A 115,343-nucleotide genomic window follows, 5' to 3' on the forward strand; every position below is an offset into this window, starting at 1 on the left:
CTGCAATGGCGGGCGGCCAGGGAGCCCGGAATTTCGTCCCCGATTTTCCGTTGATAAAGGTCAACATCGAAACTTCAGGACGGCTCAGCATGGTTCTTGGAGGCGGGTGGCCGCCGACTGGCAACAAGGTGACTAACCATGTTCAGCCGTATCGCGGTTCATCTGGACAATGGGGTCGACTGCGCCCGCCGCATCGATCTGGGCCTGAGCCTGGCCAAGGCGCATGACGCCCACCTGACGGGCATCTTCGCCAGCTACATGCTGCCGGGGTATTTTTACGACGCCGCGGGGCTCTGGGTGCGCTCGATAGACATGGCCCGCGAAATGAACACCCGGGGCCGCGCCGCCGTCCAGGCCTCGTTCAGCCAAGCCGCGCTAGACGCGGGCGTGGCCGTGTCATGGCGGCAAGGGGACGACGCACCCGCTGAATGTGCGGTGCGGCATGCGCGGTGTTCGGACGTACTCATCATCAGCCAGCAAAACGCCTACGACCTGTACGCCGCAACGGGCAATAATTTTGTGGAGCAAACCTTGCTGACCGCCGGCAGGCCCGTGATTGTGCTGCCCTCGGTGGGCGCGTTTCCAAACATCGGCATGCGCATCCTCTACTGCTGGGACCGGGGCAGGGAAGCCGCCCGCGCCATCGCCGACGCCGCGCCGCTGCTGCGCAACGCCCGGGCGCTGCGCGTGCTGGTCGGCACCCCTGATGCGGACGTCAAGCCTGAGGCCGGCGTACCCTTCGAGGACCTGGCGGCCTACTGCGCCTGCCACGGTTTTCCGCAGCCCGAGCAAGAATCCCGGAACATGGACGACACCGTCATCGGCGACGCGATCCTGAGCGCGGCGGCGGATTTCAATGCGGACCTGATCGTCATGGGGGCCTACGGGCACAGCCGCATGCATGAATGGGTGCTGGGCGGCGCCACCCGTTCGCTGCTGGGCGCCATGACCGTACCGGTGCTGTTCTCGCATTAGCCGGGGCGTGGTGGGGCGTAGTGGGACACGACAAACGACGCTACGCCGCGCTAGACGCTACCGACTTTCCTCAAGGCTTCCAAATTGCGGATTTCCAGGTTCCGCCTGCTGACGCTCAGCAGCGACGCCGTTTGCATCCGTCCGAAGGTTCGGCATACCGTTTCGATCGTCATGCCCAGATGGTTGGCGATGTCTTCGCGTGTCATCTTCAGCGTGAATTCGCGGGCGGAATAGCCATTGGCCGCCATCTGTTCCGACAGGTTCACCAAAAAACGCGCGATGCGGCCCTCGGTCGACATGCAGCCCAACGCCGTCAGCAGGCGCCGGAACTGGTTGACCTCTTGGGCGATCAGTTTGTTGAATTCGCGCGAGGCCACCGAGTCGTGCAGGCAATTGGACATCAGCTCGTCGAAGGGCAGCACGCACACCAGCGAATCTTCCAACGCGATGGCATCGCACTCGTGCGCGCCCGTGGCGATGGCATCCAGCCCCAACAACGCACCGGCAATCGGAAACGCCACGATCTGCTCGGAACCGGATGGGTTGGTGACGCGGATCTTCATCGACCCGGCGCGCAGGTAATACAGATTCAACAAGGAGTCGCCGGCCCGGTAAACGGATTCACCACGGTGGACCAGGCGCCAGTTGCGCGCCGTATCGTGGATAGGTTGGAGGTGATTGTTGCGACCCGGCTGGCAGATTCGCGCCATGCCGCAGAAGTCGCAATCAGCAGGCAGCCGCACCGGTCCGTCGTGGATGCCGGTGCCGCGCCGCGCGGCCCCCCGGGATCCGTTGCCTGGGTAGGGGACAAGGGAAGGGACAAGGGAAGCATCCATGGCTGCGCCTCACGTCAGGTGAAGATGGCCGCCGGGTGAAAAATGGAGGTTTCACGGGCCATCTGGCACACTCCACCGCCAGTCTGCATCATCAAACCCGCTTGCACTATCAGCGCAGCCCGCCAGTTTTCAGGGGAAACAGACTACAGCTGTAGGCGTATTCCTACGGGCAGGGCTACCGAGGCGTAATGAGCGCTGCGTGGCGTCCCTCATCACTTGCCGGGGCTGGCCTCGTCGTCAAACAAATCGTGCTTGATGGCGTAACGCACCAGGTCGGCCTGGTTGCGCAACTGCATCTTCACCAGGATTCTGCCCTTGTAGGTACTGACGGTCTTGATGCTCAGGCACAGTAGCCGCGCAATATCCGAATTACTCATGCCCGACGCCAGGTACCGGAATACGGACAGTTCCCGATCGGACAACAGCAGATGCGGCAGACCGCTGACATCGCCGTGCCGCTCAAACACGATACTCTCGGCAAGCGACCGGCTCAGGTAGCGGCCGCCAGCCGCCACCTTGCGCACGGCCTGCACCAGTTCGTCGGCCGCGCTGTCCTTGGTCAGGTAGCCCGCCGCGCCGGCCTTGATCGCCTGCACGGCGTATTGCTGCTCGCCATGCATGGTCAGCACCAGGATCGGCACCTTGGGAAAGTCCGCCTTTATCTGGCGGATCAGGCCCACGCCATCGCGGCCCGGCATCGACATGTCCAGCACGATCAGATCCCAGGCCCGCATCGCAAGCTGCCGCAGCGCTTCCGAGCCGTCTCGCGCTTCGCCCGCCACCGTGATGTCGCCCGCCTGCTCAAGCAGCCGCCTGAGCCCTTCACGCAGCAAGGTGTGGTCGTCGGCCAGCATCAGGGTGATCAATTCATTTCCCCTGGCAAGTTCGGATGTTCGGCGGGCACCTTGGCCTCCAGGCGAAAGCCCCCCTGTTTGCGCGTGGTGATCGTGACTTCGCCATTGAGCAGCCGCACGCGCTCGCGGATGCCTTGCAAGCCCAGCGACATAGGCAGCTTCTTGGCAATGCTGTCGGGCGTTGTGCCCACGCCGTTGTCCTGCACGGTCAGGCTGCAATGGGTAGTGGTGCAGGACAGGTGCACCTGTACCTTGCTGGCCTGCGCGTGCTTGGCGATGTTGGTCAGCGCTTCCTGTACCACCCGGAAGAGGGTGGTGGCCACCCGTTTGGACGGTTCAGCCGGACCGACTTCAATGCGGGCGTCGGTATCGATACCGTATCGCGACACAAAACCGGCCACCAACCATTCGACGGCGGCGGCCAGGCCCAGGTCATCCAACATGACTGGGCGCAGGTCGGAGGCGATGCGTCGCAACGACGCGAACGTGCTTTTGACCAACGCGCGCATCACCTGCACACGTTCCCGCACCCGCTCGCGTGCTTCCGGGTCATTCGCGCCGATGGTGGATTCCAGTTGCGACAGTTCCATCGTCAACGCCGTCAGGCTTTGGCCCAGGTCGTCGTGCAGTTCGCGGGCAATGTGCTTTTTTTCTTGTTCGCGCACATGCAGCAAGGCGTTGGACAAGCGGGTCAGTTCATCGCGCGAAGCGCGCAGCGCCTGATCGATGCGTTGCCGCTCGGTGACGTCACGCAGGAAAATGGACAGGAATACGCCGGATTCCGTATGCGTCTGCGAGATCGACGCTTCCATGGGAAATTCTTCGCCGTTGGACCTCAAGCCCCACAACGGCGCGCCCTGGCCCAGTTGACGCTCAGAGATGCCCGTGTGCTTGAAACGGTCGACATGCCTGGCGTGGACCAGGCGAAAGCGCACGGGTATCAGCATGTCCAGCTTGGCGCCGATGGTGCTTGCGGCATCGCGAAGGAAGACACGTTCCGCCGCGGCGTTGAACATCACGATATGCTGCTGCCCGTCGATCGTGATGATCGGCTCGGTGGCGGACTGGATGATGTCGATCAGCGGAGGTGCGTTCGACGAATTTCCCATTGCGTAGCATGGCCCTGGACGGGGGCTGCGACAACCAGCGACGAATCATTGCAGCACACATTGCCACGCGAATCCAGATCGCAAAAGACCGCTCAGGGAGGGGTAGGGCGTTTGGCTGGGGCGCTTAATCCACGGCGGGTATCACCTGGGCGTCGTCGCGGCCCGCCGGGGTGGCCGCGGCCACCTGCTCTTTGAATCGGAAAAGGGACGCATCGCATTCTTCCGCCAGTACGTCCGCCTGCTTCAACAGCAGGATCGATCGGGGCTTCTTGCCCGCCAAGGTGGCGATATCGTCGACAGCGCGAAACCCGCCCACGCCCGACATGACGCAGATCACGGAATAGGCCGGCAGAAAAGACGCTTCGGTCTTCAGGAAGGCGCGCATGGGCGCGGCAAGGGAACGCAGCCAAACCGGCGCCACCAGCACCACATGGTCCAGCACATCCAGCTCGGGCCCGTCATACCGATACGCCGGGCTGCGCTTGAACAGGCTGTCCACGACACAGCGCAGGTCGCCGGACAGGCCGGCCCTGGGTTTGGCGTCCCGGATTTCCCACGCCGGCCAGCCAGACGCCGTGGCAAGGCGTTCGGCCACGGTGCGCCCCGTGCCGGAACGCGAATAAAAAATAATGGCTGTGCGCGACATCATGGCTCCTTGTTCGAGCGGCACGCTCAGGATTCCTGCGCCAGCAGGGCGCGCAGGATGTCGCGGCGGCTCACCACGCCCACCAGCTTGCCGTCGCGGGTGATGGGTACCCGCTTGATGCCGTGCTTGAGCATCACGTCAACAATCTCGGACAGGTGCGCGGTGTCGTCCAGGGTCATGACGGGGCGGCTCATCACGGCGGCGGCGGTGCGCTCGCCCAACTGCAAGCTATGCAGAAATTCCAGGTTCAACGCCTCGCCTTGCGCCAGCAGCGACAGCCAATGGTCTTTTTTCTTTTGATGCACGCTGTCCTGGCGGCGCACCAGATCGCCTTCGCTGACCAGGCCGATCAATTCGCCGCTGTCGCCGGTCACCATGACGGCGCTGATGTTCTTGTCCAGCATCGCGTGAATAATCGTCGACACCGGTGTACTTGCACTAACGCAAAAGGGATCTTGGGACATCAGGTCGCGTGCCAGCATCATGTTTCTCCAGAACGCCAGCGTCCAAGCCTGTCCACTGTATCGTTGCTTCCATCTTGTTCCGCCGGGCGCGGTGGATATTGATATTGGTCAACAGAGATGGGCGGCGGGTGCAAGATACCGCCACCCGTCACCGCCCACCCGCATCGGCCCCGGCTAGCCGTCCGGCGCCCGCACCAGTAGCACTGGCACTGCCGCGCCGCGCATGATGGCCTCGGCGCTGCTGCCCAGCACCGCCCGGCGCACTCCGCGACGCCCGTGGGTACCCATGACGATCAACTCCGCCTTCCAATCGTCGGCCTCGTCCAGCACGCGCTGGTGGACGGTGCGGTCCAGGTTCTCGTACAGCACGCTGTCGGCCTCGACTCCCGCCGCGCGCGCGGTGCTCACGGCGGTATCAAGCAGCTTGGCGCCGGTCTGTCGCGTCAGGTCCAGGAGTTCGCCCGCGTGATAGCGGTAGGCGTCGACCGTCATCGCGAACGACAGCTCATCCACTACGTGAACCATGCGCATGTTCGCCTTTGTCAGTTGCGCCATGCGTATGGCTTCCTTCAAGCCCGCCTCGGAGGTGGCGCTTCCATCGATGGGCACCAGGATACGGTTGTACATGTTGATTCTCCGGCAAAGCAGGGCGCGGGCAATGGCCGCACGCTAGTTGATAAGCACCACCGGGATATGGATGGTGTGCAGTACCTTCATCGCCACCGAGCCCAGCAGCAGGCTGCCCGCCGCGCCCAGCCCGCGCGAGCCCATGACGATATGGTCGCAGTGCTGTTCCGCGGCGTAGGTCTTGATGGTGTCGGCGACGGCGCCCACGCGCAGCTCGGCCTGGTACATGACGCCGGCGGTATCCAGCATGTCTTTCGCCTTCGCCAGGGCCATTTTGGCTTCGTCTTCGTAGTATTCCTGGATGGCGGCCGCCGAAATGAAGGTCAGTACTGTGCCGGACACGATCGGAAGCTGCACGTTCAGCAAGTGAAGGGTGCAAGGACCATATTCGCGCACGCGATCGATCATGTAGCGCACGGCCCGCAGGGAATTGTCCGAGCCGTCGACGGGGATGAGTACGTTCTTCATGGTGTCTCCAAGAGTTAAGGGGCTTGGCGTAGTGGGACTGAGCGCCTGCTATCAGCATGATCCAGCCTTCAAGCACGGTGTTGATCCACATCAAGCTTCTTCAAGCTGGCCGTGCGATGCTTGGGGGGCCGTCCTGGCCACAGGAAATCCACCCATGCAAGACGCCGCGCAAGAGCAGAACGGTTCCCCCTGGCACGCACAAGCGGGTGACCGGGTGTTGGCCGAATTGAAGGCCACACCCAAAGGCTTGGACCACGCCGAGGCCGAATCCAGACTGGCCACCTTCGGTCCCAACCGGCTGCCGGTTGCACGCCAGCGCGGCATGCTCAGCCGCTTTCTTGCACAGTTCCACAACGTTCTTATCTACGTGCTGCTGGGCTCGGCCGCCATCACCGCGTTTCTGGGACATGGCGTCGACACCGGCGTCATCCTGGCCGTTGTCCTGGCAAACGCCGTCATCGGCTTTCTTCAGGAAGGCAAGGCAGAGAAGGCCATGACGTCCATCCGCCAGATGCTGGCGCCGCGCGCGAATGTGTTGCGCGACGGCGAGCGCCGCAGCATCGCGGGCGAGACCCTGGTGCCCGGCGATATCGTGCTGCTGGAAGCGGGCGACCGGGTTCCGGCAGACATACGCCTGCTGACGGCGCATTCGCTGCGGGTACAGGAAGCCGTGCTGACCGGGGAATCCGTGCCCGTGGAAAAGCACACGAATCCCGTCGCCACCGACGCCGCGTTGGGCGACCGAGCGCCCATGGCTTATTGCGGCACGTTGGTGGCAGCCGGGCAGGGCAGAGGGGTAGTGGTGGCAACCGGCTTGCACACGGAAATCGGGCGGATCAGCTCACTGCTGGACACGGTGCAAACGCTGACCACGCCCCTGGTCAAGCAAATGGATGGCTTTGGCAGGTGGCTGACCGCCGTGATCCTTGCCGTTGCCGCGCTGCTGCTGGTGCATGGCTACTTCGTCCATGGCTACGAATTCACCGAACTGTTCATGGCGGTGGTCGGCCTGTCGGTTGCCGCCATTCCGGAAGGGCTGCCGGCCGTGCTGACCATCACGCTGGCCATCGGCGTGCAGGCAATGGCCCAGCGCAACACCATCGTGCGGCGCCTGCCCGCCATTGAAACGATAGGCGCCGTGTCCGTCATCTGCACCGACAAGACCGGCACTTTGACCCGCAATGAAATGGTCGTGGCCACAGTCTTGACCCCGCAACACGTCTTGGCGCTGGACGGCGTGGGCTACGAACCCAAAGGAAGCATCCTGCTTGACGGCGCGGCCGTGGAGGCGTCAAACCATGGCGTGTTGCAGGAACTGGCACGCGCCGGCACGCTGTGCAACGACGCCGCGCTGCGTCAGCATGATGGCGCTTGGGTGGTCGAGGGTGACCCGATGGAAGGCGCGCTGCTGGCGTTTGCTGAGAAAGCCGGCGCGGACGCCCAGAAGCTTCGGGCCGGCTGGACGCGCACGGACGCCATCGCCTTCGATTCGCAGACGCGCTTCATGGCCACGCTATGTCACGACCATCAGCGGCAAGCCTTCATTTATGTAAAGGGCGCGCCCGAACGCATACTAGCCATGTGCGCCCACCAGCGCGCGGCCGATGGCGGCGTCGAACCGTTGAACACCGCGTATTGGCACGCGGAATCCGACCGCATCGCCGCAAGCGGCCAACGGCTGCTTGGCTTTGCGGTGCGGTCCATGAAGCCCACGCATACCGTGCTTGAGAACAGCGATGTCGACGGAACCCTGACGCTGCTGGGCATGGTGGGAATGATCGACCCGCCCAGGGCCGAGGCCATCGAAGCCGTCCGCGCCTGCCGCCAGGCCGGCATCCGCGTCAAGATGATTACCGGCGACCACGCCAAGACCGCCGCCGCCATCGGCGCGCAGATCGGCCTGCAAGACACCCGCACCGTGTTGACCGGCGCCGACCTGGACGGCCTGAGCGACGCCGCGTTGCGGCAGGCGGCCCAGGACTGCGACATCTTTGCCCGCACCAGCCCCGAACATAAGCTGCGCCTGGTCATGGCCCTGCAATCGCAAGGCATGATCGTTGCGATGACCGGCGACGGCGTCAACGACGCCCCGGCGCTACGCCGCGCCGACGTGGGCATCGCCATGGGAGAGAAGGGCAGTGAGGCCGCCAAGGAAGCGGCTGAACTGGTGCTGGTGGACGAGAACTTCGCGTCCATCGTCGCCGCCGTGCGCGAAGGCCGAACCGTTTACGACAACATCAAGAAGGTCGTGAGCTGGACGCTGCCCACTAACACCGGTGAAGCCTTGACGGTCATCGTGGCGCTGCTGGTCGGCACCAGCCTGCCTGTCACGCCGATCCAGATTCTTTGGGTCAACCTGGTGACCGGGGTCACGCTAGGCCTGGCCTTGGCCTTTGAACCCACGGAAGAAAACACCATGCGCCGGCCCCCGCGAGCAGCCGGCACACCGCTGATCGGGGGTGAACTAGCCTGGCACATCTTGCTGGTAAGCGTGTTGTTCCTGATCGCCGTGTTCGGCATCTTTCACTACGCCACGGCACGCGGCTACTCAATGGCGCTGGCGCACACCATGGCGTTCAACACGCTGGTGGTTATGGAAATCTTCCATCTGTTCTTCGTCCGGAACATCTACGGGACGTCGCTGACGTGGAAAGCCGTGGCGGGTACGAAGGTGGTCTGGGCGATGGTGATAGCCGTGACGGCGGCGCAGTTCGCGGTGACGTACTTGCCGCCGATGCAGGTCATCTTCGGCACGGAGTCGGTGCCGGTTTGGGATGGGGCGTTGATCGTGGGCGTCGGCGTGGTGTTGTTTGCGGTGCTGGAGATCGAGAAGCAGATTCGGTTGGGGATCAGGCGGGCCAGGTCCGGGACGAGTACAAGGCGGAAGGTTCTGGTGTGAGCAAGACGTTGCTGGCGGGGTTGATTACGGATAGATAGCGTTGGATGACAGCTTGCGGCTGGGATATGGGCAGGGCTTCGCCTATTTGTCACTTTACATAATACACATTATGCGTATTCCATTAAGCCAAGCCGATCTTCATTGCCGCTAGTCTGAACAAGCCCTCCGCATCCGTCGTCAACCGGAACGCGTTCAACAAATCCGCCACCCGATACGCGGGATTTGCCTGATGAATCAAGGCCACAAAACCCAGCGCCTCGTCCTGCCTCTCCGCCAGCGCCAGACAATGCGCGGCGATCGCCAAGATGTGCAGGTGCGCATTTGGACGCATGGCCGCCTTCACGCCCCAATCGGCGGCTTCCTCAACGCGCCCCAATCGGACCAGTGCCAGTGCGCGCACGGCCAGCATGCCGAACATCAAGGGATCAAACGGGCTCAGATGGCGGGAATGATCGGCCGACCCGATCGCCGCCTGCGCGTCGCCCGACTGGCAATGGACGAAGCCCAAGGTGTAGTGCCCCAGCGCAAAATTCGGGCTTAGGTCTACCGCTCGCTGCAATTCGGCCAGCGATGGGTCCTGGCTGCCGCGCAGCCACAACGCCCGCCCCATGGCCCAATGCGCGGCGGGATCCCGGTCGTCGGCGGTCAAGCTCTGGCTTGCGGCTTGGTACGCCAGATCCATAGCCGGGTTCTGCTCGCCCCAGCGTTGGAATGCGTCCTGCCAATGCGTGAACGACAGCCCGGCGTACGCGCGGGAATACGTCGGGTCCAGCCGCACCGCCATCTGGAAGAAACGTCTTGCCTGCGCATTGTCCGCTTGGTTGAAGCGGTACATGTGCCACAGGCCGCGATGGTGCGCCGACCAGGCGTCCAGCGAATTGGGTGGCGTGAGGATGGCGCGCTCGCGCTCGGCGGATTCAACTTCGATTTCCACCGAGGCAACGATTCGGTTGCCGATCTCGTCCAGCGCCACAAAGGCGTCGTCCACTGCGTGATCGAAGGTTTCTGCCCACACGATGCGAGCGGTCCGGGCTTGGACAAGCGCCACGTCAACGATGATCCGCTTGGCATGCCGGCGCAACATGCCGCTGACCACGAAGTCCACATTCAACGTTCGACCGGCCTCTTCCGGCCCGACGCTGCGCTGGTCCAGGGCGAAGACGGTGCCCTGGGCAATGACGAACAGGCTACGCAGCTTGGCCAGACGGGTGATGATGTCGTAGGCCAAGCCATCGCCCAGCCCTCCCCGCACACCGTTGCGTGCCGATGCGTCTGTGAAAGGCATGACCGCGATCGAGGCGCGTCGGGGTTGGGCCTTGCCCCCTTCTGGCGATGCGGCAAGCGCGGCGATGCCGGGCGCTGCCGACGGCTCAGGGGGCTCGTGCGTCGCCGGCGACTTAGGCAAATCTGGCGACCTGGGGAACTCAGCCGGCGCCAGCCGTAACTGCCGCCATTCATCCCGCAACGGACGCCAATCCAGCCCTTCGTCTTCAAACGCGCGGATCGCGGCGGCCAGGTGCTCTTCGCCTTCGCGTAGCTGCTGACGCGCGTTAAGCGATTGCAGCATCAACACATGCGCGTGCCGGTCGAAGGGAGCAAGCCGCAGCCACTTGTCCAGGCAGTCGTAGCGTTCTTCGGATCCGTCAGGCAACGTCGTCGCCAGGTGTTCCAGCACCGCCACCTGGCAGGCTCTGAACCGCCGCCGTTGCGCCACCAGCCAGCTATCGAACATTGGGCAGGATCGGATCAGCAATCCGTCCAGAAAATCTCCGGCAAACAGCGCCGCCAACATGCGTAGCCGCTCCGTGCCGACGTTATTGATGCCCTGCCGCATCGCCTGTTCGATGTCGACCACATCCACACGGCAATCGTGCAGGTCCAGCGTGACGCTGTCTTGCGCCGCCTGGACGCGGGGGTGGCCCGGATCGTCCAACAAGGTTCTTGCCTTGCTGAGACACCAGCGAAGTTCACCGCGGGGATCATTCGGGATGTCCCAGAGCAGCTCACACAGATGCGCGCGGGAAACGGGGTGCGAGGCCAGCGCCAGGTAGGCCACCAGCGCACGCAGCTTGCGGGATGGCGGCAACGGCACAGGCTGACCCGCCCTGCTGATGGTGGTTGGCCCCAGCAGTTGAATACGGATGGTGCTGACCTCGGGAAATCCCTCCCCGCCAGCCGCGTCGGATTCCACGCCCGCTACCACGCTAGCCTCCACGCGCCCGCTCTACGGTTGAGTACCGATTGCACGAACCGCGCAAGCCGTTTGGCCCCTGCCCTTGCATCGGCACCGTGCCGGCGATATCCGCCGGTGCTTTTTCCTTGTCTTGATGGAGACAGACCATGTCCGCATCCGATATTGCCGCTGTTCCCGAAGCACAGGCTCCCGCGCAAACTCCCGCCCCGGCCTCCCCCCCGCCCACCCTTGCCGCCGTGAAGACCCGGCAGCAAGTTACCTGGTCTTCCGGAGACTATGCCGTTGTCGGCACCACGCTTCAGATCGTGGGCGAGCAGCTGTGCGAAGCCCTTGATGTGCGCGCCGGGCAGAAAGTGCTTGATGTGGCGGCCGGCAACGGCAACGCGTCGCTGGCCGCCGCACGGCGTTGGTGCGAGGTGACGTCGACCGACTATGTGCCCGCGTTGCTTAGCCGTGGCCGCGAACGCGCCGCCGCCGATCGGCTGAAGATTGAATTCCAGGAAGCCGATGCCGAAGCCCTGCCCTTCGCGCCCGGCAGCTTTGACGCCGTGGTTTCCACCTTCGGCGTGATGTTCACGCCCGACCAGGACAAGGCCGCCGCCGAAATGATCCGCGTGTGCCGTCCGGGCGGCAAGATCGGCTTGGCCAATTGGACGCCGGAAAGCTTCGTGGGCCAGATCTTCAAGACCATCGGCAAGCATGTGCCGCCACCGGCCGGCGTGAAATCGCCCGCGCTGTGGGGCACCCGGGCTCGCATCGACGAGATGTTTGGCGCGCACGCCTCGGCGATCCAGGTGGAAGCGCGGCACTTCGTGTTCCGCTATCTGTCGCCAGCGCATTTTGTGCAGATCTTCAGAAGCTATTACGGCCCGGTCCTCAAGGCGTTTTCCATGCTGGAGCCTGCCGCGCAAGCCGCTCTGGAAAGCGATCTGCTGGCGCAAATAGACCGGTTCAATCGCTCTGGCGACGCGACGATGGTGGTGCCCAGTGAATACCTTGAAATCGTGATCACCCGTCGGTGATCCGAAGCAGGCAGCAAGCAGCGGATGGTTCATGGCACGACGCCTGTGCGCCCCAGCGCAAGGAAAGCGGATGGGACGATGCGAAGCCGTGATAGGCAAGGCTGGCGCGCGGGCTTGCTGCCCGCCGTCAGGCCGGTGCTGATCCTCTGGCTGAAATCATACGCCTGGCGCGGCGTGTGCCTATAGGGTCATTCCGCATTCAACTGCGTGCGCAGGCTGGCGATGAACGCCTTGGCCGCTTCCGGCAGCACACGCCCGGCCAGGGTCTGCACTTCAAAGTGGCGTTCGTTCATTTCGCGGTCGCGCAGCGGCACGGCCACCACTTGCTTGCCGCGCAGCCGATAGCGGATGGCCAGTTCGCCGCAGAACGCCACGCCGCCGCCTGCCCCGGCAAAAGCCACCAGCGCGTCGACGCTGCGACTTGAGAACACGGGTTCGCACTGCAATTGCTGGCGGCTGCAACTGATGTCGATCAATTGCCGCAAGGTGGAATCGGCGTCGGGCAAGGCCAGCGGATAGGCCATCAATTGCGCCAGCGAGACGTCGGCGCGGCGCGCCAGCGGATGGTCGGCGGCCACCACCGCGCGCACGGGCGCGGGCATGCGCAGTTCCACTTGCATGTCGCGATGCGAGGTCAGCCCCAGCGTAATGCCGATGTCGGCCGCGCCATCGCGCACCCGCGCCGGCACCTCGCGCTGCGAACACACCTCCAGCGTGAAGCGGATGCCGGCGTATTGCTTGCGGAATTCCGCGATGGCGGCCGGCACCACGTCGTGCACGAAACCTTCGGTACAGACGACCCGCACCAGCCCTTGGCGCAAGCCGCGCAGGCCCATGATTTCGCCGCTGACGCGCTCTACGTCCTGCTGCGCGCGCTTGGCGTGCGCCGCCAGTAATTCGCCGGCGGCGTTCAAGACCATGCCGCGTGAGCGGCGTTCGAACAGCAAGGTGCCCAGCTCGCGCTCCAGCCGTGCAATCTGGCGGCTGACCGCCGACGGCGCCACTTCCAGCTTTTCCGCCGCCACGCTGACAGAGCCGCAGCGCGCCACTTCCAGGAAGTAGCGAACGGCCATTTCTTGCAGGACTTGCACGTTCATCGGGTTTTCCCTTGGTTTGCGTTAAGCGCAACGAACAATTCTAACAACGCATATTGCCGCAACGCTAAGGCCGAGCCTAGGATGTGACCGTTCGATGACGTTTTTCATTTTGCAACCGTGTTCATGCCACCGTCCCACGCCTCCGTTTCCTCTTTGTCCTTGCAAGCGCTGCGTGCCGCGCGGCCTGCGTTGTGGACCCGTTCCGACAAGGCTGCCGCACTAGCCGCCTCACTAGCCGCCGCACCCTTTGGCTTGGCTGATGTACATGCCGCGCATGACCGCTTTGCGCGTTTTGCGCCGTTGCTGGCGCAGTTGTTTCCGGAACTGGAAGAATCCGCCGGCGTGATCGAATCACCGCTGCTTGAGGCCGCCGTCATGCAAGAGGCGCTGGGCTTGCCGGTGGCATCGGGGCGGCTGTGGGTGAAGGCCGATCACGCTTTGCCCGTGGCCGGTTCGATCAAGGCACGCGGCGGCATTCATGAAGTGTTGGAATTCACCGAGAAGCTGGCGCTGGAACGCGGCCTGATCGCGCCGGGCGATGACTATCGCAAGCTAGGCACGCCAGAGGCGCGTGCTTGCTTTGCGCAATACCAGGTGGCCGTGGGCTCGACCGGCAACCTGGGCCTGTCGATTGGCGTGATCGCGTCGGCGCTGGGGTTTCGTGCCGCCGTGCATATGTCTTCGGATGCCAAGGAATGGAAGAAGGCGCGCCTGCGCGCTCGCGGCGTCGAGGTGGTCGAACATCAGGGGGATTACGAAAAAGCCGTGGCGGCTGGCCGCCGTCAGGTCGAGGCCGATCCGCACGGCTATTTTGTTGACGACGAACGCTCGGCCTCGCTGTTTCTGGGTTATGCAGCCGCCGCCCTGGCGCTGCGTGACCAGCTTGCGCAGGCCGGCATCGTGGTCGATGCCGAGCATCCGCTGTTTGTGTACCTGCCGTGTGGCGTGGGTGGCGCGCCGGGCGGCATCGCCTTCGGCCTGTCGCTGCTGTTCGGTGCGCACGTGCATTGCTTCTTTGCCGAGCCGGTGCAGTCGCCCTGCTTTCTGCTGCGCATGATGGCCGGCAATGGCGAATTGCCCGGCGTGCCGGTGCCGCCGTCCGTCTACGACATCGGGCTGACCAACCAGACCGAGGCCGATGGCCTGGCCGTGCCGCGCGCGTCCGAACTGGCGTATGACGCGGTCGGCCACTTGCTGGCCGGCGTCTACACGGTGGCGGACGACACGCTCTACAGCGACCTGGCACGCCTGCATGACAGCGAAGGCTTGCGCATCGAGCCGTCGGCCGCCGCGGGTTTTTCCGGGCCGCGCCTGTTGCTGGGCAGCATCGCGGGCCAGCAATGGCTGCGCCAACATAAGCTGCTGCCGCACCTGCCGCGCGCCACGCATCTGGCCTGGACCACGGGCGGGCTGTTCGTGCCGGCAGAAGAGTACGACCGATTTCTGAACCGCGGGCAAGAACTCGCGGCAACTCCCCAGGCGCCGACAGACGCGCCGCCCCTCCACCACTCTTGTCGAGCATGACCATGAAGACTCCCTTGATTGCCCTTTCCGTCGCCTTGGCCGGCGCCTTCGCCCTCCCCGCCGTGGCCAGCGCGCAGAATGCCTACCCGACGCGCCCCGTCACCCTGGTGGTGCCCTTCCCGCCCGGCGGCGCCACCGACGTGCTGGGCCGCGTCATCGCGCAAAAGCTCGGCCAGGAACTGGGCCAGACCATCGTGGTGGAAAACCGCGCCGGGGCAGGCACCGCCATCGGCGCCGGCTTCGTGGCCAAGGCCGCGCCTGACGGCTACACGCTGTTTGTCAGCTCCGGCACCACCTTCACGGTCAACCCCGCCATTCAGAAAAAGCTGCCTTACGACCCGGTCAAGAGCTTCGAGCCGATCGGCATTGTTGGCCGCACCGGCTTGGCGCTGTTGGCCAACCCCGAGGTGCCGGTCAAGAACCTGAAGGAACTGGTGGCCTACGCCAAGGAACGCAGCAAGGAACCGCCCGCCTATGGGTCGTTTGGCGCCGGCACCACCGCACACTTCGTCGGTGCAGCCTTCCTGTCGGCCGCCGGTATCCAGATGATCCACGTGCCCTACAAGGGCAGTGCCCCTGCCATGACCGACCTGATCGGCGGCCAGATTCCGTTCTCGGTCGACACCGTGGCGGCCGCGCTGCCGCAAAGCAAGCAAGGCAAGGTGCGCGTGCTGGCCGTGTCGGCCCCCGCCCGGTCTAGCTTCCTGCCCGACGTGCCGACCTTTGCCGAACAGGGCTATCCGTCGGTGGCCATGGACACCTGGCTGATGGTCGCCGCCCCGCGCGGCCTGCCCGCCGACGTGAAGACCAAGCTTGAAACCGCCTTGCGCGCCACGGTCGCGTCGCCCGACGTGCGCAAGAGCCTTGAGGCGCAGGGCTTTGAAGCGGCCTTCTCCAGCGCCGCCGAGGGCGAAGCGCTGATCCAGAAAGAACTGCCGCAGATGCGTGACGTCGCGCAGCGCGCCAACATCACGATCGATTAAAGGAAGCATTCATGGCACTGGACGATACGCTCGTCACCTTGTCCGCGGTGGAGTTGCGGCGCCTGATCGGGGCGCGTCAACTCTCGCCGGTGGAACTGCTGGAGGCGTGCATTGCGCGCGTCGAGGCAATCAACCCCTACATCAACGCCGTGACCGCCACCGCCTTCGAGCGGGCCCGCGCCGAAGCGCGCGCCGCCGAACAGGCGGTGATGGCGGGCGACACGCTGGGCCTCTTGCACGGCCTGCCGCTGGGCGTGAAAGACCTGGAACCCACCGCTGGTTTGCTGACCACCTTTGGTTCGCAGATCTATCGCGACCATGTGCCGACGGAAGACGTGACGCTGGTGGCGCGCCTGCGCCACGCCGGCGCCATTGTGGCCGCCAAGACCAACGTGCCCGAAATGGGCGCGGGCGCCAATTCGCGCAACACGGTATGGGGCGCCACCGGCAACCCGTTCAACCCCAACCTGAATGCGGGCGGTTCCTCGGGCGGCTCGGCCGCGGCGCTTGCCACCGACATGTTCCCGCTTTGCACCGGGTCGGACACCGGCGGCTCGTTGCGCATTCCGGCATCCAAGTGCGGCGTGGTGGGCTTTCGGCCGTCGCCTGGCGTGGTGCCCAGCGTGCGTAAGCTGCTGGGCTGGACGCCGATTTCCGTCGTCGGCCCGATGGGCCGCACGGTGGCCGACGCCTGCCTGCAAATGGCCGCCAGTGCCGGCCCGGACGCCGGCGACCCGCTCAGCTATCCGCTGGACCCGCTGCAATTCCTGACCCCCGGCACCGCCGACCTTGGCCGCCTGCGCGTGGCCTATACCGAAGACTTCGGGGTGTGCGACGTGGACGACGGCATCCGTGCCACCTTCCGCGCCAAGATCGCGGCCATGCGCCACCTGTTCGCCGCCTGCGACCCCATCGAGCTGGACTTCGGCGACGCCCACCGCTGCTTTGACGTGCTGCGCGCCGAGGCCTTCGTGGCCGGCATGCGCGACGCCTACGAGAAAGACCCCAACAGCCTCGGCCCCAACAGCCGCGCCAACTTCGAAATGGGCGCGGCCATGAGCCTGAAGGATTGCGCCTGGGCGCAAGCCGAGCAGACGCGCTTGATCAAGCGTTTCCAGCGCGCCTTCGACGACTACGACCTGATCCTGTCGCCCACCACGCCCGTCTCGCCGTTTCCGTGGACGCAGCTGTATGCCGAGTCCATCAACGGCCGCCGCCAGGAAAACTACTACCGCTGGCTGGCGCTTACGTATGTGATCACGCTGACCACCCACCCTGCCCTGACCCTGCCGTGCGGCAGCGACCACCTGGGCATGCCCTTCGGCATGCAGATCATCGGGCGCTTCCGAGGCGACCGCGAAGTATTGCAGGCGGCGCAAGGCATGGAGCAGGCCTTTGCGGGCAACGCCGAACTGCAACGCCCTCGGCCGAACCTGGCGGCGCTGAAGCCGGCGGACCCGTCATTGACGTCAATCGTGACGGTGCCGCCGGACGCCGCCACGGGCGGGTCGGCGGGGAACGTGTCAGCGGTGTAGCTGATGCAAGGCGCCGGCCGCCTGGGGTTCCACGGCCGGTGTCTGCTGCGGGTTGATGCGGAACCAGATGGCGTACAAGGCCGGCAGGAACACCAGCGTCAATACCGTGCCGCCAATGGTGCCGCCGATCAGCGTGTAGGCCAGTGACCCCCAGAACACCGAGAACGTCAGCGGAATAAACGCCAGCACGGCGGCCAATGACGTCAGGATCACCGGCCGCGCGCGCTGCACCGTGGCTTCCACCACGGCGTGGAACGGCGTCAAGCCTTCCTCTTCGTTGATATGGATCTGGCCCATCAGGATCAAGGTGTTGCGCATGATGATGCCGGCCAGACCGATCATGCCCAGGATGGCGTTGAAGCCGAACGGCTGGTTGAACAGCAGCAGCGTCGGCACCACCCCCACCAGCGCAAGCGGCGCGGTCAGCACGACCATGATCATGGCTGACATCGACCGCACCTGGAAGATGATCACTACCAGCATCAGGATGAACATCAGCGGGAACACCGCGGCCAGCGCCGCGTTGGCCTTGCCCGCTTCTTCCAGGTCGGCCGCCGCCACGATGTGGTAGCCGGCCGGCAGCGCCGCGATGATGGGTTGCAGCTTGGGCAGGATCTGCTTGGACACATCCGGCGGCTGCACGCCTTCGGCCACGTCGCCGCGCACGGTGATGGTGACCTCGCGGTCGCGGCGGCGCTGGATCGGGTTTTCCATCCGCACCTCGGTATGGCCGATCTGATCAAGCGGCACCCGCTGGCCCGACGATCCCACCAGCGTGAACGCGCCGATCTCGGCGGGATCCAGGCGTTGCGCCCCGGCGCTGCGCGCCACCACTTCCACCGAGCGGATGTCCTCGCGCACCCGCGTCACCGGGATGCCCGTCAGTAGGAACTGCAACTGCTGCGCCGCGTCGGTGGAGCTCAGGCCGATGGCGCGCAACCGGTCCTGGTCCAGCACGAAATGCAGCGTGGGCGCGCGCTCGCCCCAGTCGGTGTTGACCTGCCGCATCGACGGGTTTTCCTGCATCACCTGACGCACCTGTTGCGCGATCTGGCGCACGGTTTCTTCCTGCGGCCCCGCCACGCGAAACGCCACCGGGAACGGCGAGTACGGCCCGAACACCAGTTGCGACACTCGCACCCGCGCCTGCGGCGCAAGCTGATCGGCCACCGCCTGGCGCGCACGCAGCTTGAGCGCGTCGCGGTCCTTCTCGCTGCTGGTCAGCACAATGATCTTGGCGAACGAGGGGTCCGGCAATTCCGGCGACATCGCCAGATAGAAGCGTGGCGCGCCCTGCCCGATGTAGCTGGTGACAAGCTTCGCTTCGGGTTGCTGAGCCAGCCATTTTTCCACCGACGTGACCGCCGCCGTGGTGCTTTCGATGCTGGAACCCTCTGGCATCTGCACTTCCAGCAGCACCTCGGGCCGATCGGACACCGGAAAGAACTGCTGCTTGACCTGGCCCAGCCCGACGAACGCCAGGATGAACAAGCCGACCACGCTGAGCGCAACCTTTTTCTTGTGCGCCACCGCCCACACGATGCCACGTCGCAGGCGTTGATAACCGGGCGTGCCGTAGATGGCCCCATGGCCGCCCTGCACGGGTTTGATCGTGGGCAAGAGCTTCACGCCGATGTAAGGCGTGAACACCACCGCCACCACCCATGAGGTCAGCAGCGCGAACGCCACGACCCAGAAGATGTTGCCGGCGTATTCCCCGGCGGTGGACTTGGCGAAACCCACCGGCATCAATCCGATGGCGGTCACCAAGGTGCCCGCAAGCATGGGCGCGGCCGTGTGGCCCCAGGCGTAGGGGGCCGCCGCGATGCGGTCCATGCCCTCTTCCATCTTCACGACCATGGTTTCGATCACGATGATGGCGTCGTCCACCAACAGCCCCAGCGCCAGGATCAGCGCGCCCAGCGTGATGCGGTCGAAGTCCCGGCCCGTGGCAAGCATGATGACGAACACCCCGGCAAGCGTCAGCGGCACGGCGGCCGCCACCACCACGCCCACGCGCCAGCCCAGGCTGACCAGGCTCACCACAATCACCACCACCAGCGCCACGAAGAACTTCAGCATGAACTCGTCGTAGGCCTCTTCGATGTTGACGGCCTGATCCGTGATCTTGGTGAAGGTCATGCCCAGTGGCAGATCCTTCGCGATCGCGTTGGCCTCGGCCGCAAGCGCGCCGCCCAGTTCCAAGCCGTTGTGGCCTTCGCGCATGACCACACCCAGCATCAACGCGGGTTCGCCCTGGCTGCGGATCAAAAACGTGGCGGGATCTTCATAGCCGCGCTTCACGTCGGCCACATCGCCCACGCGCAAGGTACGGCCGTCGGCCACGATGGGCGTTGCGCGAATTTGGTCCAGGTCGTCAATGGCGCCATCCAGGCGGATTTGCACCTGTTGGCCGTGCGTCTGCACCGAGCCCGCCGGCGTCACCTGATTGCGCGCGTTGAGCGCGGCAAAGAGTTCGCCCGGCGACACACCCAGCGTGGCCAGCCGCGCGTAGGAGAACTCCACGAAGATGCGCTCGGGGCGCTCGCCCAAGATGTTGACCTTCTTCACCCCTTGCACCTTGAGCAGGCGCTGCCGCAGTTCCTCGGCCTCGCGCACCAGCTTGCGCTGCGGTTCGCCGTGCGCCTTCAAGGCGTAGAGCGCGAAGGTCACGTCGCCATACTCGTCGTTCACCATCGGGGGCAGCACGCCAGGGGGCAGCTTGGCGGCTTCGTCGCCCAGCTTCTTGCGCGCCTGATAGAACTCTTCGGCCACGGCCGAAGGCGGCGTGCTGTCTTTCAAGGTCACCGTCATGAAGGCAAGACCGGGCCGCGTGAAGGTCTCGGTGCGGTCGTACCACTTCAGTTCCTGCATCCGCTTTTCCAGCGGTTCGGACACCAGGTCCTGCATCTCCTGCGCCGTGGCGCCGGGCCAGGCGGTGACCACCGTCAGCGTCTTGACCGTGAAACTGGGGTCTTCCGCCCGCCCCAGTTGCAGGAAGGCGAAGATGCCGGCGGCCGACATCGCGATGATGAGAAACAGCGTGACGGCGCGCTCGCGCACCGCGATCGCCGAAATATTGAACCCGCTCATTGCGCCGCTCCCGCCGTGGCGGCCAGCGCGCGCCGGCCCTGCGGCGCGGCCACGCGCACCGTCTCGCCCTCATGCAACAGGTGCGCGCCCAGCGCCACGAAGCGCTCGCCCGGGGCCAGGCCCGCGCTGACGGCGGCGGTCTCTTCCCCCAGGCCCGCCAGCGTGACGGCACGCCAGCGCACCTGCGTGGGCTCGCCCGACAAGACCCAGACACCCGGCCCACGGCCCTCATCGTGCAGCGCCGCCAGGGGCACTTGAAACACCGGCTTGCCCTGCGCGCCCGCAATCGATACCGAGATGGTGGCGCCCAGCGGCGCTTGCGCGGCCTTGGGGTCAAGCACGTAGCGCGCCGCGAACGTGCGCGTGCGCGGATCGGCGTAGTCGGACAGTTCTCGCAGTTGCACCGGAATGGGCTGGCTTGAGCCGCCATACAGCGTGGCTTCGCCGGTGGAACCCAAGGCCGGCCGCACGGTTTCGGGCAAATCAATCAAGGCCTCGCGCTGGCCCGACCGCGCCACGCGCACCACCGGCTGCCCCGCCGTCACCACCTGGCCGGGCTCGGCCAACGTGGCCATGACCACGCCATCGGCGTCGGCGTAGAGGGTGGCGTAACCCGTTTCGTTGCGCGCCACATCGGCCTGCGCCTGCGCCGCGCTGAGATCGGCCTGGGCCGTATCGGCCGCGGCGCGGGCCTGGTCATAGGCGGATGCCGACACCGCGCCCGCGCCCACCAGGACGCGATAGCGCTTTTCGTCAGCCGCCGTTTGCGAAGCGCGTGCGCGGGCGGCATGCACCGCCTGCAAACGCGCCCGTGCCGCCAAGGCCAGGTCGGTGGGATCCAGCCGCATCAGCGGCTGGCCGCGCTTGACTTGCTGGCCCGTGTCGACCAGGCGTTCGGCCACTTTGCCGTTCACCCGGAAGCCCAGATCGCTTTGCACCCGCGCCACCACCACGCCGGTGTACACCCGGGTCGCCGGGGCTGGTGCTTGCACCGTGGCCACCCTGACCAGCGGTATGCCGGTACGCGGATCATCGGCTGCGCCGGGGCTACAACCAGACAATGCGCCGGCCAATGTGCCGGTCAACAAGACGGCCATGATGGCCGGGATCGCCGTGACGGCAGAACGACGAGAAACCATAAGACACCCCTGGGGCAATCGGATTGCCGCGCAGTTTGCGTCTAATGACCAATATTGTCAATAGTCACTAAATGGGGTTTTGCGGGGGTCAGATCGGACCCCACTCCCAGCACTCAGGGCGCCAGGCTGCGCAGCACCAGGCTCGCCACTTCACGCGGGGCGTCCGGCAAGCGGTCCAGGTTGTACTGAAGCAAAAGCGGACTGATGAAGGGCAGCATCACCAGATAAATCGACCGCGCGGTTTCGTCCAGCGGGGTCTTGCGCTCGAACTCGCCCTGCTCTCTTCCTTCGCGCAGGATGTCGGTCAGGATGGCTCGCATGCGCTGTTCGTAGGCCTGCGAGGAAGCCCATTTTTCCAGTGAGGAATGCGCCGCGATTTCATAGAGCTTCCTGTCCTGGAAAAACAACTCCGCTGAGAGCTCCACGGCACCCAGGAAGAAGCGGCGAAAACGGTCGGTGGGCGATTCGGCCTGGGCGATGGCCTGCTCCACGCCCGCCATCAACTGGCCCAGCACGTTGGTGCAGATGGCCTCGCCGATGGCCTGCTTGGAATCGAAGAACTTGTAGATGTAGGCCTTGGAAATACCGATCTCGCGCGCCAGGTCGGACACCGTGGTCTTGTCGTAGCCATAGTGGCTGAAGTGCGTGTTGGCCGCCTGGACGATCTGGTCTCGCACGCTGTGATCGGTCGGTCCGCGATGGCCTTGGGATTGCTGGGACGAGTCGGACATAGGAACGCTACCTTATGGCTATATCGATTGACGACTAATGACCATATCGTACAATAGTCACCATTCGCGGTTTATTCGTGATCTCTTTTCGATGCATGGGCGCGTCTCAAACCCTGGTACGGACGTTCGACGCGCGCCAACTTTCTCTTTCACCTGTCTTGCAGGACCCCGTCATGCTGCCCCGTAAACATGCTGTGCCGCTGTTTCTCTCAAGCTTGCTTCTGGCAGGTTGTGCTGTTGGCCCCGATTATCAGCAGCCCGATACGGCGTCAGCCCCGCATTTTATGGGACAGGCCGCGATCCAGGCGCGGCAGGCGCCGGCCGCGGCTGCTACCCGGGTCTGGTGGCAAGGGTTTCATGATCCGCTGCTGACCCAATTGGGGGAGCGCGCGCTCGACCAGAACCTGGACATTGCGCAGGCCGTGGCGCGCGTGGCCCAGTCGCGCGCGGGTCTGCGCAGCGCCACCGCCGCGATGCTGCCCTCGGCCGCCGTGGCGGGCCAAGCCGCCCGTGCGCGCCAGTCCCTGGAGACGCCGCAGGGCCAGTTGCTGAACGCCACGCCCGACTACAACCGCTATGGCGACTATTACGAACTGGGCTTGAACGCCGGCTGGGAGGTCGACCTGTTCGGCGGCCTGCAACGCCAACGTGAAGCCGCCGTCGCCAACTACCAAGGCGCCGAAGCCGGCGTTGCCGCCGCCCGGCTTGCCGTGGCGGCGCAAACCGCCGACATCTACGTCTTGATCCGTGGATTGCAGACCCGCCTGGACATCGCCCGTGAACAGGTCCGGACACGCAGCCAGTTGCTTGCCACCGTGCAACTGCAATTCGACAAAGGCCTCGCCGCGGAACTCCAGGTACATCAGTCGACAGGCGCGCTGGCCGAAGTGCGCGCCACCGTGCCCGTACTGGAAGACGGCCTGTCGGCCGCCATGAACGCGCTGGACGTGCTGCTGGGCGAGCCGCCCGGCAGCAATCGCGCCCTGCTGGCCGCCAGCGCGCCCATCCCCTTGCCGCCTGCGATTGCAGACACCGGCACCCCGGCCGACCTGCTGCGCCGCCGCCCTGACCTGATCGCGGCCGAACGCCAGCTTGCCGCTACCAACGCCGGTATCGGCGCGGCGATCGCCGAGTACTACCCAACATTCTCGCTAGGCGCGGTGCTTGGCACCGCCACTACCCTATCCGGCAACCTGTTCAACGACAGCGCCAACCAGATGCAAGGCATGCTTGGCCTGCGCTGGCGCCTGTTCGACTTCGGCCGTATCGAAGCCGACATCGCAAACGCCCGTGGCCGCAACGCCGAAGCGCTGGCGGCCTACCGCCTGGCGGTGCTGCGCGCTTCCGAAGATGTGGAAAACGCCTTCTCGGCCCTGGTCAAACGTGAACAGCAGTCGCGCTACCTGGCCGAAGGCGTGGACGCGCTGACGCAGGCGCGCACAAGCTCATTCCTTGCCTACCAGAACGGCATCGTCAGCCTGATCGAAGTGCTGGACGCCGACAGCGCCGTGCTACGCACCCGCGATGCCAGCGCACAAGCGCAAACCGAGTCGGCGCGCGCGGCCATTGCGTCTTACCGCGCCTTGGGCGGGGGCTGGGAACGCCCGCAATAGCCGACGCTTAGTCAATCCGCCCGATCGCCGCGCCTGCCGCCACGGCCTGGCCCGGTTGCGCTTCGTGCTTGAGCACGCCGCTGCGATGCGCCAGCACCTGCATTTCCATTTTCATGGCTTCCATCGTGGCGATCAGATCGCCCTCTTTCACCGTGGCGCCGTCCTCGGCCTTCCACGCCTGGATGGTGCCGGCGATGGGCGCGGCTACGCTCTGGGCGTTGGCGGCGGCGGCGCTGGCTTGGCCGGCGTCCACCGTGGCTGCTCCGGCGGCATGCAGGCCGCGCAGCAGTTCGGCGGGCAGGCCCAGCGACACGCGGCGGCCGTCGATTTCAACGGCCGTGCGATGCAATGTCACGGCGCCCAGCGGTTCCGGGCGCACGGCGGCTTCCAGGTCGTTGGCGAAGTCGGTTTCGATCCAGCGCGTGTGCACCTTGAAGCCCGACGCATCGCCCAGGAAGTCGTCATGCGCCAACACCGCACGGTGAAACGGCAGCACGGACGCCACGCCTTCAATGCGGAATTCGGCCAGCGCGCGACGGGCGCGGGCAATGGCTTGCTCGCGCGTGGCGCCGGTGACGATCAGCTTGGCCATCAGCGAATCGAAGGTGCCCGGAATGGTCGAGCCCGATTCCACGCCGCTGTCCACCCGCACCCCAGGCCCGGACGGCGGGGCAAAGCTGGCGATGCGGCCCGGTGACGGCAGGAAACCACGGCCCACGTCTTCGGCGTTGATGCGGAATTCAATGGCATGGCAACGCGGCGCGGGCGCCTCGCTGAAGCCGAGCGGCAGGCCGTCGGCGATGCGCAGTTGCTGCACTACCAAGTCCAGCCCGCAGGTTTCCTCGGTGACGGGGTGCTCGACTTGCAGGCGCGTGTTGACCTCCAGGAACGAGATGGCGCCCGACGCGCTAAGCAGGAATTCCACGGTGCCGGCGCCGACATAACCGGCGTGCGCGCAGATGTCGCGCGCGGACGCATGGATGCGCTGACGCTGGTCGTCGCTAAGGAACGGCGCGGGCGCTTCTTCCACCAGTTTCTGGTTGCGGCGTTGCAACGAGCAATCGCGCGTGCCCAGCACCACCACGTTGCCGTGCTGATCCGCCAGCACCTGCGCTTCGACGTGGCGCGGGCGGTCCAAAAATTGTTCGACATAGCATTCGCCACGGCCAAACGCGGTGACGGCTTCGCGCACGGCCGACTCATAGAGTTCGGCCACGTCTTCCATGCGCCATACCACCTTCAGGCCCCGGCCGCCGCCGCCAAACGCCGCCTTGATGGCGATGGGCAAGCCGTGTTCGCGTGCAAATTCCAGCACGTCTTCGGCGCCGTTGACCGGGTCGGCCGTGCCGGCCACCAGGGGCGCGCCCACCGCCAGTGCAATCTTGCGCGCCTGGACCTTGTCGCCCAGCCGCTCGATGGTTTCGGGCGAGGGGCCGATCCAGGTCAGGCCGGCGTCGATCACCGCGCGGGCAAACGTGGGGCTTTCCGACAGAAAGCCGTAGCCCGGATGCACCGCGTCCGCGCCGCTGCGACGCGCCACGTCCAGCAGCTTGTCGATATTCAGATAGGAGTCCGCAGGACGGTCGCCGTCCAGGCCATAGGCCTCGTCGGCCATGCGCGCGTGCAGCGCGTCGAAATCGGCGTCGGCATAGACCGCCACGGATTTCACGCCGTAGTCGGCGCAGGCACGGATGATGCGGACGGCGATTTCGCCACGGTTGGCAATCAGGACTTTCTTCATGGCAGGCGGGTTCACGTTATGTCGGGGTGACTTGCACGGCGGGTACATCAACCGGAACGAAGTCGGAAATGGGGTTCAGGCGCACGCGCGCGCCGATGGGAATTTGCGCGGCGCGGTCCAGGTGCCAGGGCGCGACCGAGCCAATGACGGGATAGCCGCCGGTCAGCGGGTGGTCGGCCAGGAACAGCACGGGCTGACCGCTGGCGGGAACCTGGATCGAGCCTTTGCGGGTGCCCTCGCTGGGCAGTTCGGCATGGTTGGCGCGTTGCAGCGGCGCGTCGCCCTGCAAGCGGACGCCGACGCGGTTGGATTGCGGCGTTACGGTCCAGGCCTGACGCGACAGCAGTGCCACGGCGTCGGCGTCGCACCAGTCGGTGCGCGGGCCCAGCACCACATCCAGCACCACTTCGGCGTCGGTACGCGGCAGGTTGGCGGGCGCGGTTTCGGGTGCGCCCACGATGGCGCCCTGCCCGGCTGGCCGGATGCCGATGCGGTCACCGGCCGCAAGCGGTTCAGGGCCGACGCGGGCCAGGGTGTCGGTAGAGCAACTGCCCAACACGGGTTCCACGGCAAATCCGCCGCGCGCCGCCAGGTAGTAGCGGATGCCGGCGTCCGGTTGGCCCAGGGTCAGCGTGTCGCCGTCGTCCATGGCAAAGGCTTGGTAGCCGGGGACCGTCCAGCTTGCGCCGGCGGCGTTGCGCAATGCAATGTTGCCCTGCGCGCCGGTTACGGCCAGCACGCACGGGCCATGGGCGCGCACCTGGAAACCGCCGTAGACGATTTCAATGGCGGCCTCACCGGCTGCATTGCCCACCAGCCGGTTCGCGGCGCGCAGCGCGCCACGGTCCATGGCGCCGGAGGCGGCAACGCCCTGGCGGGCCTGGCCGGGGCGTCCCAGGTCTTCGAACACGGCTTGCAAGCCGGGCGATACAACTTCCAAGGCGGGGGTGGCGGATGCAGCGCGGGAGGTGCCGGGCGGCGTGGCGGATGAGGTTGAAGCGGTTGAGGTTGAAGCGGTTGAGGTTGATGCGTTCGGAGTGGTCGAGGCGGCGGATGCCGTCGATGCGGTCGATGCCGACGATGCAGCGGACGTGTCCGCTACTGATGCCGCGCCCGCGTCAATGAATCGCACGCGATAGCCCGGTTGCAGCAGCGCGGGCGTGTCACGGTTCAAATCCCACATGGCGACCGGCGTCACGCCCAGGATCTGCCAGCCGCCCGGGCTGGCTTGCGGATACACGCCGCTGAACGTACCCGCCAGGGCCACGGCGCCTGCCGGGATGCGGGTGCGCGGGGTCTTGCGGCGCGGAACGTCCAGCGTGGGATCGCCGCCGCTCAGGTAGGCAAAGCCCGGTGCAAAGCCGGTGAAGGCCACGCTGTAGGTGCCGCCCGTGTGGCGGCGCACGACTTCTTCGCGCGTGATGCCCAGATGCTGCGCCACGTCGTCCAGGTCTTCGCCGTTGTAATGGACGGGAATCTCGATCAGCTTGCCGTCGCGCGCCACGCGGCTGGAGGTGTCGCGCGCGCCGATATCGGCAATCAGCGCCGCGCGTGAGACCACGCCGGGCTGGAACACCACCAGCACGGTGCGGGCGGCGGGCACCAGTTCAGTCACCCCTTCAATCGGGCGGCCCTGTAGCGCGGCGAACAGCGCCAGGGTCTGTTCCAGGTCGTCTAGTTCAACCAGCAGCGCGTCGGTGTTTACAGGCAGAAAACGCACGCCGGCTCCCTAGGCGGATTGCCGAGGGGCAGCGGCCGCGAAAGCGCGGATGCTGACGCCGGCCTGCTCAAGCTGCGTGCGCAGCGCGCGCGCCATGTCCACCGCGCCGGGGCTATCGCCGTGCACGCAGATGGAATCGGCCTGCACGCGGGTGAGGCTGCCATCAATGGCTTCCACCACACTCTCTTGCACCAGGCGCAGCATGCGTTGCGCCACCGCTTTCGGGTCATGCAGCACGGCGCCCTTTTCGCGGCGCGACACCAGCGCGCCTTGCGGGGTGTAGGCGCGGTCGGCAAAGGCTTCGGCTACCACGCGCAGGCCGCGCTCTTGCGCCAGCGTCAACAGCGGCGCGCCGGCCAGGCCCACCAGCACCAGGCTGGGGTCGATTTCCAGAATGGCCGTGATCACGTCATTACCCTGGCGGGCGTCGTGGGCGATGGTGTTGTACAGCGCGCCGTGCGGCTTGACGTAGCGCACCTCGGTGCCGGCGGCGGCGGCCAGGCCTTTCAGCGCGCCAATCTGGTAGATGACGTCGGCCACCAGGTCGGCGCTGGCCACGTCCATGTTGCGTCGGCCGAAGCCCGTCAGGTCTGGGTAGGACACATGGGCGCCCACCGTCACGCCATTGGCGCGCGCGGCCTTCAAGGTGCTCAGGATGCCGGCCGGATCGCCCGCATGGAAACCGCAGGCCACGTTGGCGCTGGACACCACCGCCAGCATGGCCTCGTCATCGCCCATGCGCCAGGCGCCAAGGCTTTCGCCCAAGTCACTGTTTAAATCGATCTCAGCCATGTTTGATCCTTAGTCCGATGGCGGCACACCTTCTTTTTGCCGCTGATCGTGGAACGATAGTTACACAATTGTTCTACAAATTGGTTAGTATGGTAGATCAAAGCCAGGCTTTCGCCTATCGGTAATTTCACTACCGAGTTTCACAACCGGGTACTTGCCCCCCCCTCGCCTATGACGCTGCCCGCCGCGCACCAGACCCTGACCGACAAGGTCACCGAGCAGATCCGCCGCCGCCTGATCAACGGGGAATTCATGCCCGGTCAGCGGCTGTCGGAAGCCGCGCTGACGCAATCGCTGGACGTCTCGCGCAACACGCTGCGCGAGGCGTTTCGCAACCTGACCAAAGAAGGCCTGCTGACGCACTCGCCCAACCGAGGGGTGGCGGTGGCCGTGCCCAGCATGGCTTCCATTATTGATATTTATCGGGTGCGGCGCATGATCGAATGCCAGGCGCTGGCGCAGGCGTACCCGCACCATCCGGCGCGCCAGCGTATGCGCCAGTCGGTCGAAGACGCTTTGGCTTGCCGCGAACGCCAGGACTGGCCCGGCGTGGGCACCGCCAACATGGCGTTTCACATGGCCATTGTGGAATTGGCCGACAGTGACCGGCTGAACGCCATGTTTTCCTTATTGCTGGCCGAGCTGCGGCTGGTCTTCGGGCTGTTGCAAGACCCGGAATTCCTGCACGCGCCCTATGCCGACATGAACCAGCAGATTCTGCAAAGCGTGGAAGCCGGCGAATTCGGCAAGGCGGCCGATGCGCTGAAGGACTACCTGGCGCAGTCCGAGCGCATCGTGCTGGCCAGTTACGCGCGCCGCGTGGGCAACTGAAGGCGCCACGAGCGCAGCACGTCCACCACCAGGAACGCCAGCAGGCTTACCCCCATGACGGGCAGGCACCAGCCCAGCGCCGCCGCCACCGCCAGCACGGCAATGCGCGCGGGCCAGCCCAGGGCGGCCCAGGCTTGGGTCAGGGTCTGAGCACCGGCACCCGCTGCCGGACGCCGCAACCACCACATGCGATAACCCAGCACGATCATGGCCGACAGCGCCAGCCCGATCGCACCCATCAGCAACTGATTGGGCCAGCCGAACAGAATGCCCATGTGCATGTCCACGCCCCAGCGGATCAGCTTGGCGATCAGCGGAAAGGTGTCGAAATCGGCGCGGCTGGTGATCGTATAGGTGGCGGGGTCGATGGCGATGGTGTCGACCTGGGTGGGCCAGGAACGGTCTACCTCGCGCACCATCCAGGCCTGGTCGGCGCTACGCGGCGGGCGGATTTCCAGCTGCGTGCTGTCGATGCCGCCCTGGCGCGCGGTTTGCAGGATGCGGTCGAAGTCGCGGGCGGGGTCTTGGAGCGCAGGCGTGGGGGCTGCCATAGCGCCGCCCCCCATCTGCATGCCGCCGTGATGATGCGCGTGTTCACCACCGCCCATCGCCGGGCCGGCCGCCGCGGCACCGGCCGCCGCGCCCGGCAGCTTCAGCGTAATCGCCGGCGTGATCCAGCCCAGTTGCGCGCGTAGTTGGTCCACGCGGCCGCCCGCCCAGTTCGACCAGGTCAGGCCCGTGGCGGACAGGAACAACAGCCCCAGCGCCAACCACAAGCCAAGCAAGCTGTGCCAGCGGCGCGCGCGCAACCTGGGGCTGCGGGCTTGGGCTGCGGCTTGGGCCATCGCCTGATTTGCGTTTGCCTTGCGGCGGCGTCCGGCCCACCACAGCACCAGCCCGCCCAGCGTGGCCAGCCACATCCAGGACGCGGCCAGTTCGCTGTAGTTGCGGCCCAGCGCCCCCAGCATCAGGTTGCGGTGCAGGTAGTCCAGCGTGGTGCGAAACGGCAGCGTGCCGCTGGTGCCGTAGACCGTCATGTCGCCCTTGATGTCCAGCGTGACGGGGTCGACGAACAGCGCGCGGCTTTCCGAATCGCCCATGCCGGGCTGCGTGAACATCACGCGCGTGGTGTCGCCCGGAGCCGGCGCGGGCCGCACGGCAAACAGGCGCGGCCCGGGGCCGATGCGGTCTTGCGCTGCCCGGACCTGGCTGGCCAGGGGTTGTGCCGGGCCGGTGGACGCGGTGTGCAGTTGGTCCGCATACAGCAGGCTTTCAATCTGCGGAGTCAGCACGAACAGCGTGCCGGTGACGGCGGCCACCAAAATGAAGGGGCCGACAAACAGCCCGATGTAAAAGTGCAGGCGCGTGATCAACGCCAGTAAGGCGCTGTTGCCCGCAACCCGCGCGCGAGCAGGCGCGGAGGCGGTATCCAGGGTGTGCGTGGACATGGGAATCTCGAATACGAACAACGCCGCCCCGTTTGGGCGGCAAGCATGCGCGCGGGGCGCACGGCGGAAACGGTTATCCGCGTATCGAGGGTGGCGCCCGTTGCCCCAAGGGCGGGCCGGCGGCCGGCATGGGGGGGCGCGCGCCGTCAAACTTTAACGGGCGCTGCGCCAGCCAGCGCAACAGCACGGGCGCTACGGCCGCCAGCGGCGGCAGGTTCAGGATTTGATGCGCGCTCAGGCCAAAGGGACATTCCTGCCCGGCGCCGCGTTCGTCGTCATGCCCGGCGCCGTGATGGCCGTGGTGGCCGGGGTGGCCATCATCGGCGTGCAGCATGGGGTCGCCGTGCATCGTCTGATGGCCATCGCCAGGCGCCTGCCGCGTTCCCAGCGATTCCAACGCCGCCATGACGTTGCCGCCCGCCGTACAGAAGCCCAGCGCCAGCCGGCCTTGCCGCAGCGCGTCGGCATCGGGCATGTACCCGGTCGGCACCCAGGCCCGCGCCACCAGCAACAGCAGCAGCAACAGCCGCCCAAAATCGGCGGCCGAGGCAAAGCGAGGAAGGCGGCGGGACAATCCGGTGCGCATGCGTCCAATCCACGACGCCGGCGAATGCCGGCGTCAAGCGGTGCATTTTACGCGCCATGGCGCCGGCCCGCGACTCCAGTGCCGCGCGCCCTCCCCCAAAACCTTGCTTGCCGCCGCCTGCGTTCAGGCATAAATTCACTGTTACCGATTTCCGCTTGGGGCCTGCTTGGCCCGGTTTTCGCGGACGGTATCCAAAGGTTGTTTTTGATCTTTTAAGCCCGCGAGGAGCGATGCGATGAAAGTGAAACACCTGTTAGGTCCGGCAGCCCTGGCGCTGTCTCTGCTGACCACCGCGCCCAGCGTGGCGCAAATGTCAGACCCCGCCCCCATCATCACCGGCAAGCAATGGACGGAGTCCGACGCCAATCTCAAGAAAGCCTATCTATTGGGGATTTCCAACCTGCTTGAAGTCGAACGCGCGTACCAGGCACGCCGCGCGCCGCCCGACACTCAGAGTCTGGTGCCCAGGTTTTCCAAGGGCCTGCAAACGCAAACCCTGGATACGGTGGCCCAGAGCCTGGACGGCTGGTATGCCGCGAACCCCTCGCGGCTGGACCGTCCGGTGATCGAGACCTTGTGGTTCGAGGTCGTCGTTCCTGGCATGAAGCGCAAGCCTTGAAGGAGCCGTCATGAAAGCTATTCGAACGTTAGTCATCGGCGTCGCGATAGGGACGCTTGCGGCGTGCACGAACATGACGCCGAAACAGCAAGGGACCATGTCCGGGGCGGCCATTGGGGGTGCCGCGGGCGCGGGGATTGCCGCCATTGCGGGCGGCAGCGCCTGGACGGGCGCCGCGATCGGCGCCGTGGCGGGCGGGGTTGCGGGGAATATACGGGGGGGGAATTGAGTCCGAGGGTTACGGTTGCTGGTTTCGCCAGGCTTCGTATTTAGCCTGCGTCTCCTTGTTGGGGGGGTAGAGGCCGGGAAGTTTTTCGCCGGCTTCTACTTGCTGCATGATCCAGCCTTCCAGGCGTTCCTGTTCGATGGCGATGTCGACCACCTCGTCCAGTAGCGCGGCGGGGATGAGGACGGCGCCGTCACGGTCCAGCACGATGACGTCGTTGGGAAAGACGGCCACGCCGCCGCAGCCCACGGGTTCTTGCCAGCCGACGAAGGTCAGCCCGGCCACCGACGGCGGGGCCGCCGCGCCGGCGCACCATACGGGCAGGCCCGTACCTTCGACGCCTTCCAGGTCGCGCACCACGCCATCAGTCACCAGCGCGGCCACGCCGCGCTTTTGCATGCGGGCGCAGAGGATGTCGCCGAAGATGCCGGCATCGGTAACGCCCATCGCATCCACCACGGCGATGCAGCCTTCGGGCATGTCTTCAATGGCGGCGCGCGTGGATATGGGCGACGCCCACGACGCGGGCGTGGCCAGGTCTTCGCGGGCGGGCACAAAGCGCAGCGTGAATGCGCGCCCGACAATCCGCTTGGCGCCCGGCGCCAGTGGCCGCGCGCCGCGTACCCACACGTTGCGCAAGCCTTTCTTCAACAGCACGGTCGTAAGCGTGGCCGTGGTGATGCGGGACAGGGCCTGGACCACGCGCGCGTCCAAAGGCTGAGGGGCAATCGTCATGATGCAAATTCTCCTTGCGGGCGGGTTGCCGCATAGCGGGGATTCCGATTGTGGCCCTACGCAAAAGCGGGCACAACCTTGATTTTGCAGATTCAGAATCCGTTTTTTATGTGGGTATGACGCGGCGATTCGATACCGGCCCAGGCAATTTTGACCAGTGCGGGCAGTTCCGGCCACCCGCCCGGCTTGGCCAGCGCCATGCGTTCCGGCACGCCGTCCTCCAATGAAATTCGCCGCAGATGTCGGCTCAGGCACGAAACTTGCGCAGGGTTGTGGACCCATTTCCCCCGGAGAGTCCATGCCCGTCCCGACCGACGAATCCCACCGGCGCTTGACGGTATTGACCGTCAATACCCACAAGGGATTCACCAGCTTCAATCGGCGATTCATGCTGCACGACCTGCGCGAGGCCTTGCGCAAGGCGGCGCCGGATGTGGTGTTCCTGCAAGAAGTCCTGGGCGAGCATCAGGATCATGCCGAACGGCACGAGGCCTGGCCGGCGCTGTCGCAGTATGAATTTTTGGCCGACACGCTGTGGTCGGACTACGCCTATGGACGCAACGCGGTGTACCCGGCGGGCCATCATGGCAACGCGATCCTGTCGCGCTACCCGATCGAGCGCTACGAAAACCACGATATCAGCGTGAACGGCCACGAAGGCCGTGGCCTGCTGCACTGCGTGTTGCGCGTGCCGGGCGATGCCCCGGTGCATGCCATCTGCGTCCACCTGGGCTTGCTGGAGCGCCATCGCGGCGAACAGCTTGGTCGCCTGTGCGAACTGGTCGCCCGCGAGGTGCCTGACGGCGAACCCCTGTTGATTGCGGGCGACTTCAACGATTGGCGCCTGAACGCCGACCGCTTCATGGCCACCTGCGGCGCGCAAGAGGTGTTCACCACCCGCCTGGGCCGCCCCGCCCGCACCTTTCCCGCGCGCTGGCCGCTGCTGCGGCTGGACCGCATTTACGTGCGCAACGTGCGTGACTGGCGGCCCGTGCCGCAGGCCTCGCGCGTGTGGTCGCGCCTGTCGGACCACGTGCCCCTGTCGGCGGAGATCGCACTATGACCGCCGCTAACTTGGGATGGCGGGAAGGCAACCGCTACACGCTGCTGGAAAACGGCGAGGGCTATTTCCCCGCCGTGAACGAAGCCATCGCCTCGGCCAAGCACGAAGTGCTGGTGGAAACCTTCATCCTGTTCGACGACAAAGTCGGGCAGGCTTTGCAGAAGACCTTGATTGACGCGGCCCGGCGCGGCGTCAGCGTGGACGTGCTGGTTGACGGCTACGGCTCGGACCAGCTCAGCCAGGAATTCATTGGCGCCATGACTGAAAGCGGCGTGCGCTTTCATATCTTCGACCCCCGCCCCCGCCTGCTGGGGGTGCGCACCAATCTGTTTCGCCGCATGCACCGCAAGATCGTCGCGGTGGACGGCGTGTGCGCGCTGATCGGCGGCATCAACTTTTCGGCGGACCACCTGGCGGACTTCGGCCCCGAAGCCAAGCAGGACTATGCGGTGCGGGTGGACGGCCCCCTGGCGGCCGACTTGGCCGACTACGCCCGTTCCGCCCTTGGGGGCGGCCGCAAGCCCCCCCGCCGCGGGCGGCGCCCCCCCCCCCTTCGGTGCCCGAGGGCGAGGGGGGCGGGCGCCTGGTGGTGCGCGACAACAACGGCCACACCACCGACATCGAACGCTATTACCGCGCCGGCCTGCGCGCCGCCAAGCAGGACGTGCTGATCGCCAATGCCTATTTCTTTCCCGGCTACCACCTGCTGCGCGACCTGACCAAGGCGGCGCGCCGGGGCGTGCGCGTGCGCCTGCTGCTGCAAGGCGAGCCCGACATGCTGGTGGCGCGCCTGGCCGCCACCATGCTGTATGACTACCTGAAGAACGCCGGCGTGGAGATCTACGAATACTGCAAGCGGCCGCTGCACGGCAAGGTGGCTTGCGTGGACGATGACTGGTGCACGGTGGGCTCCAGCAATCTGGACCCCTTGAGCCTGGCCCTGAACCTGGAAGCCAACGTGGTCGTGCGCGACCGTTCGTTGAACAAAGCCCTGCGGGATAGCCTGGACCACCTGATCGCGCAGGACTGCAAGCCCGTGCCCTTCAGTTCCAAGTCCACGCGCGCGCTGCGGCGCTTCTGGGTAGGCGTGGTGGTGTTTCACTTCCTGCGGCGCTTTCCGACCTGGGCAGGCGCCCTGCCCGCGCACAAGCCGCGCCTGCAAACCATCAAACCGCCCGAGCCGGGCGAAAGCGAGGCCGCATGAGGGTCTATCGCACAACGTTCATGCGTTCCCTGCGCCACCGCTGGCCGCGCATCAAGAAGGTGCTGCCCTGGGTAGTTCTGGCCGTGGTGGCCGTGCTGCTGTTCTACTTCGGCCGCTCGGTGGATTGGCCGAAGGTCTGGCAGGCCATGCGCAGCATTCCTGGCGAATCCATCCTGATGGCAAGCGGCCTGGTGGTGCTGGGCTATCTGAGCTATGCCGCGCTGGACCTTCTTGGTCGCCGCTATACCGGGCACAAGCTGGCCTGGCCCTTGGTGATGGGCATCGCGATGGTGAGCTATGCCCTGAACCTCAGCCTGGGCGTGCTGGTAGGCGGCCTGGGCGCGCGCTTGCGCATGTATGCCAGGCTGGGCTGCCGCAAATCGGTGGCGACCCGCGTGGCCGTCTTCTCGGCCGCGTCGAACTGGATCGGCTATGCCTGGGTGGCGGGCGTGGTGTTCGTCAGCGGCGCGTTGACGGTGCCGAAGGGCTGGGACGTGGGCAGCGGCGTGCTGCGCCTGATTGGCGCGGGCTTGCTGGCGGCCGGCATCGCGTACGTGTGGCTGTGCGCTCGCGCCAGCCGTCGCTCGGCCACCTTCATGGGCCAGCGCGTGACCTTGCCGCGCCTGCGCATGGCGGTGATGCAATGCGTGTTTGCCGGGCTGTCCTGGATGTTCATGGGCGCCGTGGCCTACGTGCTGCTACAGGGCAAGGCGCCCTACCCCCTGGTGCTGGGCATTTTGCTGTGCGCGAGTTTCGCGGCGGTGCTGACGCGGGTGCCGGGCGGGCTGGGCACCACCGAGGCCATCTTCGTGGCCGTGCTGGCCCCGCGCATGCCGTATTCCGAAGCGCTGGGCGCCGCCCTGGCTTACCGCGCCTGCTACGCCTTGGCGCCCATGTGCCTGGCATTGGCCGCCTTTCCGCTGTTTGAAGCCCTGGCCGCGTGGCGCAAGCGCCGTGCGCCAGCCGACCAGGAACACAACTTGCTCCACCCGCCCTCATGAAACCGTCCCCATCCCCGAGCGACTCCGATAGCGAATCCGACCTGGTGGTGGCATACCCCCGCCGCGCCAACGCCTCCGAGCACGAGGTGGCCTCGCAAGAGGCCATGGCCGTCCGCCTGGCGGCCTTGTTGGGACGCCGTTTTGAACCCGACTACCGCCCCAGCCGGCGCCGCGATGAACCGCCGCCCTACTACGTGCCCGACCGCACCATCATCGGCCCCATCCGCGCGGCCCGGCTGGGCATTACCCGCGCGGCCGACCTGTACGGCGGCGTCGCCCCCTATTCCTTCGTGGCTGGCAAAGCCATCACGCATGGACTGATCGGCCCTCAGGCGAAGGCGCCCAAGGCCTGGGTGGGCGATCTGGCGGATGCGCTGCGCGAGGTGGTGCTGGCGGGCTATAGCGCCTTTACCCTGGCGGATGCCGAAGCCGCCGGGATGCGGATGCTGCAAGACGGGCCGTTGCGCGTCAAACCCACCGACGCCACCGCCGGGCGCGGCCAGGTCGTGGTGCGCAATGCCGAGGAACTGCGCGCGGCGCTGGCGCAGCAATCGCCCTACGCCATGCGCCGGCTGGGCCTGGTGCTGGAAGAAGACTTGGCAGACGTGTCCACCTACAGCGTCGGCTGGGCGCGCGTGGGCAAAATGGAAATTGCGTATGTGGGCACGCAATCGCTCACGCCCGACAATCAGGGCATAGCCGTCTACGGCGGGTCGGTGCTACGGGTGGCGCGCGGGGGTTTCGATAAGCTGCGTGCCTTGGATCTGACAGACCCCGAACGGCAGGCCGTGGCCATGGCCTGCCAATACGACACGGCGGTGTCCACCGCCTATCCGCAGTTGTTCGCCTCGCGCCGTAACTACGATGTGGCGTTCGGCACCAACCGCGCGGGCCAAGCGCGGGCCGGCGTACTGGAGCAGTCCTGGCGGGCGGGCGGCGCAAGTCTTGCCGAGCTGGCCGCGATGCAGGCGTTTGCGCTGTCGCCGTCGCTGACGTCGGTGCGCGCCGCCACCCGCGAACGCTACGGGCAGGATCACGCGCGGCCGATCCCGCAGCATCTGATCTTTCACGGCAAGGATACGGCCGTGGGCCACATCAGCAAGTCGGCCGCCGTGTTGGACGGTTTGGATGGCTGGAAGGAGGTTGGCAATGGCCGCGCACAGTAATCCCATCGCGCTGTCGGTTGACGATCAGGTTTTGGACGGCACTTTTCTCACGCCCGAGAACAAGGTGCCCGGCGTGCTGTTCATCCATGGTTGGGGTGGCAGCCAGCAGTTTGACCTGTCGCGCGCCAAGGGCATTGCCGCGCTGGGCTGCGTCTGCCTGACGTTCGACCTGCGCGGCCATGCGGCCACGCGCGAGCAGCAATTACAAGTCACGCGCGAAGATAACCTGCGCGACGTGATGGCGGCCTACGACCTGCTTGCCACCCATCCGTCGCTGGATTCGGGGTCGGTCGCGGTGGTGGGCAGCAGCTATGGCGGCTATCTGGCCGCGCTGCTGAGCGGCCTGCGCCGCGTGCGCTGGCTGGCGTTGCACGTGCCCGCCTTGTACCGGGATGAAGAATGGCTGCTGCCGAAAAACCAGTTGAACCGGGAAACGCTGCGTGCCTATCGCAACACCTACGTCGCGCCCGAAACGAACCGCGCCCTGAAAGCCTGCGCGGAATTCAGCGGCGATGTGTTGATCGTGGAAGCCGAGCACGACACCTTCATCCCGCATTCCACCATCATGAGCTACCGCTCGGCGTTCCGCCGCTCGCATTCGATGACCCACCGCATCATCGACGGCGCCGACCACGCGCTGACGGAAAAATCCGCGCAGCGGGCCTATACCTCGGTGCTGGTGAATTGGGTGACTGAAATGGTGACCGGCGCGCGGATCGGGGATCCGCGGCCGGTGCCTTGATGTAGGCGCCACCCGGGTCATGCGCTGATGGCCCGGGCTGGCGGCTTACCAATAGATGTCCTGCTTGTAATACGTATGCAGGTTACGCGCCCACGTCTCGTCGGCCATGCTGGGCCAGTTGTCCTTGTCGAAGCCCGGCGCGTTCTTCAGCGTTTCTTCGTCGATGTCCAGCACGAAGCACTTGCGGTCGGTGTCCAGCGTGAGGGCCGCCCACGGAATCGCAAAGAGCTTATCGCCGATGCCCAACACGCCGCCGCGCGACAGGACTGCGTAGGCCACGCGGCCCCGGGGCACATCAATCATGATCTCCTTGATGGACCCGAGTTCTTCGCCCGCCGAGTTGTAGACGTCGTTGCCTTCCAGGGTGCTTGCCGCCATCACTTCCGGGCCGGGACCGCCGGGGCTGCTCTTGGGGCCGCCCACGATGTTGGTTTGAGTTTCCATGCTGTGTCTCCTTTGCCGAACATCCGTTCAGCGACTAGGTGGTAGGACCCGCCCTGTCCGCAAACGCCGTGCCCGCCGCGCGGATTTCGCACAGGGTGTTGCACACGGCGCCCGGCCCAGGGCTTGCCTCCGTCAGCTTGCCCACCATTGCTTGATGGTGGCGCGCAGCGCGGCGGCGCCGGTGGCCATGTCTTCCTTGCGCAGTGCAGTCAGGTAGGCCGCAATCTGCTTGGGGGGAATGTGCGGCGGCATCGGCGGCACCTCGGGGTCGGTCACCACTTCCAGCACGGTGGGCCGGCCCGCGTTCAGCGCACGGTCCCAAGCGGGGCCGACGTCGTCGGGTTCGGTCACGCGGATGCCCTCCAGGCCCAGCATGCGACCGTAGTCCGCATACGAGAACGGCGGCAGCCATTGCGAATCCGGAAAACGCGGGTCGCCGCCCATTACGCGCTGCTCCCACGTCACCATGTTCAGATCGCCGTTGTTCAGCACCAGCACCACCAGCGTCGGGTCGGCCCAGTCCTTCCACCGGTGCGCGATGGTGATCAGTTCGTTGATGCCCAGCATCTGCATGGCGCCGTCACCCACCAGCGCCACGACCGGGCGCCCCGGATGGGCCAGCTTGGCCGCCAGGGCATAGGGCACGCCGCAGCCCATGCTGGCCAGCCCGCCCGACACCGACCCCATCATGCCGTCGCGCAATTGCACGTCGCGCGCGTACCAACTGGCCGCGGAACCCGAATCGCAGGTGACGATGCAGTGCGCCGGCAAGCGGCTGGACAGTTCCAGGAAGGGGCGCTGGGGGTTGACGCCCTTGGCCTCGACCATCGCGCGCGCCACCACGGTTTCACGCCAGCGCGACACCCGCTTTTCTATGCCCTTCAACCAGCGGTCAGACGCCTTGGTTTCCAGCTTGGGCAACAGCGCCTGCAAGGTCAGGCGGGCGTCGCCCACCAGGCCCACTTCCACCGGATAGCGCAGGCTGAGCTTGCGGCCGTCTACATCAATCTGCACCGCGCGCGCCTGCCCTTCCTTGGGCAGGAACTCGGCATACGGGAACGACGTGCCCACCATCAAGAGGGTGTCGCACTCGTTCATCATTTCCCAACTGGGTTGCGTGCCCAGCAGGCCGATGGCGCCGGTCACATACGGCAGCGCGTCCGGCAGCACGGCCTTGCCCAGCAAGGCCTTGGCCACGCCCGCGCCCAGCCGTTCGGCCACGGCGCGCACCTCGTCACCCGCGTCCAGCGCGCCCGCGCCCACCAGCATCGCCACGCGCTCGCCCTGGTTCAGGATGGCGGCGGCGTTATCCAGCGCGGCTTCCGGGGGCACCGCCGCGTGGGACGTCAGGCCTATGCCCGTGTGCACCGTGCCATGCTCGCGCGGCGGCGCCTCCACGGCTTCCAGGTCCTGCACGTCGTTGGGAAAAATCAGGCAGGTCACGCCGCGCCGTTCCATGGCGATACGCATGGCGCGGTCCACCATGTGGCGCGCCTGAAGCGGCGACGTGACCATGTGCACGAAGTCATGCGCCACGTCCTTGAACAGGCTGACCAGATCCACCTCCTGCTGATAGTCACCGCCCAGCGCGCTGCGCGCCTGTTGGCCCACGATGGCCACGACGGGTTGATGGTCCAGCTTGGCGTCGTACAGCCCGTTAAGCAGGTGGATGGCGCCCGGCCCGGACGTGGCCAGGCACACGCCGACCTGCCCCGTGAATTTGGCGTGGGCGCAGGCCATGAAGGCCGCGCCTTCTTCGTGGCGTGCCTGGACGAATTCCAATTCCTGGTTTTTCCCAAACGCGCCGATCAGGCCGTTGATGCCATCGCCGGGATAGCCGAACACACGCTGCACGCCCCATTCGCCCAAGCGGGCGAGGACAAAATCGGAAACGGTTTTCACGTTGGCGCTCCTTGTGGTCAGGTGTTGCTGAATCCGAGTACCGGCCGGATGGCTCGGCATACGGAAAGCAGAATCCGGGCGCGCCGCAATCCGCATTCCCGTCTCCTCGGTGTCCTGCCGAATCAGCCTCTCCCCAACGCTCGCCAGACGCAATTTGTTGCGCTGCTCCCAAATTTACAAACGCCAGCAAAAACGCCAGCAACCCCCCGACCCGCCCTGGGGTTAGCCCGCGCTCAAGCCCGCGCCCGCCCTCGCCCCGCCGTCTTGGGCACGCCACTTGCGCATAAGAAAGCCTTACGGAATCGGGCCCACTTTTTCAGCGGCCCTCCGACCTTCCCGGAGCAACAAGCATGGCGACGACAATTCTTATAGTGGCTGCCGAAGCATTCCCCCTGGCAAAGACCGGGGGCTTGGGCGATGCAATCACCGGCATGGCGCGGGCGCTGGTCCAGCGGGGCGTGCCCGCTACCGTCTTGCTGCCCGCTTATCGAGGCGCCGCCAAGCGCCTGGAAGGCGTGCGCGAAGTGGCGCGGCTGGAAGACCTGCCGGGCGGCGACGCCCGCCTGCTGGCCGGGGTATGCCCCGCGTCCGAGCTGCCCTTCCTGCTGCTGGAAAACGATGCGCTCTATGACCGCGCCGGCCTCTATGTGGACGAAGATGGCCAGGAACATCCGGACAATGGGCTGCGCTACGCCGCGCTGTCGCACGCTGCCGTGCGTATTGCACGCGGCGTGCCGGGGCTTGCGCGCCCCGATGTGGTGCATGCGCACGACTGGCACGCGGCGCTGATCCCCATGCTGATGCGCCAGGCGGGCCTGGATGACGTGAAATCCGTGCTGACCATCCACAACATGGCATTCCAGGGCCAGTTCCCGCTAGAGGATGCCGCCGCTTTCGGCATTGCCCCCGCCTTCCGGGGCGAGCACGCCTGCGTGGCCTGGAACAAGCTGAACTTCATGAAGGCCGGCATCGCTCACGCCGACCGCGTCACCACCGTCAGCCACACCTACGCCCGCGAAATCCTGACCCCGGCATTCGGTTGCGGGCTGGACGGCTTGCTGCGCGAGCGCGCCGCCGACCTGATCGCCATTCCGAACGGCATCGACACCGTGCTGTGGGACCCGGCGCGCGACCCGCACCTGGGCCCCTTGCGCTACACCGCCGCCGATCTGGCCAACAAGCGGCTGTGCAAGACCGTGCTGCAACGCGAATTCGGCTTGGCCGCCGACCCGCAAGCCAGCCTGGTGGTGATGGGCAGCCGCCTGACCGACCAGAAGATGGCCGACGTTGCCGCCGAAGCCTTGCCGCGCGCCCTGGATGCCCACCCGGACATGCAGGTCGCCATCCTTGGCCAGGGCGACCGCCGTCTGGAAGCCGCGCTGAAGGCGCTGTCCGACCGCTACCCGCAGCGCTGCGCCACGCACATTGGCTACAACGAGGCGGGCGCGCATCGCCTGCACGCCGGGGGCGACATCCTGCTGCACGGCAGCCGCTTCGAGCCCTTTGGCCTGACGCCGCTGTACGCCATGCGCTACGGCACCGTACCGATCGGGTCGCGCGTGGGCGGCATGGCCGACACCATCGAAGACCCAGGTACCGACGCGCCACTGACCGCGATGGCGTTCGCCAACGGCCTGTTGTTTGACGGCGACCACCCCGACGCCATGGCCGATGCCTTGTCGCGCGCCATGCACCTGCGCCGTCACCCGACGCTGTGGCGCGCCATGCAGCGCAACGCCATGAGCACCGACTTCAGTTGGCAGCGTGCCGTGGGTGCGTACGAAGACCTGCTTCAAGCCCTGACCGGTCGCGCCGACGCGGACGCGGACGACACCGCTGTGCAAGCCGCCGCGCAGTCCGCCACGCAATCAGCCACGGCTTCCTCTGCCGACCGCGCTGCCGGCACTCGCCAGCGGCGCACCCGACAGGCCCGCGGCTCCATGCCGATGCCCATCTGACAAGGCGAATGCCCATGGCTGCTGCTTCGACGCCCGTCCCCTCTTTGCCCGCCGCGCTGCGCATCTGCCACGCGCCCCTGGGTTTGCCGGACGGCGCGCCGACGGCAGGCGACCCCGCCACGCTGCAAGCCCGGCTGGCCCGCATCCAGCAAGCTGGCTTCAATGCCGTGCTGATTCCGCCGCCCTGGCTGCGGCCGGCCGATGCGCGCACGCTGGCGCCCATCGATGCCGACCTGAGTCCGGCCGGCGATAGCACCGAGCCCATCACCGAGCGTCTTGGCCGCCTGGCCCGCGCCGCCACGGCGCAAGGCTTGATGCTGATGCTGCGGGTGGTGCTGGACCGCGTGTCGGTCGATGCCAGCGCCTCTACCGCGCAGCCCGGCTGGTACCACGCGCCGCCTGACGACCCCGCCCGCGACCCGCGCCTGCCCCTGAGCACCTGGGGCGTGATGGCGCTGAACCGCGAACCGCCCCCCGAGTTCGCGCAGGCCTGGGCCGAACGGCTGTTGCGCTGGGTTGACGCGGGCGTGGCCGGTTTTGTCTTTGAATCGCCGCAGGCGCTGCCCGCCGCGAGCTGGCGCGACCTGCTGGCCCCGCTGCGCCAACATGCCTCCCCGCCCCGCTGCCTGGCGTGGACGCCCGGCCTGACCCAGCCGCAACTGGACGCGCTGCGCGATGCCGGTTTTGATGGCGTGTTTTCGTCCTTGCCCTGGTGGGACTACAAGTCCGCCTGGCTGGCCGAAGAAGCCGCGCGGCTACAGCGGGTGGCGCCGGTGCTGGCCAGCACGCAGCCGCTGGAAGGCCACGCCCCGAACCGGCCTGACGCGGATATACGCGGCGCCTGGGCCGCCGCCTTTACCGCGAATGGCTGGATGGCGACGGAAACCGAGATTGACGCGCCCGCCCAGATTCCAGACATCAACCAATGGCTAAGCGGCCAGGACCTGCCCACGGGGTTGCCCTCGGGGTTGCCCGCGGGGTTGCCTTGCGTGCTGGGCGGCCGCGATGGCCGCGCCACGCTGATCCTGCGCAACACCGCCGACGGCGCAACGGCCGTGCTGGCCCTGAACCCCGCCGACGCCAAGCCCGCCCACATCGATTGGGATGCGGTGGCCCCTAGCCTGCCGCCCGGCGACATCCTGCCCCAACGCATGACGGACGCGCCCGTCCTGGCCGGCGACACGTTGCCGCCCGGCGCCTGCATGCTGCTGTCCGTGACGCCCATGCCGCCCGTGCGCGAGGCCTCGCGCCACCCCGGCCCGCGCACCGAAGGCGGGGCCGGTCTGCGCGTGGCCATCGAAAGCGTGTCGCCCGCCGTGGACGATGGCGCGCATCCCGTGAAGTGCACGGTGCATGAGCGCATCACCGTCCAGGCCGACCTGCTGATGGATGGGCACGACCGCATCGCGGGCGAAGTGCGCTGGCGCGCCGCCGACGAAGCCAACTGGAAACGCACGCCGCTAAAACTGCTGTCCAACGACCGCTGGCAGGCTAGTTTTCGGCCCCGGCGAATCGGACCGCACGAATTCCAGGTGGCGGCGTGGTTTGACGTTTGGCAGACCTATCACCACGACCTTGAGGTCAAGCACGACGCCGGCCTTGCGCTACAGCTTGAAGTGGCCGAGGGCATGCAGTTGCTGCGCGAAGCCGACAAACGCGCCAGCCAGCATGCCTATCCCGCCGACAGCGTGGCGGTCGTCAAGCAGGCGTTGAAAACCCTGCCCGACCCGAAGGCGGGCACGGAACCCACCGAGGCGCACATCGCGCTGCTGCTCAGCCCCGAGTTGGCCGCCGCCATGCGCGCGCTGGATGCCCGCCCCTTTGAAACCGTGACGCCGGCCCCCTACCCCATCTGGGTGGACCGGCCGCAAGCCTGCCATAGCGCCTGGTACGAACTGTTCCCGCGTTCGCAAGCCCGCGAGCCCGGCCGCCACGGCACGTTTGACGACGTGATCGAACGCCTGCCCGACATCCAGGAAATGGGCTTCGACGTGCTGTACCTGCCGCCCATCCACCCGATCGGCCTAAGCAACCGCAAGGGCCGCAACAATGCGCTGACCGCCGGCCCGGACGATGTGGGCAGCCCGTATGCGATTGGTTCACCCGACGGCGGGCACGACGCCATCGAACCCAAGCTGGGCACGCTGCCCGACTTTTTGCGCCTGGTGCGCGCCGCGCAAGAACACGGTCTGGAAATGGCGCTGGACTTCGCCATTCAATGTTCGCCCGACCACCCCTGGCTGAAAGAGCACCCCGATTGGTTCTCGTGGCGGCCCGACGGGTCGCTGCGCTATGCCGAGAACCCGCCCAAGAAATACCAGGACATCGTCAACGTCTCTTTCTATGGCGGCCCGCCGCGCCGCGCCCGCAAGCTGGCGCTGTGGCGCGCGCTGCGCGACGTGGTGCTGTTCTGGGTGGACAACGGCGTGCGCATCTTCCGCGTGGACAACCCGCACACCAAGCCGCTGCCCTTCTGGCAATGGCTGATTGCCGAAGTGCATGGGCAGCATCCCGACGTGCTGTTCCTGTCCGAAGCCTTTACCAAGCCCAAGATGATGTACCGGCTGGCCAAGGTGGGCTTCACGCAGTCGTACACGTACTTCACCTGGCGCAATGACCGCGCCGAGTTGCAGTCGTACCTGGAAGAAATCTCGCACCCGCCGCCCGCTGATTTTTTCCGGCCGCACTTCTTCGTGAACACACCTGACATCAACCCGGTGTTCTTGCAGACCTCGGGCCGCCCCGGCTTCTTGATCCGGGGCGCCTTGGCCGCCATGGGCTCGGGCCTGTGGGGCGTCTACAGCGGCTTTGAACTGTGCGAGGCCGCGCCGGTGCCGGGCAAAGAGGAATACCTGGATTCCGAAAAGTACGAGCTGCGCCAGCGCGACTGGCGTGCCCCCGGCAACATCCGCGCCGAAATCGCGCGCCTGAACCAGATCCGCCGCGCCAACCCCGCCCTGCAAACACATCGCGGGCTGACGGCAATACCCAGCGGCAACGACCGCGTGCTGGCCTTCGTGAAGGCCACGCCCGGCTTGGGCAACGTGGTGTTCACCGCCATCAGCCTGGACCCTTTCCACTCGCAAACCACGCATCTGGAGGTGCCCTTCTGGTTGTTCGGTGAAGCCCGGCCCGCGCACCTTGAAGTCGAAGACCTGCTGACGGACAGCCGCGACACCTGGCGCGACGCGACGCGCACCGTGACGCTGTCCCCCGACCAACCCTATCGAGTCTGGCGCCTGTCCCTGCATGGTTGACCGCGCCTGGAGCCCAATATGATCAGTGAAACCCACCCCCAGAAAGATGACGGTCTTTGGTACAAGGACGCCGTCATCTACCAGTTGCATGTGAAGTCGTTCTTCGACTCGAATGACGATGGGGTGGGCGACGTCCCCGGCCTGATCATGAAGCTGGACTACATCGCCAGCCTGGGCGTGAACACGATCTGGCTGCTGCCGTTCTACCCGGCGCCACGGCGCGACGACGGCTATGACATTGCCGACTACCGGGGCGTGCACCCCGACTACGGCACCGTGGCCGACGTGCGCAAACTGATCCGCGAGGCGCATGCGCGCGGCTTGCGCGTCATTACCGAATTGGTGGTCAACCATACGTCGGACCAGCACCGCTGGTTTCAGCGGGCGCGCACCTCGCGCCCCGGTTCGGCGGCGCGCAATTTCTACGTGTGGTCCGACAACGACAAGGCCTATGCCGGCACCCGCATCATTTTTTGCGACACGGAAAAGTCCAACTGGACCTGGGACCCCGAAGCCAACGCCTACTTCTGGCACCGCTTCTATTCGCATCAGCCCGATCTGAACTACGACAACCCGCAGGTGCTGAAGGAAGTGCTGTCGGTGATGCGCTATTGGCTGGACATGGGCGTGGACGGGCTGCGTCTGGACGCCGTGCCGTATCTGGTGGAACGCGAAGGCACCAACAACGAGAACCTGCCGGAAACGCACCAGGTGCTGAAGCAGATACGCGCGGTGATCGACCAGGAATATCCCAACCGCCTGCTGCTGGCTGAAGCCAACCAATGGCCCGAGGACGCGCAGGAATATTTCGGCACCGGCGACGAATGCCATATGTCGTTCCACTTTCCGCTGATGCCGCGCATGTACATGGCCATTGCGCAGGAAGACCGCTTTCCCATCACCGACATCATCCGGCAGACGCCGGACATACCCGAAACCTGCCAATGGGCCATCTTTCTGCGTAACCATGACGAGCTGACGCTGGAAATGGTGACTAGCCGTGAACGCGACTATCTGTGGAGCGTCTATGCCGCCGACACGCGCGCCCGCATCAACCTGGGCATCCGCCGCCGCCTGGCCCCCTTGCTGGAACGCGACCGCCGCCGGGTGGAACTGATGAACAGCCTGCTCTTGTCGATGCCCGGCACGCCGGTGCTGTATTACGGCGACGAACTGGGCATGGGCGACAACGTGCACCTGGGCGACCGCGACGGCGTGCGCACGCCCATGCAATGGTCGCCCGACCGCAACGGCGGTTTCTCGCGCGCCGACCCCGAGCGCCTGCCGCTACCCGTGCTGATGGGGCCGCTGTACGGTTACGAGGCCGTCAACGTCGAGGCCCAGCAGCGCGACCCGCATTCCCTGCTGAACTGGACGCGCCGCATGCTGGCGCAGCGCCGCCAGACCCACGCCTTCGGCCGCGGCACGCTGCGCTTCATCCAGCCCGGCAACCGCAAGATTCTGGCGTACCTGCGCCAATGGAACGACACCATCATCCTGTGCGTGGCCAACCTGTCCAATGCGGCGCAGCCCGTGGAACTGCCGCTGCAAGCGTTCAGCGGCCGCGTGCCGGTGGAAATGCTGGGCGGCACGCCGTTCCCGGCGATCGGCGAACTGCCTTATCTGCTGACGCTGCCGCCTTATGGCTTTTACTGGATGGATTTGAGCTCCGACGCCGCCCCACCGGGCTGGCATGCCAGCGCGCCCGAACAGATGCCCGAGCTGACGACGCTGGTCTTGAAGTCGCGCGGTGGCGCGGCGTTGACGGATGCGTCGCGCAGCACGCTGGAAAAGGAAGTGCTGCCCGAATACCTGGCGCGCCAGCGCTGGTTTCCGGGGTCCACGGCGCCGTCGCGCGCCCGGCTGGCCTACGCCACGCCGTTTCATGCCAATGGCGGCGAGTACTACTGGGCCGAAGTGGAACCCGAGGACGGCAGCGGCGACGGCGGCAGCGGCACTGATGCCAACAACGCCAACGCGGCGGTCAACGATCACCCCCTGCGTGTCCAGGCGCCCTTCGTGCTGATCTGGGACGAAACCGCCCAGGTGCAATACCCCATTGCGCGCGTGCGCCGGGGCGCCGAAGTCGGCACCCTGGCCGACGCCTTTCTACAACCCGGCTTCGTGCAGGGCGTGATCGAGGCCTTGCGCGCCAGCCAGGCGCTGGACGGGCGCGACGGCGGCAAACCCGGCGACAAGCCCGGCATCATCCGTTGCCTGCCGGAACCCGCCCTGGCCGACCTGGACTTCGGCGACGAGCCCGCCTTGCAATGGATCAGCGCGGAACAGTCCAACAGTTCGGTCATCGTCGGCGGGCAAGCCATCCTGAAGCTGATCCGCAACGTACAGCCCGGCATATCGCCCGAAGTGGAAATCTCGCGCCACCTGACGCGCGCGGGCTACGCCAATATTCCCGCCCTGCTGGGCGAGGTGCTGCGCGTAGACGCCGACGGCGTGCCCCACACGCTGGCCGTGCTGCACGCCTTCGTCACCAACGAGGGCGACGCCTGGACCTGGACGCTGGACTATCTGAAACGGACGCTGGGCGCCGCGCTGCTGGGCGGCCACAGCCCCGAGGAATTCGAAGCCAGCCTGGAAGGCTATACGGTCATGGCCAGCACCATTGGCCGCCGCCTGGCCGAGCTGCACAATACGCTGGCACTAGCCACGGACGACCCCGCCTTTCCCGTCCACACCGCCACCACGGAAGACGCCCAGGCGCACGCCGCGCGCATCATCGCGCAACTGGATCGCGCTGAACAAGACCTGCGCGCCGCGCAGGACCGGCTGGAGCCGCCGTCGCACGCCTGCGCGCAATGGTTGTTTGAACATCATGGCCGCCTGGTCAAGCAGGTGGACGGCATGGCGCAGGCGCTGACGGGCGCGCCGCTCATCCGCGTACACGGTGACTTCCATCTGGGCCAGGTGCTGGTGGCGCAGACGGACGCCTACCTGATCGACTTCGAAGGCGAGCCCATCCAGACGCTGGAGGCCCGCCGCAGCGTGACGACGCCGTACAAGGACGTGGCCGGCATGCTGCGTTCGTTCGACTATGCCGCCGCGTCGGTGGCCCGTAGCGACCCGATGGGCGGCGCGCCCACCGACGCCAACGCGGGCCCCGGGGATTCGTCCGCCGCCCCGGGCGTGCCGCAGGACTTGCGCGACACGCTGCTGGCGCGCTTTGGCTCGCGCGCGGTCGAGGCCTTCCTGGTGGGCTATCAAGAGGCCGCCTCCACCGCGATTGCGCTGCCCGCCGCGCAAGAAGACACGCTGCTGAAGCTGGCGCAACTGGAAAAGGCCGCCTACGAAGTCAGCTATGAAGCCGCTCACCGCCCCGAATGGATCTCCATTCCGCTGTGCGCGCTGACCGAGCTGGCCCGCGAACTCTTGCAAGATGCGGCGATCAGCGCCGAGGAACACTCACGATGAATCTTCATGACAACGGCGCTCCGTCGCCGTCTTCTCCGCCTGCGGGCCAGCTTGATCCCCCCAGCTTGCAGGCCTTGGCCACGGGCCAGCACGCGGACCCGTTCTCGGTCCTGGGTCCGCACGATGGCGTGGTGCGCGCGCTGGTGCCCGGTGCGCGCGCGGTCGCGGTCGTGACTGCCGACGGCGCCCGCCTGCCGCTGCATGAACAAGGCGAAGGCCTCTACACCGGGGCCGTCCCCGACGCCCGCCCCGGCGACCCGGGCTCGTACCAATTGGCCATCCAATGGCCCGACACCGAACAACTCACGCCGGACACCTACGCCTTCGGCCCGGTGCTGTCCGACGCCGATCTGGCTGGCTTAGCCAGCGGCGACTGGCGCGCCGCGTTATCCGTGCTGGGCGCGCGGCTGGACGACATGCAGGGCGTGCCCGGGCTGCGCTGCGCGGTCTGGGCGCCCAATGCGCGCCGCGTTGCCGTGGTGGGCGACTTCAATAGCTGGGATGCCCGCCGCCACCCCATGCGCCTGCGCCACGCTGCCGGCGTGTGGGAACTGTTCATCCCCGGCGTCATGGCGGGCGATTGCTACAAGTTCGCCATTACCGACAACTCGGGCGCCATCGTATTCAAGGCCGACCCGATGGCGCGCCGCGCCCAACCCTCGCCGGCCACCGCTTCGGTCGTTGACGACCCCACCCCTTATTCCTGGACGGACGACGCATGGATGCGTTCCCGCGCAGAGCGCCAAGCGCGCCACGCTCCCATTTCCATCTACGAAGTGCACGCCGGCTCATGGCTCGCGCCCGACGCCGAGCGCTGCGTCTGGGACCAGCTCGCCGACAAGCTGCCCGCCTACGCAGAAGCCATGGGGTTCTCGCATGTGGAGCTGATGCCGATCATGGAATATCCCTTCGGCGGCTCCTGGGGGTACCAACCCCTGGGTATGTTCGCGCCGTCCGCGCGCTTTGGTCCGCCCGCCGCCTTCGCCCGCTTCGTCGACCGCTGCCACGCCGCCGGTATCGGCGTCATTCTGGACTGGGTGCCCGCCCACTTTCCGAATGACGCCCACGGGCTGGCGCGCTTTGACGGCACGCCGCTATACGAATACGCCGACCCGCGCGAAGGCTATCACCCCGACTGGAACACGCTGGTCTACAACCTGGGCCGCACCGAAGTCAAAGCCTTCATGATCGCCAGCGCCGTGCACTGGCTGCGGGAATTCCATATTGACGGGCTGCGCGTGGATGCCGTGGCCTCCATGCTCTACCGTGACTACAGCCGCCAACCCGGCGAATGGATCCCCAACGTACACGGCGGCCGCGAAAACCTGGAAGCCGTGGCCTTCCTGCGCGAACTGAACACCACGGTGCGCGAACAGGCGCCCGACGCCATCGTGGTGGCCGAAGAGTCCACCGCCTGGCCGGGCGTGACCGCGCCGGTGGCCGAGGGCGGCCTGGGCTTTCACTACAAATGGAACATGGGCTGGATGCACGACACGCTGCGCTACATGCACGAAGACCCGGTCCATCGCAAATACCATCATCACGACATCACCTTCGGCATGGCCTACGCCTATTCCGAACGCTTCATCCTGCCGCTCTCGCATGACGAGGTGGTGCACGGCAAGGGCTCGCTTCTGAACAAGATGCCGGGCGACACCGCCACCAAGCTGGCGAACCTGCGCGCCTACCTGGGCTTCATGTGGGCGCACCCCGGCAAGAAGCTGCTGTTCATGGGCGGCGAACTGGCCCAGCCCGCCGAATGGAATCACGACGCCTCGCTGAACTGGAGCCTGCTTGACGACGCAGGCCACAAGGGCGTGCAGCGCCTGGTGGCCGACCTGAACAGGTTGTATCGCGAATCGCCCGCGCTGCACGAGCAAGACACCGACCCCGACGGCTTTGCCTGGCTGGTCATGGACGACGCCGACAACAGCGTGGCGGCGTTCCTGCGCCGGGGCCGCTCGTCCTTGATGCTGGCCGTCTGCAACTTCACCCCCGTCACCCGCCACGGCTACCGCGGCGGCGTGCCCCTGGGCGGGCGCTGGACCGAATCCCTAAACACCGACGCCGGCTGGTACGGCGGTTCGGGCCAAGGCAACCAGGGCGCCGCGCAGTCATCGGATCAGGCCGCCCACGGCCACGCCCAGTCGCTGTCGCTGACCTTGCCGCCGCTTGCCACCCTGTTCTTCACGCACCAAGGCTGAATCCATGGACCCCACTCAGTTCACCCGTCTCACCACCGGTCAGCCGTATCCGCTTGGCGCCACCAGCGATGGCCTGGGCGTGAATTTCGCCGTGTTCTCGGCCAACGCCACCCGCATCGAGCTGTGCATCTTCGACGCGCGCGGCCGCAAGGAACTGCGGCGCTTCGACCTGCCCGAATGCACCGACGAGATCTGGCACGGCTATCTGCCGGACGCGCAGCCCGGTCTGATCTACGGCTATCGCGCCCATGGTCCGTATGACCCGCGCAACGGCCACCGCTTCAATCCGCACAAGCTGCTGCTGGACCCCTACGCCCGCCAGATGACCGGGCCGGTCAGCTGGAGCGATGCGCTCTTTGGCTACCGGCTGAATCACGCGCGCGCCGACCTGTCGATGGACCGACGCGACAGCGCGCCGGCCATGGCCAAGGGCGTGGTGACCGAAGACGTGCCGTTCAACTGGGGCAACAGCAAGTCCCCCAACACGCCGTGGACTGACACCACCATCTACGAAGTGCATCTGCGCGGCGTCTCGATGCAGCGCGAAGACTTGCGCCCGCCCCTGCGTGGCACCTGCGCCGCGTTGGCGGACCCGCGCTTTATCGAACACCTGCAACGGCTGGGCGTCACGGCCGTGGAACTGTTGCCCGTGCACGCTTTCCTGCAAGACCGCTTCCTGCTGGAACGGGGCTTGCGCAACTACTGGGGCTACAACACGTTGTCGTTCTTCTCGCCGGAACCGACTTATCTGCAACGCGGCCCCAACGACCTGCGCCAGGCCGTGCGGCGCTTGCACGCGGCCGGCCTGGAAGTGATTCTGGACGTGGTCTACAACCACACCTGCGAAGGCAGCGAGCTGGGGCCCACGCTGTCCTGGCGCGGGCTGGACAACGCCAGCTACTACCGGCTGATGCCGGGCGAAGAACGCTACTACATCAACGACACCGGCTGCGGCAACACCGTCAACGTGTCGCACCCCCGCGTGCTGCAAATGGTGATGGATTCCCTGCGTTACTGGACGCAGTCGTATGGCGTGGACGGCTTCCGCTTCGACCTGGGCGTCACGCTGGGCCGCGAAGGCACGGGCTTTGACCCCGGCTCGGGCTTTTTCGACGCCTTGCTGCAAGACCCCGTGCTGGCCGGCGTGAAGCTCATTTCCGAACCCTGGGACATCGGCCCCGACGGCTACCAGCTAGGCAACCACCAGCCCGGCCTGGGTGAATGGAACGACCGCTACCGCGACACCGTGCGCCGCTACTGGCGCGGCGACGAAGGCATGCGCGGCGACATGGCCGCGCGCCTGTGCGGGTCGCGCGACATCTTCGACCGCCGCCACCGCCGCCCCTGGGCCAGCATCAACTTCGTGTCCTCGCACGACGGCTTCACCATCCAGGACGTGGTCAGCTACGACGGCAGCCACAACGAGGCCAACGGCGAAGATGGCAACGACGGCCATTCGGAGAACTACAGCCACAACTGGGGCGTGGAAGGGCCCACGGAAGACGCCGCCATTCTGGAGCGGCGCGGCCGCGTCCAGCGCGCCTTGCTGGCCACCTTGTTCCTGTCGGACGGCACGCCGATGATGCTGGCGGGCGACGAGTTCGGCAACAGCCAGGACGGCAACAACAACGCCTATTGCCAGGACGGCCCGCTGTCATGGCTGGACTGGGTGCAGGCGCAGAGCGACACGGGCCGCGCGCTCAGCCACTTCGTGGCGCGGGTGGTGGCGCTGCGGCGCGATCACCCCAGCTTGCGCGCGGCGCGCTTTGGCGACGCGGCGCAGGAGATCTGCCCGGGCGTCAGCGCCATCAGCTGGCTGGACACCCACGGCGGGCCCATTGATCAGGCCGCCTGGGACGACCCAACATTGCGCACCATGGCCCTGCGGCGCGCGGCGCTGCGCGAAGACGGCAGCGCCGATATTTCCTTGCTGCTGATGAACCCCAGCGCCGAGCCGGCCACCTTCACCTTGCCCGAACCCGGCCAAGCCTGGATGCGTGAACTGGACTCCGCCACGCAAGTGCCCGCGGCCCCCGTTTCTGAATCCGAGGTCACGGTTGAGGCGCATAGCCTCGTCCTGCTGACCGCCACCTGCATCCCCGGAAGTGCCTCATGACCGTGTTGCCCGAACCCTATACCCATGGCGCGCTGCCGCTGCCTGACGGCCGCACGCGTTTTCGCCTGTGGGCGCCGTCGGCCCCGGCCGACCTTGCCTTGGTGATAGACGGGCGAGTTCCCATCGCGCTGCAACCGAATGCCGACGGCTACGCCCAGGTGGATGTGAACTGCCCGCCCGGCACGCGCTACCGCTATCGCATCGGGCAGGACCTGCTGGTGCCCGACCCCGCCTCGCGCTTGCAGGATGGCGACGTGCATGGCGCCAGCGTCGTTGTGGGGCCGGACACCTACCCCTGGCGGCATGCTTCCTGGATGGGCCGCCCCTGGCGCGAAGCCGTCATCTACGAAGCGCATCCGGGTCTGGCGGGCGGCTTTGCCGGCCTGACTGAACGGCTGCCTGACCTGGCCAAGCTGGGCATCACCGTGCTTGAACTGATGCCCATCGCGGACTTTCCCGGCCCGCGCAACTGGGGCTACGACGGCGTTCTGCCCTACGCGCCGGACACGGCCTATGGCACGCCCGACGAACTGAAGCGCTTGATCGACACCGCGCACGGGCTGGGCCTGTGCGTGATGCTGGACGTGGTCTACAACCACTTCGGCCCGGACGGCAACTACCTGTCCCAATACGCCGCGCCCTTTTTTCGCGACGACGTGTCCACGCCCTGGGGGGCCGCCATTGATTTCCGGCAGCCCGCCGTGCGCCGCTACTTTGAAGAAAATGCCCTGTACTGGCTGACGGAATACCGCTTTGACGGTTTGCGGCTAGACGCGGTGCACGCCATTCCCGACCCCGACTGGCTGGTGGAACTGGCGCGCTTCGTCCGTGGCCAGGTGCCGGCGCAGCGCCACCTGCACCTGGTGCTGGAAAACGACGACAACCGCGCCAGCCTGCTGACGGAAGGCTACGACGCGCAATGGAACGACGACGCGCACCATGTGCTGCATCACCTGCTGACCGGGGAATCCCGCGGCTACTACGCCGACTATGCGGAACAGCCCGCCCAGGCGCTTGCGCGGTGCTTGGCCGAAGGATGGCTGTATCAAGGCCAGCCTTCGCCTTACCGGCAAGGCGCGGCCCGCGGCGAACCCAGCGGCCACCTGCCGCCCACGGCCTTCGTGCTGTTCCTGCAAAACCATGACCAGACCGGCAACCGTGCCTGGGGCGAGCGGCTTACCGAGCTTGCCGAAAACGCCGAACGCCGGCGCGCCGCCGTCACGATGCAACTGCTGGCGCCGCAGATTCCGCTGATCTTCATGGGCGAGGAAAGCGGCAGCCGCGCGCCTTTCCTGTACTTCACCAGCCACACGGATCCGGCGCTGGCGCAGGCTGTGCGCGAGGGCCGCCAGCGTGAATTCGCCGCGTTCCCGGAATTTGCGGGCGCCAATGGCGAGCCCGTGCCCGACCCTAATGCCGAAACCACCTGGGAGCAAAGCGCGCCCTGGATCGGGGCCGACAGCGCGGAAGCACAGTCCTGGCGCAACCTGTACGGCGCGCTGCTGGATCTGCGCCTGCGCGTGATCGCGCCCCGGTTGGAAGGCGCGCGCAACGTGTACGCACGTGCCGTGGGCGACCACAGCGTGCACGCCCGGTGGCGCCTTGGCGACGGCGCCTTGCTGACGGCGTACGTCAACCTGGGGCCTATGCACGTGGCCTTGCCCCGCAAGCAAGCCACCACGCCGCCCCTGGCCTCGTCGCTGCTGTTTGAGTCGCGCGCGGGAGCGTTTGACGCCTTGAGCCAACGCAGCGTTTGCCCGGAAAGCACCGTCTGGCTGCTGGAGGACGCAGCATGAGCGGCGCCGCCCCCGCCGGGCTGTCCGAGCTGGCCGCCGAGGCCGGTATTGCCGAGCACTGGACCGATGCAAGCCAGCGCCCGCGCCGCGTGTCGCCCGACACCTTGCGCGCGCTGCTGGCCGCCATGGATTTACCGGCTGATTCCGAGGCGGACATTCGCGACAGCCGCCACCGCCTGGCCGAGATGTCCGCGCGCGCGCACCTGCCCGCCATGCTGATCGCGCTGCCGGGCGAGGCCGTGCCGCTGCCGCCCGGCTGCACGGGCGCCTATCGCATCGAATCCCCCTCTGGGCCGGCCCTCTCCGGCCGCACCTCACCGGGGCAAGACGGCGCCGCCACCTTGCGCGCGCCGGCAGGCCCCGGCTACTACACCGTGCACACGCAGGCCGGGATGACGACGCTTGCCGTCTGCCCGCCGCGCGCGCCGTCGCTGGATGAACTGCTGCAAGCCCAGGACGCTCGCGCCTGGGGCCTGGCCGTACAGGTCTACAGTCTGCGGCGCCCGGCCCCCGACCCAACCCAGGCCACGCACGGCTTTGGCGATTTCGGCGCGCTGCACGACCTGGCGGTCGCCACCGGCTCGGCTGGCGCCGATGCCCTCGCCATCAGCCCCGTGCACGCCATGTTCGCGGCGGACCCGTCGCAGTGCAGCCCCTATTCCCCGTCCAGCCGCTTGTTCCTGAACACCCTGTACGCCGACCCGGCCGGCATCCTGGGCGCGGACGCCGTGCGCGACGCGCTGGCGGGCATGACCCAGACGCGACTGCCTGTGCTGGACGCGCAACCCTTGATCAACTGGCCCGCGGCGGCGGCGTTTCGCCAGCAACTGCTGCGCCGCCTGCACGACCGCTTCACCACCCACGCCAGCGCCGAGCAACGCGGCGCCTATGACAGCTACCGTGCCACGGCCGGATCCGACCTGTTCGAGCACGCCCTGTTCGAAGCCCTGCACGCCGAGCACAGCCTGGCGGCGGGCGCGCCCGTGCCCTGGACGCAATGGCCCGCTGAATTTCGCGACCCGCGCTCATCCGCCGCGCAACGCTACGCGGCCGAACACGCCCACGATGTGGACGCGCACATGTTCAGCCAATGGCTGGCGTCCGAAAGCCTGAAGCGCGTGCAGCACGCGGGCCGCGATGCCGGCATGCGCGTGGGCGTGGTGGCCGACCTGGCCGTGGGCGGCAGCCCGCATGGCAGCCACGCCTGGAGCCGGCATGCCGACCTGATGACACGCGCCAGCGTGGGCGCACCGCCCGACCTGTACAACCCGCTGGGCCAAGGCTGGGGCCTGACCGCGCTGTCACCCACCGCCTTGCAGGCCTCCGGCTACTCGGCCTTTCTGGCGATGCTGCGCGCCTGCCTGGCGCACGCTGGCGGATTACGCATCGACCACATCCTGGGCATGGCCCGGATGTGGCTGATACCCGACGGCGCCAGCCCGCAAGACGGCGGCTATCTGCGTTATCCCTTGCAGCAGTTGCTGCGCCTGACCGCGCTGGAAGCTTGGCTGCACCGCGCGCTGATCGTCGGCGAAAACCTGGGCACGGTGCCGGAAGGGTTCGACGAACAGTTGGAAGCACACGGCGTGCTGGGCATGGACGTGCTGTGGTTCATGCGCGACGCCGGTGCCGCGCCGGAAGCGGGTGCCGACAGCGCAACACCGCCCGCCCCGTCCGCCGCTCCCCCCGACTTCCTGCCGCCCTCGCAGTGGCCCGCCAATGCCGTCGCCATGACTACGACCCACGATCTGCCCACGCTGGAAGGCTGGTGGCACGCGCAAGACATCTTGTGGCGTTCCCGCCTGCGCTTGCTGGCGCCTGACCAGGACGAAGCCGCGCTGCGCGCCGGCCGGCTTGATGAACGCGCCAGCCTGTGGCGGGCAGTGCAATCCTGCTCGCCGGCCGCGTCCACCTTGCCGCTGCCGCGCCGGACGCCCAGCGCGGAGCTGCTGGGCTTTGTCGCCGCCACGCCTTGCCCCTTGATGCTGGTGACGCTGGAGGACCTGACCGGGCAGTTGGACCAACCGAACCTGCCCGGCACCACCACGCATCACCCGAACTGGCGCCAGCGCGTGCCGCTGTCCGTGGCGGACTGCCTGAGCGCGCCCACCAGCCAGGCGCGGCTGCGTCCGGTGCGCGCATTGCGGGGTCGGCCATGAACCCGACGCTTATCCCCCGCGCCACCGCGCGCCTGCAACTGCATGCCGGCTTCACGCTGGACGACGCCCGCGCGCAGCTTCCCTACTACGCCGCGCTGGGCGTCAGCCACCTGTACCTGTCGCCCATCACCCAGGCCCGCGCAGGGTCTACCCACGGCTATGACGTGATCGACCACCAGCGCGGCAGCGCCGAGCTGGGCGGCGAAACCGCCTTGCGCCGCCGGGCGGACGCCGCCCGCGCGCGCGGGCTGGGGCTGATTGCGGACATCGTGCCCAACCACATGGCGGCGCATGCCTCGAACCCCTGGTGGGCGGATGTGCTGCGACACGGACAGGACAGTGCGCACGCCGGCACCTTCGATATCGACTGGGACGCGCCCGACCCCGCATTGCGCGGCAAGGTGCTGCTGCCCGTGCTGGGCGACCTATACGGCCAGGCCCTGGCGGCGGGCGACATCCGCCTGGAGCACGATGCGGACGCGGGCACCTGCCATATCCACGCGGGCGGCCAGCGCCTGCCGCTGGCGCCGGGCTCGCTGGCTGGCGGGTCGGCAACCAGCGAACTCAGAGACGAGCTAAAACCCGAGCTAAAACCCGATCTAAAACGAGATCCAACACGCGATCCAACACGCAAAGATCTCGCGCGCTTGTGCGCCGCCTGCGACCCCGGCACCGACGCGGGCCGCGCGCGGCTGCATGAGCTGCTGGAACGCCAGCACTACCGGCTGGCATGGTGGCGCACCGCGCCCGAGCAGATCAACTGGCGCCGCTTCTTTGAAATCAGCGAACTGGTTGGCGTGCGCGTGGAAGACGGCGCGGTCTTCGATGCCGTGCATGGCCTGGTGTTGCGCTTGTATCGCGAAGGCGTGCTGGACGGCTTGCGCATCGACCACATCGACGGCCTGGCCAGCCCTGGCGCCTATCTGCGCCGCCTGCGCCATGCCTTGCGGCAAGCGGATAGCGAGCGCAAACAGGCCGGCCTGCCTGGCGGCGCCTATCTGATCATTGAAAAAATCCTGGCTGACGACGAATCGCTGGACGCGCGCTGGCCCACCGAGGGCACCACCGGCTACGACTTCATGGACCAGGTGGGCGCGCTGCTGCATGCGCCCGAGGCGCAAGCCCAGCTTGAACGCTGCTGGGTAGCGTTAAGTGGTGACCCCCGCGACGCCACGGCCCAACTGCGCGACGCGCGCCACCGCATGCTGGCGCGCCATTTCCCCGCTGAACGACAGGCGCTGGTGCGCGCGCTGACGCGTATCGCCCGCTTCGACCTGCGCACGCGCGACTGGACCAGCCCGGCCATCGACCGCGTGCTGACGGCCTTGCTGGCGGCGTTTCCGGTGTACCGCAGCTATGCGGAAGACGGGGGGCGCAGCGCGGCCGATGCGCACTGGTGCCGCGTGGCGCTGGACCAGGCGCGAGAAGCGCTGGGCGACGCCACCGCCGACGCCCGCTTGCTGGAACAGATTGACGAATGGTTGGGCGGTGCGGCGCAACAGGACGTGGCGGACACCGCCGTAACGCAAGCCCGCGCGCTAGCCTTGCGCCGCTTCCAGCAGCTGACCCCGCCGCTGGCGGCCAAGGCCCTGGAAGACACCTTGTTCTACCGACGTGGCCCGCTGCTGTCGCGCAACGAGGTCGGTTCCAGCCCCACGCGCTTTGCCCTGCCGCTGCAAGCGTTCCATGCGCTGAGCGCAGCGCGTGCGCGCACGCATCCGCACGCCATGCTGGCCACCGCCACGCATGACCACAAACGCGGCGAAGACACGCGCGCGCGGCTGGCCGTGCTGAGCGAAGCGCCCGACGAATGGCTGCGCATGGTCGGCGCATGGATACCGCGCCTGGCCAAGCCGGGGGCGCCCAGCCCCGCCGACCGCTATCTGCTGCTGCAAAGCTTGGTGGGCGCGTGGCCGCTGTCGCTATCGGTCGAAAGCTTCGATGACGGCAGTGCCGAGGTCACCGCGTCCGTGTCTGAATTTCTTGAACGCATCGCGCAGTGGCAAGAAAAAGCCCTGCGTGAAGCCAAGCTGCACACCAGCTGGACCGACCCGGACGCCGCCTACGAAGACGCCGCCCGTGCCTGCATCACAGGCTTGCAAGACCCGGGCGATGGCCAGGCGCTGCTGCGCGACATCGGCGCCTGGGCCTTGCGCGTCGCTCCCGCCGGGCTGGTGAACAGCCTGACCCAGACCTTGTTGCGCAACACGCTACCCGGCGTGCCCGACCTGTACCAAGGCACCGACCTGTGGGACTTCAGCCTGGTCGACCCCGACAACCGCCGCCCAGTCGACTACGCCGAACGCGCGGCGTTGCTGAAGGCAGCGGATGCCGAGCTACCCATGGATACCGACGCCGCCGCCTGGCGCAGCGGCGCCATTAAGCAGCAACTGATCCGCCGCACCCTGGCGCTGCGCGCCCGCCACCCTGACCTGTTCAGCCTGGGGGATTGCACGCCGCTTGCCGTCGTCGGCCCGCGCGCGGCGCACGTAATTGCCTATGTGCGCCGACACGAGGGGCGCAGCGTTGTGGCGGTGGCGCCCCGGCTGTGCGCGCGGGCACTGGCGCCGTACACGGAAGACCAAGCCGCGCAGGCTTGCCGCTACTGGGAAGGCACGCGCGTGGTCCTGCCCGCCGATATTGATGCGGGCACGCTGCGCAATGTGCTGTCCGGGGCTCAGGTCAGTGCGAACGCGGCGGGCGAAATGCCCTTGACCGCGCTCTTGCGTGACTGCCCGGTGGCGCTCTGCGCAAGCGCATGAGCGCCGCCAAGCTTAGTACTGATAGCGCATCGTCAACATCCCGCTGGTGCCCGCGCCCCAAGCCCCTTGGCTGTAGAAGCCGACCTGGCTGTAGTACTTGCGGTCAAACACGTTGTTGACGTTCAACTGCGCCGACAGGTTGCGGTTGAAGCGGTAGCGCGCCATCAGATTGGTGATGGCGTAGCTGCCCTGGCTGACGCGCTCATCGCCGTTGGGGCCGCTGGCAATTGTGTAGACACCGCTTTGCCAGTTGACGCCGCCGCCCACCGTCAGGCGGTTCCAATCGCCCGGCAACTGGTAGGTGGTGAACAGGCGCACCAGCGAGCGCGGCTGGTCGGTCTGGATGGGGGCGCCGTCACCATCGCGGGCCGTCCAATGCGACCAACCGGCCGCCACGTTCCAGCCCGGCGTCACTTCGCCCGACATTTCCAGGTCAAAACCACGGCTGCGCGTACCTTGTGCGGCCCGATATGCCTGGTTGATCGAACCCGGCACCAAGTAACCCGGGTCGGTCTGAGCGACGTTGTCCTGTTCGACTTGAAAAATGGCGGCGCTGGCATTCAAGCGGCCTTCCAGGAATTCGCCCTTGATACCGGCTTCATAGGACTTGCCTTCCAGCGGGTCCAGCCAACTGCCGTTGCGGTCCTGGTAGCTTTGCGGGTTGAAGATGCCGGTGTAGCTGACGTAGGCCGTGTAGGTCTCGTTGATGTCGTACAGCAAGCCGGCGTAGGGAATGAAGGCGTCCTTGTCGAAGGCGGTATGGTCGCCGCCGCCAAAGCCCACCGAGTCCGTCTTCCAGGTGCTATAGCGGCCGCCCACGATCAGTTTCAAGGGGTCGGCCAGGTTCAGGCGCAGCGCCCCGTACCAGCCGCTTTGCTTGGTGGTGTAGCGGCTGGCGGTGACGGCAGTGTCGCTCCATTGCGGTTCGGGATACGAGCCATCCCAGTTGAAGAAGTTGCCCACCGGCGCGACGTCCAGCGCTGCGCGGTAGTCGAAGTCCGCGTATTGCCGCGTGAAGCTGGCGCCCACCACGGCTTCATGGCGGCGGCCGAAGGCCGTGAACGGGCCGGAGGCCTTCAGGTCCAGGCTGTTCTGCTTGCGGTCGCCCAGGTACCAGGCGGGCGATCCATTCACGCCCAAGCCGGTTTCGCGGTCGGGCCAGCCGTACATGTACAACAGCTTGCCGTCCATTTCGTGCTTGGAATGGGACGCCACGGCCTGCACGCGCCAGTCGTTGTCAAAGCGGTGTTCCAGGCTGCCGAAGCCGCCCGAGGTGGTGCTGCCCCATGAACTCCAGTCCGCGCCGGTATTCAGCGACCGCTTCCAGTCCGTGCGCCCGCCGTCCGCGTACCACAGCGGAAAGCCGCCCCAACTGCTGCGCTGCGGGTCGTTGTCCTGGTAGTTGAAGCCCGCGCTGAAGGTGGTGCGCGAAGTCAGGTCCGCGTCCACCACGCCGTAGAAGATTTTTTTCTTGTTCTGGTAGCCGTCCAGGTAGGAATGGTTGTCCTGGTAGGCCGACACGATGCGGCCGCGCACGCTGCCGGATTTGTTCAACGGCGTGGACAGGTCCAGCGTGCCGCGATAGGTGTCCCAATTGCCGGCGCTGACGCTGACGTCGGCCTTGAATTCGCGGCTGGTGGCGTGTTTGCGCACCAGATTGATGGACGCCGACGGATTGCCCGAGCCGGTCAACAGGCCGGTGGCGCCCCGCACGACTTCCACGCGGTCATAGATGATGGGGTCGAGGGACGATTCGCCGCCCGCATAGCCCGTGTCGAAGTCGGTGGGTACGCCGTCGTACAGGTAATTCGTAATAGAGAAGCCGCGCGAGCTGAATGAATAGCGCTCGCTGTCGTAGTTCTGTACGGAGATGCCCGGCGTGCTGGCCATGACGTCGGCCAGGGACAGCATGTTTTCGTCTTCCATGCGCTGGCGGGTCACCACCGTGACGGATTGCGGCGTTTCACGCAGCGTCAACGGCAGGCCCGTGCCGGCGGCCGTGGCGCGCGGCGTGTAGGACCCCGTCCCTTCCGTCGTGGTCGGGTCGCCCTCGCCCACGACCTGGACGGTGGGCAAGGTTGCCACAGCGCTGTCCTGCGCGGCAGCACTGGCGGACGCCAGGGCCATCAGCACCAGAACAGCGGTACGACGCCGAGGGAAGCCGGGCTGATTGACAGAAGGTATACGGGGTTTGCGGCGCTGCGGCCTGGCTTCTTGCATGCTGGCTTCCTCTCCCTGGGGGGCTTTTGATGTGGGGAGGAAGTGTAATGCGACTAATTCTCATAACTATCTGTTGTTGCGGATATACGACGCAAATCCACAAGCTGATGCCATATTTATCTAGGCAGAGCGGAAGAAATCGACCGCCCGAAGCGACCGCCCAAAGCGCCCGCCCCTTTGCCCGCTACATATCCGCCGACCGCGTGATGTGCCGCCTGAGCAGCGCGGTGGCGTAATCCCGGTCGCCTTCGGCCAGCGCCGCCAGGATGCCCAGGTGGTCGGTACACGCTTGGTGAATATGGATCTGGGAAAGATGCCCGAAGTTGGCGTATTCCGTCATGCGCCGCAACGAGTTCTGGCGCCGCACCGCTTCGGCCAGAAAGCGGTTGTTCGACCAGGCGGCCAGCGTTTCATGAAACGCCGCGTTGGCGTTGAACCAGGCGTCGCGCTGCAATTGTTCGATCGGCATTTGCAGAATATCGGACTGTTCGCGCTGCAATGCGGCCAGTTGATCCGGGCGCGGCGCGTAGCCGGGAGTCATCAACGCATTGCATTCGACGATCAGCCGGAACTCGTAGCTTTCATGGACGGCCTGTTCGTTATCCAGGCTTTCCACGAAGTGCCAGCCATGCCCCGGCAGGCGTTCGGCCAAGCCCTCGGTGGCAAAGCGCATCAATGCCCGACGCACCGCGCCGCGCGTTACCTGAAATTGTTCGACCAGTTGTGCTTCGGACACGTCGGCGCCCAAGCGCCCTGCCGCGCGCGCGCTCATCAGGTCGCCATACAGGCTTTCGGATTCGGAATGCGGCATCAGCGCGTCCAGGCTTTCGTCACTGCCGGGTTCACGTTCCAGCCGGTAGCCCTTGCCTTGCGTGTAGGCCACCAGGCCCTGGCGGGTCAGCAGGTTAAGCGCCTGGCGGATCGGTGATCGCGACACCTTGAGCTCTTGCGCCAGTCGCGCGTCCGACAGGCGTTCGCCCACTTGCCAGCGGCCGCCCTGGATCAGCGCGGTCAGCTTGCGGGCGATTTCGATCTGTAGGGGACTGAGCTCCTGCATGGCGTCGCGCTCCTGCGCAAAAAGGGTGGGTCTATCGTCAACGCCAATGTGCAAGCTTGGCATTCACGTTTTCCCTAGATTTTATATACATGGTCATAAAACAGATTGACAGCGATTATCCGGCCTAATTAGTGTATTACACAGCATCAAAATACAAAAGGACGGATAGATGTCGATCACCCCATTTCCCTGCGTAACGTTGACGGGCGGCCCCGAAGCCCGCGGCCGCCAGTACGGCCGGGCGCTACAACCCCGCATCCGTCGCAGTGTGGCGCTGTACGGCGGGGCCTTGGACAAGTTCGGCATGAGCGCCGCGCAGAAATCCGACTTGATCGCCGACTATGCGCGCCGCATCGGCGACTTCGACGACCGCTATGTCGAAGAAATGCATGGCATCGCAACGGGCGCCGACGTGCCGTTCGAAGACATCGTGATGATCAACGCCCGCACCGAAGTCATGGCCCTGGCGCGTGCACAAAGTAGCTTGGCCAATGACGACGACGAAGCCGACGACGGCTGCACCGGCGCCATCGTGCTGCCCGAGCGCAGCGTCTCGGGCAACCTGATTCATGCGCAAAACTGGGACTGGCGCGCCGAATGCGCGGACACCGGCGTGGTGCTGCGGGTGCGGCAGGAACACGGGCCCGACTACCTGACCTTTGTCGAAGCGGGCGGCCTGGCGCGCAGCGGGCTGAATGCGGCGGGCGTGTCCATCACCGCCAACTACCTGGAGTGCGAGCGCGACTACAAGACGCTGGGCGTGCCGCTGGGCCTGATCCGCCGCAAGGTGCTGGAACAGCAACACTTCGCGCTGGCGACCAAGGTGGTGGCGACCACGCCCAAGTCCTGCTCCAACAACATCATGATTGCGTCGGCGGCGGGCTTCGGCATTGATTTTGAATGCGCGCCCGACGAGGCCTACCCGCTGTACCCGGAGGACGGCCTGATCGTGCACGCCAACCACTGGGTCAGCCCCGTCGCCCTGAGCAAGCTGCGCGACACCGGTATCCCGCACGTACCCGAGAGCTTTTACCGAGACTGGCGCGTGCGCCGGCTGCTGCAAGGCCAAGGCCGGCTGCTGGACCGCGCCGGCGTCAAGGCTGCGCTGTTTGACGACTTCCTGGCGCCCTACTCCGTTTGCCGGCCGGCGCGCCACGGTGACGGCGGCAATCTGACCGCCACCGTGGCGATGGTGGTCATGGAACCGGCCCTGGGCCTGATGGAAATTGCGCCCCTGCCCGCCGCCAACCGGCGCTTCAGCACGTATCGGCTGGATGGCGACGAACCGCAAGATGCCGTTGACGTGCGGGAATCCGAACGGGCCACGGGCTGAACGCCATGCTTAGATTCGTCGCCTCGCGCGTGGGCATGGCGCTACCCACCTTGCTGATCGTGGCGCTTGCCGTCTTCATCCTGGTGCGGCTGATTCCCGGCGACCCCGCCGCGCTGATGCTGGGCGATTCGGCCGACGCCGCCAGCCTGGCCGTGCTGCGCGAGCAACTGGGGCTGAACGCCAGTTGGCCCACTCAATTCGCTATTTGGGCCGGCCACGTGTTGCAAGGCGACCTGGGCCATTCCATCGCCAACCAGCAGCCGGTGATGCCGCTGATTCTGGAGCGCTTCGCGGTCAGCGCGCAGATCGTGCTACCCGCCGTGCTGCTGGCCACGTTGGTGGCCGTGCCCGCCGGCATGTTCGCCGCCTGGCGCCAAGGCGGCGTGACCGATCTGGCGCTAGTGGCTGGCGCCACGCTGCTGCTGTCGCTGCCCGCCTTCTGGATGGGCTTGCTGCTGCTGTTGTTCTTTGCGTTGAAGCTGGGCTGGTTCCCCTTGGTGGGCTTCGTGGCCTTCAGTGAAGACCCCGGCCGCGCGCTGCTGTACCTGGTACTGCCCGTGGCCACGCTGCTGCTGCATGAAATTGGCGTGATCCTGCGCATGACGCGCGCATCCACGCTGGAAGTGCTGCACCTGGACTACATCACCCACGCGCGCGCCAAGGGCCTGCCGGAAAGCAAGGTGATGTGGCGGCACGCCTTCAAGAATTCATTCGGGCCGACCTGGACCTTGCTGGGCCTGATCCTGGGCAACCTGCTGGCGGGCGTCGCCGTCATTGAAACCGTATTCACCATCCCCGGCCTGGGGCGTTTGCTGGTCGACGCGATCTTCGCCCGCGACTACCCCGTCATCCAGGGCTGCCTGCTGTTCATCGCCACCGTCTACGTGTTGGTGAACCTGGTGGTGGACCTGCTCTATCCCATTTTCGATCCCAGGGTGACCGCGACATGAACCGCCGCTCTCTTACCGCCATTCTTGGCGGCACGCTGGTTGCCGTCGTGGTGATCACCGCCGTGGTCGCCTTGTTCTGGACTCCTTACGACCCGTTAAAGCTCAACTTCAAGGCGCGCCTGGCCGCGCCCAGCCTGACGCACCTGATGGGCACCGACGAACTCGGCCGCGACGTCTTCAGCCGGCTGATGCGCGGCACCACCGCCAGCCTGCGCGTCAGCCTGATGACGGTGCTGCTGGCCACCGGCGCGGGCGTGCTGATCGGCGCCGTCAGCGGCTTTCTGCGGGGCTGGCCCGACCGCGTGCTGATGGCGCTGAACGACGCGCTGCTGGCCTTTCCCGGCCTGTTGCTGGCGCTTGGCCTGCTGGCCGTGTTCGGCGCCAGTGAAACCGGCATCATCCTGGCGCTGGCCCTGGCCTATATGTCGTCTGTGGTGCGGGTGGTGCGCGGCACGGTGCTGAGCCTGCGCGAACGCGAATTCGTACGGGCGTCGCGGGTGATGGGCAATTCCGACCTGTACACGCTGATGCGCCACCTGCTGCCCAACTGCCTGGCGCCCGTCATCGTGATGGCTACTTCCATGTGCGGCTGGATCATCCTGGCCGAAAGCTCGCTCAGTTTCCTGGGCCTGGGCGTGGCGCCGCCCGCGCCCACCTGGGGCAACATGCTGGCCGGCAGCCGCAGCTATATCGGCCAGGCGGCCTGGCTGGCCATATTTCCGGGGCTGGCGATATCGCTGTCGCTGCTAGGAATCAACCTGTTGGGCGACGCCTTGCGCGACCGGCTTGACCCTCGCATGCGGAGGCGCGCATGACCACACCCTTGCTCAATATCGACCAGTTGACGCTGACCGCCGGCGCGGGGCGCCCCTTGGTGTCGCAAGCCAGTCTTGCGGTCGCGCGCGGTGAAATCGTGGGCGTGGTGGGTGAATCCGGCTCGGGCAAGACCCTGCTGGGCCGCGCCATCATGCGGCTGACCCCGCCCGCCATCGAGCGCGCGGGTGGCGACATCCACCTGGACGGCACGTCCATCTACGGCTTGCGCCCCGCGCAGTTGCGCGCGCTGCGAGGCCCCAAGGTGGCGATGGTGTTCCAGGAACCCATGACGTCACTGACGCCATCTTTGACGGTGGGCCAGCAGTTGGTCGAAGGCCTGGAACAACACGCGCCCGCCGAACGCGCCACGCATCGCGACCGCATCGAAGCCATGCTGCGGCGCGTGGGCCTGTCAGACGTCGCGCGCGTGCTGGACGCCTATCCGCATGAGTTTTCGGGAGGCATGCGCCAACGCATCATGATTGCGTCGGCCATGCTGTTGCGCCCGGCGCTGCTGATTGCGGACGAGCCCACCACCGCGCTGGACGCTGTCATCCAGCGCGAGGTGATGGAAATGCTGGTGGAGCTGACGCAGGAAAACGGCACCGCCGTGCTGCTGATCAGCCACGACCTGCCGATGGTGGCGCGCTATGCACAGCGCATGGTGGTGATGCGGCGCGGCGATATCGTGGAAACCGGCGACACCGCGCAGTTGCTGGCCGCACCGGCGCACGACTACACCCGCCAACTGCTGGCGACCCTGCCGCAGCGCCGGCCCCCTCGCCCGCTGGCCACGCAGGCGCCGCTGTTGGCGGCGCGCGGCCTGACCGTGGACTACGGCGCGCGCGCGGGCTGGTTCGGCAAGCGGGCCGGGCACCGCGTGCTGCATGGCGTGGACCTGGACATCCACCCCGGCGAGGTCGTGGCCGTGGTGGGCGAGTCGGGTTCCGGCAAGACCACCCTGGGTTCGGTCTTGACCGGGCTGGTTGCGCCAACGGGCGGCACGCTGCGCTACAAGGGCCAGCCCCTGGCCGCGCGCGGCCCGGTCTACAACGACTACCGCTACCACTGCCAGATGGTGTTCCAGGACCCGTACTCGTCGCTGGACCCGCGTATGACCGTGTTCGCGCTGGTGGCCGAAGCCCTGCGCCTGGCGCCCGCGCTTAGCCCCGCGCAAAAGCACGAGCGCGTGGCTGCCACCTTGCAGGACGTAGGCCTGGGCGGCGACTTCGGCCTGCGCTATCCGCACGAATTGTCCGGCGGGCAACGCCAGCGCGTAGCCATTGCGCGCGCGCTCGTGCGGCGGCCGGCGCTACTGATCGCCGACGAAGCCGTGTCCGCGCTGGACGTGACCGTACGCGCCCAGGTGCTGGACCTGTTGGCCGACCTGCAACAGCGTTACGGGTTTTCTTGCCTGTTCATCAGCCACGACCTGGGCGTGGTCGAACAGATTGCCGACCGCGTCATCGTGATGCGGTCGGGCCGCATCGTCGAAGAAGGCGTGCGCGACGCCATTTTCGACACGCCCCGCGAGCCCTACACGCGCCAGTTGCTCAGCGCGATTCCCCTGCTGGAAGCCACCGCCACGGGCGGGGTGCGCCTGAAATGGCGGCACGACACCCGCGCGGATCCGCTGCCGGCCGGCGCGCTTACCGAATCCCTTACCTAGGACACCCGCTGCCATGACCACACCCCCCGCCGCCCGCCAGGGCCACGGCATCAAGCTCAGCTTCTACGACTTCGGCCCCACGCCGTTCTTCGCCAGCCAGTTCGACCAGCGCTTCAGCTACTGCCTGTATGTGCCGAGGGACTATGACGAAACCGCGTCAAAAGCCTACGACCTGGCCGTCATCGTGCACGGCACCGGCCGCACCGCCGCCGAGTACCGCGACCGCTTCGCCGACTTCGCCCAGCGCAATGACTGCATCGTGCTGGCGCCGTTGTTTCCCGTGGGCATCATCGAACCCGGCGATCTTGCTAACTACAAGCGCATCCAGTTCCACGACATCCGCTACGACCACGTGCTGCTGGCCATGGTGGACGAAGTCATCGCCAAGTACCGCATCAACGGCAAGCGGTTCCTGCTGTACGGCTATTCGGGCGGTGGCCAGTTCTGCCAGCGCTTCTTCATGCTGCATCCCGACCGGCTGCAAGCGGTATCCATCGGCGCGCCCGGCGTCGTCACTCTGCTGAATCAGGACTACGACTGGTGGGTCGGCGTGCGCGACGTGCCGGCACGCTTCGGCGTCAAGCTCGACCTGGACGCGATGCGGCAGGTGGCCGTGCAGACCTTGGTGGGTACGGACGACACCGCCACCTGGGAAATCACCATTCCGCGCGACAGCAAGCTATGGATGCCGGGCGCCGAATTGCAGGGCGACAACCGCATCCAGCGCATCGACGCGCTAGCCAAAAGTTTCGAAGCGCATGGCATCAAGGTGCGCCGCGATACGGTGCCGGGCGTGGCGCATGAACCGTTCAAAGTCATCGAACCCGTCCAAGCCTTCTTCGAGGACTTTCTAAAGTCACGGCGCTAAGCCATTAAAAGCAAGGGGAAAACATGAAACCAAACACGGTCTTGCGCGCGCTGCCGCGCGGTGGCTGGGCAGGCGTTGGCTTGATGGGCGCCGGCCTGATCGGAGCCAGCTTGCTGGCCGCGCCCACGCACGCCGCGGGCGACACGCAGACGCTGCGCGTGGCGCTGCACGCCGACATCGCCAGCATCAACCCCGGCGTCAACCGCGATGCCAACGCCGACATGGTGCTGGCCCACGTGGTGGAAGGCCTGGTGGCCTACGGGGAAGACTTGAAGATCAAGCCCGTGCTGGCCGAAAGCTGGCAGGTCAAGGACGACGGCCGGGTCTATGAATTCAAGCTGCGCCCGAACGTGCATTTTCAAAACGGCGCCGTGCTGACCGCCGACAACGTCGTCTGGAACTTCAAGCGCTACCTGGACCCCAAGACCAACTTCCAGTGCGCCAACCGCTACAACGGCAAGATCGGGCCGGCCATGCAGGACGTGCAGGCGCTGGACCCGCTGACGGTGCGCTTCACGTTCTCGGCGCCCGCGCCGAACTTTCCCATGACGATGGCCACCCTGCAATGCACGCCGTGGATCCTGCATCCCGATTCAGTCAAGGCGGACGGCAGCTTTGCGGCCCCCATCGGCACCGGCCCCTACGCGTTCAGCGGCATGATGCCGGGCCGCCAATTGGACCTGAAACGCTTTGAAGGCTATGACGCCCTGCCCGGCGCACGTGACGGTTATGCGGGCAACAAGACGGCCGGCATTCCCGTGTTGCGCTTCATGACGGTGCCCGACGCCAGCACGCGCAGCAACGGGTTGTTGTCCGGCGACCTGGACGTGGTCGATGGCATTGAGCCCACCACCATCGCGACCCTGCGCGGCCAGGGCATCCCCGTCCAGGTGCAGCAGACGCCGGGCTGGCTCGTCATGCAGGTGCAGTCCACCGCGCCGGCGTTGCAAGACGTGCGCATGCGCCAGGCCATCGCCCACGCGCTCAGCCTGCCGGATCTGGCGGAAGCCTCGGGCGAAGGCCTGTACACGGCCAACCCATCGGTATTGGCGCCGCAAAGCCCTTATTACGATGCGCGCAGCAAAGCCTGGCCCGCCTACGACCCCGCCGCCACGCGCAAGCTGCTGGCGCAAGCCGGCTACAAGGGGCAGCCCATCACGCTGCTGGTCGCCAACCGCCAGGAGCGCGTGCAGGTCGCGACCATTGTGCAAGCCATGCTGGCTGCTTCCGGCATCAATGTGGAACTGAAGGTGCGCGACTGGGCGTCGCAACTGGACTTGTACGGGCGCGGGCAGTACGAGCTGGCCATCTTCGGCTATTCGGCGCGGCTGGATCCGCTGCTGATGTATGAATCGCTGATTGGCGACAAGAAGGTCGAGCCGACCCGCCAGTGGGACAGCCCCGAGGCCGCCGCGCTGCTCAAGCAAGTGGCCATGGAACCCGACCTGGCCAAACGCCGCGACCTGTTCAACCAGATGCACGCGCTGATGGCGCGCGACATCCCCATCATCGGCCTGTTCAACCTGCCGGTGGTGACCGCCCTGCGGCCCGCCGTGCAGGGCTATCAAGGCTGGCCGGCCGGCACGCACCGCTTCTGGGGCGTGACGAAGACCCAACCCTGATGACGCCCTTGTCCATGCCCTACTCCCAGAGCGATTACACCCAGTCCGACGCCACCGCGCTGGCCGCCGCCATCCGCGCGGGCGCCCTCAGCCCGGCCGAGGCGGTGGCGCACGCCTTCGCCGCGATTGACCGCGTCAACCCGCAATTGAACGCCGTCATCCTGACCATGCGCGAAGCCGCCGAGGAACAACTGCACCGGTTGCCGGCGGATGCCCCCTTGCGCGGCGTGCCCGTGCTGCTGAAGGACGATTGCCCCACCTATGCGGGCGTACCCATGTCGTTCGGCTGCCGCGCCGCGCGCGGGTTCGTGCCTGCCCACGACCACGAGATGGTGCGGCGCTACAAGGCGGCGGGCATGGTCATCGTGGGCAAAACCAACTTGCCAGAGTTCTCGGGCAACATCGCCACCTCGCCCACTTTGCACGGCCCCACGCTGAACCCCTGGGACGCCACCCGCGCCATCGGTGGGTCCTCAGGCGGCGCGGCGGCGGCCGTGGCGTCGCGCATGGTGCCGTTGGCCTATGGCAATGACGGCGCGGGGTCGATCCGCATCCCGGCGTCCTGCGGCGGGCTGTTCGGCCTGCGCGCATCACGCGGGCGCACGCCCTGCGGCCCCGTGTCCAGCGAAAACTGGGGTGGGCTGGTCAGCCATCACGCCTTGACGCGCTCGGTGCGCGATTCCGCCTTGTTGCTGGACCTGACCGATGCCCCCGAGGCCGGCGCCCTTTACGCCGCGCCGGCCAAGTCCGGCCCGTATGCAAGGGCCGTCACGCGCGACCCCCGGCCGCTACGCATCGGCATCATCGCGCAACCCGGCCTGGGCCTGCGGCTGGATGACGAGGTAGCCGCGGCGCTCGAGGACGCGGCGAGCCTGTGCCGACAATTGGGGCATCGCGTTGACGCCCGCACGTTCAATATCGACGAAGCCGCCTTCGCCGAGGCGTATCTGCGCATCATCGCCGCCTACACGGCACTGGAAGTGGACGCCATTGCCGCCAATACCGGCCGGCCCGCTGACGCGGACGGTTTCGAACCCGTCAACCTGGGGCTGGCGACATTTGGCCGCGCGTTGTCGGCGCCCGCGCTGCTGGCCGCCCGCAACACGGTCAACAGTGTGGCCCGCAGCCTGGGCGCCGTATTCAGTGATGTCGACATCCTGCTAAGCCCGGTGCTGCCCACGCTGCCCTGGTCCACGACCGCCTTGGACGTGCGCGGCCCGGACTGGCGCGCCTTCGCCGACGAATTCATGCGCGGCACCGTCTTCACCCGGCCCGCCAACGCCGCGGGCATCCCGGCCATGAGCGTGCCGCTTGCATCCAGCGCGACGGGGCTGCCCATCGGCATCCAGTTCATGGCGCCCTATGGTGACGAAACCACGCTGTTCGAGCTCGCCGGCCAGCTTGAACGCGTCCGCCCCTGGGCCCACCGCCTGCCCCCCGTACACGCCTGACCCTCCGGTAGCTCATGCTCTAGACACCCCGGCATAATGTCGCTGGTCTCGGCCGTTATTTTCCGGCTCTGTTTCCCGCCCATCCATTGCCCTACCAGTAGGAATCACCGCGTGTTCCATGTCTTCACGGGACTGATCAGTCTCTACGTCATCTGGCGTTTCGTCCTGCCCCTGTCTTTATCCAAGCCCGCCAAGCTGTTGCTGTCCGCATCGCTGATTGCCATTGCCGAACACCATCTGGTGACGCGCCACTTCTTCGGCTCGATGGCTTCCCCGGAGATCCCCGCCACACTGATCATGGTGCTGGGCTGGCTCTTCGGCGGGCTGCTCTTGCTGGCCATGCTGCTGCTGGTGCGCGACGTGGCCGGCGTGGCGGTCTACGCCGTGTCACGCGCGCGCGGCCGGCGCTTGCTGGCGGCGCGCCGCTGGGGCGCTACCGCCGCCGTGCTGGCCATGGCGCTGTCGGCCATCGGCGTGTGGCAGGCCGTGCGCGTGCCGGACGTGAAGACCATTGAAGTCGCCTTGCCCAAGCTGCCGCCCGAGCTCGATGGCTTTCGCCTGGTGCAGTTGACCGACCTGCACGCCAGCCGGTTGCTGGAGGCGCCCTGGATGCAGGCCGTGGTCGACAAGACGAACGGCTTGAAGCCCGACCTGATCGTGATCACGGGCGACCTGGTCGACGGCACCACTGACGCCCGCGCGGCCGATGTGCTGCCGCTGCAAGCGCTGCGCGCCCGCCATGGCGTCTACGCGATTCCCGGCAACCATGAGTACTACGCGGAGTACCGACGCTGGCTGCCCGCGTTCGAACACCTGGGCCTGCGCCTGCTGCTGAACGAGCATGTGACCTTGACGCCCAACGGCCAGCGTCTGGTGCTGGCCGGCGTGACGGACAAAATGGCGGCCGCCTACGGCGAGGATGTGCCCGATGTGACCCGCGCTCTGGACGGCGTGCCGGCGACGGACCCGGTCATTCTATTGAGCCATCGCCCCATCGGCGCGGCGCAAAACGCCCGGGCCGGGGCCGGGCTGCAACTGTCCGGCCATACGCATGGCGGGCAGATCCTGGGGCCGCATCTGCTTACGCAACTGGCCAATGAAGGCTATGTATCGGGCGGATACGACGTCGACGGCATGCACCTCTACGTCAGCAATGGCGCCGGGCTGTGGCCGGGATTTCCGATCCGTCTGGGTCGCCCGTCGGAAATCACGCAGATCGTGCTGCGTTCGCCTGCCAAGGCCACGCCGCAATAAGCGGCTTCAACAAACGGCATCAACGTTAGCGCCCCGCCGATGATCTACCTGCTGTGGTCCCTGCCCGCCCTGACCGTGATTGGCGCCATCGCCAGTGGGCGGGTCAACACGACGGTAGCCGCCGTGCTGGGGCTGTGCGCTGCCATCCCCATTGCGCTGTTCGCCGCGCCCGTTGGCGGTGCGCCCTTTGGCGGGGCGCCCCTCGGCGAGGCGCCCTTCGGCTGGGCGCAGTTGGCGGTGACGCTTGGCCGTGGGGCATGGATCGGCTGGATCATCACGCCTTACATTCTGGGCGGCCTGCTGTTCTGGCAGATGGCCTCGCAGGGCCAGGCGCCCGTGCAAGCCGCCGCACATCCCGAATTGAATGACCCGCTGGCCCGGCGGCGGCGCCTGTTCCTTGCCTGTTTTCTGATCGGCCCCTTCGCCGAATCCGCCACGGGGTTTGGCGTGGGCATGCTGGGCACCGTGGTGCTGATCTGCCCGCTGGGCCTGAAGCCGCGCGACATCATGGTGTTTGCCTTGTTGAGCCAGACCCTGATTCCGTGGGGCGCGATGGGCAGCGGCACCTTGCTGGCATCCGCCTATGCACGTGTGCCGGCCACGCAGCTGGCGCTATACAGCATGGTGGCGGTGGCCTTGCTGATGGCGGTGTGGATGCTGCTGTTCTGGCGCACCGCGCGCCACGCCGGGCTGCGCGCCGACGCCGCCGAACACGGGCGCGAAGCCGCCTGGATCGCGGTAAGCCTGGCCCTGCTGAGCGCCGCTACCGCCGTGCTGGGCCCCGAAACCGCGCTGCTGGCCTCCTTTGGCCCCTTGATCGTGCTGCGCTTCGTGCTGGACCGCCGCCCGAACCGCGCCCAGGCGCTGGCCGCCGCCCGACGCGCGTTGCCCTACATGCTGGTGATTGCCTGCCTGGCCGTCACACGGCTCGTCCCCGCGTTGAATCAAGCGCTAGGCGCCTGGGCCGATATCCAGCCCTTCACCGACCTGCCCGCGTGGAAGCCCTTTTTGCACGCCGGCAGTTGGCTGATCGCGGGCGCGCTGGCGCTGGCCGCCTGGCGCCGCGAGCCACGCGCATTGACGACCCAGGCGCGCGTCGCCTGGCACACGGGCCGCCACGCCGTCATGTCCGTCTTCCTGTTCGCGATGATGGCCGAAGTGCTGGCCGGCGCAGGCATCTCGCAAGCCTATGCCGATGGCCTGTTCGCCACGCTGCGGGAATGGACCTTGCTGATCACACCCTTGCTGGCGGGCGCCTTTGGTATTCTGGCCAACAGCGGCAACGCGCCGAATAGTTTGTTCATGCCGTCGCAGCTATCATTGGCGCTTAACGCGGGCTTGAACGTGCCGGCAGCGGCTGCGCTGTTACACGTTTCGGGCACGGCAATGGGCATTTTTTCTCCCGTCAGGATGTCGATTGCGGCGGGTTTGGCCCACGGACAAGGGCAAGAACGCGGCGTGTATGTTCTACTACTGCCGTTTGCCCTGGCCGCGTTCGGCATTCTTTTATTCCTGGCACTGCTTGTCGTGCTGTCTGGATAGCCGCCCGAGCGCTGATGCTCTCGGCCTCAACCTTTTTTTTGTGTAGCAAATGGGACTAGAACAGTTAGCCGCGATCCGGGCCTTGATCACCAAGCAGGCGCCTGAAGAGCCTACCCCCAAGAAAGACGCGCGTCCGCAAGGCGGCGGCAAAGGACCTCGCCCGCCCGGTGGCGGCAAGGGCCCGCGCCCGCAAGGCGGCGACAAGAACGCTCGCTCGCAAAGCGGCGATAAGAACGCCCGCTCGCAAGGCGGCGACAAGGGGCAGCGCCCGCAGCGCGAACGCCGCGAATCGCCCGTGGACCCGGTCGTGGTCGCGATCTCGCGCCTGCAACGCCAGTTTCCCAACGCCTTCCCGAAGAATCCCGCCCCGAAGCTGCCGCTCAAGCTGGGCGTGCTGGCTGACCTGGTGCAGCACGCCCAGGCCTTGCAGTTGGACGAGGCGCAGATCAAGGAAGCAGTCAAGACCTGGTGTGATGGCCGACGCTACTGGGCCTGCATGGTGGAAGACGCGCCGCGCGTGGACCTGAACGGCGAACCCTCGGGCGCCGTCACCGCCAACGAAGCCAAGCATGCCAAGCGCATGGCTTCGCGCAGCGCGTCCAAGAACGCCGCCGCGCGCAACAAGGCCAAGAAGGAAGCCGCGGCTGCCGCTGCCTCTGGCGAAGCGCCTGCCGCGGATGCGGCTGCGGGCACCGACACCGCCGCTTCGGCCTCTGCCGCCGTCGCTGCTCCGGTCTCGGCGCCTGTCACGGCTCCTGTCCAATCGTCACCGCAAGCGCCGGCTGAGTCTTCGGCTGGCACCACGGTCGACACCACGGAACTCACCGCTGATACGACGAAGCTCACCGCTGATTCAACGGAACTCACTGCTGACTCAACGAAGTTCACCGCTGATACAACGGAACTCACCGCTGACTCGGCATCCGTCGACACGCCGGCTTCGTCCAGCGACGCATCCGCCAAGGCTGCCGACGATACGTCCACCGACAAGCCTGCGTAGTCATACCGCCTTTGCGCAAGCTTCGGCTTGCACGACGGCAACAAGCCCGGCTCGCGACGTCATCGTCGCGGCCGGGCTTGTGTGTTTTTGCTCGTGGTGCGTGTTAACCGCCACGTGTTAACCGCCACGTGTTAACCGCCACGTGTTAACCGCCACGTGTGAACCGCGTATGCCGCCCTTTACGCCGCTAGCGCCTGCTCCAGGTACGCCGTCCCGGCCGCGCTATACGGCAAGGTCAGCGCCCACTTGTGGCCCGCCGCATCCATCTTCTGCAAAGACTTCCGCAGAATCTCCACGATCTTCTCGCCATGCGCGGGGTGGAAGGCTTCGTACTGATATTGCAGAAACACCAGGCACAAGGCATTTTCCATGGTCTGCACATCGGCGTCCTGCTTGATGCCCTGCTTCATGACGATGGTCTTGACGCGGTCGATCACGTCGTCTTCGTAGCCCGTCTCGCGCATGATCCCTTCCGCGGCGCTGGCGTGATGCCGCGCCAAGGCCTTGCGCCACGTCAGATAGCCCACGCGCCCATCGGGATAGCTCTTGCGGCTGATTTCCCACCGCCCGATGTGCTGGCAGCGCGACGCCAGCACCAGCGGCAACGATGCGTCGGGCGCAAGTTTCAATACCCACTCATGCAGCTTCTGCGCCAGGAACAGTTCCTGCGGGCAGGTCTCGCCCTGCCAGGTAAACAGGTTCGGATCGGTGCCGTTGTACTGGTCAAACCGAAGCAGCGTCTGGTGCAGGCGGTCGTTCATATGTGGCGTTTCCAAGAAGGCGATAAAGGGTGACAAGGCAAGCGTGACGACAGTGAGCGTGACGACAGCAAGCCTGGCAAAGCGTATTAAGCCGGCGCGGCTGAAGACGCAACGATGATAGCGCCAAGCGCGGCCGCGCAAGCGGGTTTCAGCAAGGCCGCGCGATCCGCGTCATACTGGCGCGTTCCCCGCATTGGCCTTCCCCACAGGACCCCCATGAGCGACGCTTCCCACACCCCTACCCTGGCGCCCGACGTGCTGGCCGCGCAAGCATTGGCGCAACAGCACGGCGTGGGCACAGCCAACGTGCTGACCACGCCCATTGCCGAATTCCGCGAAAAAAGCCGCGCCTACCAACAGTGGTTGAGCCAGCCCGCGCCACCCGTGGGCCGCGTGGTGGAACACCGGCTGGACCATCTGCCCGTGCCCGCCACGCTGCGCCTGTACTACCCGGAAGGCGCGGATGCCGCACCGCTGCCCCTCTACCTGCACCTGCACGGTGGCGGCTTCGCGCATGGCGATCTGGACTCGCTGGACCGCTGGAAACGCGAGATCGCGGCCGACGCCGGCATCGTCACGGCGGGCCTGTCTTACGCTCTGTCGCCCGAAGCCCGCTACCCCGTCGCGTTGGAGCAAGTGCTGGGCGCGCTGCGCTGGTTGCGCGACCAGGCGCCCTCACTGGGCCTGGATGCATCGCGCCTGTCGGTGGGCGGCGAATCCGCCGGCGGCAACCTTACGGTGGCCGCGCTGCAACGCCTGCGCGACGAGGGCGACGCCTTCATCAAGACCGGCGTCGTCATCTACGGCATGCTCTCCGCCCGCCGCGACACGGCTTCGCACGACGCCTATGGCGACGGACGCTTTGGCCTGTCGACGGAAAAGCTCGATTGGTACTGGCAGCAGTACGTTGCCGACGCCGCGCAATTGACGGACCCCGGTGTCGCCCCGCTGCATGCCGACATGAACGGCCTGCCGCCGCTGATTCTGCAAGCCGCCGCGCTGGACCCGCTGCTGGACGACACGCTGGACCTGGCCAACAAACTCTTCGCCACCGGCGCGGCGCCCATGCTGGTCGTCTATTCCGGCGTGCCGCACAGCTTCATCGGCATGACACGCCTGCTGCCCCAAGCGCAAGAGGCACGCGCGGACTTGATCCACGCCTTGAAGCGCAACTTGGCCGCTTAGCTGTGCTGCTTAGCTTTAACGCTTAGCTTTGCCACTTAGCTTGACCACTTAGTTTGGCCTCTTAGGAAAGCGAGACGCAGTTTCGTAGTCGTCCAATAGACGGCGCCTTTTGCCGCTGTGCAAGATGTTGGGTTCCATCTTGCACACCGCCAAAAGGAGCACCGCCGTGCCTCGGCTGTCCGACTTGCGCTTCACCTTCACCCCCGCCAGCGGCGTGGAGTTTGACGTCATTGAGTTCACGCTGGACGAGGCCCTGTCCGAGACCTATCGGCTGTGCCTCGAACTGTCCAGCGTCGACCCCGCCATTGATTTCGGCACGCTGCTGGACCAGCCCGCGCTTTTCACTATTTGGCGCGGGGAGCAGGCGGTGCGCCATGTGCACGGCATCATCACGGAGTTCGTCCAAGCCGACACCGGCTTTCGACGCACGCGCTACCGGCTGGTCGTAGAACCCTCCCTGGCCCGCGCCGCGCTGTGTTCCGATTGGCGCATCTACCAGCACCTGTCCGTGCCCGAGATCCTGGCCGATGTGATCAAACGGCAAGGCATCACCGACTACGAACAGGTCAGCACGGTTGAGCACCTGCCGCGCGAATACTGCGTGCAAGCCGGCGACACCGACTTGGCGTTTCTGGACAGGCTAGCGGCCGAAGAAGGCTACTTCTACCGCTACGCGCATTCGGAACACGGACACCGCCTGATCCACGGCGACCGCATCTACATCCACGGCGAAATCGAAGGCGGGCCCGTGGTCTACAACCCCATGCCGGGTGGAGATCAGGCAGAACCCGCGCTGCATCGCTTTGCCTACGCCGAGCGCATCCGCACCGCCGTGCAGACCCAGCGGGACTACACCTACACCCATCCGCGTTATAGCCAGGAACATTCCCCGGTCGCCGCCGACCTTGACCACCAGGATCGTCGCTACGAACGCTACGACTACCCCGGCCGCTACAAGCGCGACGAAGCAGGCAAGCCGTTCACCCTGACCCGCCTGCTCGGCCGCCGCCGCGATGCGCGCGTGGCGTTTGTCGAAGGCGATGACGCGCGTTTGACCCCCGGGGTCGCCTTCGACCTCACCGGCCATCCGCGCGAAGATTGGAACCAAGGCTGGCGCCCCGTGCGCATGCGCCATCACGGCGTGCAACACACGAGTCAAGAAGAAGACGCGGCGGGTTCCGAACAAGGCACGCGCTACCACTACACCGCCGAACTCGTGCCCGACAAAGTCGACTGGAAGCCCGAGCCTGCCCCCAAACCACGCCTCGACGGCCCACAGATGGCCACCGTGGTCGGCCCGCCCAATGAAGAGATCTATTGCGACGCCTGGGGCCGCGTCAAGGTGCAGTTCCCCTGGGACCGGCTGGGTCGCAACGATGAACACAGTTCCTGCTGGATCCGCGTGTCGCAGAACTGGGCCGGGGCTCTGTGGGGGCATATGGCGATACCGCGCATCGGCCAAGAGGTCATCGTGCAATTCGCAAACGGCGATCCAGACCAACCAATAGTCATCGGGAGAACGTTCCGCGCCACCAACCTGCCGCCGTATGAACTGCCGCGCCACAACATCCTGAACACCATCAAAAGCAAGGAGCACAAGGGCAATCGCGCCAATGAATTGCGTCTGGACGACACGTCTGCGCAAATCAGCGCGGCTTTGATGAGCGAGCACGGCGACACGCAGTTGCATCTGGGGTATCTGACGCATCCGCGTCCAGGCGGTGGCGAACCTCGTGGTGAGGGGTTTGAACTGCGCACGGATGAGCACGGGGCATTGCGAGCGGCCAAGGGATTGTTGTTGAGCACCGAGGCGCAGTTGCAAGCCAAGGGCGGACAATTGGACCGATCCGATATCGTCGCCGCCTTGGAATCCGCATTGGAACTGGCTCGTAACCTGGGTGACTACGCCAGCACCCACGAAGGCATAACTCACGACGCGCAGCCCCAGCAGTCATTGACCGAAGCCGTACGCGACCTTGGCCACGGCGCCAACAATCAGCCCGAGGGCACCGGCCAAGGCAATGCCGGCGCGATGGGCCTGAGCGCGCCCGCCGGCATCGCCGCCGCCACGCCCGCCAGCATCGTGATGACGGCAGGGGCCCACATCGACAGCATCGCCCAACAGCACCAGCAGATCAGCGCAGGCGACAAAGTCGTCATCAACGCAGGTGGCGACCTGGGCCTGTTCTCGCAAAGCGGCGCCATGCGCCACATCGCCCACCAAGGCGAACTGCTGCTGCAAGCGCAACACAACGCCATCCGCATCCAGGCCGACCAAAGCGCCGAAATCACCTCCAGCAAACAGCATGTATTGGTGGCCGCAGACAAGCACATCACGCTGCTCTGCGGCGGGGCGTACATCAAGATGGCCGACGGGAATATTGAACTGGGCATGCCGGGAAAGCTGACGGTGAAGGCGGCACAGCACAACTTTGTGGGGCCAAACAGCGCGTCGATGGAATTCAACTCCTGGGAGGCAACTCCCTTCAACGACCGATTCCAGGCCACGCTAGCCGACGGTTCCCTGGCACGCAATGCCGAATACACCCTATGGCGCAACGATGGCTCCCGAGTGACCGGCCGTACGGATGGCGAGGGCTTTCTGACCATGCAAAAAGACATGCGCATGGATGGCGTTTATATCGAATGGAAAGGCGATAAGAAATGACTGACATCAAACCTGAGAAAGACCCGCCGACCGAGCGCGTGGCACCGTTTCACTACGACGCCCGGGGTCAACAGTGCTTTACCTGGACGCTGACGGATTGCAAGATCACCGACCCAGTTCAACTACGTATCGGGCCGGATCTCATCCTGCCGGTGATATTCATTCCAGGGGTGATGGGGAGTAACTTGAGGTCGGCTTCACCGCTCCCCGGGAAAAAAACCAAACCGGTTTGGACCCTCGACTACGGAATGCTGGGGCTGCCGACCCACTTGCTATCCCAGTGGGTCACTAAAGAGGCGGGTTTTCGTCAGACAAGCTTGCATCCTGAACGTGTAGAAGTCGATGACCAAGGTGCGGTCCCCGACGTTCCACTAGGAATGGTGCAAGAGAACGGACAACTACTACCCGCCGCCCGCAAAGCGGCCCTTGGGGAGCGTTACCGGGAACGAGGTTGGGGAGAGGTTGGGCAAACGAGCTACGAACGCTTTCTGCGGTGGTTGGAGCATGTCCTGAACTCCCCCACCGTTCCTCGCCACGAAAACTATGCGCTTGAATTGGAGGACAGGCATTGGGAGGATCCGAAAGCAACGTATCGGCGCCTTAAGCCGGGCGTGGATGTCTTTATGCCGGGGTTGAACGGGCTGGATCGAAACGGAAGCGATGAAGGCGTCAAACCGTTAACCACGGACGATCTGCTGGCCGGCGCACGGTTCAATATGCCGGTGCATGCGTTTGGGTATAACTGGCTGGCTTCGAACACGGATTCCGCCAAGAAACTCAAGGAACGCATAGAAACCCTGCTGGAGCAGTATGGCGATCGCTGCACACAGGTCCTATTGGTGACCCATTCGATGGGCGGCCTTATTGCCAGACAATGCGCGACCTTGCCTGGCATGGAGGCAGCAATCTGCGGAATCATCCACGGCGTCATGCCAACCAACGGCGCCCCGGTAGCCCACAGGCGTTGCAAAGTCGGCATGCGAGATGAGGACTACGGAACCTCGCTTGTGATCGGCGGCAGCGGGCAGGAAGTAACGGCGGTTTTCGCCCAGTCGCCCGGCGCATTGCAATTGCTGCCGACGCGGCGCTATTCACCGGGATGGCTGAAGCTATTACGCGAAGAACAATCGCGCACCACTCCCGCTATGCCTGCAGTTCCATCCCCTTCGCAATGCCCGTACGAAACGATCTATCTAGAAAGACACAGGTGGTGGGGTCTGGTCAAGGAAGAGTGGCTGGCGCCGAAAGGCGGGACGGCTATCGAATGGACCCATTACACGCGTGCCATTGGATTTGCCAAAGAGTTCCACGAAGAGTTGGGCACTTACTACCACCCAAATACTTACGTCTTCTACGGGTCGGATACCAAATTCGCGAGCTTCGAATCGATCCGATGGACGATACGCCCGGGGCTGCGCCCAGCACGCGTCACACAGCCACCTATCCCGATCGAAGCCCTTCTTGAAGCCCGAAACTCGGACATTCAGCACAATGGCCGCACGCCGCTTTATGCAAGAGGACAAAGCCGTTTTGCTTCTCCCTCGCTACGGTATGTCGACGCCATTTCCCCCCCGGAAAAGCTGCAATACAGCGATTGGGAGCTGCACTGCGAAATGCAGGACGGCATTGGGGACGGCACGGTCCCCATCAGTTCAGGTCGCGCACCGATTGACCAGGCCAAGCGCGGCCAAGTGAAAGAACAAATTGAAATGCAGGGGTTCGAACATGAAGGTCCATTCCGAAATGAATTGGTCCAGCAGATCACGTTGCAGTGGATCCTGAAACTAGCGGCCCAGGCGAGGAAGTCATCATGAAGACCCGCGTTGTTGCCGCCGCAATTGCGCTTGCTGCCTTCGTCGCCGGCAGCATCCTGCTCCTACAACACAAGGACATCCCCGTGAATAACGCAACTACAGACATCCGCACCTGGGCATTCGGCCGACACTTGATTGATTTGCCTTCGAACTGGTTTTACAGCACCGGCAGCTACGTCACGTTGTATTACGGATTGGATACCGATTTCAAAACTGTCGAAGTCAGGGTGTTAGGGATGGAAGTCTCCCCCGAACGCTTTGCGGACGCGGTGAACGACAGATCGTCGCAGATTAAAAACGTCGATCATGATTCAGGAGGGTCGATGATGGTGGCCCAAATCAAGTTGAGCGAAACGAAAACGTTGCTACGTTTCTTTCATAGTCCCGAACTGATGAATTACCACACCCATGAAATCCACCTTCTCGTGGACGACGTCTATGTCCTGATCAAGGCTGATTCATTCGAGAACGTCATCGCGCCAGTCGAAGCCCGCATCCAAGCCCTGGCCAAGACCATCTCGAAGATCACCGACCCGCAGAGTGCCGGACCAGGCTTCGGGCTCGGCCCCGTCATCATCCGCGAACATCACGATCAGGAAATCGGCATGTTTGAGTTTTATATAGAGGGCTCCAACATTGAATTGGAAGCCCGAATTACCGCCTTGCAGCCAGACTCATCCACCGGCATCCAGGCACGCGCACAGAAACAGCTATCCCGTATTTTGTATAACAGGCTGCGCGCGGGAAAGCTGACCCTTGCCGCCATGCAAGCGGAACAGTTTGCGTTCGGATACACGGACACCGACCATCATGCCTTCCTCTTTTTGGCAGAAAACTACCGGGACACGCCGGGATTTACCCAGCCATCCATGCACTTGCGCATGAGTGGCGGCGGCGCGCTTATGCAGAGCGTTCCCGACGAAGTCAAGCTCGACCTCGTCCGCTGGTCCCTGCCCCGCTTCGTCCCCGACAAACACGCCATTCCCCCCTGGAAACGTCCACCCGCGCCGCCCCGAGTGGACGCGGCCTTGTCCGACAGGGAAGCCGGCAAGATCTGGGACGCCATCTTGGCTTCTATACGCCTGCGTTACCGGGCCGTCGCGCCCAAACCGCCATCGGCCTTTGATCAGGTCGGCAACCCGGAGAAAGCCGCTGCCGACAAGAAGGCACTGGACGACTTTCTCAGCACCGATGAAAACGGAATGCCCTGGACGCCGCCGGAATCTGGAATTTGAATGGCGCCATGACGCCATGCTCGGCCATTCCGGCTTATGCGGTCGTCTGATTACGATGGCCACAAGCCGCTTGGATAGTGTGGCCGCGCTAGTGGTTTTCCCTGAAATCCGTTAATTAGGCGGCCCGGCCCGTTCCCAAGCCGCACGCGCTCCGGTACATTTCGTCCAGTGGCCTGACCACTGGACCATCAGGCATCTAAACAAAATCCAGCCACGCTTTCGCTCACGCAAGACACCACCGCCCCAAACCTATTACGCTCACCGTCCCGAACACTCCACGCCACCCCAAGATGACTTCCCTACAGGCCGTAGCCTCAACCCGCCTTTACCGCATGATTGCCGACCAGATCGCCGCGCGCATCAAGGCCGGTGACTTTCCCGCGGGGGGCCGCCTGCCCGCCGAGCGCGAGCTGGCCGAGCAATTGCAAGTGAGCCGGGCGTCGGTACGGGAAGCCTTGATCGCCCTGGAAATCGAAGGCTACGTGGATGTGCGTGTGGGCACGGGCGTGTTTGTGTGCCAGCCGCGTGAAGACGGCCAGTACCAAGACGCGGCGCCGGCCGCCGCCGCCGCCGACAGCGTCGAAGCCACCGACATCGGCCCCTTCGACCTCTTGGAAACGCGCTTGCTGATAGAGCCGGAATGCGCCGCCCTGGCCGCCCAAAAGGCCTCGCCCGCGCAGATTGCCGCCATCCGCGCCGCGCACGACGGCATGTCGCTGACCGAATCGCCCAGCGTCCATGACCGCGCCTTCCACAGCGCGATCGGCGCCGCTTGCGGCAACGCCGCCCTGGCCGCCGCCATTTCGCACATCTGGCACCTAAGCACTTTGAGCCCGGTGTTCCATCGCCTGGAAGAACACTTCGTGACCACCAAGGTGTGGATCGAAGCCCAGAAAGAACACGAACGCATCCTCGCGGCCATTGTCGACCGCGATCCCATCCGCGCGCGCCACGCCATGCACGACCATCTGGTCGGCATCCTGGCGCGTCTGCGGGAAGACTTCGGCAACGTTGGGATCCGATGATTTGATGAACTGCTAATCCGCCAGGCCTGAGACGCATCAGGCCCCTTCCCTGACCGACCGTGCATGCACCGCCGGCGCAATTTGCGCCGCCCGCGGCAAGGGGAGCGGCTTGCCTGTCGAAACGCAAAAAGCGCAACCGTCGCAGCACAGCAAGATCGCAGCACCGCAGCACCCCGTAGGCCACACACATAAAACATATCAAGGTGAAAACATGCAGCTAACCCGTACCGTGAAGTTCGTGAGCGCGGCGCTACTGGCGCTGGGCGCTCATGCCGCCCAGGCCAACAAGGCCGACAATTCCCTCAACATCGCCTTCGACGCGGCGCCCGCCACGCTGGACGCCTACAAGGAATCGGACCGCCCCGGCCTGGCGCTGGCGCGCATGGTCTTCTCGGGCTTGCTGCAAAAGAACCAGGACACGGGCGAATTCGGCCCGGCTATTGCCACGGGCTACAAGTTCGTGGACGACACCACCATCGAACTGCCCATCCGCCGCGACGTGAAGTTCCACGACGGTTCGCTCTTGACCATCGACGACGTGCTCTACACGCTGAACCTGGTGTCGTCGGACGCTTTCAAGGCGCGCTTCCAGAACCAGGTGGCCTGGATTGCCAAGGCGGAAAAAGTCGGTGACGACACCGTGCGCATCAAGATGAAGACGCCCTACCCGCTGGCGCTGGAAATGCTGTCGGAAAACCTGCCGATCTATCCGCGCAAGTATTACGAGGCCAATCAGTCGGACATGGGCGCCAAGCCCATCGGCACGGGCCCGTATCGCCTGACCGACAGCCAGCCCGGCAGCCGCTATGTGTACGAGCGCTTTGACGATTATTTCGGCCCGAAACCCACCGTGCAAAAGCTGGTGGTGCGCGTGCTGCCCGACGCCAACACGCAATACGCCGAGCTGCTGTCCGGCGGCCTGGACTGGATCTGGCGCGTGCCGCCCGACGTGGCCAAGCGCATGGAGAAAACGCCGTCGGTCACCGTGAAAAGCAGCAGCATCATGCGCATCAGCTATATCTCGCTGAACCCGCGCTTTGACGACGGCAAGTCGCCGCTGGCCAAGCAGGAAGTGCGTCAGGCCATCAACCACGCCATCGATCGCGAAGCCATCCGCAAAGCACTCGTCGGCGGTGCGTCCAAGGTGATCAACGCCGCGTGCAACCCCGCGCAGTTCGGTTGCACGACCGACGTGCAGTCCTACAAGTTCGACCCCGCCCGCGCCAAGCAACTGCTGGCGCAAGCCGGCTACCCCAACGGCATAACGTTGGACCTGGTGATCTCGGCGCCGCCGCGCAGCATCCTGGACGCCGCCGCCGCCCAGATGGCGCAGGCCGGCATCAAGGTGAACCTGGTTGAACAACAGTACGGCACCGCCATGACCAACTGGCGTGAAGGCAAGACCGCCATGCTGGCGTCCAACTGGGGTTCCTACGGCATTGCCGACGCGGCGCTGTCCACCAGCAACTTCTTCCGGGGCGGCCCGGACGACCAGGCGCGCAACCCGGAAGTCATCAAGCTTCTGGAAGCGGCCGACACGTCCGTTGACCGCGACCTGCGCGCCAAGAACTACGCGGCCGCGCTGAAGATCGTGGCCGACCAGGCGTACTGGGTGCCGCTGTGGAACCACTCGCTGAACGCCGTGCAGGCCAAAGACCTGAACTTCTCGGTGGACGGCGACGAGTTCCCGCGCTTCTACAAGGCCACCTGGAAGTAAAGCTTGCGGCCCTTGCGCCCAGGCCTTGTTCCAACCGTTGTGCCATTCCGGTCCGGGCGCGTGTAAGCGCTAAGTCGCGCCCGACCGGAACGGCGCGCGCCGATGTACATCGATGCGCGCCGACGCAAGACCATAAAGGTTGACCCATGATTGCATTCCTGTTTCGCCGTGTGCTGGTCGCCGCCCTGCTGGTGGTGTTCGTGTCGCTGATCAGCTTTTCGCTGGTGTTTGCGTCCGGCAACCCGGCCGCCCGTCTGGCCGGCGAAGGCAGCGCGGCGGATGCCGCCCGGCTGTCGGTACAACACGGTTTTGACGACCCCATCCTGCTGCAATACGGCCGTTGGCTGACCGGCGTGGTGCGCGGCGATTTTGGCGACAGCCTGTACTTCAGCCGCCCCGTGGCCGAACTGCTGAGCCAGCACTTTCCCGCCACCGCCAAGCTGGGCCTGGCCGCCATGGCGTTTGCGCTGCTGCTTGCCATTCCGCTGGGCGTACTGGCCGGCATGCGCAAGGGCTCGCTGGCGGACCGCGCCACCATGCTGCTGTCGGCCTGCGCGCAAGCCATGCCGCCGTTCTGCCTGGCGTTCCTGTTGATCATCGTGTTCAGCGTGCGCAACCAATGGCTGCCCGCCTCGGGCTTTGACACCTGGAAGCACTACGTGATGCCGGTGGTGGCGCTGGGGCTTTTCGCCATGCCCGCCATGCTGCGCCTGATGAAATCCGAAATGGAAACCGTGCTGGCCACCGACTACATCCGCACCGCCCGCGCCATGGGCCTGGGCGGCCCCAGCGTGGTGCTGAAGTACGCGCTGCGCAATGCGTTGCGCCCGCTGGTGTCGCTGGCGGCCGCGCAGATGGGCACCTTGCTGGCGGGCTCCGTCGTCATTGAAACCGTCTTCGCCATCAACGGCGCGGGCCTGCTGGCCTGGACGTCGATCCTGCGCGGCGACTTTCCCACGATGCAGGCGCTGATCCTGATCTTTGCGCTGATCTACATCGTCCTGACTCTCGTCGCCGACTTGATCAACGGTTGGCTGGACCCCCGCGTGCGAGCCGCCTCATGAATACCGCTATTCCCTCCCCCCTGCCCGTCGCGCAGCGCGGCGACCGCCTGGCGCGCGCCAGCCAACGTGTGGGCCTTGTCGTGCTGGCCCTGCTGGTGCTGGCCGGCCTGATCGGCCCCTGGCTGATTCCGCACGACCCGTATACACAAGACCTGCTTGCCCGGCTGCAAGAGCCGGTGTGGGCCGAAGGCGGTGACTGGAACCACATCCTGGGCACGGATCAACTGGGTCGCGACGTGCTGGCGCGCGCGCTGTACGGTGTGCGCGTGTCGGCCTTGATCGGCCTGTCCGTCGCGCTGATGGGCGGCGTGATCGGCACCACACTGGGTGTCGTCGCCGGCTACTTCGGCGGCGGCGTGGACCGCGCCGTGTCCTTCCTGATCACCGCGCGCCTGGCCTTGCCCATCATTCTGGTGGCGCTGGCCGTGGTGTCGGTGGTGGGCGCGTCGCTCACCGTGGTGGTGCTGGTGCTGGGCCTGCTGCTATGGGAACGCTACGCGCTCGTCGCGCGCACCATGGCCGCCGGGCTGCGCAACGCGGAATTCGTCACGGCCTCGCGCTTGCAAGGCTGCACACATCTGCAAATCATCTGGCGCGACATCCTGCCGAACCTGGTGGGCAACCTGCTCATCATCGGCACGGTGGACGCGGCCATGGCCATCACGCTGGAGGCCTCGCTGTCGTTCCTGGGCCTGGGCGTACCCGCGCCGATGCCGTCGCTGGGCCTGATGATCGCCGAGGGCAAGGAAAACATGCTGTTCCAGCCCTCGCTGGTGGTCATTCCCAGCATCGTGCTGTTCGTGCTGGTGCTGTGTGTGAACCGAGCGGGCGAAACGCTGCGCGCCATCCAGATGAAGAAAGGTTGACGCCATGATCGCCACTTCCCACCCCCTGCTGCGGGTTGAAAACCTGCACATCGACATCCATACCGCCACGCACACCAAGCACGTGGTGCGCGCGGTGGACTTCACGCTGGAACGCGGCAAGACGCTGTGCATCGTGGGCGAATCCGGCTGCGGCAAGTCGCTGACGGCGCTGGCGTTGCTGGACCTGCTGCCCGCCGCCGCGCGCCGCCGCATGACGCGGCTGGAGTTCGCCGGGCAGGACTTGTCCACGCTGAACGCGCGCCAGTTGGCGGAATTGCGTGGCGCGCGCATCGCCATGATCTTCCAGGACCCGATGACGTCCTTGAACCCGGTGTTTCAGATTGGCACGCAGTTGATCGACGTGATGCGCCGCCACAAGCGCGTCAGCCGTCGCGAAGCCGCCGAACGCGCTGAATACCTGCTGCGCCGCGTGGGCATCACCAACCCCGAAGAACGCATGCGCCAGTATCCGTTCGAGCTGTCGGGCGGATTGCGCCAGCGCGTGATGATCGCCATGGCGCTGATGTGCGGCCCCGAACTGCTGATTGCCGACGAACCCACCACCGCGCTGGACGTCACCGTGCAGGCCGAACTGCTGGACCTCTTGCGCGACATCCAGGCCGAGTTCGGTTTAGGCATGGTGTTCATCTCGCACGACATGGGCCTGGTGGCACGCATTGCCGACCACGTCATCGTCATGTACGCCGGCGACATCGTGGAAGGCGGCACCGTACAAGAGGTGCTGACCCGCCCCAGCCATCCCTACACCGCCATGTTGCTGAACTGCATACCCCAGCCGGGCCGCACCGCCCCGCGCACCGACCTGCCCACCATTGCGGGCGCCGTGCCGTCGCTGGATGTGGCCATCCGGGGCTGCGCCTTTCGCGAACGTTGCCCGGTGGCCGAAGCCCGTTGCGCCCAGCCGCTGGTGTCACGCGTGCAGGGCAGCCACCGTTGCCTGTGCGTGAAGCCTGGCGCGCTGCTGGCGGCGAAGACTGCGGGAGTCTCGGCATGAACGACAAGCTGAACGCCAACATGCATCCCAGCACGAATTCCAAGGCGGTTGCGGCCGCGCACCCCGCGCCCTCGCCCGCCAGCATCCGCCTGAACGCGCTGTCCTTCCAATACGGCCGCGCCGGCCTGTTCTCGCGCCGCCCCGCGCCGCGCATCCTGCATGACATCGACCTGCACGTGCCCGCCGGCCAGACCATCGGCCTGGTGGGGGAATCTGGCAGTGGCAAGTCCACCATCGCCAAGCTCATGCTGGGCCTGTTGGCGCCCACCCAGGGCCAGGCGCTGCTGGACGGCCAGCCGTTGGCCGCGATGCCGGCACGCGCCCGCGCCCGCCGCATCCAGATGGTGTTCCAGGACCCGTATTCATCGCTGAACCCGCGCCGCACCATCAATGAAATCCTGACCGCGCCGCTGCGCGTGCACGGCATCGGCAATGCGGCGTCGCAGGCGGCGTCGGTGCGCCGCATGATGGACGCCGTGGGCCTGGTGCCCGCCTTTGCGGCGCGGTATCCGCGCGAACTGTCCGGCGGCCAACGCCAGCGCGTGGCGATTGCGCGCGCCCTGATGCTGGAACCGCAACTGCTGATTTGCGACGAACCCACGTCCGCGCTAGACGTATCGGTGCAGGCGCAGATATTGAACCTGCTGATGCAATTGCAGCGCGACCGTGGCCTGGGCTATTTGTTCATCAGCCATAACCTGGCGGTGGTGCAGCACATTGCCGATGACATCGTGGTGCTGCAAGGCGGCCGCATCGTCGAACGCGGCACGGCCGATCAGGTGTACTTTGCGCCCCAGCATCCCTACACCCGGCAACTGATCGGCGCCACGCTGGCCGTGCCCGACGCGCAGGAGTTGGCCGCATGAGCGCCGCGCCGCACTACCTGCTGGTCGGCAACGACGAAAAAGTCACCTGGGACGACGGCCAGATCCGCTTCCTGGCGCCTGGCCGCGACACGCTCAGCATTTTCGACGCCGCCGCCAACCCGGCCGCGCCGGTGCTCGTGGCGACGCTGCCCCTGCCCAATTCCTTGTTCGGCCCGCCCGTCAACCTGGCGGTGACGCCGGACCAGCGGCTGGCGCTGATCGCCGATTCCATGGCCTGGCCCGAGCGCGCCGATGGCCAGGGATGGCAGCCCACGCCGGGCCGCGATATATACGTGGTGGACCTTGCCGCCACGCCGCCGGCCATCGTGCAAACGCTGCAAGTCGGCCTGCAACCGTCGGGCATGTCGATCAACCGCGCCGGCACGATGGCGCTGGTGGCGAACAAGGCGGGTCGGTCGGTATCGGTGCTGACGATCCGCGATGGCCGCGTGGCTGTCGTCGCTGACGTCGACCTGGGCACACCCGTTGTCGCCGTGTCGTTCTCGGCCGATGGCCGCCGCGCCTTCGCCGTCAAGACCGACACGCACCGGCTGGCCGTGCTGCACATCGACGACACCGGCCCCGTGCCGCGCGTCACGCATGACCCGTCCGAAGACCTGACCACGGGGCTCGTGCCCTTCAACCTGGTGGTGTCGCCCGACGGCGCGCTGGCCTTGGTGGTGGACATGGGCAGCCCGACGGCCTCGGACGGCCATGCGGATTCCATCAGCGTGGTGGATCTTAAAAGCGCGCCGCCCCGCGTGATCGACCGCCTGATGGTGGAAGACGGCCCCGAGGGCATCGCCATCAGCCCCGATGGCCGCCACGCCGCCGTGGCCATCGTGCAAGGCTCGAACAACCCCTCGTCCGACTGGTTTCACCACCCGCGCGGCCAGATCGTGCTGCTGCGCATCGAGGGCTTGCGCGTCACGCGCGCGGGCGCCATCGAGGTGGGCGCGCTACCCGAGGGCATCGCCTTCAGCCCCGACAGCCGCTATCTGTACGTCGGCAATTTCCTGGACGCAAGCTTGCAGGTGCTGGCCGTGGGAGACAACGGCCTGACCGATACCGGCATGGGTATCCCCCTGCCGGGCCACCCCGCATCCATGCGGGGGCAATCCTACTGAGCGGGGCCGCACCCCGCCACGTGTTGAACCCACCACCCCACTTTTCATTTCGCATCTGGAGTTACCCCATGACCCACGCTCCCCAAACGTTTCGCGCCCTGATCGGCGGCGCGCTTGTCGCCTTGGCCGGCTTTGCGCCGCTGTCGGCCCATGCCATGGACATCAAGCTGGGCCACGTGCTGGCCCCCAGCCATAGCTGGAACAAGGCCGCCGAAGGCTTCGCCGCCGAGGTCAAGGAAAAGACCGACGGCCGCGTCAACTTCGTGCTGTTCCCCAGCGGCCAGTTGGGCAACGAAAAGACCATGCTGGAAGGCTTGCAGATCGGCAGCCAGGGCGCGGCCATCATCGGCTCGGGCTCGTTGCAGCCGATTGAACCGAAGTTCGGCGTGGTGGAACTGCCCTATACGTGGTCGTCGTCGCAGCAGGCCTACAAGGCCTTCGACGGCGAGCTGGGCGCCGCACTGGCCAAGCTGGCCGACAAGAAAAACCTGACCATCATTTCCTGGTGGGAAAACGGTTTCCGCCACGTGACCAACAACCGCGGCCCCATCGCCAAGCCCGCCGACCTGGCCGGCCTGAAAACCCGCGTCACGCCAGACAAGATGCGCCTGGACACCTTCACCGCGCTGGGCGCCAACCCGGCCCCGCTGGCCTTTGGCGAGCTGTACTCGGCCTTGCAGCAAAAGGTGTTTGACGCGCAAGAGAACCCGCTGTCCATCATCTACACCTCGTCATTCTTTGAAGTGCAGAAGTATCTGTCGCTGACGGGCCACGTATGGGGTCCGGCCAGCCTGATCATCTCCAAGCCCGTCTGGAACCGCATCTCGGCCGACGACAAGAAGGTGGTGCAGGCCGCCGCCGACAAGTGGCGCGACGCCCAGCGCAAGATGATCACCGACGGCGATCAGCAATTCGTGGCGCAACTGAAAGAGAAAGGCATGCAGGTCAACGAGGTCGACAAGGCCGCCTTTGCCGCCGCCGTGCAACCCGTGTGGAAGACCTACTCGGTCACCTACGGTCCTGAGCTGATGGCGCTGGTGCAGAAGTACCGCGAGGCCAAGTAATGCTCAACCGACTGTCCGCCATTCTGTCGGGCATCAGCAAGGCCTTTGCCGCCCTGGCGGTGGCCTTGCTGGCGATCCTGATCTCTTACGTGGTGTTCTCGCGCTTTGTCACGCACACCACGCCGCACTGGGCCGAGGAATTGCCGCGCCTGGTGCTGGTGTGGTCCGCCTTCATCGGCGGCGTGGCGTGCAGCCATGACCGCTCTCATCTCATGGCCGGCCTGCTGCCCTTCATGGTGCGCAGCCCGCGCGTGCTGAACGTGGTTGAACGCGTCAACCAGGTGCTGATCATCGTGGGCCTGGCGGCGCTGGGCTACGCGGGCTGGCAGTTGGCCGAACTGACGGGCGACCAGATCCTGCCCGCGCTGGATGTGTCCGCCGGCACGGTGTACCTGGCATTGCCATTTGCATGCGCGATCACCATCGTGGTTCATCTGGCGCAACTGCTTGCGCCCACCCCCGCCATGGCAAAGGAATAACAAGATGTCTTCGGGTGCTCTCTTCCTGATGGGCGTGTTCACGATCACGGTGTTGATCGACATGCCCATTGCATTCGGCCTGGTGCTGTCGTGCCTGGCCTACCTGGCCGTGTACGACGCCGCGCCCATGATGGTGGCCGCGCAGCAGTACGTGGTGGGGCTGGACAGCTTCACGCTGCTGGCCATTCCGCTGTTCATCCTGGCCGCGCAACTGATGAACGGCGCCGGCCTGACGCAGCGCATCGTGCGCTTGTGCGCCGCCATCGTGGGCGATATCAAGGGCGGCCTGGCGGTCGTGGCCGTGCTGGCCTGCCTGATGTTCGGCGCGCTGTCCGGCTCGGGCGTGGCCGACGTGGTCGCCATCGGCAGCCTGCTGTTGCCCGCCATGGCGCGCAGCGGTTACGACAAGGGCTTTTCCTGCGCGCTGGTGGGCAGCGCGGGCGCCACGTCCACCATCATCCCGCCCAGCATCGTGCTGATCGTCTACGGCACCATCACAGATACGTCGGTGGGCAAGCTGTTCGTGGCCGGCATCATCCCCGGCATCCTGCTTGGCTTTTCCTTGATCGGCGTGGCCATCTGGCAGTCGCGCAAGCACAACTGGGCGGGCGGCCAGCCGTTTTGCTGGGGCGAACTGCGCGCCGCCACCATCGATGCGCTGCCCGCGCTGATGGTGCCCGTGCTGATCATCGGCGGCATCCGCTTCGGCATCTTCACCGCCACCGAAGCCGCCTCCAGCGCCATCGTCTACGCCTTGCTGATCGGCTTTTTCTGGTATCGCACGCTAAGCCTGAAGTCGCTGTGGAGCAACCTGAAGTCCACCGGTGAAAGCAGCGCGTCCATCTTGCTGCTGATCGGCGCGTCGGGCCTGTTCGCCTGGGTGCTGGTGGCCGAACAGGTGCCGCAGGCGCTGTCCACCCTGCTGGTGGAATGGACCGACAGCAAGACCGCCGTGCTGCTGGTGCTGACCGTGGTGTTGCTGCTGCTGGGCACCTTCATGGAGGCCATTCCCGTCATCATCATCGTGGCGCCCGTGGTGATGCCGGTGCTGGCACACTACAACATCGACCCGGTGCATTTCGGCATCCTGCTGTCCATCAACATGGCCATCGGCGCCAACACGCCGCCGGTCGGGGTGGACCTGATGGCCGCCTGCAAGATTGGCGGCATCAACATGATGCAGACCCTGCGCCCGCTGTCCTGGATGATGCTGGCCATGACCGCCGTGATGTTGCTGCTGACCTTTGTTCCTGAACTGGTGCTGTTCCTGCCGAGGCACGTGCAATGACAACGACCGCTTATCTACGCCGCCCCGCCGCGCTGCGCCGCAGCTGGATGTTTGTTCCCGGCATGGACGCGGCCGCGCAGGCCGCGGGCCTGGCCAGCGGCACGGACGCGCTGGTGGCCGACCTGGAAGAGTTCACCGCGCCCGTCGAGCGGCCCGCCGCCCGGCCGCGCATCGCCGCGCTGTTCGCCACCTGCCGCGCCCAGGGTGTGGTGGCCGCCGTGCGCATCAACAAGCTGGAAGACGACGGCCTGGCCGACCTGCGCGGCGTGATGCCCGGCGCACCGGACGCGGTGTTCCTGCCGCACGCTGAAAGCGCCGCGCAGATCATCGCGCTGGACCAGGCCATCAGCGCGCTGGAGTCCGAACTGGGCCTGCCGGCCGGCAGCACGGAAATCGTGCCGACGCTGGAATCCGCGCTGGGGCTGGTGCGTGCCTACGACATCCTGACCGCCAGCCCGCGCGTGTCCGCCTGCCTGCTGGCCGCCGAAGACCTGACGGCCAGCCTGGGGGCCGAACGCGGCAAAGACGGCATCGAGCTGCACGCCGTGCGCGCCCGCTTTCTGGTGGACTGCACCGCCGCCGGCTGCGTGCCGATCGACTGCCCGTTCAACTACCGCGACCTGCCCGCGCTGGAAGCGGACTTGCGCTGGGCGCGCCGCCTGGGCCTGAAATCCAAATGCGCGACGGTGGCCGAGCAAGTGCCGCTGATCCACCAGGTGTTCACGCCCAGCGCGCCCGAGGTAGACGCCGCGCGCAACCGCGTTGCCCGCTTCGAGGCCCAGCGCGCCGGCCAGCATGACGCCGAACGCATCGACCCGCCCACCTACAACACCGCGCGCCGCCTGTTGGCGCGCCACGACCAATTCGAACGATGGGCCGCCGAGCGCCGCGCGCAGGCCGTCCCACAACCAGGAGACCTTGCATGACGTCATCCGCACTTCCCGAACGCAACGGCGGCCAGATCCTGATGCAGCAGTTGCGCATCCATGGCGCGCGCCGCGTGTTCATGATTCCCGGTGAAAGCTACCTGCCCTGCATCGATGCGCTGAACGAGCACACCGACGCCATCGAACCCATTGTGTGCCGCCAGGAAAGCGGCGCGGCCTACATGGCCGAGGCCTACGGCAAGCTGACGGGCGAACCCGGCATCTGCTTTGTGACGCGCGGCCCGGGGGCCACCAACGCCAGCATCGGCGTGCACACCGCCTACCAGGACTCCACGCCGATGATCCTGTTCGTGGGCCAGGTGGGCAATGACTTCATGGAACGCGAAGCCTTTCAGGAAATCGACTACCGCCGCATGTTCGGCCAAATGGCCAAGTGGGTGGCGCAGATCGACCGCACCGACCGCATCCCCGAATTCATCTCGCGCGCCTTCGCGGTAGCCACCAGCGGCCGGCCTGGCCCGGTAGTGCTGGCCTTACCCGAAGACACGCTGTGGGGCACCGCCCGCGTGGCGGACCTGCCGCGCTACCCGCGCGTGCACAGCCACCCGGGCGCGGCCGCCCTGACGCGCATGGTCGACTTGCTGAACGCCGCCGAACGCCCGTTCCTGCTGCTTGGCGGCAACGGCTGGCACCAGACCGCCATCGAGCAGATCGCCGGCTTTGCCGAACGCTTCGAGCTGCCCGTGGGCACCGCGTGGCGCCGCCTGGAGTGTTTTGACCAGCGCCACCCCAACGCCGCGGGCCACGTGGGCTGGGCCATGACGCCCGAGCTGCGCCAGCGCTTGAAGGACGCCGACCTGGTGCTGGCCGTGGGCACGCGCCTGGGCGAAGCCACCACCGAAGGCTATACCGTCATTGAAAGCCCGCTGCCGCGCCAGAAGCTGATACACGTCTACCCCGACGCCGCCGAACTGGGCCGCGTGTTTTCGCCCACGCAGGCCATCGTGGCCGACGTGGCCAGCTTTGCCGCCAGCGTGGCGGACCTGGCCCCCGGCCATGCCGTGCCGCGCGGCGAGGCCGTGCGCATCGCGCATCAGCAACTGACAGAGAGCCTGACGCCGCTGCCCTCGCCCGGCGCGATGAGCCTGGACGCGGCCGCCGCCTATGTGGACGCGCACCTGCCCGCCGACGCCTGCGTGACCGTGGGCGCGGGCAACTACGCGCTGTATCCGCACCGCTACCGCCGCTATGCCGGGCCGGGCACCAGCCTGACGCCCACGGTGGGCTCAATGGGTTACGGCCTGCCCGCCGCCATTTCCGCCAAGCTCGAAGACCGCCAGCGTGACGTGGTCTGCTATGCGGGCGACGGCTGCTTCCAGATGAACATGCAGGAACTGGGCGTGGCCTTGCAGTACAAGCTGGGCGTGGTGGTGCTGGTGTTCAACAACGGCATCTGGGGCACCATCCGCGCCCACCAGGAACGCGAATTTCCCGCGCGCACCATTGCGTTGGGCTTTGAAAACCCCGACTTCACGCAGATCATCCGGGGTTACGGCGGCCATGGCGAAGCCGTGGAGAACACCGCCGACTTCGGCCCGGCCTTTGAACGCGCGCTGGCGTTCGCGCGCCAAAGCAATCTGCCCGCGCTGCTGGAAATCCGCTACGACGCCAACGGCATCGCGCCGGGCGAAACGCTGATGGGCATCCGCGAAGCCGCACAGGCCCGCCTTGCCCGCGGTATCGGCACCAACAACACTGGCAATAACAGCGCCAGCGTCTGACAGGACCTGAATCCATGACAAGCATCATTTCAATCAACGGACAGCGGCTGTGGCAGTCGCTGATGGACCTGGCGCAGATCGGCGCCACGCCCAAGGGCGGCAACTGCCGGCTGGCGCTGACCGCGCTGGACGGCCAGGGCCGCGATCTGGTCACCGGCTGGATGCGCGACGCCGGCATGACGCTGCGTGTGGACCAGGTGGGCAATATCTTTGCGCGCCGCGCCGGCCGCAACAACGACCTGCCGCCCGTCATGACCGGCAGCCACATCGACACCCAGCCCACCGGCGGTAAGTTCGACGGCTGCTACGGCGTGTTGGCCGGGCTGGAAGTCATGCGCAGCCTGAACGACCATGGCGTCGAAACCGAGGCGCCGCTGGAAGTGGCCATCTGGACCAATGAAGAAGGCTCGCGCTTTCTGCCGGTGATGATGGGCTCGGGCGTATTCGCCGGCAAGTTCCCGCTGGAAGTGGCGCTGAACGCGCGCGACCACGACGGTAAGTCGGTGGCCGACGAACTGGCCGCCATCGGCTACGCCGGCCCGGATGCGGTCGGCGGTCGGCCGGTGGGTGCGTACTTCGAGGCGCACATCGAGCAAGGCCCGATTCTTGAGCACGAAGAAAAAGTGGTTGGCGTGGTGACGGGTTCGCTGGGCGTGCGCTGGTACGACGTGGTCATCACCGGCATGGAAATGCATGCCGGCCCCACGCCCATGCCCATCCGCCGCGACGCGCTCTACGCCGCCACCTTCCTGTTGCAGGCGGTGATCGGCATCGCCAACGACAACCAGCCGCACGGACGCGGCACGGTTGGCGAAATCCACGCGCACCCGGGTTCGCGCAACGTGATTCCCGGCCAGGTCCGTTTCACGGTGGACCTGCGCCATGAAGACGAGGCCACGCTGACGCAGATGGACGCGCGCTGGCTGGCCGCCTGCACCGACGTCGCCGAACGCCACGGCGTAACAGTGGACGTGAAGCAGGTGCAGTATTTCCCCCCCACCCCCTTCGACCCGGACCTGGTCGCCAAGGTGCGCGACGGCGCCACGCGGCGCGGCCTGGCCGCCATGGACATCGTCACCGGCGCCGGCCACGACGCCGTCTACATGGCCAGCGTCACGCCCACCGCCATGATCTTCGTGCCCTGCAAGGACGGCGTGAGCCACAACGAAATCGAAGACGCCAAACCCGCTGACCTGGAAGCCGGCTGCAACGTGCTGCTGGACGCCATGGTCGCCCGCGCCAACCTCACTGGAGACCCAGCATGAGCCAACACGATCACGCCTATTGGCAAGCCCGCGCCGCCGCGCTGAACTTCAATGGCCAGGCCTATATCGACGGCGCCTACTGCGACGCCGCCGACGGCGCCACGTTCGCCGCATCCAGCCCCATCGACGGCCGCAAGCTGGCCGACGTGGCCGCCTGCGGCCAGGCCGATGTGGACCGCGCCGTGGCCGCCGCCCGCCGCGCCTTCGAAGCCGGCGTATGGAGCCAGCTGGCGCCGCGCCAACGCAAGGAACGCCTGTTGCGCCTGGCGGCCCTGATCGACCAGCACACCGAAGAACTCGCGCTGCTGGAAACGCTGGACATGGGCAAGCCCATCCGCGACGCGCTGGCATTCGACGTACCGGAAACGGCCCGCTGCTACGCCTGGTACGCCGAAGCCATCGACAAGATCTACGACGAGATCGCACCCACCGGCCCCGACGCGCTGGCCACCATCACCCGCGAAGCGCTGGGCGTGGTGGCGGCCGTGGTGCCGTGGAACTACCCGCTGATGATGGCGGCTTGGAAAGTGGCGCCCGCCCTGGCCGCGGGTAACAGCGTGATCTTGAAGCCGGCGGAACAGGCGTCGCTGTCGGCCATCCGGCTGGCGGCGTTAGCCGAAGAAGCGGGCATCCCCGCGGGCGTCTTCAGCGTGGTGCCCGGCTTGGGCGCGGTAGCGGGCCAGGCGCTGGGCCGTCACCCGGACGTGGACTGCGTGGCCTTCACGGGCTCGACCGCCACCGGCAAACGCTTCATGACCTATTCCGGCGAATCCAACCTGAAGCGCGTGTGGCTGGAATGCGGCGGCAAGTCGCCCCACATCGTGTTTGACGACTGCCCCGACCTGGACCGCGCCGCGCAAGCCGCCGCGCTGGCCATCTTTTCGAACCAGGGCGAAGTCTGCATCGCGGGCTCGCGCCTGTACGTGCAGGACGGCATCTACGATGCCTTCATGGAAAAAGTGGCCGCCTACGCCGCCACGCTGCAACCCGGCGACCCGCTGGACCCCGCCACCGCCATGGGCGCCATGGTGGACGAACGCCAGATGCAAGGCGTGCTGGCCCGCATCGCCGCCGGCCAATCCGAAGGCGCCACCTTGCGCATCGGCGGCAAGCAAGCCCGCAGCGCGTCGGGCGGCTACTACATCGAACCCACCATCTTCGATTGCGCCCACCAGGATTCCGCCCTGGTACGCGAAGAAATCTTCGGGCCGGTGTTGGCAGCCCAACGTTTCAGCACCGAAGACGAAGCCATCCAGTTGGCTAACGATTCGGTCTATGGACTGGGCGCGGGTCTGTGGACGGCCAACTTGTCACGCGCGCACCGGCTGTCACGCCGCCTGCGCGCGGGGCTGGTGTGGGTGAATTGCTATGCGGATGGCGACATCACGGTGCCGTTCGGCGGAGTGAAGCAATCGGGCTCCGGTCGCGACAAGTCATTGCACGCACTGGACAAGTACTCGGACTTGAAGACGACCTGGATCAGTCTGACCGTGTGATCGTGTCATGGCTCACGCCCTTGGGCAGAATCGCCGCCAAGCGGGTGGGGGATTCTGCCCAAGGGCAAGCTAAGACCACGATCTTCGAGAATCCAGGTGCTGCGCCAAGTCCATCACATCGTGCAGCACTCGGCCAATTGGACAGCCGATAGACCGACACTACTTCCTCATGTTTACCCTGGCGGCAGCCTGCGCCCCAAGCTGTTCGATGAAACTTTCGAGTTGATCGTCTGTGACATCGGTAAAGCGCCCTGCGGCGATGTCAGCCCATCCCTTGTCGGCGGCGTCGCGGAGCACGTTGAGCTTGGCTTCTTCTATGCCAATCATCCACCCTTCATCCCTCAACATCGTCCACCCCTCCGTACAGCGATGGCAGCAGCACAGGCAATGCATCCAGGGGGAAGGCAAAGCGCACGGGGCCGCGCGGGGTATCGGATGCCACCAATCCACTTTTCAATGCCGCCGCCAACAACGATCGCCCGGTGCGTTCGCCCAGTCCCGTCATCTGAATGAATTCGCCTCGGCTGACGGGGCCCGCGGCAAACAAAAAGTAGATGGGTAAGGCCGCCTCTGCCCGCAAGCGGCCGTGCGCGGTTTCCACCTGCACGGCGGCGTGGGTTTTTTGCCTTCATCGAATCCAGGGCCAGCGTGCGCGTCATGTAGGCCACCTGGTCTTCACAAACGCCCAGAAAATACTCAACCCACTGGACCAAGCCCTTTTCGCTCAGGTTGCCCCGGCCATCCAGGTCGCCTTGGCGCGGCGCGTCCGCGCACGCCAGATAGCCGTAGTAGTCGTTCACGCCGCGCGCCAGGCCACGATTGACCGACCAAAGCCCCTGCGTGATCGGCAGCATCGCGGCATGGGTCTGTAAGCGCGACGCGCGGCCATTGCCATCGGCAAACGGATGCATCCACGCCATGCGATGGTGCGCGCAGGCAATGGCGATCAACTGCGCGTCGGCGGGCCTGGGGCGGTCATAGTGCTGGGTGTAGGCCTCCATGAAGCGCGGCAATGATTGCCACGCGGGAGGATGATGGCGGCCTACCGTGACATCGATGGTGCGCAACGCGGCCGGCTGCACCACGTAGCCGTCCTGGGTGGTTCGGTCGCGGGCGTCCAGATGGCTGTACAAGGCGCCATGCGCGGCGGTCGCAAAGTCAGCGCCCAGCGCGCCTTGGGTATCGGCCAGACGAGACATGGCCTTTTCGGCCTGGATATGCGCCACGGCAATGCGCTGCAATTGCGCCACCTCGGGCCGGTCTGAAAATTCCTGATGCAGGGCGGCTTCGATGTTGCGAGGCGTGGTGCTTTGGCCTTCGATCCGGTTGCTGTAGTAGGAATTCATGCTGCGCAGCAGATCGCGCAAGGCGTCGCGCGTGGCGGGATGCGCCTGTGCCCCGAGTTCTACCGATTGGTGAACGATCGCGCGCGCGCGTTCCAGCAGCCGCGCGGATGCGGCTTCGGCGGGCTGGAGGGGCAAGAATTGATGCGGAGAATCGTACATTTGGTCCGAGCATTTTCCGGTTTTTTTGCCGGTTTTTTTGCCGATTAATATTGCATTTATCACATTGATAAATAAGCAATATATTTATTTAATTCGGTGATTGTACGAAATTTCTTGCCAGTTCTTTTGCCGATTTATTCTCACGCTGTTTCAGCGCGCTAGGCCCCCTTCACCACCCGGTGCACGAACTGCAACTTCCCGATCACCTGCGCCGGCAGCACAAAGGGATAGAAATCCCGTTGCCCCATGCTGCGGGCCAGTTCGTTCAGCACGCCGGTCAAGGCGACCCAGGCGTTGACCAGGTCCAGGAACGCCTGTCCTTCCGGGTCGTCCGGGTCGTACAGCGCGTCCTTGGTAAAGGGGTCGTAGGACTGCTCGACCGCCGTGCGCGTGATGCCGAAGCTGATGGCGGTGTCCAGCGTGTCCATCATGTGCAGGTAGTGGGCCCAGGTTTCGGCCCAGTCTTCCCAGGGGTGGCAGGACGCGTAGGTGCTGATGTAGTGCAGCGCCCAGTCGGCCGGGGGGCCTTGTTCGTAGTTGCGTTGCAGCGCCTGGGCGTAGTCGGCCTGTTCGTCGCCGAACACCTGGCGAAACGGTTCCTGCCAGGGGCCGCCGGCAATGCGCTGGTCCCAGTAATAATGGCCAATCTCGTGGCGGAAATGGCCGAGTAGCGTGCGGTACGGCTCGCGCATGTCTTCGCGCACTTTCACGCGGTAGGCGTCGTCGGCTTCCTTGATGTTGATGGTGATCAGCCCGTGCGCGTGTCCCGTCAGCAAGGGCGCGCCGTCGGCCTCGGGCGCCAGCAGGTCGAACGCCAGGCCACCGTCATCGGGCGTTTCCGAGCGCCGCAGGGGCAGGCCCAGCATCAGCACCTGCGCGATCATCTGGCGCTTTGCCGCCTCCACCTTGCACCATAGCGGGCCGTTTTCCGGCACCGACAGGTCGGGAATGGTGTGATTCAGGTTACAGGACAGGCACAGCGTGTCGGCCGATTGGGCGGGCAGCAGCCAGTTGCACAAGGCCGGCATGGAGAAATTGGCGCAACGTTTGTAAGTCCTGCCACGTACCTTGCCCGATTCGCGCAGGACGCCGCTGGCCGGTTCCACGTCCAGCGCCACCACGTGCCCGCGCTTGGGGTCAAAGCCCAGTTGGCGATGGCAGTTCAGGCATTCCGTGTTGCTGAAAAAAATGGGCTGGCCGCAAACGCATTGAAAGGCCTTCGCGCGCGCATGCCGCACGCGCTGGCGTTTCGGGGCGCGCAGTTGGCGGTGGATCGCGTCGAAGAAATAGGTCATGCATCCAGTCCAGTCGGAAACTCGTCTATGGGCGCGACGGTCACGCGCACATCCAATTCATGGCCGCCGCCTCGGATCACCCCCCGCAGGGGCGTCACGTCGGCGTAATCGCGGCCGTAAGCCAGCACCACATGCGCCGTGCCGGGCACCACGTCGTTGGTGGGATCCAGGTCAATCCAGCCGCCATTGACGTCCACCCCCGCGCAATGCACCGACACCCACGCATGCGAGGCGTCGGCCCCGATCAGGCGCGGCTGGCCGGGTGGCGGTTGCGACATCAGATACCCGCTGACATAGCGCGCCGGCAAGCCGATGGCGCGCAGGCAGCCGATCATCAGATGCGCAAAATCCTGGCACACCCCGACCCGTTCATGAAAAACATCAAGAATGGGCGTGGACACCTGCGTATGCGCCGACTGGTAACTGAAATCCGCATGGATCCGGTGCATCAGGTGCAAGGCGGCCTCGGCCACGGGCCGCCCTGGGGTGAACGACAGCAAGGCGTATGCCCGAAGCTCGGAATGCAAGGGCACGTAGGTGGAAGGAAAGCTGAATTCCACTTCCGGCGCGTAGGGCAAGGCGGGGTCATACCGCAAGCGCCGTGCCGCGTCTTCCCACGGCAGGCCGGCCGAGGGGTCAAGCGCGCCAAAGCGCGGGTACACCGTCACGCGGCTGGTGGCGCGCACGGTCAGCGCGTCATGCGGGGCATACAGCGCGAAGAGGCAGCGCGTGTTGCCAAAGCCATCTACGGTCTCGGTAATGGACGGCGGTGTGGGCGTGACGCTTAGCGTGTAGGCGTCGACCACCTGGCAGGCGTCATGCAAGGGCCGCAAATAGCCCAGGTGGTGCGCCAGTTCCACGGGCGCGGCGTAGCGGTAGGCGGTTTCGTGGTCCACGCCCAGGGTCACCCCCACGGCGGCGGGCGCAGCAAGATCGGAAGTCGGGAAATTCATGGGTGCGGGGCCGGTGAATTACGCGGAAAGCGTTTGGTCATGACCGGCTGCGTGGCTGAAATAGCGCAGGCTGATGGCGTTGGACAGCGCACTGGCGGCGTCCTCGAGTTGCGCGGACAGCGCCAGCACGTCGGCGTATTGGCCTTGGGTTTGGGTTTGGGTTTGGGCTTGGCCCAGGCTCTGGCTCTGGCCCATGCCCTGGCCCTGGCCTTGCGTCTGTCGGCACAGCTCAGCCAATGACGCACCCACGCCGTTTTCCGGCAACAAGCGGACCAGGTCCGCGGCCGGGCCGGCCACGGTGTCGGGCAGGCGCGCCACCTCTTTGCGCAGCACGTTCAGCACACAGGCCAGCGATCGTGGGTTTGCCGGCTCTTGCACCAGCAGGTTCAGCAGCGCCGGTACTTCCTGGCGACCGGGGTAATAGGCGCGGTAGGTGATCTTGCTGTCGAACAGGTCCAGCAGCATGTTGAAACCACTGTCGCCCAGCACCGCGTTACGGCGGAACAAGGCACCCAGCAGGCCGGCCATGGCGGACAGGCGTTCAATCTGCCGGCCGATCGTCAAGAGGCGCCAGCCGTCGTCGCGCGTCATGCGGTCGGTTTGCGAGCCGGTGATGGCCGAAAGCTGCATGGCCAGGCTCTTCAAGCCGCGCAGCACGTCCGGCGCGGACATCGGCAGCGGGTCCGGCTGAGACCGCGACTGTGACCCCGACAGAGACCCCGACGAAGACTCCGGCAAAGATCCCGACAAAGATCCCGACAAAGATTCCGGCACCCCGGGTTCGCCCCCCTTGCCACCAGACGCCATGCGCATGAAGCCTTCGTGCGCCGTGACGACCAGCCGCCAGTGTTCGGGCGACAGGCGGTCGCGAATCTGGCCGGCGGCGAATGCCAGCGCGCCCAGGTTGCGCGCCACGCCGCCTTGCGCGGGGCCGCCCGCCAGCTCGGCCACCAGCGTGGCTTCAAACATGCGTACCGACAAGGTCGGCGCGGCCGGCATCAGGCCGCTGCGCTGGCACAAGGCATCGACCGCGGCAAAGAGTTCGCCGGCGTTGTCTTCGTCGCTGTTCAACCACGTGAGCGCCACCGTGGCCAGGCGCACGTCGTTCTCGGCGCGTTCGGTGTAGCGGCCCATCCAGAACAGGTTTTCAGCGGCGCGGCTGGACACGGGGCGGCTCGCCGCCACGATGTCTTCGGGCTGCAATTGCACGGGCAGCATCGAAAACGTATCCACCGCGCCTCGGGTGGTGACCCAGGTGTCCATGCTGCTGCCACCGCGCTGCATGGACACGATCTGCTGTTCGCGGCTGGCGATACGCGTCAGCCCGCCGGGAAGCACGTTCCAACCGCCCTCGCCGTCCGCGATGACGAACACGCGCAGCATGGCCGCGCGCGGCACGATATGGCCGGCGGACCAACTGGGTGCTTGCGACAGCGGCAGGTATTGCTGGATGGTGTAGGCGTCGGGATTGTCGGCAATGCGGGCTTGCAGCGCGGCATGTTCGGACGGCGGCACGGCCCCGCCGATGACGGGTTCGAAGCCGCCCCGCATATTGCTGGGATAGGTGGACTTGACCACCGTACCCGGCAGGTTCGCCAACACCTCTTCGCGCGCGGCGGCCTCGCCGCACCACCACGACGGCAGCGACGGCAGCAGCAGATCGGCGCCAAACAGGTGGCGGCTGATGGCGGGCAAAAAACCATTGATGGCGGGCGATTCCAGAAAGCTCGTGCCCAGCGAATTCGCCACCAGCACATTGCCCGCGCGCATGACTTGCAGCAGGCCCGGCACCCCCAGCGTGGAGTCCGAGCGCAGCTCAAGCGGGTCACAGAAATCGTCATCCAGCCGGCGCAGCACGGCATGCACGCGCTCCAGGCCGTGCAGCGTTTTCAGGTACAGCATCTGGTCGCGCACGACCAGGTCGCCGCCTTCCACCAGCGTGATCCCCAGGTAGCGCGCCAGATAGGTCTGTTCGAAATAGGTTTCGTTGTAGGGGCCGGGCGTCAGCAGCACGATGCGCGGTGGCGTGTGCGGCAAGGCTTGCGACGACGCCCCGCCCGGGCTGAGCTTGTACAGCATGTCCATCAGCCGGCGATAGCTGGTCGCCAAGTGCTGCACACGCAGTTCCTTGAAGGCCTCGGGGAACATGCCGGAAATGGTCAGGCGGTTTTCCAGCAGGTAGCCCAGCCCGGACGGTGCCTGCGTGCGTTGCGACACCACCCACCAGCCGCCGTCGCTGGCGCGCGCCAGGTCAAAGGCGGCAATGTGCAGATAGGTGCCGCCCGGCGGCTGATAGCCGCGCAAGGGGCGCAGGTAACCGGGATGGCCGAACACCAGCGCGGGCGGAATCAGTTTGTCGGCCAGCAGGGTTTGCGGCCCATAGACGTCGCCCAGCACGCGGTTCAGCAAGGTGGCGCGCTGGCACAGCCCTTGTTCGATGGCGGACCAGTCGGCGTCGTTGATGACAAAGGGCAGCAGGTCCAGCGACCAGGGCCGCGCCGAGCCGTTGGCGTCGGCGTAGATGTTGTAAGTGATGCCGTTTTCACGGATCTGCCGGGCCACCACGTCCACGCGCCGGTCCAGGTCGGCAAAGCCGCTGGTGCCTAATAGCTCGAAGAAACGGGGCCAGGGTTCGCGCAGGCGGGTGGCGCCCGACGGCTCTGCCGGCGCGCGCAGTTCGTCATAGTGGCCCGGCCGTGCGGGCAGCGCCGCATGAACCGCCAGGGATGCGACATCCTGCGACGGATCGGTCTGAAAAAGAAATTGCGGCATGGCGGATAGGGGCGACCGGTGGGGGCGAACGGTACGCCGGGGTTAAACATCCAGAAGGGGTCAATCGTGCCTTAAATCCAACGAGAACGGAAATTCGCGGCTGACCTGGGCCGGCGCCACGTCCATGCGCCCCGGCGTGTGCCCTATTTTTTCAAAGCGGGCCAGGCGCCGGCTCTCTGCCTCGTAGGCGTTGATGGGGAACGTTTCCGGGTTCAGCCCGCCCGGATGCGCCACATGGTATCGGCAACCTCCCAGGGAACGCTGGTTCCAGGTGTCCACAATATCCACCGTCAGCGGTACGTGCACCGGAATGGTGGGATGCAGCGCGGAAGGCGGCGCCCATGCCTTGTAGCGCACGCCCGCCACGTATTCGCCCACGCGCCCCGTCGGCTGCAAGGGCAGCGCTCGGCCATTGACCGTCACAACATAGCGGTTGTCGTTCAACCCCGATACCCGGATTTCCACCCGCTCCAGCGACGAATCCACATAGCGCACCGTGCCCGCCGACGAGCCCTCTTCGCCCATCACGTGCCAGGGTTCCAGCGCGCCGCGCAGTTCCAGGTGGATGCCACGCGCGGCCACGTCGCCGAACAGCGGAAAGCGGAACTCGAAATGCGGGGCGAACCAGGCGGTGTCAAAGGCGTAGCCGGCTTCGTTCAGGTCAGCCAGCACGTCCTCGAAGTCCATCTTGACGAAGGTCGGCAGCAGGAAACGATCATGCAGTTCGGTGCCCCAGCGCGTCAGACGCGCGGTGTACGGCGTCTTCCAGAAATGAGCGATCAGACCGCGCAACAGCAGTTGCTGCGCCAGGCTCATGCGCGCGTGCGGCGGCATTTCAAAGGCGCGGAGTTCCAGCAGACCCAGGCGGCCGGTGGCGCTGTCGGGGGAATACAGCTTGTCGATGCAGAATTCCGAGCGGTGCGTATTGCCCGTCACGTCCACCAGGATGTTGCGCAGCGCGCGGTCGATCATCCAGGGCGGTACTTGGGCGCCCTGCTCCGCGCAGCGCCGATGGATTTCCTGAAACGCCAGTTCAAGCTCATACACCTGATCGTTGCGCGCCTCATCGATACGCGGCGCCTGGCTGGTGGGGCCGATGAACAAGCCCGAAAACAGGTACGACAAGGACGGATGATTCACCCAGTACGCCAACAGGCTGGCCAGCACGTCGGGGCGGCGCAGGAACGGGCTGTCGGCCGGCGTGGCGCCGCCCAGCACGAAGTGGTTGCCGCCGCCCGTGCCGGTGTGGCGCCCATCCGCCATGAATTTTTCGGTGGACAGGCGCGTCTCGAACGCGGCCTCGTACAGGAATTCGGTGTGGTCCACCAGGTCGGCCCAGTTGCTGGCCGGGTGGATGTTGACTTCGATGACGCCGGGGTCAGGCGTGACTTGCAATACCTTCAGGCGCGGATCGCGCGGCGGCGGATAGCCTTCCATCACGATCTTCACCTTCAGGTCTCGCGCGGTGGCTTCCACCTGCGCCACCAGCGCCAGATAGTCTTCCAGGCGCGGCAGCGGCGGCATGAAGACAAAAAGCAGGCCATTGCGCGGTTCCACACACATGGCGGTGCGGGCCAGCCATGCGGCCGATTCAAACTTGGCGGGCGCTCGGGTGGCGTCCGGGATTGGACCTGCCCCAGGACCTATCCCAGGTCCCGCGCCCGGCACAGTCCCCGCCGTGGCGCGCGGGTTCTGCGCCAGCAACTGGGCCGGCCCAGGCAATGAACGCCGCGCGTCAAAAGGATCGCGATCCGCCACCACGGGCGCGTCGCCCTCCGCCGCCCACGGCAGCGAGTCCAGCGGCAAGCGCAGGCCCATCGGCGAATCGCCGGGGAAAAGATACATGCGCTCATCGCGCAGGAACCAGGGGCCGGACACCCATGGCCCGCCCTCGCCCGCCTGGATCGGCAAGGCGTAGCCGACCACGCTGTCCAGCTTCTGTTCGAACACGCGGCGCAGGCGCGCGCGCTCCATTTCGTCGTCCAGCCGTGAATCAAAAGGGTCCACGTTGGCGGGCAAGCGGCGTTCGCGCCACAGGTAGTAGAAGACGTCTTCGTAGCCCGGCACGATGTGGCGCGCGTCCACTTCCAGGCGTTCGGCAAGGCGCGTAATGAAACGCTGCGCGTCCGCCACGGTGTAGCTGCTGCGCTGACGCTCGTCGGCGAACAGCGCCGGGTCATTCCAGCAGGGCTCGCCATCCGCGCGCCAGAAGATCGACAAAGCCCAGCGCGGCAATTGCTCGCCCGGATACCACTTGCCCTGCCCGGCATGCACAAAGCCGTTGCCGCCGTAGCGGGTGCGCAGGCGGTTCAGCAGTTCCAAGGCAAAGCCGCGCTTGGTGGGGCCGAGCGCGGCGGTATTCCATTCGGCGCCGTCGCGGTCGGAAACCGACACGAACGTGGGTTCGCCGCCCATGGTCAGGCGTACGTCCATGTGGTCCAGGTGGTCGTCGATCTTGTCGCCCAGGTCCAGGATGTCGTGCCATTGCTCGTCGGTGTACGGCTTGGTGACGCGCGGCGATTCAAACACGCGCGTGACCGACATGGTGTGCGCGAATTCCACCTCGGCCTTGTCTACCGCGCCCGTCACCGGCGCCGCGCTGCCCGGCTCGGGCGTGGCCGCCAGCGGAATATGGCCTTCGCCCGCCAGCAGGCCGGACGTGGGGTCCAGCCCGATCCAGCCGGCGCCGGGCAGATAGACCTCGCACCAGGCATGCAGATCGGTGAAGTCGGTTTGCGCGCCGCTGGGGCCGTCCCGCCCCCCCACGTCAGGCTTGAGCTGGATCAGGTAACCCGACACGAAGCGTGCCGCCAGCCCCAGGTGGCGCAAGGCCTGCACCAGCAGCCAGCCGGAATCGCGGCACGACCCGGCGCAGCGAGCCAGCGTTTCTTCCGGCGTCTGCACACCGGGCTCCATGCGGATCAGGTAGCTGATTTCCTTGTGTACCTGCTGGTTCAAGGCCACCAGAAAGTCCACCGTGCGCTGCTCGCGCACGTCCACCCGCGACAGGAATTCCGCGAACAGCGGCGTGGCTTCGTCGCAGACGCGGTACGGCGCCAGCTCGCGGGCCAACACCTCGTCATAGGTGAAGGGGAATTCCTCGGCGTCCGGTTCCAGGAAGAAATCGAACGGGTTATAGACCGCCATTTCGGCGACCAGGTCTACGGTGATCTTGAATTCGCGCGTCTTGCCCGGGAAATTCAGGCGCGCCAGATAGTTGGCGAACGGGTCCTGTTGCCAGTTCAGGAAGTGCTCGGCCGGTTCCACCGTCAGCGAGTACGACAGGATCGGCGTGCGGCTGTGCGGCGCGGGCCGTAGCCGCAGTACCTGCGCCGACAGGCTGACCAGGCGGTCATAGTTGTATTGCGTGACGTGCTTGAGCGCTACGTGGATAGTCAAAGCCTTCTCCGGGTCGACTGCACTGCCGAAATTCTTGGGGGGGTCACGCGATGCTTGGGAATGTCACGCCATTGGTGCAGGGTACGCCATTCATCAATGGCTGGCCTGGACTTGCACCGATACATTCATCGACAGCGTGGCCGCCACCCCATGCAGCCAGCGCACGGGCGAGGCCGACTCGTAGTCGCGCGCCACGGCCAGACGGCAATGGCCGTCGGATGCGAACGTGGCATGGCTGACGTCCACGCTGACCCAGCCGTGCCCGGCCAGCCAGACGTCGGCCCAGCCATGGCTGGCCGCGTCGTCGCCCGCCGCGTGCCAATACCCGCTGACAAAGCGGCCCGGCGTGCCGAAGGCGCGCACGCAGGCCAGCAGCAGATGGGTTTGGTCGTGGCTGCCGCCGCGCCGGGCCGCGAGGGTTTCGGGCGCCGTCATGGGCGCGCTGCCCAAGCCGGGTTGGTAGGCGACACGTTCGCGGATCGCCCCCGCCAGGGTCAGCACGTCTTGCGGCGCATGCACGCCGCGCGGCACCACGCGGCGACAAAACTCGCGGACGGTGTCGTCGCACTGCGTCAAGGCGGTGGGCACGCCATAGATGTACACCGGCAGGCGTTCGTCTTCGTCGCCCACGTGGCCTTGCGCCAGCGGGTGGATGTCTACCTGGCCCACCGCATGGATTTCGATTTCGCTATGGGTGCGGTGCAGCGTCAAGGTATGCGTCACATTGCCGTAGGCGTCCACCTGCGGCTGGATCTCGCCCGGCGTCTGGATCTGCCAGCGCAGGGCATGCTGATGGTCGTCGCGCCGGGGCGTCAGCCGCAGGGTCTGGATGCTGTAGTTGACCGGTGCGGGATAGCGGTAGCGGGTCACGTGCTTGATGAGATGCTTCATGAAAGTCTCCACACATCGATTCGGCAACGCCATCTGAAAAGACAAGCAACATGCGTGCCAGGCAGCCAGCTTGCCCGCGCCGGGTTACGGCATTGCGACGCGATGTCGCCAGCCGACCTCACGCCCCGGCGACGCACCAACGCGGTGCGTCGGATGCGCCTGGATTTGCCCTCTTGTGGCCCATCGCTCGTCAACCTGCCGGCCTGCCCCTTGCCCGGCGGCCACCATCCCATTCTTCAAAGCGGCTGACAATCGTTCAATACACCGATAGCGGGGACAGGCACAGTGCGGGCGTGATCCAAATTTTTCGGATTTTTCGGATTTTCGCCAACGGCATCCCAAGGAGCCCCCATGTCCATCACCGCCTACGCCAAGCCCGGCGCCAAGCTGCTGTCCCCCAAGGACCACACGCTCATCATGATCGACTTCCAGTCGCAGATGGCGTTCGCCACGCACTCCATCGATGCCATCACGCTGCGCAACAACGCCGGCCTGGTAGCCCACGCCGCCGCGGGCTTCGGCGCGTCCACCATCCTGACCACGGTTGCCGAAAAGAGCTTTTCCGGCCCGATGTTCACCGAAGTCACCGCCCCGTTCCCGGGCCAGGCGCTACTGGACCGCACGTCCATGAACACCTGGGAAGACGAAGCCGTCATCAAGCAGGTCAACGCCATCGGCAAGAAGCGCATTGTGCTGGCCGGCCTGTGGACCAGCGTGTGCATCGTCGGACCGGCCCTGTCGGCGCTGGACCAGGGCTTTGAGGTTTACGTCATTACCGACGCTTGCGGCGACGTGTCGCTGGAAGCCCATAACCGCGCTGTCGAACGCATCGTGCAAGCCGGCGGCCAGCCGATCACCGCCTTGCAGTACCTGCTGGAAATGCAGCGTGACTGGGCACGCACCGACAGCTATGAGATGACCACCGGCATCGCCAAGCAGTTCGGCGGCGCCTATGGCCTGGGCATCATCTACGCCAAGTCCATGTTCAACGCCCACGAAGCCTGATAGGAGCCACCCATGAAGGTCTACCTGGTATCGCTGGCGCTTGGCCTGCTGGTCGGCGTGATCTATGCGCTGTTCAACGTACGCTCGCCCGCGCCCCCGGTGATTGCCCTGGTAGGCCTGCTGGGCATCCTGGCGGGGGAGCAGATTCCCCCGCTGGTCAAGCGCTTGATGGCCGAGCCGGCCACGCGCACATCGTGGTTGCACGAGCAGGTCAAGCCGCATATGTTCGGTGAACTGCCTAGCTGCCCCAAGACTTCCACCCCCCCTGAAACACGCGCCGAAGCATGTGGAGACAAGCGCCATGGTTGACACCCAAGCCCCCGACCTGATCCTGCACCAAGGGCGCTTCACCACGCTGGACCCGGCCAACCCCATGGCCGACGCCGTGGCCATCCATGACGGCCGCTTCACCCGCGTGGGCGCCGCCGCCGACATCCTGCCGCTGGCCGGCACCAAAACCAAGGTGATTGCCTTGAACGGCCGTGGCGTGCTGCCCGGCTTGATCGACAACCACCTGCACATCATCCGTGGCGGCCTGAACTACAACATGGAACTGCGCTGGGACGGCGTGCGCAGCCTGGCCGACGCCATGGCCATGCTGCGCCGCCAGGTCGCCATCACCCCCGCCCCGCAGTGGGTGCGCGTGGTGGGCGGCTTTACCGAGCACCAGTTCGCCGAAAAGCGCCTGCCCACCATCGAAGAACTGAACGCCGTGGCGCCCGATACGCCCGTGTTCATCCTGCACCTGTACGACCGCGCCCTGCTCAACGCCGCCGCCTTGCGCGCCGTGGGCTACGACAAGACCACGCCCGCCCCGCCCGGCGGGGAAATCGTGCGTGACTCGGCCGGTAACCCCACGGGCCTGCTGCTGGCCAAGCCGAATGCGTCGATCCTGTACGCCACCCTGGCCAAGGGCCCGAAACTGCCGCTGGAATACCAGGTGAACTCCACGCGCCACTTCATGCGCGAACTGAACCGCCTGGGGGTCACCGGCGCCATCGACGCCGGCGGCGGCTTCCAGAACTACCCCGAGGACTATCAGGTGATCCAGCAGTTGGCCGACGCCAATCAGCTGACGATTCGCCTGGCCTACAACCTGTTCACGCAAAAGCCCAAGCAGGAAAAGGAAGACTTCCTGAACTGGACGGCCACGTCGCAATACAAGCAAGGCACCGACTATTTCCGCCACAACGGCGCGGGTGAAATGCTGGTGTTCTCGGCGGCCGACTTCGAAGACTTCCGCCAGCCGCGTCCCGAGATGGGACCCGAAATGGAAGGCGAACTGGAAGAAGTGGTGCGCATCCTGGCGCAGAACCGCTGGCCGTGGCGCATGCACGCCACCTATGACGAAACCATCAGCCGCTCGCTGGACGTGTTTGAACGCGTCAACCGCGACGTGCCGCTGGCCGGCCTGAACTGGTTCTTCGACCATGCCGAAACCATTTCCGAAAAATCCATCGACCGCATCGCGGCGCTGGGCGGCGGCGTGGCCGTGCAGCACCGCATGGCGTATCAGGGCGAATACTTCGTCGAACGCTATGGCGCGGGCGCGGCCGAAGCCACCCCGCCGGTCAAGCGCATGCTGGAAAAAGGCGTCAACGTGTCGGCCGGCACCGACGCCACGCGCGTGGCGTCCTACAACCCGTGGGTGTCGCTGTCGTGGCTGATCACCGGCAAGACGGTCGGCGGCCTGCGCCTGACGCCGCAACGCAATTGCCTGGACCGCGACGCCGCCCTGCGCATGTGGACCGAGAACGTCACCTGGTTCTCGAACGAACAGGGCAAGAAAGGCCGCATCGCGGTCGGCCAACTGGCTGACCTGGTGGTGCCCGATCGCGACTTCTTTGCGTGCCCGGAATCCGACATTGCCGACACCAGCAGCCTGCTGACGGTGGTAGGCGGCAAAGTGGTCTGGGGCGCGGGCGAATTCTCGGCCCATGATGACGCCGCCCCGCCGCCCGCCATGCCGGATTGGTCGCCCACGCGCTTGTTCGGCGGCTATGGCGCCTGGGGCGATAGCGAAGGCAAGCCCTTGCAGACCACGCTGCGCGAAGCGGCCGCCGCCTGCGCCTGCCTGAACGACTGCAACGTGCACGGACACCAGCACGCGGGCGCCTGGGCCAGCAAGCTGCCGGTGTCCGACCTGAAGGGCTTCTGGGGCGCGCTGGGCTGCGCGTGCTGGGCGGTATGAGCGTGCAAGCTTCCGTGGCGCACCCGCCTGCGTCGCGACGTTCGCTGCTCTCCAAGACGGTGCGCTGGTTGGCTTTGCTGGCACTATGCGGCGCGTATATCCAGGGCGGGCTGGTCAAGCTGCTGGACTTTGCGGGCGCGCAGGCCGAGATGGCGCATTTTGGCCTGCATCCCCCGGCGCTCATGGCGGGGGCGGTCATTGCGCTGGAACTCGGCGCCAGCGCGCTGATTCTGTCCGGCCGCCTGCGCTGGCTGGGCGCGCTGGCGCTGGCGCTCTTTACCGCCGTGGCGGCACTGATGGCCAACCGCTATTGGGAAGCCCCCGCCGACGCGCGCTTCATGGCAATGAACGCGTTCTATGAACACTTGGGGCTGGCCGGGGCATTCGTCCTGGTCGCCTGGCATGACTTGACGGAGCGCCTGCATGGCCGGACCTGATCGCATCACCCCGCCCGCCGCCGTGGGCGGCTTGGCGCCCTTGAAGCACACGCTGTTCGCCGTGCTGTGGGGCGCCACCATACTGGGCAATATCGGCAGCTTCATGCGCGACGTGGCCAGTGCCTGGCTTGTGACCGACCTGTCCAGCAACCCGGCCGCCGTGGCCATGATGCAAACGGCGGCCACCTTGCCGGTATTTCTGTTGGCCATTCCGGCGGGCGTGCTGTCCGACATCCTGGACCGGCGGCGTTTCCTGATCGCCATCCAGGTGCTGCTGGGCTGCGTCAGCTTCACGCTGCTGGTGATGGCCAAGACCAACACGCTGACCGTCGAAACGCTGATCGCGCTGACCTTTCTGGGCGGCGTGGGCACGGCGCTGATGGGGCCGACCTGGCAGGCCATCGTGCCTGAACTCGTGCCCAAGGCCGAACTGAAAACGGCCGTGGGCCTGAATTCGCTGGGCGTCAATATCGCGCGCGCCTTGGGGCCGGCCGTGGGCGGGCTGCTGCTGGCTGCGTTTGGTGCTGCCGCCGCCTATGGCGCGGACGTGCTGAGCTATGTGTTCGTGATCGCGGCGTTGATCTGGTGGAAGCGGCCCAAGAAGGTGGACGACGGCTTGTCCGAGCAGTTCTTCGGCGCCTTCCGTGCCGGCGTGCGCTACGCCCGCGCCAGCCGCGAGTTGCATGTGGTGCTGTTGCGCGCGGCGGTGTTCTTCATCTTCGCCAGTTCAGTCTGGGCTCTGCTGCCGCTGGTGGCGCGCCGCATGCTGGGCGGCGGCGCGGGCTTTTATGGCGTGTTGCTGGGCGCCGTGGGCGTGGGCGCAATTCTGGGCGCGGTGGTCCTTCCCAAGCTACGCCAGCGTCTGAACGCCGATGGCCTGGTGCTAGCCGCCGCCGTGGCCGCCGCCGTGGTGATGGCGGCGCTGTCCTTCGCGCCGCCGCAATGGGCCGCCGTGTTGCTGTTGCTGCTCTTGGGCATGGGCTGGATTGTGGCGTTGACCACCTTTAACGGCGTGGCGCAGGCCATTCTGCCGAACTGGGTGCGTGGCCGTGGCTTGGCGATCTACCTGATGGTGTTCAACGGCGCGATGGCGGCCGGCAGCCTGGGCTGGGGCTTGCTGGCGCAGGAAATCGGCGTGCCCGCCACCTTGCTGGCCGGCGCCGCTGGGTTGTTGGTGGCGGGCCTGGTGCTGCATCGCCTGCGCCTGCCGCAGGGCGAGGCGAATCTGGATCCGTCCAACCACTGGCCCGAGCCGCTGCTGGACACGCCCGTCGAACATGATCGCGGCCCGGTCATGGTGCAAATCGAATACCGCATCCGCGTCGAAGACCGCCCCGCGTTTCTGCAGGCGCTCGAGGCGGTGGCGCAAGAGCGTCGGCGTGACGGGGCCTATGCCTGGGGCGTGGCCGAACACACGGGCGAGCCCGAGCGCGTGCAGGAATGGTTTCTGGTGGAGTCCTGGGCCGAGCACTTGCGCCAGCACCAGCGCGTGTCGCAAGCTGATGCCGACCTGCAAGGCGAAGCGCAGCGCTTTCATATCGGGCCGGACAAGCCCGTGGTGCATCATTTTCTGGCGCTGGATTCGCGCCAGGCCAAGCGGGACGGTGGGCCGGACTAGCGAGGCAGCGGACCCGCGCGACAGTGGACTAGCTTTAGCGACAGCAGGCTAGTGCGACGGCAGGCTAGTGAGACGGCAGGCTAGTGAGACAGCAAACTAGTGAGCCGAGGCGTCCAGGAAGCGGTGCACGACGCGCACCGCCGCCGCGCCCTCGGCAATGCTGGCCAGCACGTGCTTGACGG

Annotated in this window: 86 protein-coding genes and 1 pseudogene (1 of these 87 running past the window's edge); 56 read left to right on the plus strand and 31 right to left on the minus strand. The window is 66.2% G+C overall.

Annotated elements, in window-relative coordinates; translation table 11 throughout:
- Positions 1-138: 138 nt before the first annotated feature.
- Positions 139-975 (plus strand): universal stress protein, encoded by an 837-nt coding sequence (locus tag ACE04A_RS17385; RefSeq protein WP_259247436.1) that lies wholly within the window; start codon positions 139-141, stop codon positions 973-975.
- A gap of 50 nt (positions 976-1,025) precedes the next feature.
- Here ACE04A_RS17385 and ACE04A_RS17390 read toward each other — a convergent pair whose 3' ends face one another.
- The 7 genes from ACE04A_RS17390 to ACE04A_RS17420 all read right to left on the minus strand — a co-directional run bounded on the left by ACE04A_RS17390 (position 1,026) and on the right by ACE04A_RS17420 (position 5,979).
- A complete protein-coding gene (locus ACE04A_RS17390; protein WP_259247435.1) occupies positions 1,026-1,811 on the minus strand; it encodes a helix-turn-helix domain-containing protein in 786 nt (261 codons plus the stop codon).
- Between the two features lie 212 nt (positions 1,812-2,023).
- On the minus strand, positions 2,024-2,677 hold the full coding sequence (locus tag ACE04A_RS17395; protein WP_448718860.1) for a response regulator: 654 nt from the start codon (positions 2,675-2,677) through the stop codon (positions 2,024-2,026).
- Entirely contained in the window at positions 2,674-3,774 is a 1,101-nt protein-coding gene (locus ACE04A_RS17400; protein WP_448718861.1) for a sensor histidine kinase, read from the minus strand. Before ACE04A_RS17400 ends, ACE04A_RS17395 begins: the two co-directional genes overlap by 4 nt.
- 124 nt (positions 3,775-3,898) lie before the next feature.
- Positions 3,899-4,423 (minus strand): flavodoxin family protein, encoded by a 525-nt coding sequence (locus ACE04A_RS17405; RefSeq protein ID WP_447989094.1) that lies wholly within the window; start codon positions 4,421-4,423, stop codon positions 3,899-3,901.
- Positions 4,424-4,446: 23 nt separating this feature from the next.
- Positions 4,447-4,905 (minus strand): CBS domain-containing protein, encoded by a 459-nt coding sequence (locus ACE04A_RS17410; RefSeq protein WP_279996273.1) that lies wholly within the window; start codon positions 4,903-4,905, stop codon positions 4,447-4,449.
- A 153-nt stretch (positions 4,906-5,058) separates the two neighbouring features.
- Complete coding sequence (locus ACE04A_RS17415; protein WP_448718863.1) at positions 5,059-5,511, minus strand: universal stress protein; 453 nt, start codon at positions 5,509-5,511, stop codon at positions 5,059-5,061.
- A gap of 42 nt (positions 5,512-5,553) precedes the next feature.
- Positions 5,554-5,979 carry a universal stress protein gene (locus ACE04A_RS17420; protein ID WP_259247430.1) on the minus strand — a complete coding sequence of 142 codons (426 nt, stop codon included), beginning with the start codon at positions 5,977-5,979 and terminating at the stop codon, positions 5,554-5,556.
- A 154-nt stretch (positions 5,980-6,133) separates the two neighbouring features.
- Here ACE04A_RS17420 and ACE04A_RS17425 point away from each other — a divergent pair, with 154 nt between their 5' ends.
- Entirely contained in the window at positions 6,134-8,878 is a 2,745-nt protein-coding gene (locus ACE04A_RS17425) for a cation-transporting P-type ATPase (protein WP_448718864.1), read from the plus strand.
- A gap of 121 nt (positions 8,879-8,999) precedes the next feature.
- Here the strand turns inward: ACE04A_RS17425 and ACE04A_RS17430 are convergent, their stop codons facing one another.
- Positions 9,000-11,093, minus strand: a complete 2,094-nt coding sequence (locus ACE04A_RS17430) for a transcriptional regulator (RefSeq protein ID WP_485820341.1) — start codon at positions 11,091-11,093, stop codon at positions 9,000-9,002.
- 125 nt (positions 11,094-11,218) lie between these two features.
- Between ACE04A_RS17430 and ACE04A_RS17435 the strand changes: the two genes are divergently transcribed.
- Positions 11,219-12,094 (plus strand): class I SAM-dependent methyltransferase, encoded by an 876-nt coding sequence (locus tag ACE04A_RS17435; RefSeq protein WP_485820342.1) that lies wholly within the window; start codon positions 11,219-11,221, stop codon positions 12,092-12,094.
- Between the two features lie 188 nt (positions 12,095-12,282).
- On the opposite strand, the gene ACE04A_RS17440 is transcribed toward ACE04A_RS17435, so the two are convergent.
- Positions 12,283-13,191 carry a LysR family transcriptional regulator gene (locus ACE04A_RS17440; RefSeq protein WP_259247426.1) on the minus strand — a complete coding sequence of 303 codons (909 nt, stop codon included), beginning with the start codon at positions 13,189-13,191 and terminating at the stop codon, positions 12,283-12,285.
- Between the two features lie 123 nt (positions 13,192-13,314).
- Between ACE04A_RS17440 and dsdA the strand changes: the two genes are divergently transcribed.
- Genes dsdA through ACE04A_RS17455 form a run of 3 tightly spaced genes read left to right on the plus strand, consistent with a single transcriptional unit; the run spans position 13,315 to position 17,233 of the window.
- Positions 13,315-14,715: a D-serine ammonia-lyase gene (dsdA, locus tag ACE04A_RS17445; protein ID WP_448718868.1), complete on the plus strand. Its 1,401-nt coding sequence runs from the start codon at positions 13,315-13,317 to the stop codon at positions 14,713-14,715.
- Positions 14,712-15,698 (plus strand): Bug family tripartite tricarboxylate transporter substrate binding protein, encoded by a 987-nt coding sequence (locus ACE04A_RS17450; RefSeq protein ID WP_259247424.1) that lies wholly within the window; start codon positions 14,712-14,714, stop codon positions 15,696-15,698. Before dsdA ends, ACE04A_RS17450 begins: the two co-directional genes overlap by 4 nt.
- A gap of 11 nt (positions 15,699-15,709) precedes the next feature.
- Complete coding sequence (locus ACE04A_RS17455) at positions 15,710-17,233, plus strand: amidase (protein WP_259247423.1); 1,524 nt, start codon at positions 15,710-15,712, stop codon at positions 17,231-17,233.
- On the opposite strand, the gene ACE04A_RS17460 is transcribed toward ACE04A_RS17455, so the two are convergent.
- From ACE04A_RS17460 to ACE04A_RS17470, 3 genes are all read right to left on the minus strand, one after another.
- Positions 17,222-20,326, minus strand: a complete 3,105-nt coding sequence (locus ACE04A_RS17460; protein WP_485820343.1) for an efflux RND transporter permease subunit — start codon at positions 20,324-20,326, stop codon at positions 17,222-17,224. The genes ACE04A_RS17455 and ACE04A_RS17460 overlap by 12 nt on opposite strands.
- The gene (locus tag ACE04A_RS17465; protein ID WP_259247421.1) at positions 20,323-21,465 is read right to left on the minus strand and encodes an efflux RND transporter periplasmic adaptor subunit; all 1,143 of its coding nucleotides are present in this window, start codon (positions 21,463-21,465) and stop codon (positions 20,323-20,325) included. Before ACE04A_RS17465 ends, ACE04A_RS17460 begins: the two co-directional genes overlap by 4 nt.
- Positions 21,466-21,578: 113 nt before the next feature.
- Complete coding sequence (locus tag ACE04A_RS17470) at positions 21,579-22,196, minus strand: TetR/AcrR family transcriptional regulator (protein ID WP_448718871.1); 618 nt, start codon at positions 22,194-22,196, stop codon at positions 21,579-21,581.
- A gap of 173 nt (positions 22,197-22,369) precedes the next feature.
- Between ACE04A_RS17470 and ACE04A_RS17475 the strand changes: the two genes are divergently transcribed.
- Positions 22,370-23,809, plus strand: a complete 1,440-nt coding sequence (locus ACE04A_RS17475) for an efflux transporter outer membrane subunit (protein ID WP_485820344.1) — start codon at positions 22,370-22,372, stop codon at positions 23,807-23,809.
- A gap of 7 nt (positions 23,810-23,816) precedes the next feature.
- On the opposite strand, the gene ACE04A_RS17480 is transcribed toward ACE04A_RS17475, so the two are convergent.
- The 3 genes from ACE04A_RS17480 to ACE04A_RS17490 are packed head-to-tail and all read right to left on the minus strand — an operon-like array spanning position 23,817 to position 28,062.
- Positions 23,817-25,550, minus strand: a complete 1,734-nt coding sequence (locus tag ACE04A_RS17480; RefSeq protein WP_448718873.1) for an acetyl/propionyl/methylcrotonyl-CoA carboxylase subunit alpha — start codon at positions 25,548-25,550, stop codon at positions 23,817-23,819.
- Between the two features lie 16 nt (positions 25,551-25,566).
- Positions 25,567-27,270: a 5-oxoprolinase subunit B/C family protein gene (locus tag ACE04A_RS17485; protein ID WP_485820345.1), complete on the minus strand. Its 1,704-nt coding sequence runs from the start codon at positions 27,268-27,270 to the stop codon at positions 25,567-25,569.
- A gap of 9 nt (positions 27,271-27,279) precedes the next feature.
- A complete protein-coding gene (locus ACE04A_RS17490) occupies positions 27,280-28,062 on the minus strand; it encodes a LamB/YcsF family protein (protein WP_448718875.1) in 783 nt (260 codons plus the stop codon).
- Between the two features lie 171 nt (positions 28,063-28,233).
- On the opposite strand from ACE04A_RS17490, the gene ACE04A_RS17495 reads away from it, so the two are divergent.
- A complete protein-coding gene (locus ACE04A_RS17495; RefSeq protein WP_259247416.1) occupies positions 28,234-28,893 on the plus strand; it encodes a GntR family transcriptional regulator in 660 nt (219 codons plus the stop codon).
- On the opposite strand, the gene ACE04A_RS17500 is transcribed toward ACE04A_RS17495, so the two are convergent.
- A complete protein-coding gene (locus tag ACE04A_RS17500) occupies positions 28,869-30,341 on the minus strand; it encodes a PepSY-associated TM helix domain-containing protein (protein WP_448718877.1) in 1,473 nt (490 codons plus the stop codon). The two genes, ACE04A_RS17495 and ACE04A_RS17500, sit on opposite strands and share 25 nt — an antisense overlap.
- Before the next feature lie 73 nt (positions 30,342-30,414).
- The gene (locus ACE04A_RS17505) at positions 30,415-30,927 is read right to left on the minus strand and encodes a DUF2946 family protein (protein WP_448718878.1); all 513 of its coding nucleotides are present in this window, start codon (positions 30,925-30,927) and stop codon (positions 30,415-30,417) included.
- A gap of 235 nt (positions 30,928-31,162) precedes the next feature.
- Between ACE04A_RS17505 and ACE04A_RS17510 the strand changes: the two genes are divergently transcribed.
- Positions 31,163-31,546: a hypothetical protein gene (locus ACE04A_RS17510; protein ID WP_391433598.1), complete on the plus strand. Its 384-nt coding sequence runs from the start codon at positions 31,163-31,165 to the stop codon at positions 31,544-31,546.
- Between the two features lie 10 nt (positions 31,547-31,556).
- Positions 31,557-31,775: a YMGG-like glycine zipper-containing protein gene (locus ACE04A_RS17515; protein WP_100855696.1), complete on the plus strand. Its 219-nt coding sequence runs from the start codon at positions 31,557-31,559 to the stop codon at positions 31,773-31,775.
- Between the two features lie 9 nt (positions 31,776-31,784).
- On the opposite strand, the gene ACE04A_RS17520 is transcribed toward ACE04A_RS17515, so the two are convergent.
- Positions 31,785-32,507: a ribonuclease activity regulator RraA gene (locus ACE04A_RS17520; protein WP_438857988.1), complete on the minus strand. Its 723-nt coding sequence runs from the start codon at positions 32,505-32,507 to the stop codon at positions 31,785-31,787.
- A gap of 298 nt (positions 32,508-32,805) precedes the next feature.
- Between ACE04A_RS17520 and ACE04A_RS17525 the strand changes: the two genes are divergently transcribed.
- The 5 genes and pseudogenes from ACE04A_RS17525 (at position 32,806) to ACE04A_RS17545 (ending at position 37,683) form a co-directional block, all read left to right on the plus strand.
- Entirely contained in the window at positions 32,806-33,570 is a 765-nt protein-coding gene (locus ACE04A_RS17525) for an endonuclease/exonuclease/phosphatase family protein (protein WP_259247411.1), read from the plus strand.
- A pseudogene (gene clsB / locus ACE04A_RS17530) lies at positions 33,567-34,774 on the plus strand (cardiolipin synthase ClsB). Before ACE04A_RS17525 ends, clsB begins: the two are co-directional and overlap by 4 nt.
- Positions 34,771-35,775, plus strand: a complete 1,005-nt coding sequence (locus tag ACE04A_RS17535) for a lysylphosphatidylglycerol synthase domain-containing protein (protein WP_259247409.1) — start codon at positions 34,771-34,773, stop codon at positions 35,773-35,775. The pseudogene clsB and the gene ACE04A_RS17535 overlap by 4 nt, the downstream one beginning before the upstream one ends.
- Positions 35,772-36,941 carry a DUF3182 family protein gene (locus tag ACE04A_RS17540; RefSeq protein WP_485820346.1) on the plus strand — a complete coding sequence of 390 codons (1,170 nt, stop codon included), beginning with the start codon at positions 35,772-35,774 and terminating at the stop codon, positions 36,939-36,941. Before ACE04A_RS17535 ends, ACE04A_RS17540 begins: the two co-directional genes overlap by 4 nt.
- On the plus strand, positions 36,925-37,683 hold the full coding sequence (locus ACE04A_RS17545) for an alpha/beta hydrolase family protein (RefSeq protein ID WP_100855690.1): 759 nt from the start codon (positions 36,925-36,927) through the stop codon (positions 37,681-37,683). Before ACE04A_RS17540 ends, ACE04A_RS17545 begins: the two co-directional genes overlap by 17 nt.
- Positions 37,684-37,728: 45 nt before the next feature.
- On the opposite strand, the gene ACE04A_RS17550 is transcribed toward ACE04A_RS17545, so the two are convergent.
- Both ACE04A_RS17550 and ACE04A_RS17555 read right to left on the minus strand, forming a co-directional pair.
- Positions 37,729-38,127, minus strand: a complete 399-nt coding sequence (locus tag ACE04A_RS17550; RefSeq protein WP_448718884.1) for a PRC-barrel domain-containing protein — start codon at positions 38,125-38,127, stop codon at positions 37,729-37,731.
- Between the two features lie 132 nt (positions 38,128-38,259).
- A complete protein-coding gene (locus ACE04A_RS17555) occupies positions 38,260-40,029 on the minus strand; it encodes a thiamine pyrophosphate-requiring protein (protein WP_279996300.1) in 1,770 nt (589 codons plus the stop codon).
- A gap of 350 nt (positions 40,030-40,379) precedes the next feature.
- Between ACE04A_RS17555 and glgA the strand changes: the two genes are divergently transcribed.
- The 8 genes from glgA to treY are packed head-to-tail and all read left to right on the plus strand — an operon-like array spanning position 40,380 to position 59,710.
- Positions 40,380-41,987, plus strand: coding sequence for a glycogen synthase GlgA (glgA, locus tag ACE04A_RS17560; RefSeq protein WP_485812690.1), 1,608 nt, complete (start codon positions 40,380-40,382; stop codon positions 41,985-41,987).
- Positions 41,988-42,001: 14 nt separating this feature from the next.
- On the plus strand, positions 42,002-45,244 hold the full coding sequence (locus ACE04A_RS17565; RefSeq protein ID WP_448718886.1) for an alpha-1,4-glucan--maltose-1-phosphate maltosyltransferase: 3,243 nt from the start codon (positions 42,002-42,004) through the stop codon (positions 45,242-45,244).
- Between the two features lie 18 nt (positions 45,245-45,262).
- Positions 45,263-48,673: a maltose alpha-D-glucosyltransferase gene (gene treS, locus ACE04A_RS17570; RefSeq protein WP_485820347.1), complete on the plus strand. Its 3,411-nt coding sequence runs from the start codon at positions 45,263-45,265 to the stop codon at positions 48,671-48,673.
- On the plus strand, positions 48,670-50,877 hold the full coding sequence (gene glgB / locus ACE04A_RS17575; protein WP_485820348.1) for a 1,4-alpha-glucan branching protein GlgB: 2,208 nt from the start codon (positions 48,670-48,672) through the stop codon (positions 50,875-50,877). The genes treS and glgB overlap by 4 nt, the downstream gene beginning before the upstream one ends.
- 4 nt (positions 50,878-50,881) lie before the next feature.
- Positions 50,882-52,993 carry a glycogen debranching protein GlgX gene (gene glgX, locus ACE04A_RS17580; RefSeq protein WP_447989135.1) on the plus strand — a complete coding sequence of 704 codons (2,112 nt, stop codon included), beginning with the start codon at positions 50,882-50,884 and terminating at the stop codon, positions 52,991-52,993.
- The gene (gene treZ / locus ACE04A_RS17585) at positions 52,990-54,789 is read left to right on the plus strand and encodes a malto-oligosyltrehalose trehalohydrolase (protein ID WP_485820349.1); all 1,800 of its coding nucleotides are present in this window, start codon (positions 52,990-52,992) and stop codon (positions 54,787-54,789) included. Before glgX ends, treZ begins: the two co-directional genes overlap by 4 nt.
- Positions 54,786-56,948, plus strand: coding sequence for a 4-alpha-glucanotransferase (gene malQ, locus ACE04A_RS17590; protein WP_448718890.1), 2,163 nt, complete (start codon positions 54,786-54,788; stop codon positions 56,946-56,948). Before treZ ends, malQ begins: the two co-directional genes overlap by 4 nt.
- Positions 56,945-59,710, plus strand: coding sequence for a malto-oligosyltrehalose synthase (gene treY, locus ACE04A_RS17595; protein WP_485820350.1), 2,766 nt, complete (start codon positions 56,945-56,947; stop codon positions 59,708-59,710). Before malQ ends, treY begins: the two co-directional genes overlap by 4 nt.
- A 12-nt stretch (positions 59,711-59,722) precedes the next feature.
- Here the strand turns inward: treY and fhuE are convergent, their stop codons facing one another.
- Together fhuE and ACE04A_RS17605 are read right to left on the minus strand one after the other, a co-directional pair.
- Positions 59,723-61,930, minus strand: coding sequence for a ferric-rhodotorulic acid/ferric-coprogen receptor FhuE (gene fhuE / locus ACE04A_RS17600; RefSeq protein ID WP_448718892.1), 2,208 nt, complete (start codon positions 61,928-61,930; stop codon positions 59,723-59,725).
- A 184-nt stretch (positions 61,931-62,114) separates the two neighbouring features.
- On the minus strand, positions 62,115-62,987 hold the full coding sequence (locus ACE04A_RS17605; RefSeq protein ID WP_279996310.1) for a GntR family transcriptional regulator: 873 nt from the start codon (positions 62,985-62,987) through the stop codon (positions 62,115-62,117).
- A gap of 169 nt (positions 62,988-63,156) precedes the next feature.
- Here ACE04A_RS17605 and ACE04A_RS17610 point away from each other — a divergent pair, with 169 nt between their 5' ends.
- From ACE04A_RS17610 to ACE04A_RS17655, 10 genes are all read left to right on the plus strand, one after another.
- A complete protein-coding gene (locus ACE04A_RS17610) occupies positions 63,157-64,320 on the plus strand; it encodes a C45 family autoproteolytic acyltransferase/hydrolase (protein WP_447992284.1) in 1,164 nt (387 codons plus the stop codon).
- A 5-nt stretch (positions 64,321-64,325) separates the two neighbouring features.
- Entirely contained in the window at positions 64,326-65,270 is a 945-nt protein-coding gene (locus ACE04A_RS17615; protein WP_448718893.1) for an ABC transporter permease, read from the plus strand.
- Positions 65,267-66,085 (plus strand): ABC transporter permease, encoded by an 819-nt coding sequence (locus ACE04A_RS17620; protein ID WP_448718894.1) that lies wholly within the window; start codon positions 65,267-65,269, stop codon positions 66,083-66,085. The genes ACE04A_RS17615 and ACE04A_RS17620 overlap by 4 nt, the downstream gene beginning before the upstream one ends.
- Positions 66,082-67,755 (plus strand): dipeptide ABC transporter ATP-binding protein, encoded by a 1,674-nt coding sequence (locus ACE04A_RS17625; RefSeq protein WP_485820351.1) that lies wholly within the window; start codon positions 66,082-66,084, stop codon positions 67,753-67,755. The genes ACE04A_RS17620 and ACE04A_RS17625 overlap by 4 nt, the downstream gene beginning before the upstream one ends.
- Positions 67,756-67,768: 13 nt before the next feature.
- Positions 67,769-68,623 carry an alpha/beta hydrolase gene (locus tag ACE04A_RS17630; protein WP_279996315.1) on the plus strand — a complete coding sequence of 285 codons (855 nt, stop codon included), beginning with the start codon at positions 67,769-67,771 and terminating at the stop codon, positions 68,621-68,623.
- A 23-nt stretch (positions 68,624-68,646) separates the two neighbouring features.
- Entirely contained in the window at positions 68,647-70,245 is a 1,599-nt protein-coding gene (locus ACE04A_RS17635; protein ID WP_448718896.1) for an ABC transporter substrate-binding protein, read from the plus strand.
- Between the two features lie 14 nt (positions 70,246-70,259).
- Complete coding sequence (locus ACE04A_RS17640; protein WP_448718897.1) at positions 70,260-71,696, plus strand: amidase; 1,437 nt, start codon at positions 70,260-70,262, stop codon at positions 71,694-71,696.
- 111 nt (positions 71,697-71,807) lie between these two features.
- Complete coding sequence (locus tag ACE04A_RS17645) at positions 71,808-72,950, plus strand: metallophosphoesterase (RefSeq protein WP_448718898.1); 1,143 nt, start codon at positions 71,808-71,810, stop codon at positions 72,948-72,950.
- A gap of 39 nt (positions 72,951-72,989) precedes the next feature.
- Positions 72,990-74,492 (plus strand): hypothetical protein, encoded by a 1,503-nt coding sequence (locus tag ACE04A_RS17650; protein WP_448718899.1) that lies wholly within the window; start codon positions 72,990-72,992, stop codon positions 74,490-74,492.
- A gap of 49 nt (positions 74,493-74,541) precedes the next feature.
- Positions 74,542-75,492 (plus strand): ProQ/FinO family protein, encoded by a 951-nt coding sequence (locus ACE04A_RS17655; protein WP_279996320.1) that lies wholly within the window; start codon positions 74,542-74,544, stop codon positions 75,490-75,492.
- Positions 75,493-75,671: 179 nt separating this feature from the next.
- Here the strand turns inward: ACE04A_RS17655 and ACE04A_RS17660 are convergent, their stop codons facing one another.
- Positions 75,672-76,253: a DUF4202 domain-containing protein gene (locus ACE04A_RS17660; protein ID WP_448718900.1), complete on the minus strand. Its 582-nt coding sequence runs from the start codon at positions 76,251-76,253 to the stop codon at positions 75,672-75,674.
- 216 nt (positions 76,254-76,469) lie between these two features.
- Between ACE04A_RS17660 and ACE04A_RS17665 the strand changes: the two genes are divergently transcribed.
- The 18 genes from ACE04A_RS17665 (at position 76,470) to ACE04A_RS17750 (ending at position 99,095) form a co-directional block, all read left to right on the plus strand.
- Positions 76,470-77,438: an alpha/beta hydrolase gene (locus ACE04A_RS17665; RefSeq protein ID WP_279996321.1), complete on the plus strand. Its 969-nt coding sequence runs from the start codon at positions 76,470-76,472 to the stop codon at positions 77,436-77,438.
- 166 nt (positions 77,439-77,604) lie between these two features.
- Positions 77,605-80,106 carry a type VI secretion system Vgr family protein gene (locus tag ACE04A_RS17670; protein WP_448718902.1) on the plus strand — a complete coding sequence of 834 codons (2,502 nt, stop codon included), beginning with the start codon at positions 77,605-77,607 and terminating at the stop codon, positions 80,104-80,106.
- Positions 80,103-81,920, plus strand: a complete 1,818-nt coding sequence (locus ACE04A_RS17675) for a Tle4 family T6SS lipase effector (protein WP_448718903.1) — start codon at positions 80,103-80,105, stop codon at positions 81,918-81,920. Before ACE04A_RS17670 ends, ACE04A_RS17675 begins: the two co-directional genes overlap by 4 nt.
- Positions 81,917-83,155 (plus strand): hypothetical protein, encoded by a 1,239-nt coding sequence (locus tag ACE04A_RS17680; protein WP_448718904.1) that lies wholly within the window; start codon positions 81,917-81,919, stop codon positions 83,153-83,155. Before ACE04A_RS17675 ends, ACE04A_RS17680 begins: the two co-directional genes overlap by 4 nt.
- Before the next feature lie 290 nt (positions 83,156-83,445).
- Positions 83,446-84,180 (plus strand): FadR/GntR family transcriptional regulator, encoded by a 735-nt coding sequence (locus ACE04A_RS17685; RefSeq protein WP_127184528.1) that lies wholly within the window; start codon positions 83,446-83,448, stop codon positions 84,178-84,180.
- 211 nt (positions 84,181-84,391) lie between these two features.
- A complete protein-coding gene (locus tag ACE04A_RS17690; protein ID WP_485820352.1) occupies positions 84,392-85,897 on the plus strand; it encodes an ABC transporter substrate-binding protein in 1,506 nt (501 codons plus the stop codon).
- A gap of 146 nt (positions 85,898-86,043) precedes the next feature.
- Entirely contained in the window at positions 86,044-86,961 is a 918-nt protein-coding gene (locus ACE04A_RS17695) for an ABC transporter permease (protein WP_100855667.1), read from the plus strand.
- On the plus strand, positions 86,958-87,827 hold the full coding sequence (locus ACE04A_RS17700) for an ABC transporter permease (protein ID WP_448718906.1): 870 nt from the start codon (positions 86,958-86,960) through the stop codon (positions 87,825-87,827). The genes ACE04A_RS17695 and ACE04A_RS17700 overlap by 4 nt, the downstream gene beginning before the upstream one ends.
- A 4-nt stretch (positions 87,828-87,831) precedes the next feature.
- On the plus strand, positions 87,832-88,842 hold the full coding sequence (locus tag ACE04A_RS17705; protein WP_448718907.1) for an ABC transporter ATP-binding protein: 1,011 nt from the start codon (positions 87,832-87,834) through the stop codon (positions 88,840-88,842).
- 20 nt (positions 88,843-88,862) lie between these two features.
- Positions 88,863-89,708 carry an ATP-binding cassette domain-containing protein gene (locus tag ACE04A_RS17710; protein WP_485820396.1) on the plus strand — a complete coding sequence of 282 codons (846 nt, stop codon included), beginning with the start codon at positions 88,863-88,865 and terminating at the stop codon, positions 89,706-89,708.
- Entirely contained in the window at positions 89,705-90,835 is a 1,131-nt protein-coding gene (locus tag ACE04A_RS17715) for a lactonase family protein (RefSeq protein WP_448718908.1), read from the plus strand. The genes ACE04A_RS17710 and ACE04A_RS17715 overlap by 4 nt, the downstream gene beginning before the upstream one ends.
- 68 nt (positions 90,836-90,903) lie before the next feature.
- The gene (locus ACE04A_RS17720; protein ID WP_447989196.1) at positions 90,904-91,899 is read left to right on the plus strand and encodes a TRAP transporter substrate-binding protein; all 996 of its coding nucleotides are present in this window, start codon (positions 90,904-90,906) and stop codon (positions 91,897-91,899) included.
- Positions 91,899-92,378, plus strand: coding sequence for a TRAP transporter small permease (locus ACE04A_RS17725; protein ID WP_448718910.1), 480 nt, complete (start codon positions 91,899-91,901; stop codon positions 92,376-92,378). Before ACE04A_RS17720 ends, ACE04A_RS17725 begins: the two co-directional genes overlap by 1 nt.
- A gap of 4 nt (positions 92,379-92,382) precedes the next feature.
- Positions 92,383-93,666 carry a TRAP transporter large permease gene (locus ACE04A_RS17730; protein WP_448718911.1) on the plus strand — a complete coding sequence of 428 codons (1,284 nt, stop codon included), beginning with the start codon at positions 92,383-92,385 and terminating at the stop codon, positions 93,664-93,666.
- Positions 93,663-94,592 (plus strand): HpcH/HpaI aldolase/citrate lyase family protein, encoded by a 930-nt coding sequence (locus ACE04A_RS17735; protein WP_448718912.1) that lies wholly within the window; start codon positions 93,663-93,665, stop codon positions 94,590-94,592. The genes ACE04A_RS17730 and ACE04A_RS17735 overlap by 4 nt, the downstream gene beginning before the upstream one ends.
- The gene (locus tag ACE04A_RS17740) at positions 94,589-96,334 is read left to right on the plus strand and encodes a thiamine pyrophosphate-binding protein (RefSeq protein ID WP_485820353.1); all 1,746 of its coding nucleotides are present in this window, start codon (positions 94,589-94,591) and stop codon (positions 96,332-96,334) included. Before ACE04A_RS17735 ends, ACE04A_RS17740 begins: the two co-directional genes overlap by 4 nt.
- 14 nt (positions 96,335-96,348) lie before the next feature.
- The gene (locus ACE04A_RS17745) at positions 96,349-97,599 is read left to right on the plus strand and encodes a Zn-dependent hydrolase (RefSeq protein ID WP_485820354.1); all 1,251 of its coding nucleotides are present in this window, start codon (positions 96,349-96,351) and stop codon (positions 97,597-97,599) included.
- A complete protein-coding gene (locus ACE04A_RS17750) occupies positions 97,596-99,095 on the plus strand; it encodes an aldehyde dehydrogenase (protein WP_264615623.1) in 1,500 nt (499 codons plus the stop codon). The genes ACE04A_RS17745 and ACE04A_RS17750 overlap by 4 nt, the downstream gene beginning before the upstream one ends.
- 159 nt (positions 99,096-99,254) lie before the next feature.
- Here the strand turns inward: ACE04A_RS17750 and ACE04A_RS17755 are convergent, their stop codons facing one another.
- The 7 genes from ACE04A_RS17755 to ACE04A_RS17785 all read right to left on the minus strand — a co-directional run bounded on the left by ACE04A_RS17755 (position 99,255) and on the right by ACE04A_RS17785 (position 109,910).
- Entirely contained in the window at positions 99,255-99,422 is a 168-nt protein-coding gene (locus ACE04A_RS17755; RefSeq protein ID WP_164741255.1) for a hypothetical protein, read from the minus strand.
- Between the two features lie 14 nt (positions 99,423-99,436).
- A complete protein-coding gene (locus ACE04A_RS17760; RefSeq protein WP_485820355.1) occupies positions 99,437-100,600 on the minus strand; it encodes a Fic family protein in 1,164 nt (387 codons plus the stop codon).
- Between the two features lie 158 nt (positions 100,601-100,758).
- Positions 100,759-101,895: a zinc-binding metallopeptidase family protein gene (locus tag ACE04A_RS17765; protein ID WP_448718917.1), complete on the minus strand. Its 1,137-nt coding sequence runs from the start codon at positions 101,893-101,895 to the stop codon at positions 100,759-100,761.
- The gene (locus tag ACE04A_RS17770; RefSeq protein ID WP_448718918.1) at positions 101,892-102,848 is read right to left on the minus strand and encodes a transglutaminase family protein; all 957 of its coding nucleotides are present in this window, start codon (positions 102,846-102,848) and stop codon (positions 101,892-101,894) included. The genes ACE04A_RS17765 and ACE04A_RS17770 overlap by 4 nt, the downstream gene beginning before the upstream one ends.
- Before the next feature lie 18 nt (positions 102,849-102,866).
- Positions 102,867-105,620 carry a circularly permuted type 2 ATP-grasp protein gene (locus ACE04A_RS17775; protein ID WP_448718919.1) on the minus strand — a complete coding sequence of 918 codons (2,754 nt, stop codon included), beginning with the start codon at positions 105,618-105,620 and terminating at the stop codon, positions 102,867-102,869.
- A 60-nt stretch (positions 105,621-105,680) separates the two neighbouring features.
- Positions 105,681-109,019, minus strand: a complete 3,339-nt coding sequence (locus tag ACE04A_RS17780; protein WP_485820356.1) for a transglutaminase family protein — start codon at positions 109,017-109,019, stop codon at positions 105,681-105,683.
- Positions 109,020-109,112: 93 nt separating this feature from the next.
- Positions 109,113-109,910 (minus strand): transglutaminase family protein, encoded by a 798-nt coding sequence (locus tag ACE04A_RS17785; protein ID WP_485820357.1) that lies wholly within the window; start codon positions 109,908-109,910, stop codon positions 109,113-109,115.
- Between the two features lie 351 nt (positions 109,911-110,261).
- On the opposite strand from ACE04A_RS17785, the gene ACE04A_RS17790 reads away from it, so the two are divergent.
- The 5 genes from ACE04A_RS17790 to ACE04A_RS17810 are packed head-to-tail and all read left to right on the plus strand — an operon-like array spanning position 110,262 to position 115,161.
- Positions 110,262-110,915: a hydrolase gene (locus tag ACE04A_RS17790; RefSeq protein WP_100855649.1), complete on the plus strand. Its 654-nt coding sequence runs from the start codon at positions 110,262-110,264 to the stop codon at positions 110,913-110,915.
- A gap of 12 nt (positions 110,916-110,927) precedes the next feature.
- Positions 110,928-111,224: a XapX domain-containing protein gene (locus tag ACE04A_RS17795; RefSeq protein ID WP_279997091.1), complete on the plus strand. Its 297-nt coding sequence runs from the start codon at positions 110,928-110,930 to the stop codon at positions 111,222-111,224.
- Positions 111,217-113,106 carry an amidohydrolase gene (locus tag ACE04A_RS17800; RefSeq protein ID WP_279997090.1) on the plus strand — a complete coding sequence of 630 codons (1,890 nt, stop codon included), beginning with the start codon at positions 111,217-111,219 and terminating at the stop codon, positions 113,104-113,106. The genes ACE04A_RS17795 and ACE04A_RS17800 overlap by 8 nt, the downstream gene beginning before the upstream one ends.
- Positions 113,103-113,543 carry a DoxX family protein gene (locus tag ACE04A_RS17805; RefSeq protein ID WP_448718922.1) on the plus strand — a complete coding sequence of 147 codons (441 nt, stop codon included), beginning with the start codon at positions 113,103-113,105 and terminating at the stop codon, positions 113,541-113,543. Before ACE04A_RS17800 ends, ACE04A_RS17805 begins: the two co-directional genes overlap by 4 nt.
- Complete coding sequence (locus ACE04A_RS17810; RefSeq protein WP_485820358.1) at positions 113,530-115,161, plus strand: MFS transporter; 1,632 nt, start codon at positions 113,530-113,532, stop codon at positions 115,159-115,161. The genes ACE04A_RS17805 and ACE04A_RS17810 overlap by 14 nt, the downstream gene beginning before the upstream one ends.
- 96 nt (positions 115,162-115,257) lie before the next feature.
- Here ACE04A_RS17810 and ACE04A_RS17815 read toward each other — a convergent pair whose 3' ends face one another.
- Positions 115,258-115,343, minus strand: partial view of a Crp/Fnr family transcriptional regulator gene (locus ACE04A_RS17815; RefSeq protein WP_448718924.1) — the 3' end only. It continues 1,045 nt past the right edge of the window; 86 of the gene's 1,131 nt are visible here — the last part of the coding sequence; its start codon lies off the right edge, out of view; it ends in the stop codon at positions 115,258-115,260.

The organism is Achromobacter colocynthidis (assembly GCF_057334535.1).

Bases quoted from the DNA above. Each gene is read 5' to 3' on its own strand.
- ACE04A_RS17385 (WP_259247436.1), top strand. From the start codon at position 139: ATGTTCAGCCGTATCGCGGTTCATCTGGACAATGGGGTCGACTGCGCC.
- ACE04A_RS17390 (WP_259247435.1), bottom strand. From the start codon at position 1,811: ATGGATGCTTCCCTTGTCCCTTCCCTTGTCCCCTACCCAGGCAACGGA.
- ACE04A_RS17400 (WP_448718861.1), bottom strand. From the start codon at position 3,774: ATGGGAAATTCGTCGAACGCACCTCCGCTGATCGACATCATCCAGTCC.
- ACE04A_RS17405 (WP_447989094.1), bottom strand. From the start codon at position 4,423: ATGATGTCGCGCACAGCCATTATTTTTTATTCGCGTTCCGGCACGGGG.
- ACE04A_RS17410 (WP_279996273.1), bottom strand. From the start codon at position 4,905: ATGATGCTGGCACGCGACCTGATGTCCCAAGATCCCTTTTGCGTTAGT.
- ACE04A_RS17415 (WP_448718863.1), bottom strand. From the start codon at position 5,511: ATGTACAACCGTATCCTGGTGCCCATCGATGGAAGCGCCACCTCCGAG.
- ACE04A_RS17420 (WP_259247430.1), bottom strand. From the start codon at position 5,979: ATGAAGAACGTACTCATCCCCGTCGACGGCTCGGACAATTCCCTGCGG.
- ACE04A_RS17425 (WP_448718864.1), top strand. From the start codon at position 6,134: ATGCAAGACGCCGCGCAAGAGCAGAACGGTTCCCCCTGGCACGCACAA.
- ACE04A_RS17435 (WP_485820342.1), top strand. From the start codon at position 11,219: ATGTCCGCATCCGATATTGCCGCTGTTCCCGAAGCACAGGCTCCCGCG.
- ACE04A_RS17440 (WP_259247426.1), bottom strand. From the start codon at position 13,191: ATGAACGTGCAAGTCCTGCAAGAAATGGCCGTTCGCTACTTCCTGGAA.
- dsdA (WP_448718868.1), top strand. From the start codon at position 13,315: ATGCCACCGTCCCACGCCTCCGTTTCCTCTTTGTCCTTGCAAGCGCTG.
- ACE04A_RS17450 (WP_259247424.1), top strand. From the start codon at position 14,712: ATGACCATGAAGACTCCCTTGATTGCCCTTTCCGTCGCCTTGGCCGGC.
- ACE04A_RS17455 (WP_259247423.1), top strand. From the start codon at position 15,710: ATGGCACTGGACGATACGCTCGTCACCTTGTCCGCGGTGGAGTTGCGG.
- ACE04A_RS17460 (WP_485820343.1), bottom strand. From the start codon at position 20,326: ATGAGCGGGTTCAATATTTCGGCGATCGCGGTGCGCGAGCGCGCCGTC.
- ACE04A_RS17465 (WP_259247421.1), bottom strand. From the start codon at position 21,465: ATGGTTTCTCGTCGTTCTGCCGTCACGGCGATCCCGGCCATCATGGCC.
- ACE04A_RS17470 (WP_448718871.1), bottom strand. From the start codon at position 22,196: ATGTCCGACTCGTCCCAGCAATCCCAAGGCCATCGCGGACCGACCGAT.
- ACE04A_RS17475 (WP_485820344.1), top strand. From the start codon at position 22,370: ATGCTGCCCCGTAAACATGCTGTGCCGCTGTTTCTCTCAAGCTTGCTT.
- ACE04A_RS17480 (WP_448718873.1), bottom strand. From the start codon at position 25,550: ATGAAGAAAGTCCTGATTGCCAACCGTGGCGAAATCGCCGTCCGCATC.
- ACE04A_RS17490 (WP_448718875.1), bottom strand. From the start codon at position 28,062: ATGGCTGAGATCGATTTAAACAGTGACTTGGGCGAAAGCCTTGGCGCC.
- ACE04A_RS17495 (WP_259247416.1), top strand. From the start codon at position 28,234: ATGACGCTGCCCGCCGCGCACCAGACCCTGACCGACAAGGTCACCGAG.
- ACE04A_RS17500 (WP_448718877.1), bottom strand. From the start codon at position 30,341: ATGTCCACGCACACCCTGGATACCGCCTCCGCGCCTGCTCGCGCGCGG.
- ACE04A_RS17505 (WP_448718878.1), bottom strand. From the start codon at position 30,927: ATGCGCACCGGATTGTCCCGCCGCCTTCCTCGCTTTGCCTCGGCCGCC.
- ACE04A_RS17510 (WP_391433598.1), top strand. From the start codon at position 31,163: ATGAAAGTGAAACACCTGTTAGGTCCGGCAGCCCTGGCGCTGTCTCTG.
- ACE04A_RS17515 (WP_100855696.1), top strand. From the start codon at position 31,557: ATGAAAGCTATTCGAACGTTAGTCATCGGCGTCGCGATAGGGACGCTT.
- ACE04A_RS17520 (WP_438857988.1), bottom strand. From the start codon at position 32,507: ATGACGATTGCCCCTCAGCCTTTGGACGCGCGCGTGGTCCAGGCCCTG.
- ACE04A_RS17525 (WP_259247411.1), top strand. From the start codon at position 32,806: ATGCCCGTCCCGACCGACGAATCCCACCGGCGCTTGACGGTATTGACC.
- ACE04A_RS17535 (WP_259247409.1), top strand. From the start codon at position 34,771: ATGAGGGTCTATCGCACAACGTTCATGCGTTCCCTGCGCCACCGCTGG.
- ACE04A_RS17540 (WP_485820346.1), top strand. From the start codon at position 35,772: ATGAAACCGTCCCCATCCCCGAGCGACTCCGATAGCGAATCCGACCTG.
- ACE04A_RS17545 (WP_100855690.1), top strand. From the start codon at position 36,925: ATGGCCGCGCACAGTAATCCCATCGCGCTGTCGGTTGACGATCAGGTT.
- ACE04A_RS17550 (WP_448718884.1), bottom strand. From the start codon at position 38,127: ATGGAAACTCAAACCAACATCGTGGGCGGCCCCAAGAGCAGCCCCGGC.
- glgA (WP_485812690.1), top strand. From the start codon at position 40,380: ATGGCGACGACAATTCTTATAGTGGCTGCCGAAGCATTCCCCCTGGCA.
- ACE04A_RS17565 (WP_448718886.1), top strand. From the start codon at position 42,002: ATGGCTGCTGCTTCGACGCCCGTCCCCTCTTTGCCCGCCGCGCTGCGC.
- treS (WP_485820347.1), top strand. From the start codon at position 45,263: ATGATCAGTGAAACCCACCCCCAGAAAGATGACGGTCTTTGGTACAAG.
- glgB (WP_485820348.1), top strand. From the start codon at position 48,670: ATGAATCTTCATGACAACGGCGCTCCGTCGCCGTCTTCTCCGCCTGCG.
- glgX (WP_447989135.1), top strand. From the start codon at position 50,882: ATGGACCCCACTCAGTTCACCCGTCTCACCACCGGTCAGCCGTATCCG.
- treZ (WP_485820349.1), top strand. From the start codon at position 52,990: ATGACCGTGTTGCCCGAACCCTATACCCATGGCGCGCTGCCGCTGCCT.
- malQ (WP_448718890.1), top strand. From the start codon at position 54,786: ATGAGCGGCGCCGCCCCCGCCGGGCTGTCCGAGCTGGCCGCCGAGGCC.
- treY (WP_485820350.1), top strand. From the start codon at position 56,945: ATGAACCCGACGCTTATCCCCCGCGCCACCGCGCGCCTGCAACTGCAT.
- fhuE (WP_448718892.1), bottom strand. From the start codon at position 61,930: ATGCAAGAAGCCAGGCCGCAGCGCCGCAAACCCCGTATACCTTCTGTC.
- ACE04A_RS17605 (WP_279996310.1), bottom strand. From the start codon at position 62,987: ATGCAGGAGCTCAGTCCCCTACAGATCGAAATCGCCCGCAAGCTGACC.
- ACE04A_RS17610 (WP_447992284.1), top strand. From the start codon at position 63,157: ATGTCGATCACCCCATTTCCCTGCGTAACGTTGACGGGCGGCCCCGAA.
- ACE04A_RS17615 (WP_448718893.1), top strand. From the start codon at position 64,326: ATGCTTAGATTCGTCGCCTCGCGCGTGGGCATGGCGCTACCCACCTTG.
- ACE04A_RS17620 (WP_448718894.1), top strand. From the start codon at position 65,267: ATGAACCGCCGCTCTCTTACCGCCATTCTTGGCGGCACGCTGGTTGCC.
- ACE04A_RS17625 (WP_485820351.1), top strand. From the start codon at position 66,082: ATGACCACACCCTTGCTCAATATCGACCAGTTGACGCTGACCGCCGGC.
- ACE04A_RS17630 (WP_279996315.1), top strand. From the start codon at position 67,769: ATGACCACACCCCCCGCCGCCCGCCAGGGCCACGGCATCAAGCTCAGC.
- ACE04A_RS17635 (WP_448718896.1), top strand. From the start codon at position 68,647: ATGAAACCAAACACGGTCTTGCGCGCGCTGCCGCGCGGTGGCTGGGCA.
- ACE04A_RS17640 (WP_448718897.1), top strand. From the start codon at position 70,260: ATGCCCTACTCCCAGAGCGATTACACCCAGTCCGACGCCACCGCGCTG.
- ACE04A_RS17650 (WP_448718899.1), top strand. From the start codon at position 72,990: ATGATCTACCTGCTGTGGTCCCTGCCCGCCCTGACCGTGATTGGCGCC.
- ACE04A_RS17655 (WP_279996320.1), top strand. From the start codon at position 74,542: ATGGGACTAGAACAGTTAGCCGCGATCCGGGCCTTGATCACCAAGCAG.
- ACE04A_RS17660 (WP_448718900.1), bottom strand. From the start codon at position 76,253: ATGAACGACCGCCTGCACCAGACGCTGCTTCGGTTTGACCAGTACAAC.
- ACE04A_RS17665 (WP_279996321.1), top strand. From the start codon at position 76,470: ATGAGCGACGCTTCCCACACCCCTACCCTGGCGCCCGACGTGCTGGCC.
- ACE04A_RS17675 (WP_448718903.1), top strand. From the start codon at position 80,103: ATGACTGACATCAAACCTGAGAAAGACCCGCCGACCGAGCGCGTGGCA.
- ACE04A_RS17680 (WP_448718904.1), top strand. From the start codon at position 81,917: ATGAAGACCCGCGTTGTTGCCGCCGCAATTGCGCTTGCTGCCTTCGTC.
- ACE04A_RS17685 (WP_127184528.1), top strand. From the start codon at position 83,446: ATGACTTCCCTACAGGCCGTAGCCTCAACCCGCCTTTACCGCATGATT.
- ACE04A_RS17690 (WP_485820352.1), top strand. From the start codon at position 84,392: ATGCAGCTAACCCGTACCGTGAAGTTCGTGAGCGCGGCGCTACTGGCG.
- ACE04A_RS17695 (WP_100855667.1), top strand. From the start codon at position 86,044: ATGATTGCATTCCTGTTTCGCCGTGTGCTGGTCGCCGCCCTGCTGGTG.
- ACE04A_RS17700 (WP_448718906.1), top strand. From the start codon at position 86,958: ATGAATACCGCTATTCCCTCCCCCCTGCCCGTCGCGCAGCGCGGCGAC.
- ACE04A_RS17705 (WP_448718907.1), top strand. From the start codon at position 87,832: ATGATCGCCACTTCCCACCCCCTGCTGCGGGTTGAAAACCTGCACATC.
- ACE04A_RS17710 (WP_485820396.1), top strand. From the start codon at position 88,863: ATGCATCCCAGCACGAATTCCAAGGCGGTTGCGGCCGCGCACCCCGCG.
- ACE04A_RS17715 (WP_448718908.1), top strand. From the start codon at position 89,705: ATGAGCGCCGCGCCGCACTACCTGCTGGTCGGCAACGACGAAAAAGTC.
- ACE04A_RS17720 (WP_447989196.1), top strand. From the start codon at position 90,904: ATGACCCACGCTCCCCAAACGTTTCGCGCCCTGATCGGCGGCGCGCTT.
- ACE04A_RS17725 (WP_448718910.1), top strand. From the start codon at position 91,899: ATGCTCAACCGACTGTCCGCCATTCTGTCGGGCATCAGCAAGGCCTTT.
- ACE04A_RS17730 (WP_448718911.1), top strand. From the start codon at position 92,383: ATGTCTTCGGGTGCTCTCTTCCTGATGGGCGTGTTCACGATCACGGTG.
- ACE04A_RS17735 (WP_448718912.1), top strand. From the start codon at position 93,663: ATGACAACGACCGCTTATCTACGCCGCCCCGCCGCGCTGCGCCGCAGC.
- ACE04A_RS17740 (WP_485820353.1), top strand. From the start codon at position 94,589: ATGACGTCATCCGCACTTCCCGAACGCAACGGCGGCCAGATCCTGATG.
- ACE04A_RS17745 (WP_485820354.1), top strand. From the start codon at position 96,349: ATGACAAGCATCATTTCAATCAACGGACAGCGGCTGTGGCAGTCGCTG.
- ACE04A_RS17750 (WP_264615623.1), top strand. From the start codon at position 97,596: ATGAGCCAACACGATCACGCCTATTGGCAAGCCCGCGCCGCCGCGCTG.
- ACE04A_RS17755 (WP_164741255.1), bottom strand. From the start codon at position 99,422: ATGATTGGCATAGAAGAAGCCAAGCTCAACGTGCTCCGCGACGCCGCC.
- ACE04A_RS17760 (WP_485820355.1), bottom strand. From the start codon at position 100,600: ATGTACGATTCTCCGCATCAATTCTTGCCCCTCCAGCCCGCCGAAGCC.
- ACE04A_RS17765 (WP_448718917.1), bottom strand. From the start codon at position 101,895: ATGACCTATTTCTTCGACGCGATCCACCGCCAACTGCGCGCCCCGAAA.
- ACE04A_RS17770 (WP_448718918.1), bottom strand. From the start codon at position 102,848: ATGAATTTCCCGACTTCCGATCTTGCTGCGCCCGCCGCCGTGGGGGTG.
- ACE04A_RS17775 (WP_448718919.1), bottom strand. From the start codon at position 105,620: ATGCCGCAATTTCTTTTTCAGACCGATCCGTCGCAGGATGTCGCATCC.
- ACE04A_RS17785 (WP_485820357.1), bottom strand. From the start codon at position 109,910: ATGAAGCATCTCATCAAGCACGTGACCCGCTACCGCTATCCCGCACCG.
- ACE04A_RS17790 (WP_100855649.1), top strand. From the start codon at position 110,262: ATGTCCATCACCGCCTACGCCAAGCCCGGCGCCAAGCTGCTGTCCCCC.
- ACE04A_RS17795 (WP_279997091.1), top strand. From the start codon at position 110,928: ATGAAGGTCTACCTGGTATCGCTGGCGCTTGGCCTGCTGGTCGGCGTG.
- ACE04A_RS17800 (WP_279997090.1), top strand. From the start codon at position 111,217: ATGGTTGACACCCAAGCCCCCGACCTGATCCTGCACCAAGGGCGCTTC.
- ACE04A_RS17805 (WP_448718922.1), top strand. From the start codon at position 113,103: ATGAGCGTGCAAGCTTCCGTGGCGCACCCGCCTGCGTCGCGACGTTCG.
- ACE04A_RS17810 (WP_485820358.1), top strand. From the start codon at position 113,530: ATGGCCGGACCTGATCGCATCACCCCGCCCGCCGCCGTGGGCGGCTTG.